The sequence below is a fragment of the Pseudocitrobacter sp. CD920760 genome (assembly GCF_057782505.1).
The window spans coordinates 807402-922744 of sequence record NZ_CM173490.1; the positions used below are offsets into that span (position 1 = coordinate 807402).

At 54.8% G+C, this 115343-nt stretch carries 101 protein-coding genes, 1 pseudogene and 1 riboswitch (2 of these 103 cut by a window edge); of the genes and pseudogenes, 53 read left to right on the forward strand and 49 right to left on the reverse strand.

The genetic code is table 11. The features are described from left to right. A protein-coding gene (gene thiB / locus AC1MKH_RS03685) for a thiamine ABC transporter substrate binding subunit (protein ID WP_276221779.1) crosses the window boundary here: on the reverse strand, positions 1–193 show its beginning. Its footprint begins 791 nt before the window's first position; only the first 193 of its 984 coding nucleotides appear in the window; the start codon lies at positions 191–193; the stop codon falls past the left edge of the window. 30 nt (positions 194–223) lie between these two features. Continuing rightward, positions 224–315: riboswitch (TPP riboswitch) on the reverse strand. Between the two features lie 36 nt (positions 316–351). Continuing rightward, entirely contained in the window at positions 352–2007 is a 1656-nt protein-coding gene (sgrR, locus tag AC1MKH_RS03690; protein ID WP_276221777.1) for an HTH-type transcriptional regulator SgrR, read from the reverse strand. Between the two features lie 87 nt (positions 2008–2094). On the opposite strand from sgrR, the gene sgrT reads away from it, so the two are divergent. Next, positions 2095–2247, forward strand: coding sequence for a glucose uptake inhibitor SgrT (gene sgrT / locus AC1MKH_RS03695; RefSeq protein ID WP_276221775.1), 153 nt, complete (start codon positions 2095–2097; stop codon positions 2245–2247). Positions 2248–2332: 85 nt separating this feature from the next. Further along, a complete protein-coding gene (locus tag AC1MKH_RS03700; protein WP_276221773.1) occupies positions 2333–3511 on the forward strand; it encodes a sugar efflux transporter in 1179 nt (392 codons plus the stop codon). A gap of 153 nt (positions 3512–3664) precedes the next feature. Here the strand turns inward: AC1MKH_RS03700 and leuD are convergent, their stop codons facing one another. From leuD to leuL, 5 genes are all read right to left on the reverse strand, one after another. Beyond that, positions 3665–4270 carry a 3-isopropylmalate dehydratase small subunit gene (leuD, locus tag AC1MKH_RS03705; RefSeq protein WP_276221771.1) on the reverse strand — a complete coding sequence of 202 codons (606 nt, stop codon included), beginning with the start codon at positions 4268–4270 and terminating at the stop codon, positions 3665–3667. Between the two features lie 10 nt (positions 4271–4280). Next, the gene (gene leuC / locus AC1MKH_RS03710; protein ID WP_276221769.1) at positions 4281–5681 is read right to left on the reverse strand and encodes a 3-isopropylmalate dehydratase large subunit; all 1401 of its coding nucleotides are present in this window, start codon (positions 5679–5681) and stop codon (positions 4281–4283) included. A 2-nt stretch (positions 5682–5683) separates the two neighbouring features. Beyond that, entirely contained in the window at positions 5684–6775 is a 1092-nt protein-coding gene (gene leuB / locus AC1MKH_RS03715) for a 3-isopropylmalate dehydrogenase (RefSeq protein ID WP_015965936.1), read from the reverse strand. Further along, positions 6775–8346, reverse strand: coding sequence for a 2-isopropylmalate synthase (gene leuA, locus AC1MKH_RS03720; RefSeq protein WP_327621843.1), 1572 nt, complete (start codon positions 8344–8346; stop codon positions 6775–6777). The genes leuB and leuA overlap by 1 nt, the downstream gene beginning before the upstream one ends. Positions 8347–8438: 92 nt before the next feature. Beyond that, complete coding sequence (gene leuL, locus AC1MKH_RS03725; RefSeq protein WP_199538657.1) at positions 8439–8534, reverse strand: leu operon leader peptide; 96 nt, start codon at positions 8532–8534, stop codon at positions 8439–8441. Between the two features lie 589 nt (positions 8535–9123). Between leuL and leuO the strand changes: the two genes are divergently transcribed. From leuO to mutT, 23 genes are all read left to right on the forward strand, one after another. Continuing rightward, positions 9124–10095, forward strand: coding sequence for a transcriptional regulator LeuO (leuO, locus tag AC1MKH_RS03730; RefSeq protein ID WP_276221764.1), 972 nt, complete (start codon positions 9124–9126; stop codon positions 10093–10095). Between the two features lie 388 nt (positions 10096–10483). Further along, positions 10484–12208 (forward strand): acetolactate synthase 3 large subunit, encoded by a 1725-nt coding sequence (ilvI, locus tag AC1MKH_RS03735; protein ID WP_015965933.1) that lies wholly within the window; start codon positions 10484–10486, stop codon positions 12206–12208. Between the two features lie 2 nt (positions 12209–12210). Continuing rightward, entirely contained in the window at positions 12211–12702 is a 492-nt protein-coding gene (gene ilvN, locus AC1MKH_RS03740) for an acetolactate synthase small subunit (RefSeq protein ID WP_015965932.1), read from the forward strand. Positions 12703–12880: 178 nt separating this feature from the next. Continuing rightward, positions 12881–13885: a catabolite repressor/activator gene (gene cra / locus AC1MKH_RS03745; protein WP_015965931.1), complete on the forward strand. Its 1005-nt coding sequence runs from the start codon at positions 12881–12883 to the stop codon at positions 13883–13885. Between the two features lie 591 nt (positions 13886–14476). Continuing rightward, positions 14477–14935: a division/cell wall cluster transcriptional repressor MraZ gene (mraZ, locus tag AC1MKH_RS03750; protein ID WP_041686318.1), complete on the forward strand. Its 459-nt coding sequence runs from the start codon at positions 14477–14479 to the stop codon at positions 14933–14935. A gap of 1 nt (position 14936) precedes the next feature. Continuing rightward, positions 14937–15878, forward strand: a complete 942-nt coding sequence (rsmH, locus tag AC1MKH_RS03755) for a 16S rRNA (cytosine(1402)-N(4))-methyltransferase RsmH (protein ID WP_276221756.1) — start codon at positions 14937–14939, stop codon at positions 15876–15878. Further along, on the forward strand, positions 15875–16240 hold the full coding sequence (gene ftsL, locus AC1MKH_RS03760) for a cell division protein FtsL (protein ID WP_015965928.1): 366 nt from the start codon (positions 15875–15877) through the stop codon (positions 16238–16240). Before rsmH ends, ftsL begins: the two co-directional genes overlap by 4 nt. A 15-nt stretch (positions 16241–16255) precedes the next feature. After that, positions 16256–18022, forward strand: coding sequence for a peptidoglycan glycosyltransferase FtsI (ftsI, locus tag AC1MKH_RS03765; RefSeq protein WP_149463100.1), 1767 nt, complete (start codon positions 16256–16258; stop codon positions 18020–18022). Next, on the forward strand, positions 18009–19496 hold the full coding sequence (gene murE, locus AC1MKH_RS03770) for a UDP-N-acetylmuramoyl-L-alanyl-D-glutamate--2,6-diaminopimelate ligase (RefSeq protein WP_276221753.1): 1488 nt from the start codon (positions 18009–18011) through the stop codon (positions 19494–19496). Before ftsI ends, murE begins: the two co-directional genes overlap by 14 nt. Further along, positions 19493–20851, forward strand: coding sequence for a UDP-N-acetylmuramoyl-tripeptide--D-alanyl-D-alanine ligase (murF, locus tag AC1MKH_RS03775; protein WP_276221750.1), 1359 nt, complete (start codon positions 19493–19495; stop codon positions 20849–20851). Before murE ends, murF begins: the two co-directional genes overlap by 4 nt. Beyond that, a complete protein-coding gene (gene mraY / locus AC1MKH_RS03780) occupies positions 20845–21927 on the forward strand; it encodes a phospho-N-acetylmuramoyl-pentapeptide-transferase (RefSeq protein WP_015965924.1) in 1083 nt (360 codons plus the stop codon). The genes murF and mraY overlap by 7 nt, the downstream gene beginning before the upstream one ends. Before the next feature lie 2 nt (positions 21928–21929). Then, complete coding sequence (murD, locus tag AC1MKH_RS03785; RefSeq protein WP_276221748.1) at positions 21930–23246, forward strand: UDP-N-acetylmuramoyl-L-alanine--D-glutamate ligase; 1317 nt, start codon at positions 21930–21932, stop codon at positions 23244–23246. Further along, positions 23246–24490, forward strand: coding sequence for a cell division protein FtsW (ftsW, locus tag AC1MKH_RS03790; RefSeq protein ID WP_276221746.1), 1245 nt, complete (start codon positions 23246–23248; stop codon positions 24488–24490). The genes murD and ftsW overlap by 1 nt, the downstream gene beginning before the upstream one ends. After that, the gene (gene murG / locus AC1MKH_RS03795) at positions 24487–25554 is read left to right on the forward strand and encodes an undecaprenyldiphospho-muramoylpentapeptide beta-N-acetylglucosaminyltransferase (protein WP_276221744.1); all 1068 of its coding nucleotides are present in this window, start codon (positions 24487–24489) and stop codon (positions 25552–25554) included. Before ftsW ends, murG begins: the two co-directional genes overlap by 4 nt. Before the next feature lie 55 nt (positions 25555–25609). Next, on the forward strand, positions 25610–27085 hold the full coding sequence (murC, locus tag AC1MKH_RS03800; protein WP_276221742.1) for a UDP-N-acetylmuramate--L-alanine ligase: 1476 nt from the start codon (positions 25610–25612) through the stop codon (positions 27083–27085). Beyond that, a complete protein-coding gene (locus AC1MKH_RS03805; RefSeq protein WP_231825380.1) occupies positions 27078–27998 on the forward strand; it encodes a D-alanine--D-alanine ligase in 921 nt (306 codons plus the stop codon). Before murC ends, AC1MKH_RS03805 begins: the two co-directional genes overlap by 8 nt. Position 27999: 1 nt before the next feature. Beyond that, positions 28000–28833, forward strand: coding sequence for a cell division protein FtsQ (ftsQ, locus tag AC1MKH_RS03810; protein WP_149463109.1), 834 nt, complete (start codon positions 28000–28002; stop codon positions 28831–28833). Then, a complete protein-coding gene (gene ftsA, locus AC1MKH_RS03815) occupies positions 28830–30092 on the forward strand; it encodes a cell division protein FtsA (protein WP_015965917.1) in 1263 nt (420 codons plus the stop codon). Before ftsQ ends, ftsA begins: the two co-directional genes overlap by 4 nt. Before the next feature lie 114 nt (positions 30093–30206). Then, positions 30207–31358: a cell division protein FtsZ gene (gene ftsZ / locus AC1MKH_RS03820; RefSeq protein WP_015965916.1), complete on the forward strand. Its 1152-nt coding sequence runs from the start codon at positions 30207–30209 to the stop codon at positions 31356–31358. Between the two features lie 100 nt (positions 31359–31458). Continuing rightward, positions 31459–32376, forward strand: a complete 918-nt coding sequence (lpxC, locus tag AC1MKH_RS03825) for a UDP-3-O-acyl-N-acetylglucosamine deacetylase (RefSeq protein WP_015965915.1) — start codon at positions 31459–31461, stop codon at positions 32374–32376. Between the two features lie 214 nt (positions 32377–32590). Beyond that, positions 32591–33103, forward strand: a complete 513-nt coding sequence (secM, locus tag AC1MKH_RS03830) for a secA translation cis-regulator SecM (RefSeq protein WP_015965914.1) — start codon at positions 32591–32593, stop codon at positions 33101–33103. Positions 33104–33163: 60 nt separating this feature from the next. Then, the gene (gene secA / locus AC1MKH_RS03835; RefSeq protein ID WP_276221736.1) at positions 33164–35869 is read left to right on the forward strand and encodes a preprotein translocase subunit SecA; all 2706 of its coding nucleotides are present in this window, start codon (positions 33164–33166) and stop codon (positions 35867–35869) included. A 58-nt stretch (positions 35870–35927) separates the two neighbouring features. Then, a complete protein-coding gene (gene mutT / locus AC1MKH_RS03840; protein ID WP_276221734.1) occupies positions 35928–36320 on the forward strand; it encodes an 8-oxo-dGTP diphosphatase MutT in 393 nt (130 codons plus the stop codon). Between the two features lie 91 nt (positions 36321–36411). On the opposite strand, the gene yacG is transcribed toward mutT, so the two are convergent. The 3 genes from yacG to coaE are packed head-to-tail and all read right to left on the reverse strand — an operon-like array spanning position 36412 to position 37979. Continuing rightward, positions 36412–36606, reverse strand: coding sequence for a DNA gyrase inhibitor YacG (yacG, locus tag AC1MKH_RS03845; protein ID WP_276221732.1), 195 nt, complete (start codon positions 36604–36606; stop codon positions 36412–36414). Between the two features lie 9 nt (positions 36607–36615). Further along, positions 36616–37359 carry a cell division protein ZapD gene (gene zapD / locus AC1MKH_RS03850; protein ID WP_276221730.1) on the reverse strand — a complete coding sequence of 248 codons (744 nt, stop codon included), beginning with the start codon at positions 37357–37359 and terminating at the stop codon, positions 36616–36618. Beyond that, entirely contained in the window at positions 37359–37979 is a 621-nt protein-coding gene (coaE, locus tag AC1MKH_RS03855; protein WP_276221728.1) for a dephospho-CoA kinase, read from the reverse strand. Before coaE ends, zapD begins: the two co-directional genes overlap by 1 nt. Positions 37980–38207: 228 nt before the next feature. Between coaE and AC1MKH_RS03860 the strand changes: the two genes are divergently transcribed. Further along, entirely contained in the window at positions 38208–39251 is a 1044-nt protein-coding gene (locus AC1MKH_RS03860; protein ID WP_253897345.1) for a GMP reductase, read from the forward strand. 31 nt (positions 39252–39282) lie between these two features. On the opposite strand, the gene hofC is transcribed toward AC1MKH_RS03860, so the two are convergent. From hofC to nadC, 4 genes are all read right to left on the reverse strand, one after another. Then, positions 39283–40485: a protein transport protein HofC gene (hofC, locus tag AC1MKH_RS03865; RefSeq protein ID WP_276221725.1), complete on the reverse strand. Its 1203-nt coding sequence runs from the start codon at positions 40483–40485 to the stop codon at positions 39283–39285. Further along, a complete protein-coding gene (gspE, locus tag AC1MKH_RS03870) occupies positions 40475–41860 on the reverse strand; it encodes a type II secretion system protein GspE (protein ID WP_276221723.1) in 1386 nt (461 codons plus the stop codon). The genes hofC and gspE overlap by 11 nt, the downstream gene beginning before the upstream one ends. A gap of 13 nt (positions 41861–41873) precedes the next feature. After that, the gene (gene ppdD, locus AC1MKH_RS03875) at positions 41874–42311 is read right to left on the reverse strand and encodes a prepilin peptidase-dependent pilin (protein ID WP_276221721.1); all 438 of its coding nucleotides are present in this window, start codon (positions 42309–42311) and stop codon (positions 41874–41876) included. Positions 42312–42512: 201 nt separating this feature from the next. Then, positions 42513–43406, reverse strand: a complete 894-nt coding sequence (nadC, locus tag AC1MKH_RS03880) for a carboxylating nicotinate-nucleotide diphosphorylase (RefSeq protein ID WP_276221719.1) — start codon at positions 43404–43406, stop codon at positions 42513–42515. An 87-nt stretch (positions 43407–43493) separates the two neighbouring features. On the opposite strand from nadC, the gene ampD reads away from it, so the two are divergent. Both ampD and ampE read left to right on the forward strand, forming a co-directional pair. After that, positions 43494–44057 (forward strand): 1,6-anhydro-N-acetylmuramyl-L-alanine amidase AmpD, encoded by a 564-nt coding sequence (gene ampD, locus AC1MKH_RS03885; RefSeq protein WP_276221717.1) that lies wholly within the window; start codon positions 43494–43496, stop codon positions 44055–44057. Beyond that, entirely contained in the window at positions 44054–44908 is an 855-nt protein-coding gene (gene ampE, locus AC1MKH_RS03890) for a beta-lactamase regulator AmpE (protein WP_276221714.1), read from the forward strand. Before ampD ends, ampE begins: the two co-directional genes overlap by 4 nt. A gap of 126 nt (positions 44909–45034) precedes the next feature. Here the strand turns inward: ampE and AC1MKH_RS03895 are convergent, their stop codons facing one another. The 3 genes from AC1MKH_RS03895 to aroP form a co-directional block, all read right to left on the reverse strand. Next, positions 45035–45985: a glycoside hydrolase family 43 protein gene (locus tag AC1MKH_RS03895; protein WP_276221712.1), complete on the reverse strand. Its 951-nt coding sequence runs from the start codon at positions 45983–45985 to the stop codon at positions 45035–45037. Continuing rightward, positions 45985–47391, reverse strand: coding sequence for a glycoside-pentoside-hexuronide (GPH):cation symporter (locus AC1MKH_RS03900; protein ID WP_276221710.1), 1407 nt, complete (start codon positions 47389–47391; stop codon positions 45985–45987). The genes AC1MKH_RS03895 and AC1MKH_RS03900 overlap by 1 nt, the downstream gene beginning before the upstream one ends. 163 nt (positions 47392–47554) lie before the next feature. Next, positions 47555–48931: an aromatic amino acid transporter AroP gene (gene aroP, locus AC1MKH_RS03905; protein WP_276221707.1), complete on the reverse strand. Its 1377-nt coding sequence runs from the start codon at positions 48929–48931 to the stop codon at positions 47555–47557. A 526-nt stretch (positions 48932–49457) separates the two neighbouring features. Between aroP and pdhR the strand changes: the two genes are divergently transcribed. The 4 genes from pdhR to lpdA all read left to right on the forward strand — a co-directional run bounded on the left by pdhR (position 49458) and on the right by lpdA (position 56568). Next, positions 49458–50222 carry a pyruvate dehydrogenase complex transcriptional repressor PdhR gene (gene pdhR, locus AC1MKH_RS03910; protein WP_015965898.1) on the forward strand — a complete coding sequence of 255 codons (765 nt, stop codon included), beginning with the start codon at positions 49458–49460 and terminating at the stop codon, positions 50220–50222. Between the two features lie 154 nt (positions 50223–50376). Continuing rightward, complete coding sequence (aceE, locus tag AC1MKH_RS03915; protein WP_276221705.1) at positions 50377–53040, forward strand: pyruvate dehydrogenase (acetyl-transferring), homodimeric type; 2664 nt, start codon at positions 50377–50379, stop codon at positions 53038–53040. A 14-nt stretch (positions 53041–53054) separates the two neighbouring features. Further along, on the forward strand, positions 53055–54941 hold the full coding sequence (gene aceF / locus AC1MKH_RS03920) for a pyruvate dehydrogenase complex dihydrolipoyllysine-residue acetyltransferase (protein ID WP_276221703.1): 1887 nt from the start codon (positions 53055–53057) through the stop codon (positions 54939–54941). A gap of 202 nt (positions 54942–55143) precedes the next feature. Next, complete coding sequence (lpdA, locus tag AC1MKH_RS03925; protein WP_149463131.1) at positions 55144–56568, forward strand: dihydrolipoyl dehydrogenase; 1425 nt, start codon at positions 55144–55146, stop codon at positions 56566–56568. A gap of 124 nt (positions 56569–56692) precedes the next feature. Here lpdA and AC1MKH_RS03930 read toward each other — a convergent pair whose 3' ends face one another. Together AC1MKH_RS03930 and AC1MKH_RS03935 are read right to left on the reverse strand one after the other, a co-directional pair. After that, positions 56693–57484 (reverse strand): DUF2950 family protein, encoded by a 792-nt coding sequence (locus AC1MKH_RS03930; protein ID WP_276221701.1) that lies wholly within the window; start codon positions 57482–57484, stop codon positions 56693–56695. Between the two features lie 11 nt (positions 57485–57495). Beyond that, positions 57496–59181, reverse strand: coding sequence for a DUF3300 domain-containing protein (locus tag AC1MKH_RS03935; RefSeq protein WP_276221699.1), 1686 nt, complete (start codon positions 59179–59181; stop codon positions 57496–57498). 386 nt (positions 59182–59567) lie between these two features. Here AC1MKH_RS03935 and acnB point away from each other — a divergent pair, with 386 nt between their 5' ends. Then, positions 59568–62165 carry a bifunctional aconitate hydratase 2/2-methylisocitrate dehydratase gene (acnB, locus tag AC1MKH_RS03940; protein WP_276221697.1) on the forward strand — a complete coding sequence of 866 codons (2598 nt, stop codon included), beginning with the start codon at positions 59568–59570 and terminating at the stop codon, positions 62163–62165. Positions 62166–62453: 288 nt separating this feature from the next. After that, positions 62454–62816, forward strand: coding sequence for a protein YacL (yacL, locus tag AC1MKH_RS03945; RefSeq protein ID WP_015965890.1), 363 nt, complete (start codon positions 62454–62456; stop codon positions 62814–62816). Between the two features lie 67 nt (positions 62817–62883). Here the strand turns inward: yacL and speD are convergent, their stop codons facing one another. From speD to AC1MKH_RS03960, 3 genes are all read right to left on the reverse strand, one after another. Beyond that, the gene (gene speD / locus AC1MKH_RS03950) at positions 62884–63672 is read right to left on the reverse strand and encodes an adenosylmethionine decarboxylase (RefSeq protein WP_276221695.1); all 789 of its coding nucleotides are present in this window, start codon (positions 63670–63672) and stop codon (positions 62884–62886) included. Between the two features lie 20 nt (positions 63673–63692). After that, complete coding sequence (speE, locus tag AC1MKH_RS03955; RefSeq protein ID WP_276221693.1) at positions 63693–64553, reverse strand: polyamine aminopropyltransferase; 861 nt, start codon at positions 64551–64553, stop codon at positions 63693–63695. Between the two features lie 103 nt (positions 64554–64656). After that, complete coding sequence (locus tag AC1MKH_RS03960; RefSeq protein ID WP_015965884.1) at positions 64657–65004, reverse strand: YacC family pilotin-like protein; 348 nt, start codon at positions 65002–65004, stop codon at positions 64657–64659. A gap of 146 nt (positions 65005–65150) precedes the next feature. On the opposite strand from AC1MKH_RS03960, the gene cueO reads away from it, so the two are divergent. Both cueO and AC1MKH_RS03970 read left to right on the forward strand, forming a co-directional pair. Next, positions 65151–66713, forward strand: coding sequence for a multicopper oxidase CueO (gene cueO / locus AC1MKH_RS03965; RefSeq protein ID WP_276221787.1), 1563 nt, complete (start codon positions 65151–65153; stop codon positions 66711–66713). A gap of 138 nt (positions 66714–66851) precedes the next feature. Next, positions 66852–67370, forward strand: a complete 519-nt coding sequence (locus AC1MKH_RS03970) for a hypothetical protein (protein ID WP_276221690.1) — start codon at positions 66852–66854, stop codon at positions 67368–67370. Between the two features lie 153 nt (positions 67371–67523). On the opposite strand, the gene AC1MKH_RS03975 is transcribed toward AC1MKH_RS03970, so the two are convergent. Then, complete coding sequence (locus AC1MKH_RS03975) at positions 67524–69914, reverse strand: glucose/quinate/shikimate family membrane-bound PQQ-dependent dehydrogenase (protein WP_276221689.1); 2391 nt, start codon at positions 69912–69914, stop codon at positions 67524–67526. 205 nt (positions 69915–70119) lie between these two features. Here AC1MKH_RS03975 and hpt point away from each other — a divergent pair, with 205 nt between their 5' ends. Next, positions 70120–70656 carry a hypoxanthine phosphoribosyltransferase gene (gene hpt, locus AC1MKH_RS03980; protein WP_015965881.1) on the forward strand — a complete coding sequence of 179 codons (537 nt, stop codon included), beginning with the start codon at positions 70120–70122 and terminating at the stop codon, positions 70654–70656. Positions 70657–70748: 92 nt separating this feature from the next. On the opposite strand, the gene can is transcribed toward hpt, so the two are convergent. Further along, positions 70749–71411 (reverse strand): carbonate dehydratase, encoded by a 663-nt coding sequence (gene can / locus AC1MKH_RS03985; RefSeq protein WP_149463140.1) that lies wholly within the window; start codon positions 71409–71411, stop codon positions 70749–70751. Between the two features lie 105 nt (positions 71412–71516). On the opposite strand from can, the gene AC1MKH_RS03990 reads away from it, so the two are divergent. The 4 genes from AC1MKH_RS03990 (at position 71517) to AC1MKH_RS04005 (ending at position 75061) form a co-directional block, all read left to right on the forward strand. Then, positions 71517–72443 carry an ABC transporter ATP-binding protein gene (locus AC1MKH_RS03990; RefSeq protein WP_276221685.1) on the forward strand — a complete coding sequence of 309 codons (927 nt, stop codon included), beginning with the start codon at positions 71517–71519 and terminating at the stop codon, positions 72441–72443. Then, the gene (locus AC1MKH_RS03995; protein WP_276221683.1) at positions 72440–73210 is read left to right on the forward strand and encodes an ABC transporter permease; all 771 of its coding nucleotides are present in this window, start codon (positions 72440–72442) and stop codon (positions 73208–73210) included. The genes AC1MKH_RS03990 and AC1MKH_RS03995 overlap by 4 nt, the downstream gene beginning before the upstream one ends. A 101-nt stretch (positions 73211–73311) precedes the next feature. Then, positions 73312–73752 carry a PTS sugar transporter subunit IIA gene (locus tag AC1MKH_RS04000; RefSeq protein WP_276221681.1) on the forward strand — a complete coding sequence of 147 codons (441 nt, stop codon included), beginning with the start codon at positions 73312–73314 and terminating at the stop codon, positions 73750–73752. A gap of 61 nt (positions 73753–73813) precedes the next feature. After that, positions 73814–75061, forward strand: coding sequence for a polysaccharide deacetylase family protein (locus tag AC1MKH_RS04005; protein ID WP_276221679.1), 1248 nt, complete (start codon positions 73814–73816; stop codon positions 75059–75061). A 5-nt stretch (positions 75062–75066) separates the two neighbouring features. Here AC1MKH_RS04005 and panD read toward each other — a convergent pair whose 3' ends face one another. Beyond that, a complete protein-coding gene (panD, locus tag AC1MKH_RS04010) occupies positions 75067–75447 on the reverse strand; it encodes an aspartate 1-decarboxylase (RefSeq protein ID WP_015965876.1) in 381 nt (126 codons plus the stop codon). A gap of 274 nt (positions 75448–75721) precedes the next feature. Here panD and AC1MKH_RS04015 point away from each other — a divergent pair, with 274 nt between their 5' ends. Beyond that, on the forward strand, positions 75722–76636 hold the full coding sequence (locus AC1MKH_RS04015) for an Rpn family recombination-promoting nuclease/putative transposase (RefSeq protein WP_276221675.1): 915 nt from the start codon (positions 75722–75724) through the stop codon (positions 76634–76636). A gap of 26 nt (positions 76637–76662) precedes the next feature. Here AC1MKH_RS04015 and panC read toward each other — a convergent pair whose 3' ends face one another. From panC to thpR, 16 genes are all read right to left on the reverse strand, one after another. Then, positions 76663–77514, reverse strand: coding sequence for a pantoate--beta-alanine ligase (panC, locus tag AC1MKH_RS04020; RefSeq protein WP_276221673.1), 852 nt, complete (start codon positions 77512–77514; stop codon positions 76663–76665). 11 nt (positions 77515–77525) lie between these two features. Then, positions 77526–78317, reverse strand: a complete 792-nt coding sequence (gene panB / locus AC1MKH_RS04025) for a 3-methyl-2-oxobutanoate hydroxymethyltransferase (RefSeq protein WP_276221786.1) — start codon at positions 78315–78317, stop codon at positions 77526–77528. Between the two features lie 117 nt (positions 78318–78434). Further along, the gene (locus AC1MKH_RS04030; RefSeq protein WP_276221672.1) at positions 78435–79655 is read right to left on the reverse strand and encodes a fimbrial protein; all 1221 of its coding nucleotides are present in this window, start codon (positions 79653–79655) and stop codon (positions 78435–78437) included. A gap of 26 nt (positions 79656–79681) precedes the next feature. Continuing rightward, complete coding sequence (locus AC1MKH_RS04035) at positions 79682–80254, reverse strand: fimbrial-like protein (RefSeq protein ID WP_276221669.1); 573 nt, start codon at positions 80252–80254, stop codon at positions 79682–79684. Between the two features lie 6 nt (positions 80255–80260). Continuing rightward, positions 80261–80857 (reverse strand): fimbrial protein, encoded by a 597-nt coding sequence (locus AC1MKH_RS04040; RefSeq protein ID WP_276221667.1) that lies wholly within the window; start codon positions 80855–80857, stop codon positions 80261–80263. A 12-nt stretch (positions 80858–80869) separates the two neighbouring features. Next, complete coding sequence (locus AC1MKH_RS04045) at positions 80870–81442, reverse strand: fimbrial protein (RefSeq protein ID WP_276221665.1); 573 nt, start codon at positions 81440–81442, stop codon at positions 80870–80872. Next, positions 81439–84060, reverse strand: coding sequence for an outer membrane usher protein (locus tag AC1MKH_RS04050; protein ID WP_276221663.1), 2622 nt, complete (start codon positions 84058–84060; stop codon positions 81439–81441). The genes AC1MKH_RS04045 and AC1MKH_RS04050 overlap by 4 nt, the downstream gene beginning before the upstream one ends. A gap of 30 nt (positions 84061–84090) precedes the next feature. Continuing rightward, on the reverse strand, positions 84091–84834 hold the full coding sequence (locus AC1MKH_RS04055) for a fimbrial chaperone (RefSeq protein ID WP_276221661.1): 744 nt from the start codon (positions 84832–84834) through the stop codon (positions 84091–84093). A 63-nt stretch (positions 84835–84897) separates the two neighbouring features. After that, positions 84898–85470, reverse strand: coding sequence for a fimbrial protein (locus tag AC1MKH_RS04060; RefSeq protein WP_276221659.1), 573 nt, complete (start codon positions 85468–85470; stop codon positions 84898–84900). A 200-nt stretch (positions 85471–85670) separates the two neighbouring features. Further along, complete coding sequence (locus AC1MKH_RS04065; protein ID WP_276221657.1) at positions 85671–86246, reverse strand: fimbrial protein; 576 nt, start codon at positions 86244–86246, stop codon at positions 85671–85673. Positions 86247–86755: 509 nt separating this feature from the next. Then, the gene (gene folK, locus AC1MKH_RS04070) at positions 86756–87235 is read right to left on the reverse strand and encodes a 2-amino-4-hydroxy-6-hydroxymethyldihydropteridine diphosphokinase (RefSeq protein ID WP_276221655.1); all 480 of its coding nucleotides are present in this window, start codon (positions 87233–87235) and stop codon (positions 86756–86758) included. Next, entirely contained in the window at positions 87232–88632 is a 1401-nt protein-coding gene (gene pcnB / locus AC1MKH_RS04075) for a polynucleotide adenylyltransferase PcnB (RefSeq protein WP_276221785.1), read from the reverse strand. The genes folK and pcnB overlap by 4 nt, the downstream gene beginning before the upstream one ends. 62 nt (positions 88633–88694) lie before the next feature. Beyond that, positions 88695–89585 (reverse strand): tRNA glutamyl-Q(34) synthetase GluQRS, encoded by an 891-nt coding sequence (gene gluQRS, locus AC1MKH_RS04080; RefSeq protein WP_276221652.1) that lies wholly within the window; start codon positions 89583–89585, stop codon positions 88695–88697. Between the two features lie 74 nt (positions 89586–89659). After that, on the reverse strand, positions 89660–90115 hold the full coding sequence (dksA, locus tag AC1MKH_RS04085) for an RNA polymerase-binding protein DksA (RefSeq protein ID WP_002463986.1): 456 nt from the start codon (positions 90113–90115) through the stop codon (positions 89660–89662). Positions 90116–90280: 165 nt separating this feature from the next. Next, positions 90281–90994, reverse strand: coding sequence for a DNA/RNA nuclease SfsA (gene sfsA / locus AC1MKH_RS04090; protein ID WP_327621844.1), 714 nt, complete (start codon positions 90992–90994; stop codon positions 90281–90283). Between the two features lie 13 nt (positions 90995–91007). After that, positions 91008–91538, reverse strand: a complete 531-nt coding sequence (gene thpR, locus AC1MKH_RS04095) for an RNA 2',3'-cyclic phosphodiesterase (protein ID WP_276221650.1) — start codon at positions 91536–91538, stop codon at positions 91008–91010. A gap of 73 nt (positions 91539–91611) precedes the next feature. Here thpR and hrpB point away from each other — a divergent pair, with 73 nt between their 5' ends. The 6 genes from hrpB (at position 91612) to fhuB (ending at position 102884) form a co-directional block, all read left to right on the forward strand. Beyond that, positions 91612–94041, forward strand: coding sequence for an ATP-dependent helicase HrpB (gene hrpB / locus AC1MKH_RS04100; RefSeq protein ID WP_276221648.1), 2430 nt, complete (start codon positions 91612–91614; stop codon positions 94039–94041). 130 nt (positions 94042–94171) lie between these two features. Next, complete coding sequence (gene mrcB / locus AC1MKH_RS04105; protein ID WP_327621845.1) at positions 94172–96715, forward strand: bifunctional glycosyl transferase/transpeptidase; 2544 nt, start codon at positions 94172–94174, stop codon at positions 96713–96715. A gap of 241 nt (positions 96716–96956) precedes the next feature. Next, on the forward strand, positions 96957–99167 hold the full coding sequence (fhuA, locus tag AC1MKH_RS04110; protein ID WP_327621846.1) for a ferrichrome porin FhuA: 2211 nt from the start codon (positions 96957–96959) through the stop codon (positions 99165–99167). 50 nt (positions 99168–99217) lie between these two features. Then, entirely contained in the window at positions 99218–100015 is a 798-nt protein-coding gene (gene fhuC, locus AC1MKH_RS04115; RefSeq protein ID WP_231825344.1) for a Fe3+-hydroxamate ABC transporter ATP-binding protein FhuC, read from the forward strand. Next, positions 100015–100905 carry a Fe(3+)-hydroxamate ABC transporter substrate-binding protein FhuD gene (gene fhuD, locus AC1MKH_RS04120; RefSeq protein WP_276221643.1) on the forward strand — a complete coding sequence of 297 codons (891 nt, stop codon included), beginning with the start codon at positions 100015–100017 and terminating at the stop codon, positions 100903–100905. The genes fhuC and fhuD overlap by 1 nt, the downstream gene beginning before the upstream one ends. Then, positions 100902–102884 carry a Fe(3+)-hydroxamate ABC transporter permease FhuB gene (gene fhuB / locus AC1MKH_RS04125; protein ID WP_276221641.1) on the forward strand — a complete coding sequence of 661 codons (1983 nt, stop codon included), beginning with the start codon at positions 100902–100904 and terminating at the stop codon, positions 102882–102884. The genes fhuD and fhuB overlap by 4 nt, the downstream gene beginning before the upstream one ends. Positions 102885–102980: 96 nt before the next feature. On the opposite strand, the gene hemL is transcribed toward fhuB, so the two are convergent. Next, complete coding sequence (hemL, locus tag AC1MKH_RS04130) at positions 102981–104261, reverse strand: glutamate-1-semialdehyde 2,1-aminomutase (RefSeq protein WP_276221639.1); 1281 nt, start codon at positions 104259–104261, stop codon at positions 102981–102983. A 183-nt stretch (positions 104262–104444) separates the two neighbouring features. Between hemL and clcA the strand changes: the two genes are divergently transcribed. Continuing rightward, entirely contained in the window at positions 104445–105863 is a 1419-nt protein-coding gene (gene clcA, locus AC1MKH_RS04135; protein WP_276221637.1) for a H(+)/Cl(-) exchange transporter ClcA, read from the forward strand. An 81-nt stretch (positions 105864–105944) separates the two neighbouring features. Continuing rightward, a complete protein-coding gene (gene erpA / locus AC1MKH_RS04140; protein WP_015965859.1) occupies positions 105945–106289 on the forward strand; it encodes an iron-sulfur cluster insertion protein ErpA in 345 nt (114 codons plus the stop codon). Between the two features lie 40 nt (positions 106290–106329). Here erpA and AC1MKH_RS04145 read toward each other — a convergent pair whose 3' ends face one another. From AC1MKH_RS04145 to mtnN, 3 genes are read right to left on the reverse strand one after another with little or no spacing between them, the layout of a single operon-like run. Beyond that, entirely contained in the window at positions 106330–106953 is a 624-nt protein-coding gene (locus AC1MKH_RS04145) for a TRIC cation channel family protein (RefSeq protein ID WP_015965857.1), read from the reverse strand. A gap of 16 nt (positions 106954–106969) precedes the next feature. Next, positions 106970–107770, reverse strand: a complete 801-nt coding sequence (gene btuF, locus AC1MKH_RS04150; RefSeq protein WP_327621847.1) for a vitamin B12 ABC transporter substrate-binding protein BtuF — start codon at positions 107768–107770, stop codon at positions 106970–106972. Further along, on the reverse strand, positions 107763–108461 hold the full coding sequence (gene mtnN / locus AC1MKH_RS04155; RefSeq protein ID WP_253898998.1) for a 5'-methylthioadenosine/S-adenosylhomocysteine nucleosidase: 699 nt from the start codon (positions 108459–108461) through the stop codon (positions 107763–107765). The genes btuF and mtnN overlap by 8 nt, the downstream gene beginning before the upstream one ends. A gap of 83 nt (positions 108462–108544) precedes the next feature. On the opposite strand from mtnN, the gene dgt reads away from it, so the two are divergent. The 3 genes from dgt to cdaR all read left to right on the forward strand — a co-directional run bounded on the left by dgt (position 108545) and on the right by cdaR (position 112945). After that, entirely contained in the window at positions 108545–110059 is a 1515-nt protein-coding gene (dgt, locus tag AC1MKH_RS04160) for a dGTPase (protein WP_276221631.1), read from the forward strand. A gap of 135 nt (positions 110060–110194) precedes the next feature. Then, on the forward strand, positions 110195–111628 hold the full coding sequence (degP, locus tag AC1MKH_RS04165) for a serine endoprotease DegP (protein WP_276221629.1): 1434 nt from the start codon (positions 110195–110197) through the stop codon (positions 111626–111628). A 159-nt stretch (positions 111629–111787) separates the two neighbouring features. Then, positions 111788–112945: a DNA-binding transcriptional regulator CdaR gene (cdaR, locus tag AC1MKH_RS04170; RefSeq protein ID WP_015965852.1), complete on the forward strand. Its 1158-nt coding sequence runs from the start codon at positions 111788–111790 to the stop codon at positions 112943–112945. A 146-nt stretch (positions 112946–113091) separates the two neighbouring features. Here cdaR and AC1MKH_RS04175 read toward each other — a convergent pair whose 3' ends face one another. From AC1MKH_RS04175 to dapD, 4 genes and pseudogenes are all read right to left on the reverse strand, one after another. Then, positions 113092–113481 (reverse strand): DUF3461 family protein, encoded by a 390-nt coding sequence (locus AC1MKH_RS04175; protein WP_015965851.1) that lies wholly within the window; start codon positions 113479–113481, stop codon positions 113092–113094. Between the two features lie 119 nt (positions 113482–113600). Then, entirely contained in the window at positions 113601–114311 is a 711-nt protein-coding gene (locus AC1MKH_RS04180; protein ID WP_276221626.1) for a hypothetical protein, read from the reverse strand. A gap of 11 nt (positions 114312–114322) precedes the next feature. Then, positions 114323–114532: pseudogene (locus AC1MKH_RS04185) on the reverse strand (phosphodiesterase YaeI); the annotation flags it as partial. 221 nt (positions 114533–114753) lie between these two features. Further along, a protein-coding gene (gene dapD / locus AC1MKH_RS04190; RefSeq protein WP_231825335.1) for a 2,3,4,5-tetrahydropyridine-2,6-dicarboxylate N-succinyltransferase crosses the window boundary here: on the reverse strand, positions 114754–115343 show its 3' portion. Its footprint extends 235 nt past the window's final position; the window shows 590 of its 825 coding nt (coding positions 236–825); the start codon falls outside the window, past its right edge; its stop codon occupies positions 114754–114756.

The following is a 115343-nucleotide window of genomic DNA, read 5'->3' on the forward strand; positions in this document are numbered from 1 at the left end:
TAAGCAGTGAAACGCCATCTTCCAGCGCCACAAATTTCAGCTCGCAGCCACAGTCGGCTTCAAAGGCTTTTTTCACCACCGGGCCAGGGCCCCAGTCGGCGGCGAAGGAATCATAGGTGTAAACCGTGAGTACCGGTTTGGCGAAAGCTGGCAGGGCGAGAAGCGCCAGCAGCGGCAGACATTTTTTTAACACTTTGCACCTCAGTGAGCAGGTGGCAAAGGATTTTGAGTTGGCCTCAAATCCCTCCGCCGGCGTTATCCGGATCAGGTTCGACGGGTATCTCTCAGCAAATTTATGCACCCCGTTGAGTAGCTCGCTATTGTAATGATTACGTGAATAAATCAAAAGCGCTATGGATCCGGCGGGGCGAACCACGCGGATTTAAAGTCGAACCAGCCGAGGGTGTTCATGCGCACGCCGCGCATACTGCGTTGCCCCTGAATGCGCAGCCAGTGGTGGATGAGCGGCACAATTGCCTGTTGTTCCAGCAACTGTTTGCACCAGGTCGGGAGATCCAGTTCGCCCGCATGCCACTGTCGGATATCTGCCTGCCAGTCACGGGCGATGCAGTGCTGAAGCAGCGGCACTTCGCAAAGATGCGCGAACAGGGAGAAGTTTAACGGTAGCGTGAAGTTGGCGCTGTTGAGCCAGACATCGCTGACCACCTCGCCGCTGTGCCATTCGTCATAGTCCACTTCGTTAATCTCAAGTGTGACCTGATGCTCGGCCAGCAGTTGCGCCATGATGCGGGCAATCACTTTATGTTCGACATGATCGCGATAGAAACCAATCGTGATGCGCTCCAGCCCGGCGGGTTTTTCGTGGGTTTTGCTGTGCGCGTGGTGCCAGCGGGGCAGCAGGCCGTAGGCCGGGAACCAGTACTGTTGGTACTGTTCGCTGGCGTGATAGAGCAAATTCGCCGGGGCCAGCACGTGGCTTAACCACTGGCGTACGTGCTGATTGGCGCCGCGCGACGAGCGGGCGTCAAACAGCAGATAGTAGCATCCCTCTTCAAGCCGGCTTTCGACGGCCTGTTCGCTCTGGGTAGTGCCCTGTAACGTCAGACCACAGCTGAGATCTTCCGCCACGTCGGGTAATACCCAAACATTCACTTCATCTATTAATGCGCGAAAACCGAAATACTCTTCAAAGGCGTGGATTTTGAGCTGATTCTGGTTATTGCGCACCACCGCGTAAGGGCCGGTTCCGACCGGCTGGCGGGAGAAATGCGGCATGGATGACCACTCGTACGGCAGGATCATTGCCGGAGTATGACCGAGCAGCCACGGTAACCAGCGGTCCGCGTGGGAGAGATGGATATCCAGCGTCCATGCGGTTGGTGACACTATTTGAGTGATATGAGAATAGAGCGGCAGCCTGTTAATGCGTTCCAGCGAATGGATGATGTCTTCTATCTCCAGCTCGCGGCCATTATGAAAATGAATGCCTGGACGCAAATAAAAGCGCCAGTGCAGAGGGGATATCTCCTTCCAGTGGTGCGCAATATCGGCTTCCAGTTCCCCGTTTTCCTCATTTATGCGCGTCAGGGCACTGAAAATTTGTCGCGCAATATGGGTTTCAGATCGACGTAACGCCGTACCGGGCAACAGATTTTGCATCGGGCGGTAGTAGAGCACACGCAGAATGTGCCGCCCCTGGCGGAAGCTACGGCCCAGGTGAGAAACCAGCATCTGTCGCACCGTCGATTTGTCGCCAACCAGCTGTACCAGTTGGTCAATACGATCCTGCTCCAGCAGGTCTTCCGCCCGCTGCTGCTGCAATGCCAGCCCGGTATAGAGGAAGGTTAATCGCGAGCGTTTACCGCGCCCGGCCTCGGCTTCCCAGGTTAGCCAGCCCCGCGCTTCCATGGTGTTTAACAGGGTTCGCATATGGCGACGCGAGCAGCTCAGCAGCTCCGCCAGTTCGTTCAGCGTCGTTTCCTGCGCTTTGCCGTCGCAGCATTGCCACAGACGGATGAATTGTTGTTGCAGTCGACCAGAAGGCATAAAAGGGGAACTCCTGATAAAAACTCAGCAATTTATTAATCCCTATATTAAGCCAATAATCAATCTCGATGAAGCGGGGAGGTGAATATGAAGAGGTCAACCACAGGTCAGTTTTATCAGCACTATTTTTACGCAACACGTCATGTTTCCTGGCTGGCCCGCCAGATGGCAGGGATGCGGTTCAAAATGCTTGATGATCTGATGCAGTGGGAGGTTACGCGCTCGACCTCTGAACACTAAATCGCCAAATCATGTGTGACTGAGTATTTGCCAGCAGGTATTATCTGCTGGCTTTTTTTATTTCTCGCGCGCTAAAGGATTTCTCATGCTCTGGATTATGACGATGGGACGACGTCTCAACGGTGTCTACGCGGCCTTTATGCTGGTGGCGTTTATGATGGGCGTGGCGGGGGCGCTGCAGGCGCCGACGCTGAGCCTGTTTCTCAGCCGGGAAGTCGGCGCTCAGCCGTTTTGGGTGGGACTATTTTACACGGTGAACGCTATCGCCGGGATTCTGGTCAGCCTGTGGCTGGCGAAACGCTCCGACAGCCAGGGCGATCGTCGCAAGCTCATTATGTTCTGCTGCCTGATGGCGGTGGGTAACGCGTTATTGTTTGCGTTTAATCGCCACTATTTAACGCTGATCACCTGCGGCGTTTTGCTCGCGTCGATTGCCAACGCCGCGATGCCGCAGCTGTTTGCGCTGGCCCGCGAATATGCCGACAGCTCGGCGCGGGAAGTGGTGATGTTCAGCTCGGTGATGCGTGCGCAGCTCTCGCTGGCGTGGGTCATTGGCCCGCCGCTGGCGTTTATGCTGGCGCTGAATTACGGCTTTACGATGATGTTCGCCATTGCCGCCGGGATTTTTGCCATTAGCCTGGCGATGATTGCGCTGATGCTGCCCTCGGTGGCGCGCATTGAACAGGCGGCGGACGTTGAAATCACTCAGGTCAGCGGTTGGAACGATCCTAACGTGCGGATGCTGTTCATCGCCTCGACGCTGATGTGGACCTGCAACACCATGTATATCATCGACATGCCGCTGTGGATCAGCAGCGATCTTGGCCTGCCGGATAAACTGGCCGGGATCCTGATGGGTACCGCCGCCGGGCTGGAAATTCCGGCGATGATCCTCGCGGGGTATTACGTCAAACGCTTTGGTAAGCGTCGTATGATGGTGACATCGGTTGCGTTTGGCGTGCTGTTTTACGTTGGGTTGATTCTGTTCCACAGCGAAACGGCGCTGTTGATTTTGCAACTGTTTAACGCGGTGTTTATCGGCATTGTCGCCGGGATTGGCATGCTGTGGTTCCAGGATTTAATGCCGGGCCGTGCAGGGGCGGCGACGACGTTGTTTACCAACAGTATTTCCACGGGCGTGATTCTGGCCGGGGTGATTCAGGGGGCCATTGCGCAAAGCTATGGTCACGCGATGGTGTATTGGGTGATTGCCGGGATCTCGCTGGTGACGCTGTTTATGACCAGCAGGGTGAAAGACGTTTAAGGGTGTTGCGCATCAAACCGCCGGATGGCGGCTACGCCTTATCCGGCCTACAAAGGATTCACGTCCGTAGGCCGAACAAGCGAAGCATCATCCGGCAATCCACGGCTCCGTCCCGTAGGCCGAACAAGCGCAGCGCCATCCGGCAAAGCTGCACTAGCGCATAAACGCCGGCTGCTTATTCTCATACGCCGAAATAGCGTCTTCGTGTTGCAGCGTCAGACCGATGCTGTCCAGACCATTCAGCATGCAGTGGCGGCGGAAATCGTCAATCTTAAAGCTGTAAGACTTCTCGCCAGCTTTCACCACCTGCGCTTCCAGATCCACCTCAAAGCTGATGCCCGGATTCGCCTGCACCAGCGCGAACAGTTCATCAACCTGCGCATCGCTGAGCGTCACCGGCAGCAGCTGGTTGTTGAAGCTGTTGCCGTAGAAGATATCGGCGAAGCTCGGGGCAATGACCACTTTAAAACCGTAATCGGTCAGCGCCCACGGTGCGTGTTCACGCGAGGAGCCGCAGCCAAAGTTTTCCCGCGCCAGCAGAATCGACGCGCCTTTGTACACCGGGAAGTTCAGCACGAATTCCGGGTTCGGCTGCTCGCCTTTATCGTCCAGGAAGCGCCAGTCGTTGAACAGGTGCGCGCCAAAACCGGTGCGCGTCACTTTCTGTAAAAACTGTTTTGGAATGATGGCGTCGGTATCGACGTTCGCCGCGTCCAGCGGAACCACCAGCCCGGTATGTTGGGTAAATTTCTCTGCCATGATGGTTTCCTTATTTCAGACTGCGAATATCGGCGAAATGACCGCTAACGGCGGCGGCGGCGGCCATTGCCGGGCTGACCAGATGCGTGCGGCCACCACGGCCCTGACGGCCTTCAAAATTACGGTTGCTGGTGGATGCGCAGCGTTCGCCCGGATTCAGACGATCGTTGTTCATCGCCAGACACATGGAGCAGCCCGGTAAGCGCCATTCGAAGCCCGCTTCGATAAAGATCTTATCCAGACCTTCCGCTTCCGCCTGCGCTTTTACCGGGCCGGAGCCTGGCACAACCAGCGCTTGTACGCCCGGTGCGACTTTACGCCCTTTGGCGATTTCAGCCGCCGCGCGCAAATCTTCGATGCGCGAGTTGGTGCAGGAACCAATAAACACTTTATCGATCGCCACTTCCGTCAGCGGTACGCCCGATTTCAGGCCCATGTAGGCCAGCGCTTTTTCCGCTGATGCGCGTTCCACCGGATCGGTAAACGAAGCAGGATCAGGGATATTGTCATTGACGGAGATTACCTGGCCTGGGTTGGTGCCCCAGGTGACCTGCGGGGCGATCTCTTCGGCCTGTAAGGTAACGGTAGCGTCAAATTTCGCGCCTTCGTCCGTATGCAGGGTTTTCCAGTACGCGACCGCATCGTCGAAATCTTTCGCTTTCGGCGCGTGCAGACGGCCTTTGACGTAGTTAAAGGTGGTGTCATCCGGGGCGACCAGGCCCGCTTTCGCGCCCATTTCAATCGCCATGTTGCACAGGGTCATGCGGCCTTCCATGCTCAGGGCACGGATAGCGTCGCCGCAGAATTCCACCACGTGTCCGGTGCCGCCTGCGCTGCCGGTTTTGCCGATAATCGCCAGCACGATGTCTTTCGCGGTGATGCCCGGTGCGGCGGTGCCTTTGACTTCAATCTTCATGGTTTTGGCGCGACCCTGTTTCAGGGTTTGCGTCGCCAGCACGTGTTCCACTTCGGAGGTGCCGATACCAAATGCCAGCGCACCGAATGCGCCGTGGGTGGCGGTGTGGGAGTCGCCGCAGACGATGGTCATGCCCGGCAGGGTAATACCCTGTTCCGGCCCCATCACGTGCACGATGCCCTGATACGGGTGGTTCAGGTCGTACAGTTCGACGCCGAACGCATTGCAGTTTTTAATCAGTTCCTGCATCTGAATACGGGCCATCTCGCCGGACGCGTTGATATCTTTGGTTTGCGTTGAAACGTTATGGTCCATGGTGGCGAAGGTTTTACCCGGCTGACGTACCGGGCGATTGTGCGCACGCAGGCCATCAAACGCCTGCGGAGACGTGACTTCGTGCACCAGATGACGGTCGATGTACAGCAGCGGCGTTTCGCTGGGCGCTTCATAAACCACGTGGGCATCGAACAATTTTTCATACAGCGTCTTTGCCATGATTACACCCCTTCAGCGATATAGCGGGCCACGATATCGCCCATTTCATCAGTACTCACCGCCGCGCCGCCGCGTGCTAAATCGCCGGTGCGGATACCTTCTTCCAGCGCGCGGTTGATCGCGTTTTCAATGGCATCTGCTGCGTCGTTCGCGTCCAGGCTGTAGCGCAGCAGCAGCGCCAGCGACAGGATCTGGGCTATCGGGTTGGCGATGTTTTTCCCGGCGATATCCGGCGCAGAGCCGCCCGCAGGTTCATACAGGCCGAAACCTTGCTCATTCAGGCTGGCGGAAGGCAGCATGCCCATTGAGCCGGTGATCATCGCGCATTCGTCAGAGAGAATGTCGCCGAACAGGTTGGAGCACAGCACCACGTCAAACTGCGACGGATCTTTGATCATCTGCATGGTGGCGTTGTCGATATACATATGGTTCAGTTCAACGTCCGCATATTCCCGGCCAATTTCGGTAACGATTTCACGCCACAGAATGGAGGACTGCAACACGTTGGACTTATCAATGGAGGTCACTTTGTGACGACGTTTGCGCGCTGATTCAAACGCGATACGCGCAATACGCTCGATTTCGAAACGGTGATACACCTCGGTATCAAACGCTTTTTCGTACTGACCGCTGCCTTCGCGGCCTTTCGGCTGGCCGAAGTAGATACCGCCCGTCAATTCTCGCACGCACAGAATGTCGAAACCGTTGGCGGCGATATCGGCGCGCAGCGGACAGAACTCCTCCAGCCCCTGGTACAGTTTGGCCGGGCGCAGGTTGCTGAACAGTTTGAAGTGCTTACGCAGCGGCAGCAGCGCTCCGCGTTCAGGTTGATCGTTCGGCGGCAAATGTTCCCATTTCGGGCCGCCTACGGAGCCAAACAGCACGGCGTCAGCCTGCTCGCACCCTTCAACGGTGGCTTTCGGCAGCGGCGTACCGTGATTATCAATCGCGATACCGCCCACATCGTAGTGGCTGGTGGTGATACGCATATCGAAACGTTGACGAATCGCTTCCAGTACTTTCAAAGCCTGTGTCATGACTTCCGGGCCAATACCGTCACCTGGTAACACAGCAATATGGTAATTCTTCGACATTACACGGTTTCCTTTTTGTTCTCGTTATTCTGAGCTTTGCGTTGCAACTCTTTTTCTACTTCGGCGGCACGCCAGATGTTATTCAGGACGTGAACCATCGCTTTCGCTGAGGATTCAACGATGTCAGTCGCCAGGCCAACGCCGTGGAAGCGACGACCGTTATGGGTAACGACGATATCCACCTGACCCAGCGCATCTTTGCCGTGGCCTTTGGCGCTCAGGCCGTATTTCACCAGTTCGATGTCGTATTGCGTGATACGGTTAATCGCGTGGTAAATGGCATCGACCGGGCCGTTACCGTTGGCGGCTTCGGCTTTCACTTCATCGCCGCAGGCCAGCTTGACGGAGGCGGTGGCGATATCGCTGGAGCCTGATTGCACGCTGAAGTAGTCCAGACGGAAATGCTCTGGCTCTTCCTGCTGTTTGTTGATGAACGCCAGCGCTTCCAGGTCGTAATCGAAGACCTGGCCTTTTTTGTCTGCCAGCTTCAGGAAGGCGTCGTACAGCTGATCCATGCTGTAATCGGACTCTTTGTAGCCCATCTCGTCCATGCGGTGTTTCACTGCCGCACGGCCAGAGCGAGAGGTCAGGTTCAGCTGTACCTGATTCAGGCCGATGGATTCCGGGGGCATGATTTCGTAGTTTTCGCGGTTTTTCAGCACGCCGTCCTGGTGAATACCGGAGGAGTGCGCGAAAGCGCCGCTGCCAATGATCGCTTTGTTGGCCGGGATCGGCATGTTGCAGATCTGGCTGACGGTCTGGCTGGTACGCCAGATTTCATTGTGGTTGATGTTGGTGTGCAGATCCATGATGTCTTTGCGCACCTTAATCGCCATGATGACTTCTTCCAGCGAGCAGTTACCGGCGCGCTCACCGATACCGTTCATCGCGCCTTCAACCTGACGCGCACCCGCATGGACTGCGGCGATAGAGTTGCCAACGGCCAGGCCTAAATCGTCATGGGTGTGAACGGAGATAATCGCTTTATCGATATTCGGCACGCGTTCATACAGACCAGTGATGATATTGCCGAATTCGAACGGCATAGTGTAACCGACGGTATCCGGGATGTTGATGGTGGTGGCGCCCGCGTTAATCGCTGCTTCAACCACGCGCGCCAACTGGTCAATCGGGGTACGGCCCGCATCTTCACAAGAGAACTCAACGTCATCGGTGTAGTTACGGGCGCGTTTCACCATATACACCGCGCGCTCAATCACTTCGTCCAGCGTGCTGCGCAGCTTGGTGGCAATGTGCATCGGTGAAGTGGCGATAAAGGTATGAATACGGAATGCTTCCGCCACTTTCAGTGACTCGGCTGCCACATCAATGTCGTGCTCGACGCAACGTGCCAGTGCGCAGACGCGGCTGTTTTTGATGTTGCGGGCAATGGTCTGTACCGATTCGAAGTCGCCCGGTGAAGAGACCGGAAAACCGACTTCCATCACATCGACGCCCATACGCTCAAGGGCGAAGGCAATCTGCAGCTTTTCTTTCACACTCAGGCTTGCCTGTAACGCCTGTTCGCCGTCACGTAAGGTGGTATCGAAGATAATGACTTGTTGGCTCATGTTTGAGGTCCTTAGTTCACTTGGGGCGCCTTGCTACGAGCGAAAAAAAACCCGCGCAACGGCGCGGGTTCTGATTCTTACTGGATGATGACTTAACGCTTAACGTCGTCCAGCAGTCTACCGCGCACAAAAGAGGCGTTTAGTAGTAGTAGACCGTTGAAACGAGTAGTGCGGATCATTGTCGTCATGCTCCAGATGAATTCGATATGCTTTTAGTGGTACTGGATATGATGATTGATGTCAACACTTGTTGGTTAAAAGCCTGTGCCAATGACCTTCCTGGATAGGGTTTAAATTAGCTAATTGTGCTGACGGATGTCACAAAATACAGAGGATCGTTTTTTGGTCCGGCAATCATTTTTATATTTTGTCGCAAATAAAAATATTTTTTGGCAATTGCTTACGATGTTGTGGCGCCTGGGCCGCTGGCTTATCGCGCTGATTCAATGGCGTTTCTTCAATTTAAACATTTTTATTGTGAATATGTCGGAAGGGGAATTGCTAAAAAAACGTTAATAAATTTCAACGGGAAATATAACAGTTTAATAAAACTTAAAGTATCGTTAATTATAAGTGCTGTTGTTTATTTACCAAATCTATGGGTACACTACATCTAATTAGTTTTCTTGATGTGAATTTCATTTATGGCCTGGATGACTCGCCGGCTTTCGCCTTTATGAATTCCTAATTTTATCAATTTCTCTTTTTTGGATCTTATATGCATGGTAAATCATATTGTCATAATATATTTCTGCGATTTTGCAAAGGGAGTTTAGCATGACAGTGGAGTCAGAAAGTGTAGTAATGAAACCGGAACAGCATAGCGGTAATCTTCATGAAAGTAGCAAACCTCAACTCAGAATGGTTGACCTCAACTTGCTGACTGTGTTTGACGCCGTGATGCAGGAACAAAACATTACTCGTGCCGCACATATGCTGGGTATGTCGCAGCCTGCGGTCAGTAACGCGGTGGCGCGTTTGAAGGTGATGTTTAATGATGAGCTATTTGTGCGCTATGGTCGTGGTATTCAACCCACCGCGCGTGCATTCCAGCTTTTCGGTTCTGTTCGCCAGGCTTTACAACTGGTGCAAAATGAACTGCCAGGGTCGGGTTTTGAACCTGTCAGCAGCGAACGCGTATTTAATCTTTGCGTATGTAGCCCACTGGATAACTATTTAACATCGATTATTTTTAACCGCGTTGCAGAAATAGCACCAAATATCCATTTAGTATTTAAGTCATCCTTAAATCAGAATACCGAACATCAGCTGCGCTACCAGGAAATTGAATTCGTTCTGGGATATGAAGAGTTCCGTCGCCCGGAATTTGCCTGCGTACCGTTATTTAATGATGAGATGGTATTGGTCGCCAGCAAAAAACATCCGCGCATCAACGGGCCGTTAACCGAATACTCAGTGTATCAGGAAGAGCATGCTGTCGTTGCGCTGGATCGCTACGCATCATTTAGTCAGCCGTGGTATGACACGCCGGACAGACAAAGCCGCATTGCTTATCAGGGCATGGCGCTGATCAGCGTATTAAATGTGGTTTCTCAAACTAATCTTGTCGCCATTGCGCCACGCTGGCTGGCTGAAGAGTTTTCCGAGAAACTTGCGCTGCAAGTGCTGCCGCTGCCGATGAAGCTAAATAGCCGTACCTGCTATCTTTCCTGGCATGAAGCTGCCGGCAGAGACCGTGGTCATCAGTGGATGGAAGAGCTGCTGGTGAACGTTTGCCGTCATCAGTAATACTAAAGAATAGCCGGATGCGAAAACATCCGGTTTATTTTATAACGAAGGAAAAATAAAGAATTTTATTCTGTTGTTACCCGTGACGATTTGTCGTCGGGTGATAAAAAATGGAGGTTTTGCTACGAAACGCGTATTCCTCCGAGTATCTGCCAAACGCTTTTCTTATCGTTGAATTATTCCACCACCTTTATTGTTGTTTGCTTTCTTTTCTTCTTTTTCCCCTTTAAGACTCCGTAGTTACGCCGATTGCCTGCCTGATGCTGAGCGGTTATGTTGTTTCATTATGGTAATTACATAAGCATGCGCGGTCAGTTGGCTGACCGTGCGGCATGATTGCGCGGAAATGAATTCTGCCATCATCAAAATATCAGCCTGGAGGCAAACCATGGAGATGTTGTCTGGCGCCGAGATGGTCGTCCGGTCGTTAATCGATCAGGGCGTGAAGCAGGTCTTTGGCTATCCCGGGGGCGCGGTCCTCGATATCTACGATGCGCTGCATACCGTTGGCGGAATCGATCATGTGCTGGTGCGCCACGAGCAGGCGGCGGTACATATGGCGGATGGCCTTGCGCGCGCGACCGGCGAAGTCGGCGTGGTGCTGGTGACATCCGGGCCGGGCGCGACCAACGCGATTACGGGGATTGCAACAGCTTATATGGACTCCATCCCGTTGGTGGTGCTTTCCGGTCAGGTGGCAACCTCGCTGATTGGCTATGACGCCTTCCAGGAGTGTGACATGGTGGGGATCTCCCGCCCGGTCGTGAAGCACAGCTTCCTGGTGAAGCAAACGGAAGATATTCCGGGTGTACTGAAAAAAGCCTTCTGGCTGGCGGCCAGCGGTCGCCCTGGTCCGGTCGTCGTGGATCTGCCGAAAGATATTCTCAACCCGGCGAATAAGCTGCCGTATCACTACCCCGATTCGGTCAGTATGCGCTCCTATAACCCGACCACCACCGGGCACAAAGGGCAAATTAAGCGCGCGCTGCAAACGCTGGTGGCAGCCAAAAAACCAGTCGTTTACGTCGGTGGCGGGGCGGTCAACGCCGAATGCCATGAACAATTACGCACGCTGATTGAAAAACTGAATCTGCCGGTGGCGTCATCGCTGATGGGGCTCGGCGCATTCCCGGCAACGCATCAGCAGGCGCTGGGTATGCTGGGCATGCATGGCACCTATGAAGCCAACATGACGATGCACAATTCCGATGTGATCTTCGCCGTTGGTGTGCGCTTTGATGATCGCACCACCAATAATCTGGCGAAATACTGCCCGGACGCCACCGTGCTGCACATTGACATCGATCCGACGTCGATCTCGAAAACCGTCGCGGCGGATATTCCGATCGTTGGCGATGCGCGGCTGGTGCTGGAGCAGATGCTGGAACTGCTGGATCAAGAAGAGACAACGCAGCCGCTGGATGAGATCCGCGACTGGTGGCAACAAATCGAGCAGTGGCGCGCGCGTCACTGCCTGAGCTACGACAAAAACAGCGATCAAATCAAGCCGCAGGCGGTCATCGAAACGATCTGGCGTCTGACGGAAGGCGAGGCTTACGTGACCTCTGACGTGGGGCAGCATCAGATGTTCGCTGCGCTCTATTATCCGTTTGCCAAACCGCGCCGTTGGATCAACTCCGGCGGTCTTGGCACGATGGGCTTTGGCCTGCCTGCTGCGCTGGGCGTGAAAATGGCGCTGCCGGACGAAACGGTCGTCTGCGTGACCGGCGATGGCAGTATCCAGATGAACATTCAGGAGCTCTCCACCGCCTTGCAGTACAACCTGCCGGTGCTGGTGCTGAACCTGAATAACGGTTATCTCGGCATGGTGAAGCAGTGGCAGGACATGATTTACTCCGGTCGCCACTCGCAATCCTATATGCAATCGTTGCCGGATTTCGTGCGCCTGGCTGAAGCCTATGGTCACGTGGGAATACGCATCACCACACCTGACGAGCTGGAAAGCAAACTGGCGCAGGCGCTGGAGCAGGTGCGCAACAACCGCCTGGTGTTTGTCGATGTGGCGGTTGATGGCAGTGAGCATGTCTATCCGATGCATATTCGCGGTGGCGGAATGGACGAGATGTGGCTGAGTAAAACGGAGAGAACCTGATTATGCGCCGGATATTATCGGTATTACTGGAAAACGAATCGGGCGCGTTGTCACGCGTGATTGGTCTTTTCTCGCAGCGTGGCTACAACATTGAGAGCCTGACCGTTGCGCCAACCGACGACCCAACCCTCTCGCGTATGACCATTCAAACGGTCGGCGATGACAAAGCCATTGAGCAGATTGAAAAGCAGCTGCACAAGCTGGTGGATGTGCTGCGCGTGAATGAGATAGGACAGGGCGCGTACGTTGAGCGTGAAATCATGCTGGTTAAAGTGCAGGCCAGCGGCTACGGGCGCGACGAAGTGAAACGCAACACGGAAATCTTCCGTGGGCAAATTATCGACGTCACACCCTCTATTTATACCGTTCAACTGGCGGGCACCAGCGACAAGCTGGATGCGTTCCTCGCGTCGCTGCGTGATGTTGCCCGAATCGTTGAAGTGGCGCGCTCGGGCGTAGTGGGGTTATCGCGCGGCGATAAGATCATGCGTTAGTGCAGAACTCATCCGTTTTACGTAGCCCAGCGTCGCGTTGGGCTTTTTTTTGCGAAACGGGCAATAACTGCGAACAAAAGCTATTGCCGCTGCCAGGAATCTGCGGTTAGATGTTATAAATTTTATTCCATAATTTAACAATGGTTATGGATTGTACTTTTTGAAGCAAGGGGCAATTGTGAAACTGGATGAAATCGCCCGGCTTGCCGGTGTGTCGCGAACCACCGCCAGCTATGTGATTAACGGTAAGGCCAAGCAGTATCGCGTCAGCGATAAAACAGTCGAAAAAGTGATGGCCGTGGTGCGCGAGCACAACTACCATCCTAACGCCGTCGCTGCCGGCTTACGTGCGGGACGCACGCGTTCTATCGGGTTGGTGATCCCTGACCTGGAAAACACCAGCTATACCCGTATTGCGAACTATCTTGAACGCCAGGCGCGTCAGCGTGGGTATCAGCTGTTGATCGCCTGTTCGGAAGATCAGCCCGACAACGAGATGCGCTGTATTGAGCATCTGCTGCAACGCCAGGTCGATGCCATCATCGTTTCCACTTCTCTGCCGCCGGAACATCCTTTCTATCAGCGTTGGGCGAATGATTCATTCCCCATCGTCGCACTGGACCGCGCGCTGGATCGCGAACATTTCACCAGCGTCGTCGGGGCCGATCAGGACGATGCCGAAATGCTGGCGGAAGAGCTGCGTAAGTTCCCGGCAGAAACGGTCCTCTATTTAGGTGCGTTACCGGAACTCTCCGTGAGCTTCCTGCGTGAGCAGGGCTTCCGTACTGCGTGGAAAGATGACCCTCGCGAAGTTCACTACCTCTACGCCAACAGCTATGAGCGCGAAGCCGCGGCGGTGCTGTTTGAGAAATGGCTGGAAACCCATCCTATGCCGGATGCGCTGTTCACGACGTCATTTGCCCTGTTGCAGGGCGTGATGGACGTGACGCTACGCCGCGAAGGGAAGCTGCCTTCTGAACTGGCGATTGCCACCTTCGGCGATAATGAACTGCTCGATTTCCTGCAGTGCCCGGTGCTTGCAGTGGCGCAGCGTCACCGCGATGTCGCTGAACGCGTGCTGGAAATTGTGCTGGCGAGTCTCGATGAACCGCGCAAACCGAAGCCAGGCCTGAGCCGCATTCGTCGTAATCTTTACCGTCGGGGCAGTCTGAGCCGTCGTTAAGCCTGCTGGCGATAGAGCATCTATATTGTCTTTATCGCCAGATCATTAGCTGCCTTATATTATTCAGAATAATCCTCATTTTTTTAAGGTTCTTATTTCATTTACCGCATTATCCGTTTGATACGTCGTCAATTAAGTAAATGGAAAGTAAAATTAACTCGATTATGAATTATTTTGTTATATTCATATCTACGAATGCTGAAATAACAGCCACTTCTCCAGACCGGCCTCCGCGCCGCGCCAGACAAGCCTTTTAAATACTGATAACGGACATAACAAGGGCTGTTAACGGACATCAGAATGTCCTAAAATGCCGCTCGCGTCGCAAACTGACACTTTATATATTCTATCGATGATATTTAGTGACCTTAAAATGTTACGAATCTGTTGAGTTTTTTTCTTACACATATTCATGACGTTAATTTGCCTCGACAGTAGTACGGAATTTAATCGGGGCTATTAATGGCCGCAAAGAGTGGGTTTTTAAGCTCCGTTGGCAATGATGCTGGCTTGACAAGCTTTTCCTCTGCTCCGTAAACTCCTTTAGGTGGGAATTTGTGGGTTAAAGTGGCGAGAAGGGGTGAAGCTGGCATGTTCCGCGGGGCAACGTTAGTCAATCTCGACAGCAAGGGGCGTTTAGCCGTCCCTACCCGGTATCGGGATACGCTGATTGAGAACGCTACCGGTCAAATGGTGTGCACCATTGACATCCATCACCCATGCCTGCTGCTTTACCCCCTGCCCGAATGGGAAATCATCGAGCAAAAACTCTCGCGTTTGTCGAGCATGAATCCCGCAGAGCGCCGCGTACAGCGGTTGTTGTTAGGGCATGCCAGCGAATGCCAAATGGATAACGCGGGGCGACTCTTGATCGCACCGGTTTTACGGCAACATGCCGGATTGACAAAAGAAGTGATGCTGGTTGGGCAGTTCAATAAGTTTGAACTGTGGGATGAAACGACCTGGTATCAACGGGTCAGGGAAGATATCGACGCTGAGCAAACCGCTTCAGACGCGCTTTCGGAACGGTTGCAGGATTTGTCCTTATAAAATGATGGAAACTTTTAAACATAAAACGGTACTGCTGGACGACGCCGTCAACGGCCTGAATATTCGCCCGGATGGTATCTACATCGATGGTACTTTTGGTCGCGGTGGCCACTCGCGTCTTATCCTCTCGCAGCTTGGCGAGCAGGGGCGACTGCTGGCTATCGATCGCGACCCGCAGGCTATTGCCGTAGCAAACACCATTGATGATCCTCGCTTCTCCATCATTCATGGTCCTTTCTCCGCGTTGGCTGACTATGTTAGTGAGCGCGAACTTACAGGCAAGATCGACGGCATTCTGCTCGATCTTGGCGTCTCTTCACCGCAGCTTGACGATGCTGAACGCGGCTTCTCCTTTATGCGCGACGGGCCGCTGGATATGCGTATGGACCCGACGCGCGGCCAGTCTGCCGCCGAATGGCTGCAAACGGCGGACGAAGCGGATATCGCCTGGGTGATTAAAACCTACGGCGAAGAACGCTTCGGCAAACGTATTGCTCGCGCCATCGTTGAGCGTAATCGCATTGAGCCCATGACCCGCACCAAAGAACTGGCGGAAGTGGTGGCAGCGGCGATGCCGGTGAAAGACAAATTCAAACATCCCGCGACCCGTACCTTCCAGGCGGTGCGCATCTGGGTAAACAGTGAACTGGAGGAGATAGAGCAGGCGCTAAAAGGCTCGATCGACGTGCTGGCCCCGGGTGGGCGGCTGTCAGTTATCAGTTTCCACTCGCTGGAAGACCGTATTGTAAAACGCTTTATGCGTGAGCAAAGCCGCGGTCCGCAGGTTCCGGCAGGGTTACCTATGACTGAAGAGCAACTCAGGAAGCTGGGTGGCCGTCATTTACGAGCGCTAGGCAAGTTGATGCCGGGCGAAGAAGAAGTGGCTGAAAATCCACGTGCCCGTAGTTCAGTGCTGCGTATCGCAGAGAGGACGAACGCATGATCAGCAGAGTGACAGAAGCCCTAAGCAAAGTTAAGGGATCGATTGGAAGTAACGAGCGCCATGCCTTGCCTGGCGTTATCGGAGACGATCTTTTGCGGTTTGGGAAGCTGCCACTCTGCCTGTTCATTTGCATCATTGTTACGGCTGTCACCGTGGTGACGACGGCGCATCATACCCGTCTGTTAACCGCCCAACGCGAGCAGCTGGTGCTGGAACGTGATGCGCTGGATATCGAATGGCGCAACCTGATTTTAGAAGAGAACGCCCTCGGCGATCATAGCCGGGTTGAGCGTATCGCCACGGAAAAGTTGCAAATGCAACATGTTGATCCGTCAAAAGAAAACATAGTTGTACAGAAATAAGGATTATCGCAACGCATGAAAGCAGCGGGAAAGACGCTCAAACCAAAACGTCAGGAAGAACAGGCCAACTTTATCAGTTGGCGTTTTGCGTTGCTGTGCGGCTGTATTCTGGTGGCTCTCGGCTTCCTGCTGGGCCGCGTTGCGTGGTTGCAGATAATCAACCCGGATATGCTGGTGCGTCAGGGCGATATGCGCTCCCTGCGCGTTCAGGAAGTGTCTACTTCTCGCGGGATGATCACCGACCGCTCTGGCCGGCCATTAGCGGTGAGCGTACCGGTGAAAGCGATTTGGGCCGACCCGAAAGAAGTGCATGATGCGGGCGGCGTGAGCGTCGGCGATCGCTGGAACGCGCTCTCTACCGCGCTGAATCTGCCGCTGGATCAGCTGGCAAACCGTATCAATGCGAACCCGAAAGGGCGCTTTATCTACCTTGCTCGCCAGGTTAATCCTGACATGGCGGACTACATCAAAAAACTCAAACTGCCGGGTATTCATCTGCGTGAAGAGTCGCGCCGTTACTATCCGTCAGGCGAAGTCACTTCTCACCTTATTGGCTTCACTAACGTCGATAGCCAGGGGATCGAGGGCGTCGAGAAGAGCTTTGATAAGTGGCTGACCGGGCAACCGGGCGAACGTATCGTGCGTAAAGACCGCTACGGGCGCGTTATCGAGGATATCTCCTCAACGGACAGCCAGGCGGCGCACAACCTTGCGCTGAGTATCGATGAGCGTTTACAAGCGCTGGTGTACCGCGAACTGAACAACGCCGTGGCGTTTAACAAAGCGGAATCGGGCAGCGCAGTGCTGGTCGATGTGAACACGGGTGAAGTGCTGGCGATGGCCAACAGCCCCTCCTATAACCCAAACAACTTCTCCGGCACGGCCAAAGACACCATGCGTAACCGCGCCATCACCGACGTGTTTGAACCGGGTTCAACGGTTAAACCGATGGTGGTAATGACCGCGTTGCAGCGCGGCGTGGTGCGTGAAAATACCGTGCTGAATACTATTCCTTACCGTATTAACGGCCACGAAATTAAAGACGTGGCGCGCTACAGCGAATTGACCCTGACCGGGGTACTACAGAAGTCGAGTAACGTCGGTGTTTCCAAGCTGGCGTTAGCGATGCCGTCCTCAGCGTTAGTAGAGACTTACTCACGTTTTGGATTGGGAAAAGCGACCAATTTGGGGTTGGTCGGAGAACGCAGTGGCTTATATCCTCAAAAACAACGGTGGTCTGACATAGAGAGGGCCACCTTCTCTTTCGGCTACGGGCTAATGGTAACGCCGTTACAGTTAGCGCGAGTCTACGCAACGATAGGCAGCTACGGGGTTTACCGTCCGCTGTCGATAACCAAAGTTGACCCTCCGGTTCCTGGCGAACGTATTTTCCCGGAATCCATCGTACGTACCGTGGTTCACATGATGGAAAGCGTGGCGCTGCCTGGCGGCGGCGGCGTGAAAGCGGCGATCAAAGGCTATCGCATCGCCATCAAAACCGGTACGGCGAAAAAAGTGGGGCCAGACGGGCGTTACATCAATAAATATATTGCTTACACCGCGGGCGTTGCGCCAGCCAGCCAGCCACGTTTTGCGCTGGTGGTGGTCATCAACGACCCGCAGGCAGGTAAATACTACGGCGGCGCCGTTTCCGCGCCGGTCTTCGGTGCCATCATGGGCGGCGTTCTGCGTACCATGAACATCGAGCCGGATGCGCTGGCAACGGGCGAAAAAAGTGAATTTGTGATTAATCAAGGCGAGGGAACAGGTGGCAGATCGTAATTTGCGCGACCTTCTCGCTCCGTGGGTGCCAAATGCGCCGGAGCGAGCACTGCGAGAGATGACACTCGACAGCCGTGTGGCTGCATCGGGCGATCTCTTCGTAGCGGTGGTTGGTCATCAGGCGGACGGGCGTCGTTATATCCCGCAGGCAATTGCGCAAGGTGTAGCTGCCATTATAGCCGAGGCAAAAGATGAAGCGACCGATGGCGAAATCCGTGAAATGCACGGCGTCCCGGTTATTTACCTCAGCCAGTTGACGGAGCGCTTATCGGCACTGGCCGGCCGTTTTTACCATGAACCGTCTGACCGTTTGCGCCTCGTGGGCGTGACCGGCACCAACGGTAAAACCACCACCACCCAACTGCTCGCACAGTGGGGGCAACTGCTGGGCGAAACCAGCGCGGTGATGGGCACGGTCGGTAACGGCCTGCTGGGTAAAGTGATCCCAACAGAAAATACCACCGGTTCAGCGGTTGATGTTCAGCACGTGCTGTCCGGCCTGGCAGACCAGGGCGCGACGCTGGCGGCAATGGAAGTCTCTTCCCACGGGCTGGTACAGCACCGCGTGGCGGCACTGAAATTTGTGGCTTCTGTGTTTACTAACCTGAGCCGCGATCACCTTGATTATCATGGTGATATGGAACATTACGAAGCAGCGAAATGGCTGCTGTACTCCACGCACCACTGCGGCCAGGCGATTGTTAACGCCGACGATGAAGTGGGCCGCCGCTGGCTGGCAAGATTGCCGGACGCGGTTGCGGTGTCAATGGAAGAGCACATCAATCCGAACTGCCACGGGCGCTGGTTAAAAGCGACCGAGGTGAATTATCACGACAGCGGCGCAACCATCCGTTTCAGCTCGACCTGGGGCGACGGCGAAATCGAGAGCCGCCTGATGGGCGCGTTCAACGTCAGCAACCTGTTGCTGGCGCTGGCCACGCTGCTGGCGCTCGGTTATCCGCTGGCGGATCTGCTGAAAACCGCTTCCCGCCTGCAACCGGTTTGTGGCCGTATGGAAGTGTTTAGCGCACCGGGTAAACCGACGGTGGTTGTCGATTACGCTCACACGCCGGATGCGCTGGAAAAAGCGCTCGAAGCGGCGCGTCTGCACTGCGCAGGCAAACTATGGTGCGTCTTTGGCTGCGGCGGTGACCGTGATAAAGGTAAACGCCCGCTGATGGGCGCGATTGCCGAGCAGTTTGCCGATATCGCCGTTGTCACCGATGACAACCCGCGTACCGAAGAGCCACGCGCCATCATCAACGACATTCTTGCGGGCATGCTTGATGCCGGCCACGCGAAAGTGATGGAAGGGCGTGCGCAAGCGGTCACTAACGCCATCATGCAGGCGAAGCCTGATGACCTGGTGCTGCTGGCCGGTAAAGGTCATGAAGATTATCAAATTGTCGGCACTCAACGTCTCGACTATTCCGACCGTGTAACCGCAGCGCGTCTGCTGGGAGTGATCGCATGATTAGCGTAACGCTTAGCGAACTGGCTGGCATTCTGCACGGTGAACTGAATGGTGCTGACCTGCGTATCGAAGATGTCACCACCGATACGCGCAAATTAACGCCGGGCTGCCTGTTTGTGGCCCTGAAAGGCGAGCGTTTTGACGCCCACGATTTCGTTGAAAAAGCGAAAGAGGGTGGGGCGGGCGCGCTGTTAGTCAGCCGTAAACTGGATATCGATCTGCCGCAACTGGTGGTGAAGGATACCCGTCTGGCGTTCGGTGAACTGGCGGCATGGGTTCGCCAGCAAGTGCCAACGCGCGTCGTCGCGCTGACGGGCTCTTCCGGTAAAACCTCGGTGAAAGAGATGACCGCCGCCATTCTGGGTCAGTGCGGCAACACGCTTTATACCGCAGGTAACCTCAATAATGACATCGGTGTGCCGATGACATTACTGCGCCTGACGAAAGAACACGAATTCGCGGTGATTGAACTGGGTGCCAACCATCAGGGCGAAATCGCCTGGACGGTGAGCCTGACTCGCCCGGAAGCGGCGCTGGTGAACAATCTCGCGGCGGCGCATCTGGAAGGGTTCGGATCGCTGGCGGGCGTGGCAAAAGCCAAAGGTGAGATTTTCACCGGCCTGCCGGTTAACGGTATCGCTATCCTGAATGCCGACAACAACGACTGGCTGAACTGGCAAGCGATTATTGGCTCGCGCAAAGTGTGGCGCTTCTCGCCGAATGCGGCGAACAGCGATTTCACCGCGACCAATATTCACGTTACCAGCCATGGCACCGAATTTACGCTGCAAACGCCAACCGGCGACCTAGACGTACTGCTGCCGCTGCCGGGTCGCCACAACATTGCTAACGCGCTGGCCGCGACGGCACTGGCGATGGCGGTGGGGGCGGACTTAAACGCGGTGAAAGCCGGGTTGGCGAAGCTGACTTCCGTTCCGGGGCGTTTGTTCCCGATTCACCTGAGCGACACCCAACTACTGCTCGACGACTCCTATAACGCCAACGTCGGTTCGATGACCGCTGCGGTGCAGGTGCTCGAAGAGATGCCGGGTTATCGCGTGCTGGTGGTCGGCGATATGGCCGAACTGGGCGCAGAAAGTGAAGCCTGCCACATTCAGGTTGGCGACGCTGCGAAAACGGCGGGCATCGATAAAGTCTTAAGCGTTGGTAAATTAAGTCAGGCAATCAGTTCTGCCAGCGGCGTCGGCGAGCATTTCACCGACAAAGCAGCAGCCATTGCGCGTCTTAAAACGCTCATTAATGAACAGCAAACCCTCACCATTCTGGTGAAAGGATCACGTAGTGCCGCCATGGAAGAGGTAGTACGCGCATTACAGGAGAACGGGACATGTTAGTTTGGCTGGCCGAACATTTGGTCAAATATTATTCCGGCTTTAACGTCTTTTCCTATCTGACGTTTCGCGCCATCGTCAGCCTGCTGACCGCGCTGTTCATCTCATTGTGGATGGGCCCGCGCATGATCGCCCATTTACAGAAACTCTCCTTCGGACAGGTTGTGCGTAACGATGGTCCGGAATCGCACTTCAGCAAACGCGGTACGCCGACAATGGGCGGGATCATGATCCTCACCGCGATTGTGGTTTCCGTGTTGCTGTGGGCTTATCCGTCCAACCCGTACGTCTGGTGCGTGCTGGTGGTGCTGGTCGGCTACGGCATTATTGGTTTTGTCGATGACTATCGCAAAGTTGTCCGTAAAGACACCAAGGGCCTGATCGCGCGCTGGAAATATTTCTGGATGTCGGTGATTGCGCTGGGCGTGGCGTTCGCGCTGTATCTGGCGGGTAAAGATACGCCAGCCACGCAGCTGGTGGTGCCGTTCTTTAAAGACGTGATGCCGCAACTGGGGCTGTTCTACATCCTTCTGGCGTACTTTGTTGTTGTCGGTACCGGTAACGCAGTGAACCTGACCGATGGCCTGGACGGCCTGGCTATCATGCCAACCGTCTTCGTTGCCGGTGGTTTTGCTCTGGTAGCGTGGGCGACCGGTAACATGAACTTCGCTAACTATCTGCATATTCCGTATCTGCGGCATGCGGGGGAGCTGGTTATCGTCTGCACCGCGATTGTCGGGGCAGGGCTGGGCTTCCTGTGGTTTAACACCTATCCGGCACAAGTCTTTATGGGCGATGTCGGTTCGCTGGCGCTGGGCGGCGCATTGGGCATTATCGCCGTGCTGCTGCGTCAGGAGTTCCTGTTGGTGATTATGGGCGGCGTGTTTGTGGTTGAAACGCTGTCGGTGATTTTGCAGGTCGGTTCCTTCAAGCTGCGCGGTCAGCGCATCTTCCGTATGGCACCGATTCACCACCACTATGAACTGAAAGGCTGGCCGGAACCGCGCGTCATTGTGCGCTTCTGGATTATTTCGCTGATGCTGGTGCTGATTGGCCTGGCTACGCTGAAGGTACGTTAATCATGGCAGATTACCAGGGTAAAAATGTTGTCATTATCGGTCTTGGTTTGACCGGGCTCTCCTGCGTCGATTTCTTCATGGCGCGTGGCGTAACGCCGCGCGTGATGGATACGCGAGCCACTCCCCCTGGGCTGGATAAACTGCCGGAAGAGGTTGAGCGTTACGTTGGTAGTCTGAATGATGACTGGTTGCTGGCTGCGGATTTGATTGTCGCCAGCCCCGGCATCGCGCTGGCGCACCCGTCTCTGAGCGCGGCGGCTGATGCAGGTATCGAAATCGTCGGTGATATCGAACTCTTCTGCCGTGAAGCGCAAGCGCCGATCGTGGCGATCACCGGTTCCAACGGCAAAAGTACCGTTACCACGCTGGTCGGTGAAATGGCCAAAGCGGCGGGCGTGAATGTTGGCGTTGGCGGCAATATTGGCCTGCCCGCGCTGATGCTGCTCGACCCGACGCGCGAACTCTATGTTCTGGAACTCTCCAGCTTCCAGCTGGAAACCACGTCCAGCTTGCAGGCTGCGGCGGCAACCATTCTGAACGTCACTGAAGATCATATGGACCGCTATCCGTTTGGCCTGCAGCAGTATCGTGCCGCCAAACTGCGCGTCTATGAAAATGCCAAAACCTGTGTGGTGAACGCTGATGATGCGTTGACCATGCCGATTCGCGGCGCCGATGAGCGCTGCGTCAGCTTTGGCGTCGATGTCGGTGATTACCACCTTAATCGCCAGCAGGGGGAAACCTGGCTGCGCGTGAAAGGTGAAAAGGTCCTCAACGTTAAAGAGATGACCCTTACCGGACAGCACAACTACAGTAATGCGCTGGCGGCGCTGGCGCTGGCGGATGCCGTCGGCCTGCCGCGAGCCAGCAGCCTGAAGGCGCTGACCACCTTCGCCGGGCTAGCGCATCGCTTCCAGGTGGTGCTGAATCACAATGGCGTTCGCTGGATCAACGACTCAAAAGCGACCAACGTCGGCAGTACGGAAGCGGCGCTCAACGGCTTACACGTTGATGGCACACTCTGGCTGCTGCTGGGTGGCGACGGGAAATCCGCCGATTTCAGCCCGCTGGCGCGCTATCTGACCGGCGATAATATTCGTCTTTACTGCTTTGGCCGCGACGGCAGCGAACTTGCCGCTATACGTCCGGAAATCGCCACCGAAACGGAGACGATGGAACAGGCTATGCGCGCCATTGCGCCGCAGCTGAAAGCCGGAGACATGGTGCTGCTGTCACCGGCCTGCGCCAGTCTCGATCAGTTTAAAAGCTTTGAGCAACGCGGCGACGTGTTTGCACGACTGGCGAAGGAGTTAGGTTGATGCGTTTATCCCTCCCGCGCCTGAAAATGCCTCGCCTGCCAGGGTTTGCCATCCTGGCGTGGGTATTTGCCGCGCTGAAAGGCTGGGTGATGGGCTCCCGGGCACAGGATAACGACAGCCTGGTGATGTACGATCGCACCCTGCTGTGGCTGACCTTCGGCCTGGCGGCGATCGGTTTCGTGATGGTGACCTCGGCATCCATGCCGGTTGGTCAGCGTCTGGCGAACGATCCTTTCCTGTTCGCCAAACGTGATGGCCTCTATATCGTGCTGGCGTTTGCGCTGGCGATGATCACGCTGCGTCTGCCGATGGAGTTCTGGCAGCGCTACAGCACCTCGATGCTGATTGCGTCTATCGCCATGCTGTTGATTGTACTGGTCGTCGGGAGCTCGGTTAACGGGGCATCACGCTGGATTGCCTTCGGCCCGCTGCGTATTCAGCCAGCGGAGTTCACCAAGCTGTCGCTGTTCTGCTATATCGCCAACTATCTGGTGCGTAAAGCCGACGAAGTGCGTAACAACCTGCGCGGCTTCTTAAAGCCGATGGGTGTCATTTTCGTGCTGGCGATTTTACTGCTGGCACAGCCGGACCTCGGTACGGTCGTCGTGCTGTTCGTCACTACGCTAGCGATGCTGTTCCTGGCTGGTGCGAAGCTGTGGCAGTTCATCGCCATCATCGGTATGGGGATTTCAGCGGTGGTGCTGTTGATCCTCGCCGAGCCGTATCGTATTCGTCGTGTGACCTCGTTCTGGAACCCGTGGGAAGATCCGTTTGGTAGCGGTTACCAGCTTACCCAATCACTGATGGCTTTTGGTCGCGGTGAAATGTGGGGGCAAGGGCTGGGTAATTCGGTGCAAAAACTGGAGTATCTGCCGGAAGCGCATACCGACTTCATCTTCGCCATTATCGGCGAGGAACTCGGTTATATCGGTGTGGTACTGGCGCTTTTAATGGTATTCTTCGTCGCTTTCCGAGCGATGTCCATTGGGCGTAAAGCGCTGGAACTCAACCAGCGATTCGCCGGTTTTCTGGCCTGCGCGATTGGCGTGTGGTTCAGTTTCCAGGCGCTGGTTAACGTCGGCGCGGCAGCCGGTATGCTGCCGACCAAAGGTCTGACCCTGCCGCTTATCAGTTACGGTGGTTCCAGTCTGCTGATTATGTCGACAGCGATTATGTTCCTGTTACGTATAGATTATGAAACACGTCTGGAAAAAGCCCAGGCGTTTACCCGAGGTTCCAGATGAGCGGTGAAACGAAGCGGTTAATGGTGATGGCAGGCGGTACCGGCGGGCATGTGTTCCCCGGGCTGGCGGTTGCGCACCATTTAATGGACCAGGGCTGGCAAGTACGCTGGCTGGGTACCGCTGATCGTATGGAAGCGGATCTCGTGCCGAAACACGGTATCGAAATCGACTTTATTCGTATTTCTGGCTTGCGTGGCAAAGGTGTAAAAGCATTACTGCTTGCGCCGCTGCGCATCTTTAATGCTTGGCGTCAGGCGCGCGCGATCATGAAACGCTTTAAACCGGACGTGGTGCTGGGAATGGGCGGTTATGTCTCTGGCCCTGGTGGTCTGGCGGCGTGGTCACTCGGTATTCCCGTTGTGCTGCACGAACAGAATGGCATTGCTGGCCTGACCAACAAATGGCTGGCGAAGATCGCGAAAACCGTGATGCAGGCGTTTCCCGGCGCATTTCCTGATGCGGAAGTGGTGGGTAACCCGGTTCGCGTCGATGTGCTGGCGCTGCCGCTGCCGGAACAGCGTCTGGCGGGGCGTGAAGGCCCGGTACGCGTGTTGGTCGTGGGCGGTTCGCAGGGTGCGCGCATCCTGAACCAGACCATGCCGCAGGTGGCGTCGAAGCTGGGCGAAACCATTACCATCTGGCATCAGAGCGGGAAAGGCGCGCAGCAAACCGTCGAGCAGGCGTATGAAGACGCGGGCGAGCCGCAGCATAAAGTCACCGAATTTATCGATGATATGGCTGCTGCGTATGCCTGGGCTGATGTGGTGGTGTGCCGTTCCGGCGCGCTGACCGTCAGCGAAATCGCTGCGGCCGGTCTGCCGGCTATCTTTGTGCCGTTCCAGCATAAAGACAGACAGCAGTACTGGAATGCGCTGCCGCTGGAACAAGCCGGCGCGGCGAAAATTTATGAGCAACCGCAGTTTACCGCTGAAGCGGTTGCCACGACGCTGGAGCTCTGGGATCGCAAAACCCTGCTGGAAATGGCAGATCGCGCACGCGCGACGGCAATCCCGGATGCAACAGAGCGAGTAGCAAAAGCAGTAAGCCTGGCAGCTCAGGCTTAACCCTCGCGGCGCGCGTTGCGCTGCACGAATTTTAGAAGTCGATGGCGTTGAGAGAATGAATACACAACAACTGGCGAAACTGCGTTCCATTGTGCCCGAGATGCGTCGCGTCCGGCACATTCACTTTGTGGGTATCGGCGGTGCCGGTATGGGCGGTATCGCCGAAGTTCTGGCCAACGAAGGTTATCAGATCAGCGGTTCCGATTTGGCGCCGAACCCGGTTACGCAGCAACTGTCGCAGCTGGGTGCCACGATTTATTTCAACCATCGCCCGGAAAACGTCCGCGATGCGAGCGTGGTTGTGGTATCGACGGCGATTGCCGCCGATAACCCGGAAATTGTTGCTGCGCACGAAGCGCGTATCCCGGTGATCCGCCGCGCCGAAATGCTGGCTGAGCTGATGCGTTTTCGTCACGGCATCGCCATCGCCGGGACACACGGTAAAACGACCACCACCGCGATGGTCTCCAGTATTTACGCGGAAGCCGGGCTGGACCCGACTTTCGTCAACGGCGGTCTGGTAAAAGCCGCGGGCGTGCATGCGCGTCTGGGCCACAGCCGTTACCTGATTGCGGAAGCGGATGAGAGCGATGCGTCGTTCCTGCATCTGCAACCGATGGTGGCTATTGTCACTAACATCGAAGCCGACCACATGGATACCTACCAGGGCGACTTCGAGAATTTGAAGCAGACGTTTATCAACTTCCTGCACAACTTGCCGTTTTACGGTCGTGCGGTGATGTGTGTGGACGATCCGGTGATCCGCGAGCTGCTGCCGCGCGTAGGCCGTCAAACCACCACTTACGGTTTTAGCGATGACGCGGATGTGCGCGTTGAAGACTATCAGCAGGTGGGTCCGCAGGGGCACTTCACGCTGGTGCGTCAGGATAAAGAAGATTTGCGCGTCACGCTGAATGCGCCGGGGCGTCACAATGCGCTGAACGCTGCCGCCGCCGTCGCGGTCGCCACGGAAGAGGGCATTGAAGACGATGCGATTCTGCGCGCGCTGGAAAGCTTCCAGGGCACAGGCCGTCGTTTCGATTTCCTTGGCGAATATCCGCTGGACGAGGTGAATGGCAAAGCGGGTACTGCGATGCTGGTTGATGACTATGGCCATCACCCAACGGAAGTGGACGCCACCATTAAAGCCGCACGCGCGGGCTGGCCGGATAAAAATCTGGTGATGGTGTTCCAGCCGCACCGTTATACCCGTACGCGCGATCTGTACGATGATTTTGCCAACGTGCTGACGCAGGTTGATGCGCTGCTGATGCTGGATGTGTATCCGGCTGGCGAAGCACCGATTCCGGGCGCAGATAGCCGCTCGCTGTGCCGTACGATCCGCGGTCGCGGTAAAGTTGACCCGATTCTGGTCTCCGACCCGGCTCAGGTCGCTGAAATGCTGGCGCCGGTACTGACGGGTAACGACTTAGTACTGATTCAGGGTGCTGGAAATATCGGCAAAATCGCGCGTAACTTAGCTGAAATCAAACTCAAGCCGCAAACTCAGGAGGAAGAGCGTCATGGCTGATAAAATCGCTGTCCTTCTGGGGGGCACCTCCGCAGAGCGTGAGGTTTCGCTGAACTCCGGGGCCGCCGTGCTGGCTGGCCTGCGTGAGGCGGGTGTCGATGCGCATCCGGTCGACCCGAAAGAGGTTGATGTTACCCAGCTGAAAAATATGGGTTTTCAGAAAGCGTTTATTGCACTTCACGGTCGAGGCGGGGAAGATGGCACGTTACAGGGATTACTGGAACTGCTAAAACTGCCTTACACCGGTAGCGGCGTGATGGCATCGGCCATTTCGATGGATAAACTGCGCAGCAAATTGCTGTGGCAGGGCGCGGGTTTACCGGTCGCACCCTGGGTGGCGATCACGCGTAAAGAGTTTGAATCAGGGCTGAATGACGAAGTAAAACAGCAGCTTACCGAACTTGGTTTGCCGCTCATCGTCAAGCCGAGCCGTGAAGGCTCAAGCGTTGGGATGTCAAAAGTTAACGAGAGTGGTGAATTGACCCAGGCGTTAACGCTGGCGTTTCAACATGATGAAGAAGTTCTGGTGGAGAAATGGCTCAGTGGCCCCGAATTCACCGTTGCGGTGCTTGGCGAAGAAATTTTACCGTCAATTCGCATCCAACCTGCCGGAACCTTCTATGATTATGATGCGAAGTATCTCTCTGATGAGACGAAGTATTTCTGTCCTGGTTGCGAAGATAACGCCCAGGAAGCAGCAATGCAGTCTCTGGTGCTAAAAGCATGGACTGTTCTTGGCTGTCGTGGCTGGGGTCGAATTGACGTGATGCAAGACCGTGATGGTCAGCTTTATCTGCTGGAGGCGAATACCTCTCCGGGGATGACCAGCCACAGTCTGGTGCCGATGGCGGCGCGTCAGGCGGGAATGAGCTTCTCGCAACTGGTAGTACGAATTCTGGACCTGGCGGGGTGATATGTCGCAGGCTGCGCTGAATACGCGGAACCGTGAAGAAGAAGAGTACAATTCTTCGCGGCGCAATAATGGAACGCGTCTTGCAGGAATTGTCTTCCTGCTGGCGGTGTTGTTGACCGTGTTGATTAGCGGCTGGGTCGTGCTGGGCTGGATGGAAGATGCGCAGCGTTTGCCTATCTCGAAACTGGTGGTCACCGGCGAGCGGCACTACACGCGCAACGACGACATCCGCCAGTCTATTCTGGCGCTGGGATCGCCAGGAACCTTTATGACTCAGGACGTGAATATCGTTCAGGGGCAAATTGAACGCCTGCCGTGGATTAAACAGGCAAGCGTAAGAAAGCAGTGGCCAGACGAATTGAAGATTCATCTGGTTGAATATGTGCCGATTGCACGTTGGAATGATCAGCATATGGTGGATGCCGAAGGCAACTCCTTCAGCGTACCCGCCGATCGCGCCAACAAGCAGAGTTTGCCCATGTTGTATGGCCCTGAAGGCAGCGAAAGCGAAGTCTTGCAGGGATACCGCGACATGGGGGCCGTGCTGGCGAAAGGGAAGTTCACATTAAAAGTGGCGGCAATGACGGCACGCCGTTCCTGGCAGTTGACGTTGGGCGATGGTATCAAGCTCAACCTGGGACGGGGTGACACCATGAAGCGGCTTGAGCGCTTTTTAGAACTGTATCCGGTTCTTCAGCAGCAGGCGCAAACAGAAGGTAATCGGATTAGCTACGTTGATTTGCGCTATGACTCAGGGGCGTCAGTAGGTTGGGAGCCTGCCCCTGTCGAAGAAACCAGTCAACAACAGAATCAGGCACAGGCAGAACAACAATGATCAAGGCGACGGACAGAAAACTGGTAGTTGGACTGGAGATTGGCACCGCGAAGGTCGCCGCTTTAGTAGGGGAAGTTCTGCCCGACGGCATGGTCAATATCATCGGCGTGGGCAGTTGCCCATCGCGGGGTATGGACAAAGGCGGGGTAAATGACCTCGAGTCGGTAGTGAAATGCGTACAACGCGCTATCGACCAGGCTGAATTGATGGCGGATTGCCAGATCTCCTCTGTATATCTGGCGCTTTCCGGCAAACACATAAGCTGTCAAAATGAGATTGGCATGGTGCCTATCTCAGAAGAAGAAGTGACGCAGGAAGATGTCGAAAACGTGGTGCATACGGCGAAATCCGTTCGCGTCCGCGATGAGCACCGTGTTTTGCACGTGATTCCGCAGGAATACGCGATTGATTACCAGGAAGGCATCAAAAACCCGGTCGGCTTGTCTGGCGTGCGTATGCAGGCCAAGGTCCATCTGATTACCTGCCACAACGATATGGCGAAAAACATCGTCAAAGCCGTGGAACGTTGTGGTCTGAAAGTTGACCAACTGATATTTGCCGGGCTGGCAGCCAGTTATTCGGTCCTGACGGAAGATGAACGTGAGCTGGGTGTCTGCGTAGTGGATATCGGTGGTGGTACAATGGACATCGCCGTTTATACTGGCGGGGCGCTGCGCCACACCAAAGTCATCCCTTATGCAGGGAACGTGGTCACCAGCGATATCGCTTACGCCTTCGGGACGCCACCGAGTGATGCCGAAGCGATTAAAGTGCGCCATGGTTGTGCACTGGGCTCCATCGTGGGCAAAGACGAGAGCGTTGAAGTGCCGAGCGTGGGTGGTCGTCCGCCGCGCAGCCTGCAGCGCCAGACGTTGGCAGAAGTCATTGAGCCGCGCTACACCGAGCTGCTCAATCTGGTCAACGAAGAAATTTTGCAGTTACAGGAACAGCTTCGCCAGCAAGGGGTCAAACATCACCTCGCGGCGGGGATTGTACTCACCGGTGGCGCGGCGCAAATTGAAGGCCTGGCGGCCTGCGCCCAGCGCGTGTTCCATACGCAGGTACGTATTGGCGCGCCGCTGAATATCACCGGTTTGACGGATTACGCCCAGGAGCCGTATTACTCAACGGCTGTGGGCCTGCTGCACTATGGGAAAGAGTCCCACTTGAGCGGTGAAGCAGAAGTAGACAAGCGTGTGACCGCATCGGTTGGTTCATGGATTAAGCGATTGAACAGCTGGCTGCGAAAAGAGTTTTAATTTTTTAAGAGAGCGCAGAAAATTAGCGCTTTCAGGCGACAGGCACATACACGATGTCTTTCAGGCTGTGGTAGAGCGGTCTGATTGAAAAAGTGTATAAAACGGAGAGAGACTATGTTTGAACCTATGGAACTGACCAACGACGCGGTGATTAAAGTCATCGGCGTCGGTGGCGGCGGCGGTAATGCCGTTGAGCACATGGTGCGCGAGCGCATCGAAGGTGTTGAATTTTTCGCAGTGAATACCGACGCTCAGGCGTTACGTAAAACGGCTGTTGGCCAGACAATCCAGATCGGTAGCGGTATTACCAAAGGTCTGGGTGCGGGTGCAAACCCGGAAGTGGGCCGTAACGCTGCTGATGAAGACCGCGAAGCACTGCGCGCTGCATTAGATGGCGCAGACATGGTCTTTATCGCCGCAGGCATGGGTGGTGGCACCGGTACGGGTGCAGCGCCGGTTGTGGCTGAAGTGGCTAAAGATTTAGGTATTCTGACCGTTGCTGTCGTGACTAAGCCTTTCAACTTTGAAGGCAAAAAGCGTATGGCATTCGCGGAACAGGGTATCACTGAACTGTCCAAACACGTGGACTCCCTGATCACCATCCCGAACGACAAGCTGCTGAAAGTGCTGGGTCGCGGTATCTCTCTGCTCGACGCTTTCGGCGCGGCAAACGACGTACTGAAGGGCGCGGTTCAGGGTATCGCCGAGCTGATTACTCGCCCGGGCCTGATGAACGTCGACTTTGCTGACGTGCGTACCGTGATGTCAGAAATGGGCTATGCCATGATGGGCTCTGGCCTGGCAAGCGGTGAAGACCGTGCTGAAGAAGCGGCTGAAATGGCGATCTCTTCTCCACTTCTGGAAGATATCGACCTGTCTGGCGCTCGCGGCGTGCTGGTCAACATCACCGCTGGCTTTGACCTGCGTCTGGATGAGTTCGAAACTGTGGGTAACACCATCCGTGCATTTGCATCGGATAACGCGACCGTGGTTATCGGTACTTCCCTTGACCCGGATATGAACGACGAACTGCGCGTGACTGTTGTTGCAACCGGTATTGGTATGGACAAACGTCCGGAAATTACCCTGGTGACCAACAAGCAGACTCAGCAGCCGGTTATGGATCGCTACCAGCAGCACGGCATGACGCCGCTGACGCAGGAGCAGAAACCAGCCGCTAAAGTGGTTAACGACAATACGCCGCAGACCACCAAAGAACCGGACTACCTGGATATCCCGGCGTTTTTACGTAAGCAGGCTGATTAAGAATTAGCTCAAAGTTGGGAATGCCCGCTCTTTGTGCTAAACTGGCCGTCCGAATGTATAGTACACTTCGGTTGGATAGTTAATTTGGCGAGATTATACGATGATCAAACAAAGGACACTTAAACGTATCGTTCAGGCGACTGGCGTCGGTTTACACACCGGCAAGAAAGTCACACTGACCTTACGCCCTGCGCCGGCCAATACCGGGGTCATCTATCGTCGCACCGACTTGAATCCACCGGTAGATTTTCCGGCCGATGCCAAATCTGTGCGTGATACAATGCTCTGTACTTGTCTGGTGAACGAGCATGACGTGCGGATTTCGACCGTAGAGCACCTCAACGCCGCATTGGCGGGGCTGGGTATCGACAACATCGTTGTTGAAGTCGATGCGCCAGAAATCCCGATTATGGACGGCAGTGCTGCACCGTTCGTTTATCTGTTGCTGGATGCCGGCATCGATGAACTGAACTGCGCGAAGAAATTTGTTCGCATCAAAGAGACCGTGCGTGTCGAAGATGGCGACAAGTGGGCTGAATTCAAACCGTACAATGGTTTTTCGTTGGACTTTACCATCGACTTTAACCATCCGGCGATTGATGCCAGTACCCAGCGCTATGCAATGAACTTCTCTGCCGACGCATTTATGCGCCAGATTAGTCGTGCACGTACCTTCGGTTTCATGCGTGATATCGAATATCTGCAGTCCCGTGGCCTGTGCCTGGGCGGCAGCTTCGATTGTGCCATCGTTGTTGACGATTATCGCGTACTGAACGAAGACGGTCTGCGTTTTGAAGATGAATTCGTTCGTCACAAAATGCTGGATGCGATCGGTGACTTGTTCATGTGTGGTCACAACATTATTGGTGCATTTACCGCGTTCAAATCCGGTCATGCGCTGAATAACAAACTTCTGCAGGCGGTCCTGGCAAAACAGGAAGCCTGGGAATATGTGACCTTCGAAGACGACGCCGAACTGCCACTGGCGTTCAAAGCACCGACAATGGTTCTGGCATAAGCCTGACCATTTCATAAATTCGACTGGCAACCTGGCACTCTCTCCGGTCAGGGAACCAGTCGTTTTTTATTTCCCCTCGAAAATTCCTGTTTTTGTGCGATTGCTGTTTTCTTGCGCACTTTTCAGCGACGTTCTCTTCATTGATGCTGTCGATATCCAGCATTAATGGTAATATCTGTGCGCGAAAAATAATAATCTCTGGGGTAGACATTACGTGAGTGGGTTACTGACGCGTTGGCGACAGTTAGGTAGACGCTATTTCTGGCCGCATCTCCTGTTGGGGATGGTTGCTGCCAGTTTCGGCCTGCCTGCGCTCGCAAATAACGCCGAACCTGCTTCGCCTGCCCGCGAGACGTCCAGCAATCATAACCCTGCCGCGAAAGTCAATTTCACGCAGCTGGCCCTGCTGGAAGCGAATCGTCGCCCATCGTTTAACGTGGATTACTGGCATCAGCATGCCATCCGCACGGTGATTCGCCACCTCTCATTTGCCATGGCGCCACAAGCGCTGCCCGTCGCTGAAGCGACGGCCACCACGCCATTGCAGGCCGCCCAGCACCTTGCCTTGCTGGACACCCTTAATGCGTTACTCACGGTTGAAAGCAAGCCGCCGGCCATTGTGCGCCAGGCAGCTGTTGCCCCGTCGGTCGCACCTTCCGTATTTAGCATCCCTGCGTGGGTGAGCCAGGTTCAGGGCATTCGCGCCGGGCCGCAGCGCCTCGTCTGAAAATAGTCGTCTTTCTTTTATTTTCCTGACTCCGCAAAGCGGGGCGTTTGAGATTTTATTATGCTAATCAATTTATTAACGAAAGTATTTGGTAGTCGTAACGACCGTACCCTGCGCCGTATGCGCAAAGCGGTAGCTGTCATCAACGCGATGGAACCGGAGATGGAAAAACTCTCCGATGACGAGCTGAAAGGCAAAACCGCAGAGTTCCGCGCTCGCCTGGAAAAAGGCGCCAGCCTGGAAAGCCTGCTCCCGGAAGCATTCGCGGTCGTCCGTGAAGCCAGTAAACGCGTCTTTGGCATGCGTCACTTCGACGTGCAGCTGCTGGGTGGTATGGTCCTTAACGATCGTTGCATCGCGGAAATGCGTACCGGTGAAGGTAAAACCCTGACCGCGACCCTGCCGGCGTATCTGAATGCGCTGACCGGTAAAGGCGTTCACGTCGTGACCGTCAACGACTACCTGGCGCAACGTGACGCCGAAAACAACCGTCCGCTGTTCGAATTCCTCGGTATGAGCGTTGGCATCAACATGTCTGGCCTGCCAGCTCCGGCAAAACGCGAAGCGTACGCGGCTGACATCACCTACGGCACCAACAACGAATACGGTTTTGACTATCTGCGCGACAACATGGCGTTTAGCCCTGAAGAGCGCGTACAGCGTAAACTGCACTATGCGCTGGTGGATGAGGTCGACTCCATCCTTATCGATGAAGCGCGTACCCCGCTTATCATTTCCGGCCCGGCTGAAGACAGCTCGGAAATGTATAAGAAAATGAACAAAATTATTCCGCATCTGGTTCGTCAGGATAAAGAAGACTCCGAGACTTTCCAGGGCGAAGGCCACTTCTCTGTTGATGAGAAAGCGCGTCAGGTTAACCTGACTGAACGTGGTCTGGTACTGATTGAAGAGCTGCTGGTTAAAGAAGGCATCATGGAAGAGGGCGAGTCGCTGTACTCCCCGGGCAACATCATGATGATGCACCACGTTACCGCTGCGCTGCGCGCGCACGTGCTGTTCACCCGTGACGTTGACTACATCGTGAAAGATGGCGAAGTCATCATCGTCGATGAACATACGGGCCGTACCATGCAGGGCCGCCGCTGGTCCGATGGTCTGCACCAGGCCGTGGAAGCGAAAGAAGGCGTGGAAATCCAGAACGAGAACCAGACGCTGGCATCCATCACCTTCCAGAACTACTTCCGTCTGTACGAAAAACTGGCCGGTATGACCGGTACTGCGGATACAGAAGCCTTCGAATTCAGCTCTATCTACAAGCTGGATACCGTGGTGGTGCCGACCAACCGTCCGATGATCCGTAAAGATATGCCGGACCTGGTCTACATGACCGAAGCGGAAAAAATTCAAGCGATCATTGCGGACATTAAAGAACGTACTGCTAATGGTCAGCCGGTGCTGGTCGGTACTATCTCCATCGAGAAATCCGAAGTGGTTTCTAACGAGCTGGTGAAAGCGGGCATCAAGCATAACGTTCTGAACGCCAAATTCCACGCCAACGAAGCGGCGATTGTTGCGCAGGCAGGTTATCCGGCAGCGGTAACCATCGCTACCAACATGGCGGGTCGTGGTACCGATATCGTGCTCGGTGGTAGCTGGCAGGCGGAAGTTGCCGAGCTGGAAAATCCAACGCCGGAACAGATCGCACAGATCAAAGCCGACTGGCAGGTTCGCCACGATGCCGTGCTGGCATCCGGTGGTTTACACATTATTGGTACCGAACGTCACGAATCTCGCCGTATCGATAACCAGCTGCGTGGCCGTTCAGGCCGTCAGGGTGATGCCGGTTCTTCCCGCTTCTACCTGTCGATGGAAGATGCGCTGATGCGTATTTTTGCCTCTGACCGTGTTTCCGGCATGATGCGTAAACTGGGCATGAAAGAAGGCGAAGCCATTGAACACCCGTGGGTGACCAAAGCGATTGCCAACGCGCAGCGTAAAGTTGAAAGCCGCAACTTCGATATTCGTAAACAGCTGCTGGAATACGATGACGTCGCCAACGACCAGCGTCGCGCCATCTACACCCAGCGTAATGAACTGCTGGATGTGAGCGATGTTAGCGAAACCATCAACAGCATCCGTGAAGATGTCTTTAAAGCGACCATCGATGCGCACATTCCGCCGCAGTCGCTGGAAGAGATGTGGGATATCCCAGGCTTGCAGGAACGTCTGAAAAACGACTTCGACCTCGAACTGCCGATCTCCGAATGGCTGGACAAAGAGCCGGAACTGCATGAAGAAACTCTGCGTGAGCGTATTCTGCAGAGCGCAGTTGAAGTCTACCAGCGTAAAGAAGAAGTCGTTGGCGCTGAGATGATGCGTCACTTCGAAAAAGGCGTGATGCTGCAAACCCTCGACTCCCTGTGGAAAGAGCACCTGGCGGCGATGGACTACCTGCGTCAGGGTATCCACCTGCGTGGCTATGCGCAGAAGGATCCGAAGCAGGAGTACAAACGCGAATCCTTCTCCATGTTCGCGGCGATGCTGGAATCACTGAAATATGAAGTGATCAGCACCCTGAGCAAAGTACAGGTTCGCATGCCGGAAGAAGTGGAAGAGATGGAACAGCAGCGTCGTGAAGAGGCCGAGCGCCTGGCACAGATGCAGCAGCTTAGCCACCAGGACGAAAATACCGCCGCCGCGCAGGAACTGGCAGCGCAAACGGGCGAGCGTAAAATTGGCCGTAACGACCCGTGCCCGTGTGGTTCCGGTAAAAAATACAAACAGTGCCATGGCCGTCTGAGCTAAGGTCTGATAAAAGAGCAAAAGGCGCAGAGATCTGCGCCTTTTTTTTGGATGAGACACTATGAAAATACTGCAAATCGCCGTCGGCATTATTCGCAACGACGCGGGGGAGATTTACATTACCCAACGCGCCGCTGATGCTCACATGGCAAATAAATGGGAATTTCCGGGCGGTAAAATTGAAGCGGGTGAAACAGCTGAAGAGGCGATGATCCGCGAGCTTGAGGAAGAAGTTGGCATTACCGCCAGCGAACCGCAGCTGTTTGATAAGCTGGAGTATGAATTTCCCGATCGACACATCACTCTGTGGTTCTGGCTGGTGGAAAACTGGCAGGGTGAGCCATGGGGAAAAGAGGGGCAACCGGGACGATGGGTTGCACAGAGCGCGTTGGTTGCCGAAGAATTTCCGCCAGCGAATGCACCGATTATCGAAAAATTAGGGCAAACCCCGTAGGCCTGATAAGCGAAGCGCATCAGGCATTGTGCGCGTTAAGTGTCGGATGCGGCGCAAGCGCCTTATCCGACCTACAGTTAAGCGCGCAGGATTACTGCGGGGTTTCACTCCAGTCATCCGTGTCGGACATATCGCCTGCGCTCGGAATGCGCTTCTCTTCTGCCGCCCATTCTCCTAAATCAATCAGTTGGCAGCGTTTAGAGCAAAACGGACGGTACGGGCTTTGCTCGCCCCAGACAACCGGCTTCTGGCAGGTGGGGCAGTTAACGATAGTTTCTTCAGACATAGTGTCTCCTTAGCAACAAGCCAGTTCGAAATCCAGACGTTCAGGAATGACGCCATTCTCGCTGTCCAGCGGCACAAAGCGGATGGCAAAGCGGCTTTTATGCCCGGAAATTTGCGGGTAAAGCTGTGAGGACAAGTCTAACTGTAAGCGCAGCAGATCGGCATCTTCGCCGTTATCCTGGTAGAAACCGTTAAGGCTGGTCTGCTTGCGGAAAGGCGCGGAGTTACGCACCAGATCGAGGATCAGATCCAGCGCCTGATTCAGCGGCTCGAGGCTGGCAAGCCAGATTTCTACCTGCGCATCGCGCTGCTGCTGTGGCGCATGCAGCCACATGTGCAGCGTGGGCAGATCGAAACTGCAACAGCCGCCGGGAATACTTAAACGCTGACGCACAAGTGCAATCAGGCGATCTTCGCGCAGGAACTGACCGATGCGCGGCGCGGCCATCAGAATGCTGCCGCTGTTTTTCAGCTGCTGACGGACCGCATCAATACGGCTCTGGTCAACGCCTGGCACTTCATTCCAGGCCTGCAATTTACGTTGCTGGCGCTCCAGCTCTTTGAGCATCTCTGTGCGAACATCGCCACGTTCAAACACATCCAGTAAATCCCCTAAATTACGAAAAAAGTGTAATGCGCTGGCGTGATCCGTGATGGGTAACTGGGTGCGTAGCTGCTGGTTGAGAAATTCAATACGCAGCCAGGTACGCATTTTTTCGTTCAGGGGGTGCTCAAAAAGGATGTGGGTGTGCATTAAGGTTTTTCCTGTGATACAGCCTGCGTCGCGAGCTCAAGATAGCGTGCGTGAAGGCGAGCAACATCCGAAGCAATCGCTTCTGGTGTGCCGTTGTTATCAATGATGTCATCAGCTACCGCAAGCCGCTGTTCGCGCGTCGCCTGGGCGGCAAGTATGTGCTCAGCATGCTCTCGCGACACCTGGTCGCGCTGCATGGTACGAAGAATTTGCGTATCGCGTGTAACATCCACCACCAGCACGCGATCGGCACGGGCAGCAAGATTGTTTTCTACCAGCAATGGCACCACCCACAGAACGTACGGCGAGGTGGCCTGCTGCATTTGCTGCTGGGTTTCCCGCTGAATAAGCGGATGAAGCAGGGCGTTAAGCCAGGCTTTTTCATCAGGGTTAGCGAAAATGCGCTCGCGTAAAACGCGGCGATTAAGGGCGCCATCCGGCGTCAGGGTCTGAGGGCCAAAGTGTTCCACAATGGCATGTAAAGCCGGGGTCCCCGGTTCGACAACCTGACGGGCGAGGATATCGGCATCAATAACGTTAATTCCCAGGTGAGAAAATGCATCAGCGACGGTACTTTTGCCACTGCCAATGCCACCCGTTAACGCTACGGTATACGCCATTCCTGTGAATCCTGATGAGAATTGATTAGATAAATCAATTGGTTAAAAACAAAACACTTTAGCGCCTGTTTGCCTGCGCTCATGTTCACCGAACTAATGGTAAATTTATAGGATTGTAGCGTAAAAAAAGTGAAAATCGCAGTCTTGCGAAGCCCTGATTAGTGCGTATGATAACGTTACTGGAGTTGTGCTCTTATAATTAATGCCATTAACCCCAGGAATCCGCACATGCGTATCGAAGAAGATCTGAAGTTAGGTTTCAAAGACGTTCTTATCCGCCCTAAACGCTCTACTCTTAAAAGCCGTTCCGATGTTGAACTGGAACGCGAATTCACCTTTAAACATTCTGGCCAACGCTGGTCCGGTGTGCCGGTTATCGCCGCGAATATGGATTCCGTGGGTACCTTCGCAATGGCAAAAGCGCTGGCGTCTTTCGATATTCTGACGGCAGTGCATAAACACTATACCGTTGAAGACTGGAAAGTTTTCGCTCAGAACGAATCTGAAGAGGTTCTGAAACACGTGATGGTGTCTACTGGCACCTCTGACGCCGATTTCGAGAAAACCAAACAGATTCTGGCGCTGCACCCGATGCTGAACTTCGTGTGCATTGACGTCGCAAACGGCTACTCCGAGCACTTCGTTCAGTTCGTAGCGAAAGCGCGTCAGGCCTGGCCGACCAAAACCATCTGCGCGGGTAACGTGGTAACCGGCGAGATGTGCGAAGAGCTGATTCTTTCCGGTGCAGATATCGTAAAAGTGGGCATTGGCCCGGGTTCCGTTTGCACCACGCGTGTAAAAACCGGCGTCGGTTATCCGCAGCTTTCCGCTGTGATTGAGTGCGCGGATGCAGCGCACGGCCTGGGCGGCCAAATCGTCAGCGATGGCGGTTGTACGGTTCCTGGCGACGTGGCGAAAGCCTTCGGCGGCGGCGCTGACTTCGTGATGCTCGGCGGTATGCTGGCAGGCCATGAAGAGAGCGGTGGCACCGTGGTTGAAGAGAACGGTGAAAAATTCATGCTCTTCTACGGCATGAGCTCAGAATCTGCGATGAATCGTCACGTTGGCGGCGTTGCTCAGTATCGCGCAGCAGAAGGCAAAACCGTTAAGCTGCCGCTGCGCGGCCCGGTAGATAACACCGCGCGCGATATCCTTGGCGGCCTGCGTTCAGCGTGCACCTACGTCGGTGCTTCCCGCCTGAAAGAACTGACCAAACGCACCACCTTTATCCGCGTGCAGGAACAAGAGAACCGCGTGTTCAACAGCCTGTAATGCTTCGCGCTGGCGCTTCCTGCGCCAGCGCTTATCCCGCTCCGCTAATCGCATCCCCCAAATGAAATATCGGCAGATACATGGCGACGACCAGCGTGCCGATGATGGTGCCTGTCACCACCAGTAACATGGGTTCCAGAAGTGACGTCAGATTTTCCGCCAACTGGTGCGTCTTCTCACTGTGGTAGTCCGCCAGATTTTGCAGCATCTGGTCCAGCGCGCCGGACGCTTCCCCGGTTCGTACCAGTTGAATACACAGCGGCGTGAAAACCTGGCCATTTTCCATCGCCTGCCAGATGGGGCTTCCCTGCGAAATGTCATGATGGAGTCTGCTAATGACTTCCCGCCAGAGCGGTTGAGCGACGGTTTCCTCGACGGTTTCCAGCCCCTGTAAGAAGGCAATGCCCGCGCTTTGCGTCAGTGATAGCACGGTAAAAATGTGGCTCAGCATCTGCCCGCGTACCAGATTGCCCATCACCGGCAGTGAAAGTGCGACCCGCGCCTGAAGTCGCTGCCAGCGCAGATTGTTTTTCAGTATTCTGCCGGGAAGAAAAGGCAGCGTCAGGAGCAGCGCGATCAGCCCGTAATGCAGTTTAACAGCATCCGCCATGTTCATGACGACTTGCGTGAGCATGGGCAGCGGCGTATTAAAGGTGCGATAAATTGCCGTGAATTCGGGCAGCACAAAACCCAGCATCGCCACCACCACAGCGATAGCCAGCAGCAAAATGATGCACGGATAGCGCAGCGCTTTTTTCACCTTCTGCGTCATGGCTCGCTGCGATTTTTGTTGTTGTGCCAGCGCGCGACAGCAGATATCCAGCTTGCCCGTTACCTCCCCGGTGCGAATCATCGCCAGATAGAGCGGCGGAAAAGCTTCCGGCCACTGTCGCAACCCGTCGGAAAGCGAAACACCTTCCGCCAGCCGTTGAGAGAGCGTGCCGAGCAGGGCCTGCCACTGCGCAATAGGATGCTGGCGAGCCAGCATCTCCAGCCCATCCGAGAGCGTGAGGCCGGCATGCAGCAGCGTCGCCAGCTGTTCAATAATCTCGCAGCGCCAGTTTGTCTGCCAGTATGTGGCCCTGACGGTACAGCGGCGAAGCGTCAGCGCCGTGATGCCCTGCTGCTGCAATGACACCAGTGCTTCCGGGCGATTAGGCGCCCACAGCGTTCCGTGCCGTTCTTCAGCCTGAAGCGTCAGGCCGCGCCAGCGCCAGAGTTGATTAGCTGCCATGCGGAAGCCCCATCACGCGCAGTAACTCTTCCTGCGTGGTAAGCCCGCGCTCGACGGCCATACAGCCGTTCTCGAACAGGGTTGTCATTCCCGCCAGACGCGCTTTCTGTAGCAGTTCTTCGGTCCCGCGACCTGCGGCAATGGCGTGGCGTAGATCGTTGTTAAGCGGCAGGATCTCGAAGATCGCCGCGCGACCAAGATAGCCGTGATAGCAATGCTGACAGCCGGCTGCCTGCCAGTGTGGCAATGCACGGGGCCAGAGCGCGTGCGGCAGTGGCGCTTCCATGCCGTTTTTCTCCCGGCAGTGTGGGCACAGCTTACGCACCAGCCGCTGGGCGACGACAAGCTGGAGCGCCGATGAGATCATCCAGCGCGCTACGCCCATTTGTTCCAGGCGCACCAGCGTTTCAACGGTTGAGTTGGTGTGCAGCGTAGAGAGCACCAGGTGCCCGGTTTGCGCGGCTTTGATGGCAATTTCTGCTGTTTCGCCATCGCGAATTTCGCCAACCATCACAATATCCGGGTCCTGCCGCAGCAGGGCGCGCAGTACGCTCTGAAACGTCAGCCCGGCGCGAGGGTTGATTTGCGTTTGATTCAGCCCTTCGATGGGGATTTCAACCGGGTCTTCCACGCTGCAAATATTGACGTCGCTGCGATTACGCCGTTGCAGGGCGCTATACAGCGTCACGGTTTTACCGCTGCCCGTCGGCCCGGTCACCAGGATCAGCCCCTGCGGTTGATTGAGCGTATCGCCAAACAGCGCCAGTTGATCGCCGCTCATGCCGAGTTGATTGATATCCAGCGCCTGTTCAACGTTATGCAGCAGACGCAGAACCACCTTTTCACCGTATCGACACGGCAGCGTCGCGATACGAAAAGAGACGGACTGGCGGGCGATCTCCACGGTAAATTGACCATCCTGCGGAATGCGACGTTCGGCAATATCGAGATTGCCCAGCACCTTTAAACGTGCGGTGAGCGTTGCCGCCAGCGAAAGCGGTAGCGTAGAAAATACATGCAGCACGCCGTCTACGCGAAGTCTGAGGCGCAGGTGATGCTCGCCGGGTTCAAAATGAATATCTGATGCGCGCTGTAGCAACGCCTGCTCCAGCGAGCGGTTCAGCAGATCGACCGCGCTGCGGGAGTCGTCATTGGCGGCGGGTTGGCTGGCGGTTGCCGTGAGCTGCAAATGTTTATCCATCCGCTCCTGGCTCCAGCATTCGATATCGACACGTTTTTGTGTGGCAAAACGCAGCGCATCCATCAGTTCATCCGATGGCGCACCGACAACGGCGATGCTTAACACGCTCTGATCGTTGCCGATCAACAGGGCGTGATGCTTTTTACACAGAGCAAGCAACTGATCCTGATTCATCGCGGCCTCCGGCTTACTGCGCATCGAAGCGGAAGACATCTTCGCAGGCTTGTTGCAGGGCGCTGTCGCTCTGGATATCGCAAACGCGCGTCCAGCCGGTCACGCCATTGGCGTTATCCCAGCCCGGCGTCATGGTGACCGATAGGCCGTTCAGGCTCTCCTGGCCGGTGAGAATGACCACGCCTTTGGCGATACTCATGCCAGAGACATAACGCGTGGTGGTGGGCGAGGGAATGCCGTTACTGCCGCCATCGCAGCTGTTCAGCCCGCCGTGGTCGAGGGCGCACAATTCAATTGCCGTGCGATAGGGGACGAAGGTTTGCAACATGTCGGTGAGCGCGGCTTTGCGCAGGTAGTTTTGATACGCCGGGATCCCAATGGCGCTTAAGATGGCGATGATGCCGATCACTACCATCAGCTCGATAAGGGTAAATCCTTTTTGCTTTTCCATAATGCACTCCTGGTTGAGATGGCGGGAGTGTGTCAGGGGCGTGAAGCGGGCGCGAGGGGCAAAAAGGAATTCAGGAAAGCGCGTTCCAGAGAGTTTTTCTGCGTTGCAGAAGACAACATGAAAAATGGAAGGGAGTGCGGAAAATTGCCGGAGGGGCTGTGCTTGTCCGGCCTGCGAAGGAGGCAGGCCGGATTGCGGGAATTAACGAAAACGCATGGAGAGGTCTAATGCGCGCACGTGTTTGGTCAATGCGCCAACGGAGATGTAATCCACGCCGGTTTCAGCGAATTCGCGAATGGTGTCAAAGGTGACGTTGCCGGAGACTTCCAGCCGTGCCTGGCCTTTGGTGATGGCGACGGCTTTGCGCATCAGTTCAGTGTCAAAGTTATCAAGCATGATGATGTCGGCCCCGGCTTTCAGCGCGTCTTCCAGCTCTTCCAGATTTTCCACTTCCACTTCCACCGGCACATCCGGGTGTAGCCAGAAGGCTTTTTCCACCGCCTGACGCACGGAGCCGGAGGCGATAATGTGGTTTTCCTTAATCAGGAACGCATCGGAAAGACCCAGGCGGTGATTCGCGCCGCCGCCGCATAGCACGGCATATTTCAGTGCGGTACGCAGGCCAGGCAGGGTTTTGCGGGTATCCAGCAGCTGCGTTTTGGTACCTTCCAGCAGGTCAACATAGCGACGGACCTCACTTGCCACGCCCGAGAGGGTTTGCACGAAATTCAGCGCGGTACGCTCGCCGGTCAGCAGGACGCGGGAAGGACCATCGATTTCAAACAGCGGCTGATCGGCTTTCAGCAGGTCGCCATCTTCCACGTGCCAGGTCAGCGCAACATCGTCGCCCGCCAGTTGAATAAACACCTCTTCAACCCAGCGTTTACCGCAGAACACGCCGTCTTCGCGGGTGATCACCACCGCGTGAGAGCGCGTTTCCGCAGGCAGAAGTTGGGCGGTAATGTCGTTATTGGCATCCACTTCTCCGCCCAGATCTTCACGGAGCGCCTGTGCCACAGCGTTGGGAATGTCGAGATTGATACGTTCCAGAAGCGCGTCACGTCGGTGGTCTGGGTTGTAGCGGCGAGGCGGCATGATAAAACTCCAAATTGGTAACGATTCGAAAGGTTTAAACATGCTACTCTGAACCGAGAATCAGCACCACACATAAGGAGATCCAGCATGTTGTTAGATGAGGGATGGCTGGTGGGCGCACGTCATGTACCGTCGCCACACTTTGACTGCCGCCCGGACGATGAAACCCCGTCATTGCTGGTTGTTCACAATATCAGTTTACCCCCTGGCGAATTTGGCGGCCCATGGATAGATGCGCTGTTTACCGGCACGCTCGACCCGAACGCCCATCCCTTTTTCGCCGAGATTTCTCACCTGCGCGTTTCTGCCCATTGTCTGATTTGCCGCGATGGGGAAATTGTGCAGTATGTTCCTTTCGATAAGCGCGCCTGGCACGCGGGTATGTCGGAATATCAAGGCCGCGAGCGCTGCAATGATTTTTCGATTGGCATTGAGCTGGAAGGCACCGATACGCTGGCCTACACCGATACGCAGTATCAGCAACTGGCGGCGTTAACCCGATTGTTGATAACGATTTATCCGGCTATCGCCGATAATATGACAGGACACTGTGATATCGCGCCCGTGCGCAAAACCGATCCGGGCCCGGCGTTTGACTGGGCTCGCTTTCGCGCACTGGTCACCCCTTCGTCAGATAAGGAGATGACATGACGCTGTTTACCACGCTACTGGTGCTGATTGCCGAGCGTTTATTTAAGTTGGGCGAGCACTGGCAGCTCGACCACCGTCTGGAAGTACTGTTCCGTCGTATCAAACGCTTCTCTTTTGTCGCTACGCTTGCGATGACCGTGGTGGCGATGGTAGTGGTGTTTTTGATTCAGCGTGCGCTCGACGGGCTGCTGTTTAACGTGCCGCTGCTGGTGTTCTGGATTTTACTCGGCCTGCTGTGTATCGGGGCAGGGCGCGTGCGGCTGCACTATCACGCTTACCTGAAGGCGGCATCGCTCAATGATAGCCACGCGCGGGATGCGATGGCCTGCGAGCTGACGATGATCCACGGTGTGCCATCGGGTTGCGATGAGCGCGAGTTTCTGCGCGAGCTGCAAAATGCGCTGCTGTGGATTAACTACCGTTTCTATCTTGCGCCACTGTTCTGGTTTGTGGTCGGCGGCCCGTGGGGCCCGGTGATGCTGATGGGCTATTCTTTCCTGCGTGCATGGCAGTCGTGGCTGGCGCGTTACCAGACGCCGCATCACCGCTTGCAGTCTGGCATTGATGCTATTTTGCATATTGTGGACTGGCTTCCGGTGCGGCTGGTGGGTGTGGTTTACGCCCTGCTTGGCCATGGTGAGAAGGCGCTACCCGCGTGGTTTGCTTCGCTGGGCGATCGCCATACTTCCCAGTACCAGGTCCTGACGCAGCTGGCGCAGTATTCGCTGGCGCGCGAGCCACACGTTGACCGCGTTGAGACGCCAAAAGCGGCGGTATCGATGGCGAAGAAAACCTCATTTGTGGTGGTGGTGATTATGGCGCTGCTGACCATTTATGGGACGCTGGTGTAAGAGTTTGCAGGGTGCACGAGTATTGCCGGATGGCGCTGACGCTTATCCGGCCTACGAGTGAGTGCGGATTTGCCGGATAGACGTGTTTTGTAGGCCCGGTAAGCGCTAGCGCCACCGGGCACCGGCTCAAATCGTATCCGCTGGCGGCTCACCGAAATCCGGCATGCCATCTTCCTGCCAGCGCACCAGTTTCAACCGCGTATGGCGATTCGGGTCGTACAACGGGTCGCCTTCAATCTCCGTGTAATTCCTCGCGTGATACACCAACACATCTTCCCCGTCCGGCGTTTGGGTAAAGCTGTTGTGCCCCGGACCGTACTGGCGGTTTTCATAGCTGGTAGTGAACACCGGTTGCGATGATTTATGCCAGTTTCCCGGCTTCGTCATGTCAGCGTTCAGGTCAATCCACAGCAGGCCCATGCAGTAGTTCTCATCGGTGGCGCTGGCAGAGTAGCTGACAAAGAGCTTATTGCCATGCACCAGCACCGCAGGCCCTTCGTTGACCAGAAACCCCCGACATTCCCAGTCAAACTCTGGTTTGCTGAGCATTACCGGCTCGCCTTTAATCGTCCACGGGTTTTCCAGTTCAGCCAGATAGATGTTGGAGTTTCCAGCAATGTCTGGCGATTTTTGCGCCCACAGATACCACTGTTTTCCCTGATGATGGAATGTGGTGGCGTCCAGGCAGAAGGTATCAAACGGCGTTTTTACCTGGCCTCGCTCAACCCAGTTTCCACTGAGTGGATCGGCATCATCGCAGGTCAGCGCATACATCCGATGCTGGAACATGCCGAGAGAGTCCAGCGCCTGCGTATGCGCAGCGGCGAAGTAAATCACCCATTGACCGTCAATCTTATGCAGTTCCGGTGCCCAGATAAGCTCGCACATCGGGCCGCTTTCGGGTTTACGCCAGACCACAACCGCGTCGGCGCAGCGCAGCCCTTCAAGCGTGCTGGCGCGGCGGATCTCCAGCCGATCATATTCAGGTACCGATGCGATAAAGTAGTACGCTCCCTGATGCTGCAAAATGAAAGGGTCGGCGCGTTGTTCTATAAAAGGATTGGGCCAGCGGTTCATTATGCTTTCCTTACGTGTTCGGTGATTTTACCGGTCTGGTAGTCATTCAGTTCGCGATAGTTCTCGCGACGTTTTTCCAGATCGGACTGAATCTGTTTCATTAGGTCGCGATCCACCTTAAGCATCCGCACAATCCCGGCGGTAAGCAGATACCCGACGCCCGGAATGACGGTAAACAGCAGCATGATACCGTTGAGCGTGGTTTCGCTTTGCTGCTTCGCGCCCGCATCGTAGCCATACCAGGAGAGCAGGAAGCCCACCATTGCGCCGGCAATCGCCAGCCCGACCTTCAGGAAGAAGAGGTTGCCGGAGAAGCTGATCCCGGTGATGCGTTTACCGGTTTTCCATTCGCCGTAGTCATCGACGTCCGCCATCAGCGACCAGTGCAGTGGGGAAGGGATCTGATGCAGGATGTTGAGCAGGAAGTAGAGCACCACGATCATGACCGTCGCATGCGGGTCGAAGAAGTAGAATGCGATAGAGAAAATCGCCAGCGCGATGTTAGTCCAGAAGAAGACCTTGAGCTTACACCAGCGGTCGGTGAGCACCTTCGCCAGCATGCTACCGAACATCATGCCGACGACGCCGAGGCTGATAAACAGCGTGGCGAAATGCGTGCTCTGGCCCATCACCCAGGTGACGTAATACATGGTCGCCGCCATACGGATAAAACCGGGGCAGACGTTACACAGCGTCAGCAGCAGGATGCGCACCCACTGGTCGTTTTTCCACACATCTTTCAGGTCTTGCTTCAGTTCATCATTGGTCTGTACGGCGGGCTTCACGCGCTCACGCACGGTGGCAAAGCAGAACAGGAACATGCACATGCCGATAAAGGCCAGCACGGTCATCGCTATCTGGTAGCCTTTGGCTTTATCGCCACCGCCAAACCAGTCAACCATCGGTAGCAGGCTCAATGAGAGCAGCAACGTGGCAATACCCACCAGCACGAAGCGATAAGACTGGCAGGCGACGCGCTCTTTGGGGTCATTGGTGATGACGCTACCCAGCGAGCAATAGGGAATATTGATGGCGGTGTAGGTAATCGACAGCAGGAAATAGGTGACAAACGCATAGATAACTTTGCTGCTGTAGGTCCAGTCCGGGGTGGTAAACATCAGTACGCTGAATAGCGCGTAAGGGAACGCTATCCACAGCAACCATGGACGAAATCGCCCATACTTACTGCGGGTACGGTCGGCCAGCGCGCCCATGATGGGGTCGGTGACGGCATCAATTACGCGAACGGAAAGCAGCAGAACACCGACCAGCGCCGGGGCGAGACCAAAAATATCGGTATAAAAGTAGTTAACGAACAGCATGATAGCGCCGAAGATGATGTTGCATCCGGCGTCGCCCATGCCATAACCAATTTTCTCTCTGACTGATAACTTATTGTTATTCATTGCCGAAACTCCCTCTGACGGTATGGAGAGAATTATTGGCTGGTGGCCCGCGAAATGCGTTGCAGTATAACGGTGAGGATATGGACGAAATAGCTGAGCAGAGGAAAGTGTGAAGCGGGTAACAGAGTCGGCCCCTTCCACAGGGAAGGGGCCAGAGAAGAGATTAATGCGCCTTCACGGCCGTTTTCGCACCCTTCTGTTTAACCATGTAGCCAACACCCAGAATACAGATCCATACCGGGATTAAGTACACGGAAATCGCCATCCCCGGCGTCATCAGCATGATAACCAGCACCGCCGCCATAAACAGCAGGCAGACCCAGTTACCGACCGGATAGAGCAACGCAGGGAAGCGTGGTTTGACGCCCTGAAGCTGCTTCGCTTTGCGGAATTTCATGTGCGCAAGGCTAATCATCGCCCAGTTGATCACCAGCGCAGAGACCACCAGCGCCATCAGCAGGCCGAACGCGGATTCCGGTGCCAGGTAGTTGATCAGCACACACAGCGCGGTCACTACAGCGGAAACCAGAATGGTGTTGACCGGTACGCCGCGTTTATCGACGGAGAGCAGCGCTTTCGGCGCGTTCCCCTGCTGGGCGAGGCCGAACAGCATGCGGCTGTTACAGTAGACGCAGCTGTTATAAACGGAGAGCGCCGCGGTCAGAACCACAACGTTCAGCGCGTTAGCCACCAGCGTATCGCCCAGTTCGTGGAAGATCAGAACAAACGGGCTGACATCTGCGGTGACGCGCGTCCACGGCAACAGAGAGAGCAGGACCGCCAGCGAACCTACATAGAAAATCAGGATGCGATAGATAACCTGATTGGTGGCTTTTGGAATGCTTTGCTCCGGATTATCGGCTTCTGCGGCGGTGATACCGACCAGCTCAAGCCCGCCGAAAGAGAACATGATGATGGCCATCATCATCACCAGGCCTTGCATGCCATGCGGCAGGAAGCCGCCCTGTTCCCACAGGTTGCGAACTGTCGCCTGCGGGCCAGCGCTACCGCTGAACAGCAGCCAGCCACCGAACAGGATCATGCCAACAACGGCGACCACTTTAATGATGGCGAACCAGAACTCCATTTCCCCAAACACTTTTACGTTGGTGAGGTTAATGGCGTTAATCAGAATAAAGAAGGCCGCTGCGGAAGCCCAGGTCGGGATTTCCGGATACCAGAACTGGATGTATTTGCCAACTGCGGTGAGCTCCGCCATGGCAACCAGCACGTACAGTACCCAATAGTTCCAGCCTGACGCGAAGCCGGCGAAACTGCCCCAGTATTTATAGGCAAAGTGGCTGAATGACCCGGCTACCGGCTCTTCCACGACCATTTCACCGAGCTGGCGCATGATCAGGAAGGCAATAAAGCCTGCAATGGCATAACCCAGAATAATGCCCGGACCGGCTGACTGGATAACGGAGGCACTGCCGAGAAACAGGCCGGTACCGATAGCTCCACCCAGCGCAATCAGCTGGATATGGCGGTTTTTGAGGCCGCGCTTCAGCTGGTCGCTGTGCTGTTGACCTTCCATCATGAAACCTCGTGTGTGGTTGTTATTTGTACGTGTGTAATCAAGGAATTCCGTTTCCTGTATTTTTATGTTTACGAAAGAGAGTGAATAAAAATGAGAGGAACTCTTTCGTCCTGGGAAGAATAGTGGTAAGTGCGCGGAAATGCACCTGCTTTATGAATGGTTGATGACGGATTGAATAAAAAGAAACCAGTTGTAAGTGTAGCAGCCAGCCCCAGAAGTGGGTAAGCATGTACATTTTGTCAGCAATAAGTGCATAACTATTCATTAATTGGCAAAGTGAAACGCTTCAGTGTGCGTAATTTTCGTATATTTTTCGTTAATTGTACTTCCAACGTGGTAAAGACATTTTTTGTGCAAGGTTACAATTCTGAAACATCATTTCTGTAATGTTGTTAAAAAGTGCGTGGTTTACTGATTTCAATCAAAACCTGTATGGACAGAAGGTGAATACTTTGTTACTTTAGCGCTACGAACTTGAAATTGGTAAGACCAATTGACTCCGGGCTAATGGCAGGTACAGGGAACTATGGCCTACAGCAAAATCCGCCAACCAAAACTTTCTGATGTGATTGAGCAGCAGTTGGAGTTTTTGATTCTTGAGGGGACATTACGCCCCGGCGAAAAACTTCCACCTGAACGCGAACTGGCGAAACAGTTCGACGTATCCCGTCCCTCGCTGCGTGAGGCGATTCAACGTCTCGAAGCGAAAGGGTTACTGCTTCGTCGCCAGGGCGGCGGGACTTTTGTCCAAAGCAGCTTGTGGCAGAGCTTCAGCGATCCGCTGGTAGAGCTTCTGTCCGACCACCCTGAATCCCAGTTTGATCTGCTTGAAACCCGTCACGCGCTTGAAGGTATCGCGGCTTATTACGCGGCACTGCGCAGCACTGATGAAGATCGCGAACGTATTCGCGAACTGCATCAGGCCATCGAACGGGCTCAACAATCGGGCGACCTCGACGCAGAGTCGAGCGCCGTCGTCCAGTATCAAATCGCCGTGACCGAAGCCGCCCACAATGTGGTGTTGCTCCATTTGCTAAGGTGTATGGAGCCAATGTTGGCACAAAACGTTCGGCAGAACTTCGAGTTGCTGTATGCCCGTCGGGAGATGCTCCCGCAGGTCAGCAATCATCGCACCCGGATTTTCGAGGCGATTGTCGCCGGTGAACCGGAGCAGGCGCGTGAAGCGTCGCACCGTCACCTGGCCTTTATTGAAGAGATTTTGCTGGACAGGAGCCGTGAACAGAGCCGTCGTGAACGCTCGTTACGTCGCCTGCAACAGCGCAAGGATTGAGTTTTTTCTGGCAGCGGTTTTACCAGAAGATGAGAAAAGCGCCATCAGGCGCACGGCAACTAAACACAGAACCTGTCTTATTGTGTTTTCCACTGAAAGCACAATGGGACAGGTTCCAGATAAATCAACGTACTAGATAGATAAGGAAAACCCCATGTCAGAACGTTTCCCAAATGACGTGGATCCGATCGAAACTCGCGACTGGTTACAGGCGATCGAATCGGTTATCCGTGAAGAAGGTGTTGAGCGCGCTCAGTATCTGATCGACCAGGTGCTGTCTGAGGCCCGTAAAGGCGGCGTTCAGGTAGCTGCTGGTGCAGGTGCTAGCGGTTATGTAAACACTATTGCCGTTGAAGACGAACCGGAATACCCGGGCGATCTGGATCTGGAACGTCGTATTCGCTCTGCTATCCGCTGGAACGCGATCATGACCGTTCTGCGCGCATCCAAAAAAGATCTGGAACTGGGCGGCCACATGGCATCCTTCCAGTCTTCTGCAACCTTCTACGAAGTGTGTTTCAACCACTTCTTCCGTGCGCGCAACGAGCAGGATGGCGGCGATCTGGTTTACTTCCAGGGCCACATTTCTCCGGGCGTTTACGCACGTGCGTTCCTTGAAGGCCGTCTGACCGAAGAGCAGATGAACAACTTCCGTCAGGAAGTTCACGGTAAAGGTCTTTCTTCTTACCCGCACCCGAAACTGATGCCGGAATTCTGGCAGTTCCCGACTGTATCAATGGGTCTGGGCCCAATCGGTGCGATCTACCAGGCTAAGTTCCTGAAATATCTGGAACACCGTGGCCTGAAAGATACCTCTAAACAAACCGTTTACGCGTTCCTCGGTGACGGCGAGATGGACGAACCGGAATCCAAAGGTGCGATCACTATCGCCACCCGTGAAAAACTGGATAACCTGGTCTTCGTTATCAACTGTAACCTGCAGCGTCTGGATGGCCCGGTCACCGGTAACGGTAAGATCATCAACGAACTGGAAGGCATCTTCGGTGGTGCTGGCTGGAACGTTATCAAGGTTATCTGGGGCGGTCGTTGGGATGAGCTGCTGCGTAAAGACACCAGCGGTAAACTGATCCAGCTGATGGAAGAAACCGTCGACGGCGATTACCAGACCTTCAAATCCAAAGATGGCGCTTACGTGCGTGAGCACTTCTTCGGTAAATATCCGGAAACCGCAGCTCTGGTTGCAGACTGGACTGATGAGCAGATCTGGGCGCTGAACCGTGGTGGTCACGATCCGAAGAAAGTTTACGCTGCACTGAAAAAAGCGCAGGAAACCAAAGGCAAAGCGACTGTTATCCTGGCCCATACCATTAAAGGTTACGGCATGGGTGATACCGCTGAAGGTAAAAACATCGCTCACCAGGTTAAGAAGATGAACATGGACGGCGTGCGCTATATTCGCGACCGCTTCAATGTTCCGGTAACCGACGAGCAGGTGGAAAACCTCTCTTACCTGACCTTCCCGGAAGGTTCTCCAGAGCATACTTATCTGCACGCTCAGCGTCAGAAACTGCACGGTTACCTGCCGAGCCGCCAGACCCACTTCACTGAGAAGCTGGAAATGCCGACTCTGGAAGATTTCGCACCGCTGCTGGAAGAGCAGAATAAAGAGATCTCTACCACTATCGCTTTCGTTCGTGCCCTGAACGTGATGCTGAAGAACAAGTCGATCAAAGATCGTCTGGTTCCAATCATCGCCGATGAAGCGCGTACTTTCGGTATGGAAGGTCTGTTCCGTCAGATTGGTATCTACAGCCCGAACGGTCAGCAGTACACCCCGCAGGACCGTGAGCAGGTTGCTTACTACAAAGAAGACGAGAAAGGTCAGATCCTGCAGGAAGGTATCAACGAACTGGGTGCTGGCGCATCCTGGCTGGCTGCTGCGACCTCTTACAGCACCAACAACCTGCCGATGATCCCGTTCTACATCTACTACTCCATGTTCGGGTTCCAGCGTATCGGTGACCTGTGCTGGCAGGCAGGCGACCAGCAGGCTCGCGGCTTCCTGGTAGGTGGTACTTCCGGTCGTACGACTCTGAACGGCGAAGGTCTGCAGCACGAAGATGGTCACAGCCATATTCAGTCTCTGACTATCCCGAACTGTATCTCTTACGATCCGTCTTACGCGTACGAAGTTGCGGTCATCATGCATGATGGTCTGGAGCGTATGTACGGTGAGAAACAAGAGAACGTTTACTACTACATCACCACGCTGAACGAAAACTACCACATGCCGGCCATGCCGGAAGGTGCTGAGGAAGGTATCCGTAAAGGTATCTACAAACTCGAAACCGTTGAAGGTAGCAAAGGTAAAGTTCAGCTGCTGGGCTCCGGTTCTATCCTGCGTCACGTCCGTGAAGCAGCACAGATCCTGGCGAAAGATTACGGCGTAGGTTCTGACGTTTATAGCGTAACGTCCTTCACTGAACTGGCGCGTGATGGTCAGGATTGTGAGCGCTGGAACATGCTGCACCCGATGGAAACCCCGCGCGTTCCGTACATCGCTCAGGTGATGAACGACGCTCCGGCAGTGGCATCCACCGACTATATGAAACTGTTCGCCGAGCAGGTCCGTACTTATGTACCGGCTGATGACTACCGCGTACTGGGTACTGATGGCTTCGGTCGTTCCGACAGCCGTGAGAACCTGCGTCACCACTTCGAAGTTGATGCTTCCTATGTGGTTGTAGCGGCGCTGGGCGAACTGGCTAAACGTGGCGAAATCGATAAGAAAGTGGTTGCTGACGCAATTACCAAATTCAACATCGATGCAGAAAAAGTTAACCCGCGTCTGGCGTAAGAGGTAAAAGAATAATGGCTATCGAAATCAATGTACCGGATATCGGGTCTGATGAAGTTGAAATCACCGAGATCCTGGTCAAAGTTGGCGACAAAGTGGAAGCTGAACAGTCGCTGATCACCGTAGAAGGCGACAAAGCCTCTATGGAAGTTCCGTCTCCGCAGGCTGGCGTCGTAAAAGAGATCAAAGTCTCTGTCGGCGACAAAACCGAGACCGGCAAACTGATCATGATTTTCGATTCCGCCGACGGTGCAGCTGATGCTGCACCTGCCAAGGCAGAAGAGAAGAAAGAAGCGGCTCCGGCAGCAGCACCTGCTGCGGCAGCGGCGAAAGACGTTCACGTACCGGACATCGGCGGCGACGAAGTTGAAGTCACTGAGATCATGGTTAAAGTGGGCGACACCATCGTGGCTGAACAGTCTCTGATCACCGTAGAAGGCGACAAAGCCTCTATGGAAGTTCCGGCTCCGTTCGCGGGCGTGGTTAAAGAGATCAAAATCAACACCGGCGACAAAGTGTCTACCGGCTCGCTGATCATGGTCTTCGAAGTGGCAGGTGCTGCACCTGCTGCGGCTCCGGCGAAAGCGGAAGCTGCTCCGGCGGCGGCTGCTCCGGCAGCATCCGGCGCGAAAGACGTTAACGTTCCAGATATCGGCGGCGACGAAGTTGAAGTTACCGAAGTGATGGTGAAAGTTGGCGATAAAATCGAAGCCGAACAGTCTCTGATCACCGTAGAAGGCGACAAAGCTTCTATGGAAGTACCGGCTCCGTTCGCGGGCACCGTAAAAGAGATCAAAATCAGCACCGGCGATAAAGTAAAAACCGGCTCCCTGATTATGGTCTTCGAAGTGGAAGGCGCTGCGCCTGCTGCGGCTCCGGCTGCTGCACCGGCTCAGGCTGCTGCCGCTCCGGCTCCTGCGGCAGCTCCGGCTCCGGCGGCGAAAGCCGAAGGCAAGTCTGACTTCGCAGAAAATGACGCTTATGTCCACGCAACGCCGGTGATTCGTCGCCTGGCGCGCGAATTCGGCGTGAACCTGGCGAAAGTGAAAGGTACGGGTCGTAAAGGCCGTATCCTGCGCGAAGACGTTCAGGCTTACGTGAAAGACGCGGTGAAACGCGCGGAGTCTGCACCGGCTGCTGCCACTGGCGGCGGTATCCCTGGCATGCTGCCATGGCCGAAAGTGGACTTCAGCAAGTTCGGCGAAATCGAAGAAGTGGAACTGGGCCGTATCCAGAAAATCTCTGGCGCTAACCTGAGCCGTAACTGGGTGATGATCCCGCACGTTACGCACTTCGATAAAACCGATATCACCGATCTGGAAGCGTTCCGTAAACAGCAGAACGCCGAAGCTGAGAAGCGCAAACTGGATGTAAAATTCACCCCAGTTGTGTTCATCATGAAAGCGGTTGCCGCGGCTCTGGAACAGATGCCTCGCTTCAACAGCTCTCTGTCCGAAGATGGCCAGAAACTGACGCTGAAGAAATACATCAACATTGGTGTGGCGGTTGATACCCCGAACGGCCTGGTCGTTCCGGTCTTTAAAGACGTGAACAAGAAGAGCATCACCGAGCTGTCTCGCGAACTGACCACCATCTCCAAAAAAGCGCGTGATGGTAAGCTGACGGCTGGCGAAATGCAGGGCGGTTGCTTCACTATCTCCAGCATCGGCGGCCTGGGTACGACCCACTTCGCACCGATTGTTAACGCGCCGGAAGTGGCTATCCTCGGTGTCTCCAAATCGGCGATGGAGCCGGTATGGAACGGGAAAGAGTTTGTACCGCGTCTGATGATGCCTATCTCTCTCTCCTTCGACCACCGCGTGATCGACGGTGCTGATGGTGCGCGCTTTATCACCATCATCAACAACACACTGTCTGACATTCGTCGCCTGGTGATGTAATCGAAAAAGCCGGCCTGACGGCCGGCTTTTTTCTGATAATCTCTTCGTAGTTTTGGGGTTATTAGCAACAAAGGACAAAATCGTTTGCCGTTTGTTGTTTCAAAATTGTTAACAATTTTGTAATATAAACGCGGATAGAACGTCCCGGTGGATATGGGCGACAAGAGTACCCAGGACCGCCGGAAATAATTAAGAGGTCATGATGAGTACTGAAATTAAAACTCAGGTCGTGGTACTTGGGGCGGGCCCGGCAGGCTACTCTGCTGCTTTCCGTTGCGCGGATTTAGGTCTGGAGACCGTCATCGTAGAACGTTACAGCACCCTCGGTGGTGTTTGTCTGAACGTCGGCTGTATCCCTTCTAAAGCACTGCTGCACGTAGCAAAAGTTATCGAAGAAGCCAAAGCACTGGCTGACCACGGTATCGTCTTCGGCGAGCCGAAAACCGATATCGACAAGATTCGTACCTGGAAAGAAAAAGTTATCACCCAACTGACCGGTGGTCTGGCCGGTATGGCCAAAGGCCGTAAAGTGAAAGTGGTTAACGGTCTGGGTAAATTTACCGGGGCCAACACCCTGGAAGTGGAAGGCGAAAACGGCAAAACCGTGATCAACTTCGACAACGCGATCATCGCGGCGGGTTCCCGTCCGATCGAACTGCCGTTTATTCCTCATGAAGATCCGCGCGTGTGGGATTCCACCGATGCGCTGGAACTGAAAGAAGTACCGAAACGTCTGCTGGTTATGGGCGGCGGTATCATCGGTCTGGAAATGGGTACCGTGTACCATGCGCTGGGTTCACAGATTGACGTGGTTGAAATGTTCGACCAGGTTATCCCGGCTGCCGACAAAGACGTGGTGAAAGTCTTCACCAAACGCATCAGCAAGAAATTCAACCTGATGCTGGAAACCAAAGTGACTGCCGTTGAAGCGAAAGAAGACGGTATTTACGTTTCCATGGAAGGCAAAAAAGCACCTTCTGAAGCACAGCGTTACGATGCCGTGCTGGTAGCTATCGGCCGTGTACCGAACGGTAAAAACCTCGACGCAGGCAAAGCAGGCGTGGAAGTGGACGATCGTGGCTTCATCCGCGTTGACAAACAGCTGCGCACTAACGTGCCGCACATCTTTGCTATCGGCGATATCGTCGGTCAGCCGATGCTGGCGCACAAAGGTGTTCACGAAGGTCACGTTGCCGCTGAAGTTATCGCCGGTAAGAAACACTACTTCGACCCGAAAGTTATCCCATCCATTGCCTACACTGAACCAGAAGTGGCATGGGTTGGCCTGACTGAGAAAGAAGCGAAAGAGAAAGGCATCAGTTACGAAACCGCCACCTTCCCGTGGGCTGCTTCTGGCCGTGCTATCGCTTCCGACTGCGCAGACGGTATGACCAAACTGATTTTCGACAAAGAATCTCACCGTGTTATCGGTGGTGCGATTGTCGGCACCAACGGCGGCGAGCTGCTGGGCGAAATCGGTCTGGCTATCGAGATGGGTTGTGACGCGGAAGACATCGCGCTGACCATCCATGCTCACCCGACGCTGCACGAATCTGTTGGCCTGGCCGCAGAAGTGTACGAAGGTAGCATCACCGACCTGCCAAACCCGAAAGCGAAGAAGAAGTAAGTTTCTGCGCGACGGTGCCTGATGGCGCTTCGCTTATCAGGCCTACGATTGGGTAGGCCGGATAAGGCGTCAGCCGCCATCCGGCAAATAAAAAGCGGCTAACCAGCCGCTTTTTTTACGCCTGTTACTCTTCCGGCTGCCACGGCGCTTGCGCATCAAAGCGGGTTATTGCCGCCACTTTCTCCGCCGTTTCCTCACCGAAGTCTGCCTGATAGACCCGATCGTCCTGGCTGACCATAAAGCTCATCACCCCGGTTTCACCATACTCTACCGGCCAGGCTATCAGGGCAAAGCCGTCGGATTGATTACTGTCGATAATGCGAAAACGGTAGCCGTGATAACCTTCACCCGGCGTTACCGGGCTGAACGCTGGCCCCAGCGGGCTCGGTGCTTCGCCGGGCTGCATCGGCCAGTAAAGACCGTCCTGCTGACCTTCGCTGCTGATAAGCTTGCTGGCGTAACGCTGTTTTCTCAGGTGGTAATCTTCCTGCGCATCAACGTAGGCGTGCATTGCGCCAATAGCCGAAAGCTCGTTGCGCCCGATGGTGCGGGTAATGATTTCATCCTGCGCCGCCTGCATATCAAAGTGCCAGCCCGCCTCGGTTTTGACGATAGGCAAAGGCAGTTGCCAGCTATCGGCACCGACATTGATATGGGCGGTATCGCCTTTTTGGTCAATACGATGGCTGATTTTCCAGTCTCGTTCAAAGCGGGCGACCGCTTCCGGGTCAGCCCCATCCGGCGGTAAAAATTGCCGCCAGTCATCGCCCAGCAACGCGTTAAGCTGCGGTTCATTGCGGGTGGTCACCGCGTCGGCAAAAGCCGTTGCGGCGTCGAGCGGGTTAGCAAACTGCTGCTGGGCAAAACTCACCAGGGGAAGCGAGAACAGCAGCGTGCTGAGAAGGATCTTTTTCATGGTGCGCTCTCTTATCGACGGTGGAATTCACGCTGCCCGGAAGACCGTTCGCGAACGGCTTCCCGGTTGCTACTACGCACAACGTTGCGACTTTGCTGCCCGCGCTGCGCCTGCTGCTGCCAGGATGGCCCACGGCTTTCGTTGCCGCTAAAGACGTTCGCATTTCGCGTATTCACATGCTGGCGAACGTTTTCCTGCCGCTGCTGGCGTTGCTCTGGCGTGGTGGTGCTGCGACGTTGCTGCACCGCTTCCTGCCGCTGCTGGCGCTGTTCCGGCGTGGTGGTGCTGCGACGCTGCTGCACGGCTTCCTGGCGTTGCTGGCGTTGTTCCGGCGTGCTGTTATTCATCCGCTGCTGCATCTGCGCTTTTGATGCTTCACGCTGAGTGGACGTGCGCGGCGTGTCGTAACCACGGTAGTTATCGCGCTGGGCAATTTGCTGTAGCTGTTTTGAGGCGGCCTGACGCTGCGCATCTTTTGGCGCGGCGGCGATGGGCTGTGATGGCGTTTTAATGCCGCCCTGCGACAGTTTATCCATGGCCGCCTGGCGCTGGCTGTCGCGGGTCACCGGCGTCTGGGTTGCGCTCAGGCCGCCCGGTACGTTGGTCTGGCGGAATTGATTCGCCACGGTATTGCTGGGGTACGGCACCTGATTGCGGTACGCCGGATTATGCTGCCAGCGTGCGTTCTCGCCGCGCAGGTTCTGCCCGGTGATATGGTTAAAGTTTTCGACATTAATATTGATGTTGTTATCACCGTTGCGGTTGTAGCCCCCGCCGCCGTGGTAATCATCGTTATCATGGTGATGATGATCGTCATCGTCGTCCCAGTCGATATTGCTGAACAGCGCGTAGGTGGTAGCGACGCCCAAGCTGTAGCCAAAGCCTTTCACCAGGCTATTGGTAAACTCTTCACCGGGAGAAGGCGGAATATAAACGGGCGGATAGGCGGGCGTCGGCCAGGTGCCGTACACCGTTGACGGGTTGTAGCTTGGCACGTACACCACCTGCGGGTCGGCAGGCTCGATTTTAATCACCGTTGACGACGATGCCGGGGCCGATTTTTGCCCGGTTGATTGTGCAACAGACGCAGACGTCGAGACCGGGGCTACCGCCGTTTTGGGCACGCTGGTGACCGTTTGCTGCGGCGTCGATTTCAGTGAGCCGGTTTGCTGCGCCAGCGCACGCAACTGTTGCACCGCGTTCATTACATCCTGCGGCTGCGCCAGGAAAGCATTCCCCAGATTTTCTACCCACACCGGGTCCTGACCCATCATGGTCATCAAGGGCGGGAAGGCCACCAGCGATTTTACACTGGCATCCCACGGTTGGTCAGACACGCCCTGGATAGCGGCATCTCCCTGCAAGGAGGGATGATCCTTCGACCACTGCACCGCCTGAACAACGTTTGCCGGATAGGTGGCGGCCATCAACACTTGCGACAGCAGGGCATCAGGGTAAAGCGCAATCGGGGCGACCCACTGGTTAATTTGCGCCGGAGTGTAGGTGGTTTTCACCTCAGGCGCGGAAGCGGGTACGGGAGCAGGAACCGGGGTTGTCACCGGCGGCGCAACGGTTGTTGCAGGCGCGGGCGCGGGTTCTTCTGGCGCGCGGCTTTTAACGTACAGCGTACCGGCAGCGGCAAGCAATCCCGCGCTGCATATCAGCGCGAGCACATGAGGCTTAAAGGGCAGATTCATATTCATACTCCCGATTTCTGATGAAATCGCCAGGTCGAAGCGCCTGCATTCGGCAGGTACGATGAAGCGTGAGTATAAAGAGACGATAGTTTAATTTTTGACTAATCTTGGGATAAATTGCACAGATGAATAATCAAGGCAGGGAATTATGTGAGCAAACATTGCAGCTAAAAATTCCCCGTTTAAGGGAAGGGTACTGTTTATAGACCATCCTTAACGATTCAGCCAATATTTTATGTTGCTTTTTTGTAAACAGATTAACACCTCTCTAAAATCCTGCTATTCTGCCCATTGCGGTATCCGGCATACCCCCTACAAACTGCTGTCTCACAGGAGCGTGAAGAAGAGCCGACCGCATATGACAATGAGAGCGAGGAGATACCGTCGTGCTAAAAGAATACCGTGAGCACGTAGCTGAGCGTGCCGCCGAAGGGATTGTTGCTAAACCCCTAGACGCAACCCAAATGGCCGCGCTGGTTGAGCTGCTGAAGAATCCGCCTGCTGGCGAAGAAGAATTCCTGTTAGACCTGTTGATTAACCGTGTACCGCCGGGCGTTGATGAAGCTGCTTACGTCAAAGCCGGATTCCTTGCTGCTGTCGCCAAAGGCGAAGCGACTTCCCCGCTGATCACTCCTGAAAAAGCCATTGAACTGCTGGGCACCATGCAGGGCGGCTACAATATTCATCCGCTGATCGACGCGCTGGACGATGCGAAACTGGCACCGATTGCTGCCAAAGCGCTCTCCCACACCCTGCTGATGTTCGATAACTTCTACGACGTAGAAGAGAAAGCGAAAGCGGGCAACGCTTACGCGAAGCAGGTGATTCAATCCTGGGCTGACGCCGAATGGTTCCTGAACCGTCCGCAACTGGCTGAAAAAATTACCGTTACCGTCTTCAAAGTGACCGGCGAAACCAACACCGATGACCTCTCTCCGGCACCGGATGCGTGGTCGCGCCCGGATATTCCGCTGCACGCGCTGGCGATGCTGAAAAACGCCCGTGAAGGGATCGAACCGGATCAACCGGGCGTGGTTGGCCCGATCAAACAGATCGAAGCTCTGCAACAGAAAGGTTTCCCGCTGGCTTACGTGGGTGATGTTGTGGGTACCGGTTCTTCGCGTAAATCTGCGACCAACTCCGTGCTGTGGTTCATGGGGGACGATATCCCGCATGTGCCGAACAAGCGCGGCGGCGGCCTGTGCCTGGGCGGCAAAATTGCACCTATCTTCTTCAACACCATGGAAGATGCGGGCGCTCTGCCAATTGAAGTGGACGTTAATGACCTGAACATGGGCGACGTGATTGACGTTTACCCGTTCAAAGGCGAAGTGCGTAACCACGAAACTGGCGAATTGCTGGCTAGCTTTGAACTGAAAACCGACGTGCTGATTGACGAAGTGCGTGCCGGTGGCCGTATCCCGCTGATCATCGGTCGCGGTTTGACCACTAAAGCGCGTGAATCACTCGGCCTGCCGCACAGCGACGTGTTCCGTCAGGCGAAAGACGTGGCGGAAAGCGACCGTGGCTACTCGCTGGCGCAGAAAATGGTTGGCCGTGCCTGTGGCGTGAAAGGCATTCGTCCGGGCGCGTACTGCGAACCGAAGATGACTTCTGTTGGTTCTCAGGACACCACCGGTCCAATGACACGTGATGAGCTGAAAGACCTGGCGTGCCTGGGCTTCTCGGCTGACCTGGTGATGCAGTCCTTCTGTCACACCGCGGCGTATCCGAAGCCGGTTGACGTCACCACGCACCACACTCTGCCGGACTTCATCATGAACCGTGGCGGCGTGTCGCTGCGTCCGGGCGATGGCGTCATCCACTCCTGGCTGAACCGTATGCTGCTGCCGGATACTGTGGGTACTGGTGGTGACTCCCACACCCGTTTCCCGATTGGGATCTCCTTCCCGGCGGGCTCCGGTCTGGTGGCGTTTGCTGCTGCAACTGGCGTCATGCCGCTGGATATGCCGGAATCCGTTCTGGTGCGCTTCAAAGGCAAAATGCAGCCGGGCATTACTCTGCGCGATCTGGTTCACGCCATTCCGCTGTATGCCATCAAACAAGGTCTGCTGACCGTTGAGAAGAAAGGTAAGAAAAACATCTTCTCTGGCCGCATCCTCGAAATCGAAGGTCTCCCGGATCTGAAAGTTGAGCAAGCGTTTGAGCTGACCGATGCGTCCGCTGAACGTTCCGCTGCCGGTTGTACCATCAAACTGAACAAAGAGCCGATTGTAGAGTATCTGAGCTCCAACATCGTTCTGCTGAAGTGGATGATTGCCGAAGGTTACGGCGACCGTCGTACGCTGGAACGTCGTGTTCAGGGCATGGAGAAATGGCTGGCGAATCCTGAGCTGCTGGAAGGTGATGCAGATGCAGAATACGCGGCGGTGATCGACATCGATCTGGCCGATATCAAAGAGCCGATTCTGTGCGCGCCGAACGATCCGGATGACGCGCGTCTGCTCTCTGACGTGCAGGGCGAGAAGATCGACGAAGTGTTTATCGGTTCCTGCATGACCAACATCGGTCACTTCCGTGCCGCGGGTAAACTGCTGGATGCGCATAAAGGCCAACTGCCGACGCGCCTGTGGGTGGCACCGCCAACCCGTATGGACGCTGCGCAGCTGACGGAAGAGGGCTACTACAGCGTCTTCGGTAAGAGCGGTGCGCGTATCGAGATCCCGGGCTGTTCACTGTGCATGGGTAACCAGGCGCGTGTGGCAGACGGCGCGACGGTGGTTTCCACCTCAACCCGTAACTTCCCGAACCGTCTGGGTACCGGCGCGAACGTCTTCCTGGCTTCTGCGGAACTGGCCGCCGTTGCGGCGCTGATTGGCAAACTGCCAACGCCGGACGAGTATCAGACCTACGTTGCACAGGTGGATAAAACCGCTGTCGATACTTACCGCTATCTGAACTTCGATCAGCTTTCTCAGTACACCGAGAAAGCGGACGGGGTGATTTTCCAGACCGCGGTTTAAGGTTTTAGCTTGCTGTGAAAAGCCACTTCCCAAGAAGTGGCTTTTTTTTTGCCGGATGGCGCTACGCTTATCCGGTCTACGGGGACTTTATTGTAGGCCGGATAAGCGTAGCGCCATCCGGCACCGATATGCTCAGAAGTTGACCCATCGTCCCTCTTTTCGCCACAGAGAGGCACTTTATTTCCATTCCTTCAACCCGCTCCGCTTTTATTCTTCCTGTCGACTGCGATAATTACAGCATGGGTACAATGCAGCGCTGACGCATTGCCTTTGCAGAGGAAGACGATTATGGATTACGAATTTCTGCGCGATGTTACCGGAGGGGTAAAGGTGCGTATGTCGATGGGCCACGAAGTGGTCGGTCACTGGTTTAATGAAGAAGTAAAAGAGAATCTGGCGCTGTTGGATGAAGTCGAAGAGGCGGCGCGTGCGGTAAAAGGTAGCGAGCGCTCCTGGCAGCGGGCGGGCCACGAATACACGCTGTGGCTGGATGGCGAAGAGGTGATGATCCGCGCAAACCAGCTCGAATTCACCGGCGACGAAATGGAAGAAGGGATGAATTATTACGACGAAGAGAGTTTATCCCTGTGCGGCGTCGAAGATTTTTTACAGGTGGTCGCGGCGTATCGCGATTTTCTGAAGCAGCGCTAACGGTTGGCGCTTCGCTTATCCGGCCTACAAACCTAAAGTGGCTGTAGGCCGGATGGCTGCTCTGTGTTCAGGCAATATTGCGCGCGTAATAAATCTCGCGCATCTCCTTCCATAGCGCAGCGGTAATTTCTTTGCGCTCGGTGTCGGTTAAATCTTCCGGTTTGGTGTGGAACATGTAGTGTTTCAGGTCGAACTCTTTGAGCATCATCTTGGTGTGGAAGATGTTCTCCTGGTACACATTTACGTCAACCATGTCATACAGCGACTTCATGTCATCCGACATAAAGTTCTGAATCGAATTAATCTCATGATCGATAAAATGTTTCATGCCGTTGATATCGCGGGTGAAACCGCGTACGCGATAATCAATGGTGACAATATCGGATTCCAGCTGGTGGATGAGGTAGTTCAGCGCGTTCAGCGGTGAAATGACGCCACAGGTCGAGACTTCTATATCTGCGCGGAAGGTACACAGGCCGCCTTCCGGGTGGCTTTCCGGATAGGTGTGTACGCAAATGTGGCTCTTATCGAGATGTGCCACCACCGCTTCCGGCAGCGGGCCGGGATGTTCGGTTTTATCAATTAATTGTGGATCAACGGGTTCTTCGCTCACCAGAATGGTGACGCTCGCGCCCTGCGGTTCGTAATCCTGGCGGGCGATGTTGAGAATGTTCGCGCCGATGATGGAACAGGTTTCTGACAGGATCTCGGTCAGACGATTGGCGTTATAGAGTTCATCGATGTAGGCGATGTAGCCATCGCGCTCTTCTGCGGTTTTTGCATAACAGATATCGTAAATACAAAAACTCAGGCTCTTGGTCAGGTTGTTAAAGCCGTGCAGCTTCAGTTTTTTCAATTTTCCTCACCCCCTTAGCGTCACTGTGCGGACAGTGCGTCATGTAGATATTGCGGCAGCGCGAACGCCGCGGTGTGAATGGCCGGATTGTAGTAGCGACACGCAAGCTTCGCGGTGTGGAAGCGCGCCTGGATAATCTCTGTTGAGAGATGGCGCATTGCCGGGTTATCGGTCGCCCAGGCGAAGGTCATAATGCCGCCGTAATAGGTGGGAATTGCCGCCTGATAGAAACTGACATCATCAAAGTAGTGGCTCAGTTTGCGATGGCTGTCGAGGGCTTCGTCCTGCTGGAGGAAGCAAACGCCGTTTTGCGCGACGAAGACACCGCCGGGGTTCAGGCAGCGTTTGCAGCCTTCGTAGAACGCGGAGGTGAACAGGCTTTCGCCGGGGCCAATCGGATCGGTGCAGTCGGAGATAATCACGTCGAAGGTTTTCGCCGTTTGAGTGACGAAATTCACGCCATCGTCAATCACCAGCGTAAAGCGCGGGTCGTCGTAGGCACCAGCATTGTGATTGGGGAGATACTGGCGACAGAAGGAGACTACGCCTGCGTCGATTTCCACCATGGTGATGGTTTCGACATTCTTATGACGGCTGACTTCACGCAGCATCGCGCCATCGCCGCCGCCGATAATTAGTACATGCTTCGCCTGGCCGTGGGCCAGCAGCGGAACGTGGGTCATCATTTCGTGATAGATAAACTCATCGCGCTCGGTGGTTTGCACCACGCCGTCCAGCGCCATTACGCGACCAAAGGCGGCGTTCTCGAAAATGATTAAATCCTGGTGATCGGTTTTCTCATGATAAAGCACGTTATCCACGGCAAAGTACTGACCAAACTGGTCATGCAGCGTTTCATGCCACACGGTGTTATCGGACATCGCTTGAACCCTCCATTGTTAACACCTTTGAAACAGGCGCAACATCATAGCTAACAATGACCGTGGGCGCACGGTCGTTTTTTCAGCAGGAAGGTAGAGAGAGTTACTTCACGTAGGCGAGCAGGCTCAGGGAGTCGCGAGCCAGCGATTTGCATTTTTTCGCAGTCGGGATGCCAATACCGCTGAGATCGCGATAGCTGTCTTCGCCAAGCGATTTCATGTCAAAGGTATCGTAGTTGCTGAGATCCCACTGATTTTGCTGGGCAAAGAAAACGAGGGCACGACGAATCTGGCCATTCGGTAGATTTTGGTAACCACAGTCGTTTTTCAGGAACACAAACACCGCAGTGAGATCGGCCATGTCTTCTGCTTCAGACTCGCTTAATGCATAGCTGTGGCTGGACGTGGCTAACAGACATCCAAGCAGCATTGTACGGAAAAACGTCTTCATTTCTTCTACCTTACCTCGTCGAGATTCAACGTTAGCACACTTCCAGACGGGACGCAGAGCCTTTTTCAACGCTTCTTACTTGACCTTACCGCAAGGGTAGGGTTTAAGCTCAAATATTCACCCGCAGCCAGCAAAAGGATGTAATGATGCACCGTCGTGAATTTCTGAAATTGAGCGCCGCCGTCAGCGTGGCAAGCGCATTACCGCTCTGGAGCCGCGCGGTTTTCGCCGCCGATCGTCCCGCACTTCCTGTTCCCGCTTTGCTTGCCGCCGATGCGCGAAGCCAGGTGACCCTCACCGTTCAGGCGGGGAAAACGCAGTTTGGTGCGAAAAGCGCCACGACATGGGGCTATAACGGTAACTTACTGGGCCCGGCCATTCAGTTGACGAAGGGGAAACCCATCACCGTCAATATTCATAACCAACTGGCGGAAGAGACCACTGTTCACTGGCATGGCCTTGAAGTACCCGGTGAGGTAGACGGCGGCCCGCAGGGCATCATTAAACCTGGCGGCCAACGTACGGTCACCTTCACGCCCGCTCAACGTGCGGCAACCTGCTGGTTCCACCCGCATCAGCATGGCAAAACGGGGCATCAGGTGGCGATGGGGCTGGCGGGGCTGGTCTTGATTGAGGATGACGATATTCGTCGTCTGATGCTGCCAAAGCAGTGGGGCATCGATGATGTGCCGGTCATTATTCAGGATAAAAAATTCAGTGCCGACGGTGAAATTGATTATCAGCTTGATGTGATGACTGCCGCCGTCGGTTGGTTTGGCGACACGCTGCTGACCAATGGCGCCATCTACCCGCAGCACGCCGCGCCGCGCGGCTGGCTGCGTCTGCGCCTGCTTAACGGTTGTAATGCGCGTTCCCTGACTATTGCTGCCAGCGACAACCGCCCGCTGTATGTGGTGGCAAGCGACGGAGGCTTGTTGGCCGAACCTGTCAAAGTGACGGAACTGCCGATGCTGATGGGCGAACGTTTTGAAGTGCTGGTCGAGACCCGCGACGGGAAGCCGTTTGATATCGTCACGCTCCCGGTCAATCAGATGGGAATGGCCGTTGCGCCATTCGATAAAGCGCATTCGGTTCTGCGCGTACAGCCGGTCACGATCAACGCATCGGGCGAATTGCCGGATGTGCTGTCATCACTGCCTGCTCTGCCATCATTAGACGGCCTGACCGAACGCAGACTCCAGCTTTCTATGGACCCGATGCTCGATATGATGGGCATGCAGGCGCTGATGAAAAAGTATGGCGCGGGCGCGATGGGCAATATGCAGCACGGCCAGATGATGGGCCACGGCAATATGGATCATGGCAACATGGGCCATATGAATCATGGCGGTGGGGGTTTTGACTTCCACAACGCTAACCGTATTAACGGCAAAGCGTTTGACATGAACACGCCGATGTTTGCCGCCAGCAAAGGGCAGTATGAGCGCTGGTTTATCTCTGGCAAGGGCGACATGATGCTGCACCCGTTCCACATTCACGGAACCCAGTTCCGGATTGTGTCGGAAAACGGCAAGCCGCCAGCGGCCCATCGTGCAGGATGGAAAGATACGGTACGCGTGGAAGGCGATGTCAGCGAGGTGTTAGTGAAGTTCGATCACGATGCGCCGAAGGAGCACGCCTATATGGCGCACTGTCATCTGCTGGAGCATGAAGATACGGGGATGATGCTGGGTTTTACCACGGTATAACGCGCGACGCCTGTATTTTGTTATACAGGCTAAATTCTTAAAAATAGTCTCAGGTGAGCAGTTATCATTCTGAAAGGCATAAACTGGGCAAACACAATGGAATGCAGGCACAACCCCAATAATCAAAAAAGGAAATTTATGAATACACTTCGAAATCTGATTCTGACGTTTCTGCTTTTGTTTATGATTGCGAATGCTAACGCCGACATAAAGCTGAAAAACCAGTCTCTCCCAAACCTTAAATTGAGTATCGCAATCCCCGAAAATCTTCATGTTATGTCAGAGGAAATGGCAGCGACACTGCAACTGTCCCAAGCACCACAGGTAAATTATTATGATGAAGTAAAACGGGTATATCTTAATATTACGCAATGGCATCAGTCTTTGCCTGCTGAACACCTGGATAGATTCAAGGAAATGACGCTTAACTCCCTGAAAAATTTTGCTCCCCAGGCCGAAGAAGTGGTGGTGGATGGGCATAAAGCATGGCTGCTTTCATTTAGTCTGCTCCCGGGGAAAGTCAATGATTTAAGATTGATTATGTCACGGGACGGTAAGCTGCTCACGGGGGAGGTTTCTATGCCTGAAGATGCCGTTACGCAGTATCAGACAGTAATGAAAAATGCACTTCTGTCGCTGAAATTTTCGAATGAGTAAATGAAAAGCGCAAAACTGCCTGATGCGCTACGCTTATCAGGCCTACGTTACCTATGCAATCTATTGAATTTACACGGTTTAGTAGGCCGGATAAGGCGTTTTCGCCGCATCCGGCATGAACAAAGCGCACTTTGTCAGTAGTCTGAGCGAATCTTACTTCATATTATCCGGCAACGCATACGCGACAATGTAGTCGCCCATCTTCGTACCAAACGAACCATGACCGCCTGCGGAGATGACAACATACTGCTTGCCATTCGCTTCATAGGTCATTGGCGTTGCCTGACCGCCTGCCGGTAAACGGCCCTGCCACAGTTTTTCACCATTGCTCATGTTGTACGCGCGCAGATAGTTATCGGCGGTTGCCGCGATGAACAGAACGTTACCTGCGGTGGAGATAGGCCCGCCCAGCATTGGCATACCCATGTTAAACGGCACCGGAACCGGCATCGGGAACGGCATGCTGTCTTGTGGGGTACCTATACGTTTTTTCCACACTACTTCGTTGGTTTTCAGATCCAGCGCCGAGATGTAACCCCAGGCTGGCTGCTTGCACGGCAGGCCGAACGGCGACAGGAACGGGTTCAGCGTAACGCCGAACGGTACGCCGTACTGCGGCTGAATACCGGCTTCGGTACCGCTGCCTTTCGCGTCTTTTGGCGGCTCCATCGGGTTGCCTGGGCCGCGCGGGATCAGTTTAGAGACAAACGGCAGCGCCATCGGGTTAGCAATCGCCACCTGACGGTTCGGGTCAACGGAAATACCGCCCCACTCGAACATCCCCAGGTTACCCGGGAACACCAGCGTGCCCTGCTCAGACGGCGGGGTGAAGATGCCTTCATAGCGCATCTGATGGAACATCACGCGGCACACCAGTTGGTCGAACATGGTGGCGCCCCACATATCCGCGCCGGTCAAATCTTTCTTCGGACGGAAGCTCAGTTCGGAGAACGGCTGCGTCTTAGTGACGTAGTCGCCTTTTGCCGCGCCCTGCGGAACCGGTTTTTCCGGGGCCGGAACAACCAGTTCGCCGTTACGGCGATCGAGGACAAAGATGTTGCCGGTTTTCGCCGGTGCGTAAATCACCGGTACTTTCTCGCCTTTCACCGTGATATCCGCCAGCGTCGGCTGGGACGGCATATCCATATCCCACAGATCGTGGTGAACGGTCTGGTAGCTCCACACCAGTTTGCCGGTAGTGGCGTTCAGCGCCACGATGGAGCTGGCGTAGCGTTCCTGTTCCGGCGTACGGTTGCCGCCCCAGATATCCGGGGTGGTCACGCCCATCGGCAGGTAGACCAGATCCAGCTTCGCGTCATAGGCCGCCGGGGCCCAGGAGTTGGGTGAGTTGAACGTGAAGGTGTGTTCATCCGACGGAATAGCGTTCGGATCTTTCGCGCCTGGATCAAACGCCCACAGCAGCTTACCGGTGTTCACGTCGAAGCCACGAATAACGCCAGAGGTTTCACGGGTTGAGAAGTTATCGGTCACCGAACCGGCAATCACGATAGTTTTATCGGTGATAATCGGTGGAGAGGTGGGTTCATACAGGCCTGGCGTGGTATCCGGCATGTTGGTTTGCAGATTGAGGATACCTTTGTTGGCAAAGGTTTCGCACAGCTTGCCGGTTTCAGCGTTGACCGCAAACAGACGACCGTCATTCACAGGCAGAATGATACGACGCGGACAGTCGGCCACCACTTCCGGGCTCGCTGTTTCAGCGCGCGCTTCGTGGTATGAAACACCACGGCAGGTGACGTGCTGGAAGCTGGAATTGGAATTCAGCTGCGGGTCGAAATGCCACTTCTCTTTCCCGGTGGCCGCATCAAGCGCGAACAGACGCTGGTGGGCGGTACAGAGATAAAGCATGTTGCCGACTTTAATCGGCGTCACTTCGTTGGTCAGCTCGCCCGGATCGTCTTCGCGCTTCAGGTCACCCGTGCGGAAAACCCAGGCTTCTTTTAACTTGTGGACGTTCTCGGCGTTGATCTGCTTGAGGGGGGAGAAACGCTGCCCCTCCTGATTACGACCGTAGGCTGGCCAGTCTTGATCCGCCACGGTGGAAATCGGTTCGGCTGGAGTCGCATCTGCACTCAGCGTGCCATTGACCTCCTGCGGGTCATTGAAGCCAGCCCAGGTCAGGATGCCACCGCTAATCAGCAACGCCACAACCAGCGCGGCAACGGCCCCGCCGGAAGGGATAATCAGGCGACGCCAGACAAACGGCAGAATCAGCCAGACACCGAAGAAGACCAGAATATCGCTGCGTGGAGTCAGCGCCCAGAAGTCAAAGCCGACTTCCCAAACGCCCCAAATCATGGTCGCCAGCAGGAACGCGGCATACAGCCAAAGCGCCGCGCGTTTGCTGCGCCACAGCATCACCGCCACGGCCAGCATCACCAGGCCAGCGATAGGGTAGTACCATGAGCCGCCAATGGCGACTAACCAGCCTCCTCCGATGAGAAGATAGAGCCCACAGATAGCCGCAAAAACGGCCGTGAGCACCACGAGTAGCCGTGGTTGTTGTGAATTTGTTTCTGCCATAGAGAATACTCGCGTCAGTTTGTTAATTATTGCTTTCAATTGATTATAGGATTTAACAAGTGTGACGGGTATCACAAAATTTGCTTTATTATCCAGTTCAGCGGAGAAATCGATTTGCTGGTATACTGACGCGCTTGCCGAACGACGTCTGGGCGTAGCGCCGGGATGTCGATAGATTTACCTCTAAAATCATATGGTTAGTTTTATGAAACATACTGTGGAAGTGATGATCCCGGAAGCGGAGATCAAAGCGCGTATCGCTGAATTGGGCCGTCAGATTACTGAGCACTATAAAGACAGTGGCAGTGAAATGGTGTTAGTGGGTTTGCTGCGCGGCTCATTTATGTTCATGGCTGACCTGTGCCGTGAAGTGCATGTCTCCCACGAAGTCGATTTTATGACGGCTTCCAGCTACGGCAGCGGTATGTCCACCACCCGTGACGTGAAGATCCTCAAAGACCTGGATGAAGACATTCGCGGTAAAGATGTTTTAATCGTGGAAGACATCATCGACTCCGGGAACACGCTGTCGAAAGTACGCGAAATTCTCAGCCTGCGTGGGCCGAAATCACTGGCAATCTGTACGCTGCTGGATAAACCGTCCCGCCGCGAAGTGAACGTGCCGGTTGAGTACGTGGGCTTTGCCATTGAAGATGAGTTTGTGGTGGGTTATGGCATCGATTACGCACAGCGTTATCGCCATCTGCCGTATGTCGGAAAAGTGGTCCTGCTGGACGAGTAATTGACGTTTGGTGTCGGATGGCGCTTCGCTTATCCGACCTACCTGTCCTGAGCCGGGTGAGGCGATGCCGCCGCCCGGCTTTTTAACAGGTGTTACTTGTGGTTAGCGTGTTTCAGCTTGAGGTTGGAAATCCCGTGGCGATAGCGCTGCTCCAGGGTTTCGCGGTTGGTTGCCGTCACATCGAGATCGCGCAGCAGGCCGTCGTGAATACCGTAGGCCCAGCCGTGAACCGTCACTTTCTGCCCACGTTTCCACGCTGACTGCATAATGGTAGAGTGACCCAGGTTATACACCTGTTCCATGACGTTCAGTTCGCAAAGCGTGTCCAGACGGCGCTCCTGCGGCATTTCGCCTAACAGTGAGCTGTGTTTGAACCAGATATCGCGAATGTGCAGTAACCAGTTGTTGATAAGACCCAGCTCCGGGTTTTCAACGGCTGCCTGAACACCGCCGCAGCCGTAGTGGCCGCAAATGATGATGTGCTCAACTTCCAGCACATCCACCGCGTACTGAACCACGGAGAGACAGTTCAAATCGGTGTGAATGACCAGGTTGGCAACATTGCGGTGAACAAATAATTCGCCCGGCTCAAGGCCGGTTAAACGTTCGGCGGGAACGCGGCTGTCGGAACATCCAATCCATAGAAAGCGCGGTTTCTGCGCTTGCGCCAGTTTCTCGAAAAATCCGGGGTCCTCTTCCACCAGCATTTTTGACCATAGTTCATTGTTGCTGATGAGTGTATCTATGTCTTTCATGGAGGTTAACGACCTGTAACCAAGTAAGTGCGTTGCGCTAATATAGGTCAACTCGACTTTTTTTAAAACCATACATTGAACGCAAGAATTCAAAAGAGATATTCAATGACCATTGCACTGGAACTAAAACAGCTTAAAAAAACCTATCCTGGGGGCGTCCAGGCACTGCGCGGAATCGACCTGCAAGTGGAAGCCGGAGACTTCTACGCGCTGCTCGGGCCGAACGGTGCGGGAAAATCCACCACCATCGGCATTATCAGTTCGCTGGTGAATAAATCGTCCGGTTCGGTCAGCGTATTTGGCTACGATCTGCAAAAAGATGTGGTCAATGCCAAACGTCAGCTCGGCCTGGTGCCGCAGGAATTTAACTTCAATCCGTTTGAAACGGTACAACAGATTGTTGTTCATCAGGCGGGCTACTACGGCGTTGAGTACAAAGATGCGCTTGAGCGCAGTGAAAAGTATTTAAAACAGCTCGATTTGTGGGAAAAACGTAACGAACGTGCGCGCATGTTGTCCGGTGGGATGAAGCGTCGTTTGATGATTGCCCGCGCGCTGATGCACGAGCCAAAACTGCTGATTCTTGATGAACCGACAGCGGGCGTGGATATCGAACTTCGCCGCTCAATGTGGGGCTTTTTGAAGGATTTAAACGACAAAGGCACCACGATCATTCTTACCACTCACTACCTGGAAGAAGCTGAAATGCTGTGCCGCAACATCGGCATCATTCAGCACGGTACGCTGGTGGAAAACACCTCGATGAAAAACCTGCTTTCTAAACTGAAGTCGGAAACCTTCATTCTGGACTTAGCGCCGAAGAGCCCGCTGCCGACGCTGGAAGGTTATCAGTATCGACTGGTTGACACCTCAACGTTAGAAGTGGAAGTGCTGCGTGAGCAAGGGATTAACAGCGTGTTTGCCCAGCTTAGCGCGCAGGGCATTCAGGTATTAAGTATGCGTAACAAAGCGAACCGACTGGAAGAGCTGTTTGTCTCGCTGGTCCATGAAAAACAAGGAGAGCAGGCATGATGCAGCTTTATTGGGTGGCGCTGAAAAGCATCTGGGCGAAAGAGATCCACCGTTTTATGCGTATCTGGGTGCAAACCCTGGTGCCGCCGGTCATCACCATGACCCTCTACTTTATTATTTTCGGTAACCTGATTGGTTCGCGTATCGGCGAAATGCATGGCTTTAGCTATATGCAGTTTATTGTGCCGGGGCTGATCATGATGTCTGTTATCACTAACGCTTATGCTAACGTCGCGTCCTCATTCTTCAGCGCGAAATTCCAGCGTAATATTGAAGAGCTGCTGGTCGCACCCGTACCGACGCATGTGATCATTGCCGGTTATGTCGGCGGCGGCGTGGCGCGCGGGCTGTGCGTCGGCATTCTGGTGACGGCAATTTCCCTGTTCTTTGTGCCATTCCAGGTGCATTCATGGGTGTTTGTGGCGTTAACGTTGATTCTGACGGCGGTGCTTTTCTCGCTGGCGGGCCTGCTGAATGCGGTCTTCGCTAAAACCTTTGATGATATTAGCCTGATCCCAACCTTCGTGCTGACGCCGCTGACCTATCTTGGCGGGGTGTTCTACTCTCTGACGCTGCTGCCGCCGTTCTGGCAGGGGCTGTCGCATCTGAACCCGATCGTCTACATGATCAGCGGTTTCCGCTACGGCTTCCTCGGCATTCATGATGTGCCACTGGTGACCACTTTCGGCGTGCTGGTGATCTTTATCATCGCTTTCTACATGCTCTGCTGGTATTTGATTCAGCGTGGGCGTGGCCTGCGCAGCTAATTTACTGCCTCCCCCGGCTCTTCCGGGGGAAAAAGTAGACCGCTATCACCGACTTATCTCGTTATTCCCGATACAGTACGCTTTTACCAGGGAGGTAAGCGATGTTAGGTTGGGTGATAGCCTGCCATGATGATAAAGCAGAGGAACTGCTGGAGCGTCTGGAGAAAAAATTTGGCCCGCTGGCTCAGTGCCGGGCGGTGAATTACTGGCGCGGAATGAGCGCTAATATGCTCAGCCGTATGATGTGTGATGCGTTGCATCAGGCCGATTCCGGCGATGGCGTCATTTTCCTGACCGATAAAACCGGGGCTGCGCCTTACCGCGTTGCGGCTTTAATGAGCCATAAGCACGATCGCTGTGAAGTGATTTCCGGCATCGATTTCCCCTTACTCGCTCAGTACTATCCTTTGCGGGAAACGCTCAGCAGCGAGGCTTTCCGTAATGCGATTGTCGATCGCGGCCCGGCAGGCGTCAGCAGTCTTTGGCACCAGCAGCAAAAGAATCCTCCCTTTGTCCTGCTGCATGATGCGTATAAATATTAACCGTAGTTATTGATGTCGCTTTTGTTACAATAGCGACAGTTATTTGCTGCGGTTCTTATCCATGTTGATGCGCTTTGTATTCGTGCTGACGTTGCTGCTTTCCGGCAACGCGGCTGCTGCTCTGACAGCCCCACAAGGGCTTCCTCCTCGCTATATGCAAACCACTGAAGATGCGGCTGTTTGGGCGCAGGTTGGGGATCGTGTCATTACGGTGGGCAATATTCGCGCCGGGCAAATCCTTGATGTGGTGCCCACGGCGGCGGATTACTATGAGTTTCGCTTCGGGTTCGGCACCGGATTTATCGATAAAGATCATCTTGAACTGGTACAAGGGCGGCAGCGCGTCGAGGATGGGCTCGGCGATTTACATCGGCCTTCAAGCAATCAGAACCTGATCACCTGGAAAGATACGCCGGTGTATAACGCGCCGGATGCCGGCAGCGCGCCTTTCGGTACACTGGCGGAGAACTTGCGTTATCCCATACTGAGCGCGTTGAAAGGGCGCTTAAACCAGACCTGGTATCAAATCCGCATTGGCAATCGGCTGGCCTATGTGAGCTCGCTTGATGCACAAATCGACAATGGTATTCCCGTGCTCACCTATCATCACATCCTGCGTGATGAAGAAAATACGCGCTTCCGCCACACCTCCACCACCACCTCGGTACGTGCTTTCAACAACCAGATGACCTGGCTGCGCGACAGGGGCTATACCACCCTGAGTATGTATCAGCTGGAAGGTTACGTACGAAACAAAATGAATCTTCCGGCGCGGGCGGTGGTTATCACTTTTGATGATGGCCTGAAATCGGTCAGCCGCTATGCGTATCCGGTGCTGAAGCAGTACGGCTTTAAAGCGACGGCGTTTATTATCTCGTCGCGCATCAAAGCGCATCCGCAAAAGTGGGACCCGAAATCGCTGCAGTTTATGAGTATTTCTGAACTGCGTGGGATTCAGGATGTGTTTGATTTCCAGTCACATACCCACTTCCTGCATCGTGTTGACTACTCTCGTCATCCGATATTATTGAGCCGCAGTTATCACAATATTCTGTTCGACTTTAAACGCTCGCGCCGGGCGCTGGCGCAGTTCAACCCGCACGTGCTGTATCTCTCTTACCCCTTTGGCGGCTATAACGCCACGGCGGTGCAAGCGGCAAATGACGCGGGGTTCCATCTGGCGGTGACGACGATGAAAGGGAAGGTGAAGCCGGGGGATAATCCGTTCCTGTTGAAACGACTCTACATCTTAAGAACGGATTCGCTGGAGACGATGTCGCGGCTGGTCAGCAACCAGCCGCAGGGGTAGGGCAATCAGGCAACCTGAACCGGAATTGCTTTCGCGGTGCGTTTCATCTCGTTGTCGCCTTCGAAGTAAGCGACTTTCGGACGCCAGGTGCGGGCTTCTTCATCCGGCATGGTGACGAAGCTTGCGATGATCACGATATCGCCCACTTCCGCACAATGCGCTGCTGCGCCGTTTACGGAGATGATGCGGGAACCGCGCTCTGCCGCGATCGCGTAAGTGGAAAAGCGCTTACCATTGGTCACGTTCCAGATATCAATGGCTTCGTTTTCAAGAATACCGGCAGCGTCAAGGAAATCCTGGTCAATGGCGCAAGAGCCTTCGTAGTGCAGGTCAGCCTGGGTCACTTTGACGCGATGGAGCTTACCTTGCAGCATAGTGCGAATCATAACTTCTACCTTTCTACCATAACGATAACAAAGCTGATGTGAATATCAGCTTCAGGAAATTCCTGGCAGTATTGCCCGATTTTGGTTGGGTGTCTACTCATCTGGTGTCGTTTCTTCGCACAGTTTGCGTACAGCTGCGAGAAACTGACGGTAATGAATGTATGCCGTTGATTTTTATCCCGAGCCTGCTTGAGGCGCTAACAATACCTGGCTGACGCCGCGCAGTTGTTCCAGCGATACTGCGCGTACAGGATGCAGGACAAAGGCCGGGATAATGGAAACAGTCGCCACTACGCCGCATGATGCGGTATTCAAAAACTTTTTGACGCACACCGATACGGCACGGGATTTTCTGGATATTCACTTGCCGGAGGAAATCAAAGCGATTTGCGATCTGAGTACGCTCACGCTGGAATCCGGGAATTTTGTCGAAGAGAGTTTACAGGAGCAGTACTCTGACGTGCTTTACTCCGTATCGATGCAGGGACATCCAGGTTATCTGCATATTTTGATCGAGCACCAGAGCACGCCGAGCAAGAAAATTGTCTTTCGGATGATGCGCTATGCTATTGCCGCGATGCACCGCCATCTCGAAGCGGGGTTTCAGCAGTTACCGCTGGTGGTACCTATCCTTTTCTACCAGGGAAAAACATCGCCTTACCCCTACTCGATGTGCTGGATGGATATGTTTGCCTCCCCGGAACTGGCGCGACGCCTGTACAGCGAACCTTTCCCGCTGGTGGACATTACCACCATACCGGACGATGAAATTATGCAGCATCGGCGCGTGGCCATACTCGAACTGCTGCAAAAGCATATTCGCCAGCGCGACTTAATGAAAATGCTGGAGGATCTGGTCACCCTTTTAAGTGCGGAGTACACTACCGAAAGTCAATTAATCACGCTGGTAAACTATATGCTGCTGCGTGGTCATACTGACCAGCCGAAAATATTCTACCGTGAACTGGGAAGGCGCTTGCCGAAGGAGAAAACAATGGGGACTGTTGCTGAGTGGCTTGAAGAGCAGGGAATAATGAAGGGATTAGAACAAGGCATGCAGCAAGGCGAAAGCAATGCCACGCATCGGGTTGCGGCCCGTATGCTGAAAAGCGGCATGTCGCCAGAACTCGTTGCGGAGATGACCGACTTAACCCGCGAAGAAATCGACAAAATCCCCGACTGGCGCTAACCGTCGTCAGCGCCAGTTTCGGTCAATCAGCCTAATTCGACCATTTTGTTGTCGATCAGGCGCGCCTGTCCGAGCCATGCGGCCATCAGGATCACCGCACGTTTGCTGCTGTCGGTCAGGTCGAGCAGGGTATCGGCATCGCGGATCTGAATGTCGTCGGCGCGGAAGCCTTTTTCATTCAGTTCCTGCTCGGCGATGGCGATGATTTCCGGCTGGTCGCGTTCACCGTTTTGCAGTTTTTCTGCCACGTTACTGAGCACTTTATACAACCCAGGGGCGATCTTACGCTGATCTGACGTCAGGTAGCCGTTACGTGAACTGAGCGCCAGGCCATCTTTGGCGCGAATAATCGGCACGCCCACGATTTCAATATCGAAGCCCATGTCGGCAACCATCTTGCGAATGAGCGCCAGCTGTTGGAAATCTTTCTCGCCGAAGCAGGCGATATCCGGCTGGATCAGGTTAAAGAGCTTGCTGACGATGGTGGAGACACCGCGGAAGTGCCCCGGGCGGCTGGCGCCTTCGAGCATGGTCGAGAGACCCGGAACATCAACAAAGGTATGGTTTTCGGTGCCCTGAGGATAGATTTCCTGGGCTGACGGCGCGAAAACCAGATCCACTTTGCGCTTGTTCAGCTTTTCGCTGTCTTCCTGCAAAGTGCGCGGGTAGCGCGCCAGATCTTCCGGGCGATCAAACTGCATCGGGTTAACGAAAATACTGACCACTACCACATCGGCCCGCGCTTTCGCTTCATCAACCAGCTTCATATGACCATCATGCAGATTGCCCATGGTGGGCACCAGCGCCACGCGCTTGCCTTCCATACGCAGACGGCGGATATGTTGACGCAGCAGCGGCAGGGTTTCGATAATTAACACAACGTGACTCCTTAATGGAAACTGTGTTCTTCGCCCGGATAAACGCCGGACTCGACTTCAGCCATATACTGCCGCACCGCCGCGCGGATGTCGCCCGTTTCGGCAAGGAAATTTTTGGCAAATTTAGGGATATGACCGCCGGTAATACCGAACGCATCGTGCATCACCAGAATCTGCCCGTCGGTGACGTTGCCTGCACCAATACCGATAACCGGGATCGTAAGCGCTTCGGTAATACGTTTCGCCAGCTCAACCGGCACACATTCCAGCACCAGCAGTTGTGCACCTGCGGCTTCCAGCGCCAGCGCGTCGCTCAGCAACTGCTCGCCCGCATCGCCGCGCCCCTGCACTTTATAACCGCCGAAGACGTTGACCGACTGCGGCGTTAGTCCCAGATGGCCGCACACTGGCACAGCACGTTCGGCCAGCATTTTAACCGTGTCGGCGAGCCATGCACCGCCTTCAATTTTGACCATGTTCGCGCCCGCGCGCATCACGATAGCCGAGTTTGCAAACGCCTGTTCCGGTGTGGCATAGGCCATAAACGGCAGGTCAGCCAGCAGCAGGCAGTTTGGCGCGCCGCGACGTACGGCGGCGGTGTGATAGGCGATGTCTTCAACGGTCACGGGAAGGGTGGATTCATGCCCCTGAACGGTCATGCCCAGCGAATCGCCGACCAGCATCACGTTCAGACCTTCGTCAGCAAACAGTTTGGCGAAGCTGTAGTCGTAAGCGGTGATGGTGGCGAAGCGTTTTTTTTCTTGTTTGTATTTGTTCAGTAAGGAGATGGTGGTCGGTTTCATCATAACCCCTGTTAGCCATAAGTGTTATCGATAGGATTGGCGCATTGTAGGGGATGTGAGTGATGAGTGTTAGCCCTTTATGGTCAAAACCGGCAGCGTTAGCTGCCGGGATTTTACTCAGGGGTAGGTGATGGAGAAGACGCCCGTCGCTTTGAAATCTCCGCCCTGGATTTGCTGATTACCATCCTGCTTGAGCGTCGCGGTGAAATTCAGTGTTTGATCGGACGGAGACCCCGAAGCATTACTGCCAATAATACCGTTTGAGGTATCCGGGTTATCGCCATACGCTTTATAGATTGAGGAGGCGTCGTTTGGCTTGAGCACCACTTCCGGATAATGCGAGTTGGACTCGCCTTTAATTTCTACGCCTACGCCGCTGGCGGCATCTGTTGTCAGCGAGTTTCCCAATAGTGAGGTTGATACTGCAGGCGCCCCGGTGGTCAGTTTGACCTCAATGTTAGTCACCCGATAACACCCTTTCAGCACAATTGAAAAAGGCACGCCATTTACACCGTCGATAACCTCTTTCGAACTGTATTCACCCAACCCTACCGTATCGCCCTTACTGACGCTGCTGCCGGAGAGTATCGCCGACGTACAGGTTGGAGACGTTAATGTGACATTCCCCATATTGAAGGTCTGAAAAATAGTGTGGGTATTGAGGTTTCCGCCCGGAGACTGGTTTTTCAACGCGTAGTGATAGGTGGTATCACTCAGCAGGGCAATACTGCCGCTGGTGTCAGGATCGAAGGTAGCGTCGTTATAAAAGTCGATGTCGATATTAGAGACTAAGCCACCAAGGGTCTGATACCAGCCAAGATCGCTCGGGCAGCTTGTTGAGTGAAGGTTGAGTGATTGCGGATTAGTATCACCGATATAAAAGTCGTCTGGTGACGTCGTGGCATACGACCAAAGATTATACATGCGCATGGTGAAATACAGCCCTTGCATGTTGGTTTTCAAAAGTTGGTGACCATTGTAGATATACGGGCTTTTAATAAAATGACTCTCCAGTGAAATCTGTCCGCCCATACCGCCAGGGGAGCAGTAAATGACCCCCGTATTACCATTGCCAGCGGTATCGGCCTGTAGCTGGATTTTTACATTACTGTATTGCAGTGCTGTGGCGCGTCCGATCACCACCTGGCTGTTGCCCGTAGTAAAAGTGGTTGTGGAATAACCATCACCAGCCGGACCTTTGTTTTTCTCACTACCACCACCATCAACGGTTGTTTTACTGCCAACAATCAATGTATTTGCGGCCTGCAGGTAGCCTGAATATAAGGGCAGTAAAAGCAGAAGTATTTTGCCCCATTTGGGTAACAGAAAACGGTTCATTTCATCATCCTTGAGAACGAATAACATTATTCATAATAAACACCCACAAACACGCTGGCTCTTACTAAGCCGCCGGTCACGGCTTGTGCCAGATCGATCTTCTGCATCCGAGCATAAAAATGGTAGGTGGCATTGGCTAACTGATCCGCGCTCACGGGGTAAATACTTTGCGGTTGGCCGTGGGTGTTCAGCACATTGAAAATACTTTGCGCATCCTGGGTGGATAAAATCACGATGCCGACGTTTTTAGCGCCATTGGCAGCCTGATTGGCGAAAACTTGCTGATTGGTTGCGCCGAGGGTGCCGGCGACGGGCGTAAAACTCACCGTAAGACGTGAAGGATTCTTCCCTGCAACCTGCGCGCAGTCGCTGACCGTAATGTAGAACGACTGACCTCCGGTATAAACGCGATCAACGGAAGTATTCGTGTTCAGATAGTTGTAATCCACCGTGCCTAAATCAATGCTCCCACTATTATCGAGCGTGACCTTGCAACTGGTGCTGACAACGTTGGCGGTCATATTAATGTTGGTATTGGCGACGCAGACCCCTGATATAAGCCATAAGCTGGTGACGAACAGGCGAAAAAGTGATTTCATCGTCATTTACTCATAGGTTACTGAAAAGACAGCGTTAGTGGAGAACTGTCCCGCGCGTACATCGGCGATGGTATTGTCTGTGGCGACGACAATTCTGGCGCTTAACCACCAGTGAACGATGTTCATGCCCGCAGCGCCCGTTAGATCCACAATGCTGGTCGGTTTTGTTTTGCAGTTTAGCTGCACACTTCCCTGACCTTCCGGCTGATTGGTTGTCCATACTTCAATCGATACGCCGGTTGCAGCATCATCGTTGCTGGAAGCCAGGGCGTTGCGAAATCCGCCGCCCGTGCTGGAAGCGCCATCGCATCCGGTTTGTGGCGAGAGGGTAACTTTGGCCTGATCTTTGGCTAAACCTTCACAATTTGAAAACACCAGGCTGAAATTCTGATATTTAGTCTTATTCGCGAGTTCGTTCAGATAGACATCGCCAATATCGATAGTTGTCGCTTGCAGGTCCTGCGCGTTGTGAAGTTCTGCTGTGCAGGTACTGGCGGTAACGGTTGTCCTCACCGTCACGTTCAACGTACTGGAACCGGCCAGGCATTGCGTGTTTATTCCGATGATCAACAGTAGCGCCACAATTATGCGTTGATAATTCATACACTATCCCTGTTAGTTATAAGTAAAAACGAATATCGCTTTTGTCTGAATCACGCCGGGTATCATGTTGTAAGAATTGGTTGTCCGGCGAACTATCCCTGTAATATCAAAGCCGTTGGCGATATCGTTGCGTGTCCAGTTAATAGGCGTCGTTCCATCCACTTTAAACCGCAGGCTGTCATCATCATTAAGCCGTTTAAAGCCCACGCCAATGTAACTGGCTCCGCCTGTTAGCGAGGAATCATTCACCAGTAACGAGTCGGTATAACCGCTGTGTTTACCGCCAATGGTCATCGACATGCTGGAGATGTAGTTATTACAGTTAATCGGCAATAGCTTAAAGCTGGCTTCGGTTTTGGAAGTTTTATTGGTGACATCGGAAACCCCCATCGTCGGTAAATCCAGAAAGTAGTTCTCTGACGATGAGTCACCGCTGAGATTCGCGCCATTGAGCGCACTCACCGTCATCGCGCAGGTGGTCTCTTTGATAGTCGCGGTAAAGTTAACCGACATATCGACGGCCAATACCCACGGTGCATTGAGCAGCGTCGTCAGTAACAGGGTTAACCGTAAAAAGGATCTCATTTCCTCTCCTGTGATTGCAGGGTGCAGGGAACTGCATTTAATACAATGGTTTTGCCCGTCATGGTGGGAGAGGGCGGTATCTGGTAGTGAATGCGGCACTGTTGCTGGCTATTTTTCTCATACCAGGAAACCACCAGTTCCCCTTCGTCGGCAATACCGCGAACGAAAGCCTGGCTCCCCTGCCCAACCGTGCCGATGGACTTCCCGCTGCTGTCCGTCACATCGGAAGCAAACGGTACGGGCTGCTTATCACTGCGCAGCAGATTGAGAATGGCGCTGCGCCCGGTATCGGTGTCGAATTGGCTGAAGATAACCGCCCCCTGGCGCGGGATCGCGACGGTGCTGGTACTTTTCAGTTCCACATCTTCATCCAGGTTGTCCACATTGAGGGCGACGGTATTTTCGTGATACGGCGAGAGCGCGCTGGTCACGCCGTAGCCAAATCGGTCAACGGTACTGCTGCCAAAGTTGATTTGCGCCCCTTTCGCGCCGGGCGCGTTAACCAGCGCCAGCGTGTCTGAATCGGTAAAGCTGTCGTTACTGAACGTTAGCCCGTGGCGGTGTAACACAAAGCCGCCATCGGTGCTCACGCCGTACTGACGACTGTGGTCACTACTGGCGGAGACGGAACCAGAAAGGGTTCCCCAGGGCGACTCATAGCTGGTGAAGCCACTGACGGTTTTCAGGCTCTCCGTCTCTTTCATTGCGTTATAAGAGGTGTTGACGCTGTAGTTCCAGCGGTTGTCCCTGCTGTAGCCGGTGGCGTTAGCGTTGTATTGCGAACTGCCCTTCATATCGCTGTTGACGCTGGTATTGAGCGTTCTGAACCCTCCTTCTCGGCTATCGCGGCCAAACAGTTTGTCCAGCGGAATGGTCAAGCTGAGATAGATAGAGTCATCTTTGTTATTGTCTTCGTCATAGGTACGTTGCAGGCTGACGCTGTAGCTGGCCCAGTCAAAGCCGTTGCTGTAACCAAACGCAAAACTACTCTGCGATTCATTAGTGACCCAGTAGTCCGTCCAGGTCCCGTTCAAATAGAAGGAACCATAATCCTGATCGCCATTTTTTAACGTCTGGTTGAGGCTGACGCTGAACTGGTTTTTCATACGCCCATAGGAGACGATTCCGTTGTAGCCATCATCATAAGGATGGTTAGCGGCGTTAATCAGCGTTAAGGCGTCGTTCAGGCCGAGATAGTTTTTTGTCGAGTAGCGATACGCTGCAATGTTGAGTGACGTTTCGGTCGGCGCAAAATATTTGTTCCACGAAATACGATAGCTCTGGCCTTCATAGGTTTTGTCGTTGGGGATTTCGGTGTGCGACTGCGTCACATCCAGAGAAAATGCCCCCAATGAGGTGTTCATCCCAAGCCCTAACAGCCCGGCCCAGTAGCCGTTATCGGTCATTTGCAGGCCGGTATAGCCGGTAAAGGTATTGCTTAACCCGTAGTAGTACGTTCCCTGTATCAGGTTGGGCTTGTCCTTCAGCTCATCTTTTTTGACTTCACCCGCGCTGATGTCCCATTTGCCCACGCCGGGGCGCATCATCTGGATCACCGACGAATAGGCCTGGGTGAACGTCCGCTGTGAGCCGTCAGACTCGGTGACAGTAACTTCGAGGTCTGCGCCAAACCCGGCTGGCGACAAATCATCGATAGCAAAGGGGCCTGGTGGCACCGTCGTTTCGTAAATCTTGTAGCCGTTCTGGGTAATCGTCACTTTGGCGTTGGAGTTCGCGACCCCGCGGATCACCGGCGCATAAGAGGCGAGCGTCGGCGGCAGCATGCGGCTTTCGCTGTAGAGGCGAACCCCACGAATACGAACGGAATCAAAGGTTTCGCCCGTGGTGTTGGTTTCACCGACAACCAGTTGCGACTGCAGCCTGGTGATATCACGTTGCAGGTACTTATCCTGAAACTCGAAGCTGCCGCCGTTGTCCTGGTCCCACGAATAGTTGCCGTGCGACCGGAAATGCCATCCCCATAAATTAAAGCCGCCCATCAACCCGGCATAGGTACTCTCTGAGGTTTGATTTGGCGACTCACTGCGCCAGCCATTCAGCGTGTAAGAGAGCATTGCCGCGTTGATCCCCTCGTCCCACAGGGAAGGATCCACATAGTTGGCGTAGGTTTTTTGCAGCCAGAGCTGGGGAACATTAATGTCCAGCCGCTGATCGTTACTGCTATAGCTGAGGCTGGATTGGGGAATGGCGACCTCAAGATTAAGACAGTCCTGTGCTGCACTGTCCCGTTTTTGCAAAATCGCGGTATCGTCGAGATTATCCGGCTGGCGAATATGCAGTTGTAGCAGCGTGTTGGCAGAGATACAGGGTTTGGCGCTACGGCTTTTTGCTATTTCAATAAACTCGACAGACAGGTTGCTGGTCGGTTTATTGTTGATAAACACGCTAACGTCGTGACGACCAGGCAAAGCGGGATTGCCATCACTGTAGCGATCAACGTCGATGTTTTTGGCACCGGCGCCCATCAGGAAGGTGTTATCAAATTCAACGGCTTCCTCTGCCGCCACGGCGCTTTGCGCGCAGGGCAGCAGACTGCACGCCACCAGACAGGCGAGTGGAGAGAGGGGAAGTTTTGTGCCGTTGAAAGGCGTCGTCATTGTGCAATCCCTGCGTATTCAGTCAGCACGTCAAAGCTTCACTTTGCCGTCAATGGCGCCGCCAAAGTCGTTGATGGCGGTATATTCAATCGTCGCGCCAGCAGGTGCCGTGCTCAGACCTTTCACCGTCATATCAGCGCTGCTTTTCGGGGAGACCATCGTGGCGTCTACGGTGTATTTTTTTCCACCCGAAATCAGGCTAATGCCGCTAAAAGAGACGTGATACGGCGTTGGGTTAGTGGCCTGAAGCACGACTTTTCCGCCAGAGGATTGCAGATGCCAGGTCAGTTGTTTCGGTGAGTCCGGTGCGCTACCGGTCAGGTTAGCCGGACGGTAAAACAGTTTGATGCGGGTGCGGAAAGCCAACTGCAGGATATTTTTCCCCTGAGCATCGGCTTCGCTCATTTTGGGTGGCACTTCCAGCGCATTGAACCAGAAAACGCTTTCGCGATCGGCAGGCAAGGTTTGGCTGGTATTCCAGGCGATTTTCACCGTCTGCCCACGTTTACCGTCCACACGAGAGACCGGCGGCGTGACGGTAAAAGGCACGGTGATGGTGCTGGGGTCCGCGTTTTCGCTGCCGGTATCAATCCAGGTTTGCACCAGTAGCGGGCGGGTGCCTTTGTTTTCCATACGTAGGGAAACCTCTTTCTGGCCCGCGTTGTAAATAATACGCGTGCCGGAAAGCACAATATCGGCACAGGCGGAAAAGCTGGCTAATGCGCCTGCGCAGGTGAAAAGTGAAGCAAGGAGTAACTGACGCGTCCTGGTCATAACGATATCCTTAATGAGGTTATACAGGCAGCCCGACATCGACTGCCTGGTCGGTATCATGAATTACGGGTAAGTCACCGTATAAGCCGCGTTGGTTTTCACAAACCCGGCAACGACAGGAATCGTCGATGCCTGCTTAACGTAAGACGCCTGGAAGTTCCAGGTCCCTTTACCGTTGGTTAACGTGAGGGATTTAACATCGGTGCTGTCGTTAATTTTGACCTGTTCGTAGGTGCCAGCGCTTGGAACGTAGTGAACGGCAATGGCAACGCCGCTTGCCGCCTGGCTTACGGACATATCGTTATTCAGGGTGCCCTGGCTGTTACTGAAGAAGACCGAACTCATATTCAGTTTGGCTTCAGCGGCCGGGGGCAAGTTTGCTGAGCAGTCCACCGTAATGGAGAATGGCTCAGCTTTCGCACCAACAGCGGCAGCATTGACTACGCCAGCACCGTTAACTTCAGCTGTTGTTGCGGTTTCCAGGCCAATTTGCCCATCCTGTGCACCACCGTTGACGTGCAGGTTACAGGTGTTATCACTCACCAGACCTGCGAAATCCAGTTGGCCGCCATCCAGCGCGAAGGCCGAACTGGTAAACATAACTAATGCCGCAGCAATAGCGCTTTTCTTCAACATAAAAATATCCTTATAAAAGTTTATGGAGGTGATGGTATTCACCTGCGCGGATTATAAATAACGCCGAAACTGAAGAAAAATAATCACGTTGAATGAAAGCTCTGCGAATTATTTAGTTATTCATTATTTGTATGTTTTTGGTTTTTTCTCGCTATTTCGCACGGTATATCGTGTTACCGTGCGAAGAATAGCGCGACTCTTTAAGGATACGTTATCGTGTAAGCAGCATTGGTCTTAACAAAACCCGCAACGACAGGAGTAGATGCTGCCTGTTTGACAGAGGAAGCCTGGAAGTTATAGGTACCTTTGCCGTTCGTTAATGTCAGTTTCTTTGTATCGGTACTGTCATTAATTTTGACTTGCTCAAATGTGCTGGCGGCAGATTGATAGTGAACAGCAATTGCCACCCCGTTTGCCGCCTGACTCACAGACATATCGTTATTGAGTGTGCCCTGACTGTTACTGAAAAAGACTGAACTCATGTTCAGATTAGCTTCAGCAGAAGCGGGCGTATTTGCGGAGCAATCTACCGTGATGGAGAAGGGTTCTGGCTTAGCGCCTGTGGTTACAGCATTCACCACCCCGGCAGCGTTTACCTCCGTGGTGGTTGCGGTTGCAAGGCTGATTTGCCCATCCTGTGCCCCCCCATTGACGTGCAGGTTACAGGTGTTATCACTCACCAAACCGGAGAAATCGAGTTGCCCTCCATCCAGCGCTAACGCCGGTAATGAAACGAGAGAAAAGAGAATGCCAAGAGCGAGTTTTTGTTTTGCCATTAAAATATCCTTATTAAACAATAGATAGAAAAATAACCAGTAATGATACTTCTCGGCGCAGTTATACCGATGACTTTGTTTTTTGTAAAATTCACAAATTCAATGTTAAATTATGTTTCATTCGTTGTTTGCATTAAATTTCATATGGTTATATTTTCTTTTTTTATCATATTTTTGCTTTGATGATTTCAAAATGGGGATGGATGGCTCAGGTTTTATCCTAACGTCATGAAAGTACAGGTGGTATTTTCGTGTTTGTTAGGGTTTGCTAAGAAGTTATAATATATTTGCGGTGTGTATTTTGTTGTTGTTATATATTTTGATTATGAATATTATTTGCTATGGTGTATTGATTGCAGCAAACCATTAATTATATTTAAATGAGAATTAAGAAAATATAATTTCCTGGAGTCAAGGGATATTCAGTAAAATGTAAACATTAACAATAAAGATTAAAATAATCTTACTAAAACCGCCGCCCGTGCTGTACAGGCGATGTAACGGAAAGATTACCAGCGAGAAGGGCAGGGGGCTTTTATTACTGCAAGGCGTTGGCGTAATGTCTCACCATTCGGAAACACCAGCTCCGGCGCAATCTCAAACAGCGGCCACAGCATAAACCCACGATTCTTCATATCGTAGTGCGGCACCGTCAAACGCTCGGTGTTAATCACTGCATCGCCAAACAGCATGATATCAAGGTCCAGCGTGCGGGGCCCCCAGCGTTCCGCTTTACGTACGCGGCCCTGCTGCAATTCGATGCGTTGGGTATGGTCGAGCAGTGCCTCAGGGGCAAGAGAGGTTTCCAGCGCCACGGCGGCGTTCAGGTAGTCTGGCTGATCCTGCGGCCCGAGCGGAGGGGTGCGGTAGAAAGAAGAGAGCGCGACAATTCGGCTTTGTGGGATCTCGCCCAGCGCCTGAATTGCCGCATTGACCTGCTCCAGCGGAGAGGCCAGATTACTGCCGATTGCGATATACGCAAGGGTCATGCGTTGTTGCTCTCGCGACGCGGCGCGCGTTTGCGCGGGCGACGATGGCGACGGCGGGTATCCGGCTCGTCATCCAGGTTGGTAAGCATGTCTTTCTGCGCAGGCGGCGCGGCCACCTGGAATTCGCCCCACCATTGGGTCAGACGTTGCAGCTCCGTGTTGCGTTCCGCTTCGGCGCGCAGCGCCAGCAAATCGTAGGCGGCACGGAATTTCGGATGCTCCATTAACTTCCACGCACGTTTACCCTGGCGGCGAGACATACGCAGCTGTAATTGCCAGATATCGCGAACCAGTGAGGTAATGCGTTTTGGAATGGCAAGCGATCGGCAGGCTTCATCCAGCACGTCGTTCATTGCCAATGCGAACGCATCGTGATAGGTCAGGCCGCTTTCCTGGGTGATTTTTTGCGCCATCTCCAGCAGCGGATACCAGAACATCGCCGCAAACAGGAACGCCGGGTTCACACGCATATCGTTACGGATGCGGTTATCGGTATTTTTGAAGACCTGGCTGATGATCCGTTCCATCGCACTGTCGCCTTCTTCAGTGAAGTAGCGAGTAATGGTCGGGAACAGCGGCTGGAACAGATTGTATTCACGCAGCAGCTTATAGGTATCGTAGCCGTAGCCTGCCTGCAACAGTTTCAGCGACTCTTCAAAGAGGCGCGCTGGCGGGACGTCGTTAATCAGCGTCGCCAGACGTGGGATCGGCTCGGCGGTCTCTTCACTGATGCGCATGCTCAGCTTGGCAGCGAAACGCACGGCGCGCAGCATTCGCACCGGATCTTCGCGATAACGCGTTTCCGGATCGCCGATCAGGCGAATCACGCCTTCTTCCAGGTCCTGCATACCGCCGACGTAATCACGAACGGTAAAATCGGCCACGCTGTAATAAAGGCTGTTGATGGTGAAATCGCGGCGCTGGGCATCTTCTTCGATGGAACCGAAAATGTTATCGCGCAACAGCATGCCGTTTTGCCCACGCTGAGAGGTGGTACGGTCAGATTGCGTCTCTTCGTGGTGCCCACGGAAGGTGGCGACTTCAATGATTTCCGGGCCAAACATGACGTGGGCCAGACGGAAGCGACGGCCGACCAGGCGGCAGTTGCGGAACAGTTTACGCACTTGTTCCGGCGTCGCGCTGGTGGTGACATCGAAATCTTTCGGTTTTTTGCCCAGCAGCAGGTCACGAACACCGCCACCGACCAGATAGGCTTCGTAACCCGCCTTGTTCAGACGATAGAGAACCTTCAGGGCGTTTTCGCTGATATCTTTGCGGGAAATAGCGTGCTGCTCGCGCGGAATGACCGTCATTTGAGGACGGGCGACGGCATTGGCAGCCTCGCTTTCCTCACGGCTTAGCACCTTGCGGCAAAAATTAGCGACTCGGGTAAAAATGGTACACCTCGGTAGTGTCAGTCTTATGGACTAAAAAAATAGCGGCTAATCATAGCTCAGCATCATGCATTTGAGAATGGCGGATTTACAATCGCCCTTTCCGGCACAGTGTCAAGCGTCCAGTTATCTACAGCATTTTTCAGCAATTCAGCAAGCGTAAGATCCTGCCACTGCGCCACAACGTCCTGCCCTAAAAAGCGTAACGCCTGGGTTAAAATTGGACGAGGATCTCCTTGTGGTAAGGCAGGCGCATGATTTTGCTTGGAAAGTTTAGCGCCTTCTGCGTTGAGCGCCAGCGGCAGATGAATATATTCGGGCTCGGGCCAGGCAAAATGGCGATAGAGAGAAATCTGGCGCACCGTCGGCTCGATTAAATCTGCGCCGCGGACAATTTCCGTCACGCCCTGAAAGCGATCGTCAACCACAACAGCAAGATTATAGGCAAACAGACCATCACGGCGATGAATAATAAAATCTTCCGTGGCCAGTCGCGGGTCGGCGATAATTTCACCGCGCAGGTTATCGTGGAACGCCAGCACAGGCTCATTCTGACGAATACGCAGCGCGGCGTTTTCCGCCCCGAGGGCTAAATCCCGGCAGTGCCCGTCATACATACCGCCAATACTCTGAATGCGTGCGCGGGTGCAGGTGCAGTAATAGCTGAGCCCTTGCTGATGCAGCCAGGCCAGCGCCTCGCGATAGGCATCATGGCGCTGCGATTGCCACAGCACATCACCGTCCCACTCCAGCCCATAATGTTCCAGCTGGCGCAAAATTGTGGTTGCGGCACCGGGAACTTCACGAGGGGGGTCGATATCTTCAATGCGGACCAGCCAGCGGCCCTGCCGGGCGCGTGCCTGGAGATAGCTGCCAAGCGCGGCTATCAGCGAACCAAAATGCAGCTCACCGGATGGGGAGGGGGCAAATCGCCCGATGTAAGGTTGTGATGACATGCTTATAGAGTCTATAAAAACGGCAAGGCGGGAATCGCTCCCGCCTTGAGAATAGTTATGGTCGTTAGCGCTGGTTAGCCGGCCATCTGTTTTTCGCGGATTTCCGCCAGCGTCTTGCAGTCAATGCACAGATCGGCAGTCGGACGCGCTTCCAGACGACGGATGCCAATTTCGACACCGCACGATTCGCAGAAGCCGAAATCTTCGTCTTCTACTTTCTTCAGCGTTTTCTCGATCTTTTTAATCAGCTTACGCTCGCGATCGCGGTTACGCAGTTCGAGGCTGAACTCTTCTTCCTGGGCTGCACGGTCAACCGGGTCCGGGAAGTTGGCTGCTTCATCCTGCATGTGTGTAACGGTGCGATCGACTTCATCCCGAAGTTGATTACGCCATGCTTCCAGAATACGACGGAAGTGCGCCAGCTGGGCTTCGTTCATATACTCTTCGCCCGGCTTCTCCTGGTACGGCTCCACCCCAGCGATGGCGAGAATACTCAGGGACGATGTTTTACGGTTTTGCCCTTCTTGCATGTTGCTTCTCCTTAACACGCACTATCGATCCCCGTGTTCGGGGGAAAAATCAGGCCGCTATAAATAGCAGATGCGATTCCGTATGGCAATTATCTAAACGTAACACTTGACAATGCTGTGAGGAAAAGCGTATTTGCGACGCAGCCCGAACACTTAATATCCAGATCACACCCGTGGTAACGTGACGGGCAACGGTGATCTCAGAGTGATGTTATCGGCAGAAAGTTCCGCTTTATAAGCCAGAATCTCTACCCCCCGTTTATGTGCTTCCGCTAACAGTTGTGCGTATTGAGCATCAATATGGTGTGCAGGTGCGAAATATTCAATGGCTGAGTGTAAAACAGTGAACAATAACACCGCCCGATCGCCCGTTGCGACAACGCCCATCAGCTCGCGTAAATGCTTCTGCCCGCGCAAAGTGACTGCATCCGGGAAGTAGCCATACTCCTTTTCCGCCAGCGTGACCGATTTCACTTCAATATAGCACCGGGGGCGATTATCCGCCTGTAACATAAGGTCAATTCTGCTGCCTTCTGCACCATATTTCACTTCAGTTTTCAGTGAACTATAGCCAACCAGCGCCGGAATCGTTTCAGACAGAATCGCCTCTTTGGCAAGCTGATTGGCGCGTTGCGTATTGACACAAATGAATGCCCCGGACTGGGTCTGAGTCATTTCCCACGTATGCGGATATTTGCGTTTAGTATTTTCTGACGTGGAATACCACACGGTGTCGCCAGGCGTGGCGCAGCCGGTCATTGCGCCGGTATTTGGGCAATGAATGGTGAGAGTTTCGCCTTCCGGCGTAACCACGTCGGCAAGGAAGCGTTTATAGCGTTGAATCAGCGTGGCGTGCTGGAGAGCGGGCGTAAAATCCATAAGGCGTCCTTGATTATTCTGAAAGTGTCCAGCGTTGAAGTGGGGTATAGCGCGTTCGACCGTTAATGAAGTTCGACTCATAAAGCACAAACTCGCTCACCGGGATTTCCCAGTGAAAGCCGGGAGCCGGAATCGGCACCGCATGCGCCGTATTACGCAGCAAAGTAAGATGCGGATGAAACGGCTGCGGGCTCTGATAACAGCCGCTACGCGCCGCCTGGGCTCTTAGCAGATTAGCCAGCTGTAACAAGCCACGCGGCGGCTGACGCGTGCCCAGCCACACCACGCGGGAACGCAGCCATTGCCCGGCGTCGTCGAGATGCAGCGTAAAGCCTGGCTGGCGGATGCGGCCCGCCATTGTCGCCAGCGCGGCCTGCTTCTCGGCGCTAATCTCACCCAGAAACGCCAGAGTGATGTGCATATTCGCCGCCGCAACCGGCCTTCCCGCGTCATCCGGGAAGTTATCTGCTCGCCAGCGCACAATCTGGCGCTGGATTTTGGTCGGGATCTCAATGGCGAAAAAGACTCTTTTCGACTCAGACATAGTGGGTACTCGGTAATGAATTGTGGCGATGCTACAATGTCCGCCTTTCAATGTTAACCCTTTGGAGCCAAACGTGTCGCTGTTGCCGGTCGCCGCTGTTCTACCCGATCTTCTTTCCGCACTGGCAAACGCGCCTGCGGTACTGCTTAACGCGCCAACGGGGGCAGGGAAATCGACATGGCTGCCGCTGCAAATTTTGCGCGAGGGTAACATTAACGGGCGGATTATTCTGCTTGAGCCGCGCAGGCTGGCGGCGCGGAATGTCGCGCAACGACTGGCTGAGCTGCTGGATGAAAAGCCCGGTGAAACGGTCGGTTACCGGATGCGTGCGGAAACCTGTGTGGGGCCGAATACGCGTCTTGAAGTGGTGACAGAAGGTATTCTGACGCGCATGATCCAGCACGATCCCGAACTGACGGACGTAGGGCTGGTGATCCTCGATGAATTCCATGAACGCAGTTTACAGGCTGACCTCGCGCTCGCCCTGCTGCTGGACGTTCAGCAGGGGCTTCGCGACGACCTGAAACTACTGATTATGTCCGCCACGCTGGACAACGATAAGCTGCAAAGCTTGTTGCCGGATGCGCCGGTGGTCGCCTCGGAAGGGCGCGCATTCCCGGTGGATCGCCGCTATCAGGCGCTACCCGCCCATCAACGATTTGATGAAGCTGTGGCCATCGCCACGGCGGAACTGCTCCGTGCAGAGCCGGGCTCGCTGCTGCTGTTTTTGCCGGGCGTAGGGGAAATCCAGCGCGTGCAGGCGCATCTGGCATCGCGCGTGGCTTCTGATGTGCTGCTGTGTCCACTCTACGGTGCATTGCCGCTCAGCGAACAGCGTCAGGCTATTCTTCCTGCGCCTGTCGGCAAGCGTAAAGTCGTGCTGGCCACCAATATTGCCGAAACCAGTCTGACTATCGAAGGTATCCGCCTGGTGGTCGATTGCGCGCAGGAGCGCGTGGCACGCTTTGACGTGCGCACGGGCTTAACCCGATTGTTAACCCAACGCATCAGTCAGGCATCGATGACCCAGCGTGCAGGCCGCGCAGGGCGACTGGAACTGGGTATCTGTTTACATCTGCTGGGAAAAGAGCAGGCGGAACGCGCCGCTGCGCAAAGCGATGCGGAAATTCTGCAAAGCGACCTCTCTTCGCTTCAGTTAGAGCTGCTGCAATGGGGTTGCTATGACCCTCAGCAGTTAAGCTGGCTGGATGCGCCGCCCGCGGCCAATCTGGCTGCCGCACGTCGCTTACTTACGCAGTTACAGGCGCTGGACGGCGAACGTCTGACCGCGGAGGGGCAGAAAATGGCGGTGCTGGGTAACGACCCGCGTCTGGCGGCGATGCTGATTGCGGCGAAAAGTGACGATGAGGCTGCCACGGCGGCCCGGCTGGCGGCGGTTCTCGAAGAGCCGCCGCGCGGTGCGGGTAGCGATTTGGGTCAGGCGTTTTCGCGCAATCAGTCGAACTGGCAACAGCGTAGTCAGCAGTTGCTCAGGCGTTTGAATCGGCGCGGCGGCAAAGCGGATAGCGACGCCATTCCCGCGCTGCTGGCGCAGGGTTTTCCTGACCGTATCGCCCGCCGACGCGGGCTGGATGGGCGCTATCAGCTGGCGAACGGTATGGGCGCAATGCTCGATAGCGATGATGCGTTAAGCCGCCATGAATGGCTGATTGCGCCGCTGCTGTTACAGGGCAACGCGTCGCCCGATGCGCGTATTTTACAGGCGTACGCGCTGGATGTTGACGCACTGGCGGCACGATGCCCTCAGCTGCTTGAACAGTCCGATACCATCGAATGGGACGAGGCGCAGGGAACCCTGAAAGCCTTGCGCCGTAGCCGCATTGGGCAACTGACGGTAAAAGTCCAGCCGCTGGCAAAACCCTCGGAAGACGAATTGCATCAGGCGATGCTCAACGGCATTCGCGACAAAGGTTTAAATGTTCTGAACTGGACAGAAGACGCGCAGCAGCTACGCTTGCGTCTGCAATGTGCTGCGCGCTGGTTGCCAGATGAAGCCTGGCCGGCGGTTGATGAGGCGTCGCTGCTGGCGGAACTCGAAGCCTGGCTGCTGCCGCATATGGGAGGCGTACAATCGCTGCGCGCGTTGAAAAACGTCAATGTCAGGGCGGCGTTACACGACTGGCTTCCCTGGTCATTACGACAACGTCTGGATAGTGAGCTACCAACTCATTACACTGTGCCCACCGGAAGCCGGATAGCTATTCGCTACGATGATGAAAATCCGCCCGCGCTGGCGGTGCGAATGCAGGAGATGTTTGGTGAGGCGAGCACGCCGACTATCGCCCAGGGGCGCGTGCCGCTGGTGCTTGAATTGCTCTCCCCGGCGCAGCGGCCATTGCAGATTACGCGCGATTTAAGCGCATTCTGGCAGGGGGCGTACCGGGAGGTGCAAAAAGAGATGAAAGGGCGTTATCCCAAGCATGTCTGGCCGGACGATCCGGCGAACACCGCGCCGACGCGGCGGACGAAAAAGTATTCGTGAGGGAATTTTCCCCCCTCTCCCTCAAGGGAGAGGGGATAGATCGAGCAAAAATTGAGAGATATCTTCTTCTGTTCCAAAACGGAAGAACTGAGAATCAGGCCTTTGCGCCTGAATGTTGCGGAGAGAAAGCATGGCGGGGAATGACCGCGAGCCGATTGGACGTAAAGGCAAGCCTGCGCGTCCGGCGAAACAAAAGGTGAGCCGTCGTCGCCTCAGAGATGAGGATTACGACGACGATTATGATGATGACTATGAGGATGATGAGCCAATGCCACCACGTAAAGGTAAGGGCAAGGGCGGCAAGCCTCGTAGAAAACACGGCTGGTTCTGGCTGCTGGTGAAGCTGGCTATAGTTTTTGCCGTTCTGCTGGCGATTTACGGTGTCTATCTGGACCAGAAAATTCGCAGCCGTATCGACGGTAAAGTCTGGCAGCTGCCGGCGGCGGTGTATGGCCGCATGGTTAACCTTGAGCCGGATATGCCCATCAGCAAGAAAGAGATGGTGCAGCTGTTAACGGCGACACAGTACCGCCAGGTGACCGCGATGACGCGTCCGGGCGAGTTCACGGTGCAGGCCAACAGCATTGAGATGATCCGTCGTCCATTCGATTTCCCGGACAGTAAAGAAGGGCAGGTACGCGCACGTCTGACCTTTGACGGCGATCATCTGGAAACCATTGAGAATATAGAAAATAACCGCCAGTTCGGTTTCTTCCGTCTCGATCCGCGTCTGATCACCATGCTCTCGTCGCCAAACGGCGAGCAGCGCCTGTTTGTGCCGCGTAGCGGTTTCCCGGACCTGCTGGTGGATACTCTGCTGGCAACCGAAGACCGCCACTTCTACGAGCATGATGGTGTGAGCCTCTACTCTATCGGTCGTGCGGTGCTGGCGAACCTGACGGCGGGCCGGACGGTGCAGGGCGCGAGTACGCTGACTCAGCAGTTGGTGAAGAACCTGTTCCTCTCCAGCGAACGTTCCTACTGGCGTAAAGCCAACGAAGCGTACATGGCTGTGCTGATGGATGCGCGCTACAGCAAGGATCGCATCCTTGAGCTGTACATGAACGAGGTCTATCTCGGTCAGAGCGGCGATAACGAAATTCGCGGTTTCCCGCTGGCTAGCCTGTACTACTTTGGCCGTCCGGTGGAAGAGCTGAGTCTCGATCAGCAAGCGCTGCTGGTAGGGATGGTGAAAGGGGCGTCCATCTACAACCCGTGGCGTAACCCGAAACTGGCGCTGGAGCGTCGTAACCTGGTGCTGCGTCTGCTACAGCAGCAGAACGTTATCGACCAGGAGCTGTATGACATGCTCAGCGCGCGTCCTCTGGGCGTGCAGCCGCGCGGTGGGGTGATTTCACCGCAGCCAGCGTTTATGCAGATGGTACGCCAGGAGCTGCAGGCGAAACTGGGCGATAAAGTGAAAGATCTCTCCGGCGTGAAGATCTTCACCACCTTCGACTCAGTGGCGCAGGATGCGGCAGAAAAAGCCGCAACGGAAGGCATTCCGGTACTGAAGAAGCAACGTAAGCTGAGCGATCTCGAAACGGCGATGGTGGTGGTTGACCGCTTTAGCGGTGAAGTCCGCGCGATGGTCGGCGGCGCAGAGCCGCAGTTTGCCGGTTATAACCGCGCGATGCAGGCCCGTCGTTCCATCGGCTCGCTGGCGAAACCGGCCACCTATCTGACGGCATTAAGTCAGCCGAATCAGTATCGCCTGAACACCTGGATTGCCGATGCGCCGATTTCTCTGCGTCAGCCAAATGGCCAGGTGTGGTCTCCGCAAAACGATGACCGTCGCTTTAGCGGTCAGGTGATGCTGGTGGATGCACTGACGCGTTCTATGAACGTGCCGACGGTTAACCTCGGTATGGCGCTGGGCTTGCCGGCAATTACCGATACCTGGCAGAAACTGGGCGTGCCAAAAGATCAGCTGCACCCGGTTCCGGCGATGATCCTGGGCGCACTAAACCTGACGCCGATCGAAGTGGCGCAGGCGTTCCAGACCATCTCCAGCGGCGGTAACCGCGCGACGCTTTCTGCATTGCGTTCGGTAATTGCGGAAGACGGCACGGTGCTGTATCAGAGCTACCCGCAGGCTGAGCGTGCCGTTCCGGCACAGGCCGCGTATATGACGCTGTGGACCATGCAGCAGGTTGTCCAACGGGGTACGGGTCGTCAGCTGGGCGCAAAATATCCGGGCCTGCATCTGGCGGGTAAAACGGGTACCACCAACAACAACGTCGATACCTGGTTTGCCGGGATCGACGGCCGTGAAGTGGTGATCACCTGGGTCGGTCGCGATAACAACCAGCCGACTAAGCTGTACGGGGCGAGCGGTGCAATGTCGATTTATCAACGCTATCTGGCAAACCAGTCACCGATCCCGCTGGTGCTGACACCGCCGGAAGATATTGTCGATATGGGCGTCGATTACAACGGTAACTTTGTGTGCTCTGGCGGCTCACGTATGTTGCCGGTGTGGACGACCGACCCGGATGCGCTCTGCCAGCAGGGTGAGATGATGCAGCAGCAACAGGAGCAGCAGTCGGGCAATCCGTTCGACCAGTCCTCTCAGCCGCAGCAACAGCAGCAGCCACAGGAGCAGCCGAAGAAAGAAGAGAAAGACAGCGACGGCGTCGCTGGCTGGATCAAGGATATGTTTGGCGGTAATTAATATCGTCAACGCGCAAAGCCCGCTGAGTTAAGCGGGCTTTTTTATGCGCGATTGTCAGAATGTCGTAATGACTAAAACCAATCTATTAACCCTCTGTTTTCATCTGGTTATTTCTTGAACCTTTAACCCACCACACCCCCTATATTGCTTGCTATATCGCCGCCGTTTGGCCTATTATTCGGCGGTTATAATAATAATTCTCGTTTACGTTATCATTCATCATTTCATCAGAGATATACCAATGGCGCATCTGAAAACTGCTCAGCCAAACCACTCGCTGCGTAAAATCGCAGTCGTAGTAGCCACAGCGGTTAGCGGCATGTCTGTCTACGCACAGGCGGCGGTTGAACCGAAAGAAGAAACTATCACCGTCACTGCGGCTCCTGTTTCCCAGGAAAGCGCGTGGGGCCCGGCACCGACTATCGCGGCGAAACGTTCAGCGACCGCAACCAAGACCGACACGCCGATTGAAAAGACGCCGCAGTCTGTTTCGGTTATCACTCGTCAGGAAATGGATACTCGTCAGCCGACTACGGTAAAAGATGCGATGGCCTATACGCCGAGCGTTTTCTCCACCCGTGGTAGCTCTTCCACTTATGATGTTGTTTCTATTCGCGGATTTACTGCACCTACTACCGTAAACACCAACCAGTATCTGGATGGTATGAAACTTCAGGGTAACAACTATTCTGAAGTCTCCATGGACCCCTATTTCCTGGAACGCGTTGAAGTTATGCGCGGGCCAACGTCTGTGCTGTACGGCAACAGCAACCCAGGCGGTATCGTGAGCATGGTCAGCAAACGCCCGACCACCGAACCCCTGCGCGAAATTCAGTTTAAAATGGGAACGGACAACCTGTGGCAGACCGGCTTTGACTTCAGCGACGCGATCGATGATGCGGGCGTGTGGTCCTATCGTCTGACGGGTTTAGGACGCAGCCAGGACACCCAGCAAGAGATGGCGAAATCAACTCGCTACGCGATTGCGCCTTCCTTCAGCTGGCGTCCGGATGATAAAACTGACTTCACCTTCCTGAGCAACTTCCAGAGCGATCCGGATGCGGGTTACTATGGCTGGCTGCCGCGTGAAGGCACAGTTGTGCCTTATGTTGATGCGAACGGTAACTCACATAAGTTGCCGACCGATTTCAACGAAGGCGAAAAAGACAACAAGATGCAGCGTCGCCAGCAGATGGTGGGCTACAACTTCTCTCATGCGTTTAACGATACCTTCACCGTGCGCCAGAACCTGCGCTACGACCAGGTGAAAACGCTTTATAAAGCGGTATACGGTTTTGGCTATGACGGCGCGGGTAAAATTAACCGCAACTATGTTCGTTCTGACGAAGCCCTGAATGCCTTTACCGTTGATACGCAACTCCAGTCCAACTTTGCTACCGGCGACGTTGACCATACGTTGCTGACCGGCGTCGATTACTCGCGTATGCGTAATGACGTTGATGCGCTTTACGGCTCTGCCAGCCCGCTGGATATGAGCAACCCGCAGTATGGTAATGCGAATGTGTCCGTCAACTTCCCGTACGCGGTACTCAACCGTATGGAACAGACGGGGCTCTACGCGCAGGATCAAATCGAGTGGGACAAGTGGGTGCTGACGCTGGGTGGTCGCTATGACTACGCGAAAACCTCAACTCTTACCCGTTCAAGTAACTCTTTAGCTGAGAAGAACGACCAGCAGTTCACCTGGCGCGGTGGCCTGAACTATCTGTTCGATAACGGTATTTCTCCGTACTTCAGCTACAGTGAATCTTTCGAGCCGACTTCTGGCTCAACGAAAGAGGGCACGCCGTTTGATCCGTCTCGCGGTAAGCAGTACGAAGCGGGCGTGAAGTACGTGCCTAACGACCGACCGATTGTGCTGACTGCGGCGCTGTATGAGCTGACCAAAAATAAAAACCTGACGGCGGATCCGAACGATCCTACCGGTATGTATAGCGTACAGGCGGGTGAAATTCGCTCTCGCGGCGTTGAGCTGGAAGCAAAAGCGGCGCTGAATGCGAACATCAACCTGACGGCTGCCTACAGCTACACCGATGCAGAATATACTGAAGATACTATCTTCAAAGGTAAGCGTCCGGCGGAAGTTCCGCGTAATCAGGCTTCCCTGTGGACGGACTATACCTTCTACGATACCGTTCTGAGCGGTCTCACCTTCGGTGCGGGTGTACGTTATACGGGTTCAACCGTCAGCTACTACAAAAACGATACCTCGACCGGGAAGAAAAACGATTCGTTCAATGTCGGCAGCTACACCGTGGCTGATGCGATGGTAAAATACGATCTGGCGCGTTTCGGCCTGCCGGGTTCGTCTGTTGCTGTGAACGTCAACAACCTGTTTGACCGTGAATATGTCTCCAGCTGCTATAGCGAATATGCATGCTACTGGGGTGCGGAACGTCAGGTTGTCGCGACAGCGACCTTCCGCTTCTAATCTCTCCTATCGGGCGCGGTTTATCCGCGCCCTTTGACAAGTTGACGGCTATGCAGGACATCACAACCCCTCCAGATACCACCTTTGCACTCGATAGCGTCTCGTTTCGGGTTCCAGGTCGCACGCTGCTTCATCCTCTCTCGCTCACCTTTCCGGTTGGGAAAGTGACCGGCCTCATCGGTCACAATGGCTCCGGTAAATCCACACTGCTGAAAATGCTTGGGCGTCATCAGCCGCCATCGGAAGGTGAGATTCTGCTGGACGGACAACCGCTCGACAGCTGGAACAGCAAAGCGTTTGCCCGCAAAGTCGCCTATCTGCCGCAGCAGTTGCCGCAGGCGGAAGGGATGACGGTGCGGGAGCTGGTGGCGATTGGCCGCTACCCGTGGCACGGAGCGTTGGGGCGTTTTGGCGCAGCCGATCGTGAAAAAGTGGAAGAAGCGATTACCCTGGTAGGGTTAAAACCGCTGGCCAATCGCCTGGTGGATAGCCTCTCCGGCGGCGAACGTCAGCGCGCGTGGATTGCCATGCTGGTGGCGCAGGACAGCCGCTGCTTACTGCTTGATGAGCCGACCTCGGCGCTGGATATCGCGCATCAGGTTGATGTACTGGCGCTGGTGCACCGCTTAAGCCAGCAGCGCGGGCTGACGGTGGTGGCAGTGCTGCACGACATCAACATGGCCGCGCGTTACTGTGACTATTTAGTGGCGCTGCGTGGCGGCGAAATGATCGCTCAGGGCACGCCTGCTGAGCTGATGCGCAGCGAAACGCTGGAACATATTTATGGTATCCCGATGGGGATACTGCCACACCCGGCAGGCGCGGCGCCGGTAAGCTTTGTCTATTGATGGATGCCTCCTCTTTGATTAGCCGTCGGCGTTTACTGACGGCGATGGCGCTCTCGCCGCTGCTCTGGCAAATGCGCAACGCGCAGGCGGCGACGGTCGATCCTCATCGTATTGTGGCGCTGGAGTGGCTCCCGGTTGAGCTGCTGCTGGCGTTGGGCGTTACGCCTTACGGCATTGCCGATATCCCAAACTATAAGCTGTGGGTGAATGAACCCGCCTTGCCGGACTCGGTGATTGACGTTGGCCTGCGCACCGAACCCAACCTCGAACTGCTTACCCAGATGAAACCGTCGTTTCTGGTCTGGTCGGCGGGCTATGGCCCTTCGGCCGAGACGCTGGCAAAAATTGCGCCGGGGCGCGGTTTTGCTTTTAGCGATGGTAAGCAACCGCTGGCGCAGGCGCGTCACTCGCTTGTCGAAATGGCGCAACTGATTGGCCGCGAGCCGCAGGCGCAACAGCACCTGCGTGATTATGATGCCTTTGTTGAAAGCCTGAAGCCGCGCTTTGCGATGCGCGGCGAACGCCCGTTATTGATGGTCACTTTGTTGGATGCGCGGCATATGCTGGTTTTCGGACCGAACTGCCTGTTCCAGGAGATGCTCGACACGCTTGGTGTTAAAAACGCCTGGCAGGGTGAAACCAACTTCTGGGGCAGTGTGGCAGTGGGTATTGATCGCCTGGCCGCCTACAAAGATGCGGATGTGCTCTGTTTCGACCACGGCAACGACCCGGAGATGCGTAAGCTGATGGCGACGCCACTGTGGCAGGCGATGCCGTTTGTGCGGGCGAATCGTTTTCAGCGCGTGCCGGCGGTCTGGTTCTACGGCGCGACGCTCTCGGCGATGCATTTTGGCCGCGTGCTGGATAACGCGCTGGGAGGCAAAGCATGAGAACCAAAATCTCTCCATTTGCCGCCCTGTTGTTGCTGGCGTTGTTTATTGTCGCGCTGGCGCTGACCTGGTTTAACTTTAACATTGCACTGCCGCGTGGCCAGTGGTTACAGGCGCTTCGTCAGCCGAATATCGATTCTATCGATCAGATGCTGTTCCACTATAGCCTGACGCCACGGCTGGCGATTTCGCTGCTGGTGGGCGCGGGGCTGGGGCTGGTCGGCGTGTTGTTCCAGCAGGTGCTGCGTAACCCGTTGGCGGAACCAACCACGCTTGGCGTGGCGACCGGCGCGCAGCTTGGCATGACCGTCACCACGCTGTGGGCGATCCCAGGCGCGTTGACCTCGCAGTTTGCCGCGCTGGCCGGAGCCTGCATTGTCGGTGCGCTGGTGTTTGGCGTGGCATGGGGCAAGCGACTTTCGCCGGTGACGCTGATTCTGGCGGGGCTGGTGGTCAGCCTTTACTGCGGCGCGATTAACCAGCTGATGGTGATATTCCATCATGACCAGCTACAAAGCATGTTCCTGTGGAGCACCGGCACGCTGACGCAAACCGACTGGAGCATCGTCGAGCGTCTGTGGCCGCAGCTGCTGGGCGGAGTGATGCTCACGTTGCTGCTGTTGCGCCCGCTGACGCTGATGGGGCTGGATGACGGCGTGGCCCGCAACCTGGGGCTGGCGCTATCGCTGGCACGTCTGGCGGCGTTGACGCTGGCGATTGTGATCAGCGCCTTCCTCGTTAACGCGGTAGGCATTATCGGCTTTATCGGCCTGTTTGCGCCGCTGCTGGCGAAGATGCTCGGCGCGCGTCGTCTGCTGGCGCGTCTGATGCTGGCGCCGCTGATTGGCGCGCTGATCCTCTGGCTCTCGGATCAAATTATTATCTGGCTCACCCGCGTGTGGATGGAAGTCTCGACCGGCTCAGTTACCGCGCTGATTGGCGCGCCATTGCTGCTGTGGCTGCTCCCGCGCCTGCGCAGCATGACCGCGCCGTCGATGAATGCCAGCGACAGCGTCGCGCAGGAGCGTTATCACGTGCCTGTATGGGCCATCGCCGGGCTGGTGATTCTGCTGGTGGCGGTTTTTGTCGCGCTGGCGTATGGCCGTGATGCCGATGGCTGGCACTGCGCGAGCGGTACGCTGCTGGATGAACTGTTGCAATGGCGCTGGCCGCGCGTACTCTCTGCGCTGATCGCCGGGATGATGCTGGCGGTGGCGGGCTGTATCATTCAGCGCCTGACGGGTAACCCGATGGCCAGCCCCGAAGTGCTGGGGATCAGTTCCGGCGCGGCGTTCGGCGTGGTGTTGATGCTGTTTATCGTGCCGGGCAACGCCTTTGGCTGGCTGCTGCCTGCGGGCAGCGTTGGCGCGGCGGTGACGCTGCTGATTATTTTGATTGCCGCCGGGCGCGGTGGCTTCTCGCCACACCGCATGCTGCTGGCGGGGATGGCGCTCAGCACTGCGTTTACCATGCTGCTGATGATGTTGCAGGCGAGCGGCGATCCGCGCATGGCGCAGATCCTGACGTGGATTTCGGGCTCAACCTACAATGCGACCAGCACGCAGGTGCTGCAATCGGCGGTGGTGATGGCGGTGCTGTTCCTGCTGGTACCGTTGAGTCGCCGCTGGTTAACGATTCTGCCGCTGGGGGGCGATACTGCGCGGTCTGTCGGTATTGCGCTAACACCTGCGCGCATTGCCTTACTCTTGTTGGCAGCCAGTCTGACGGCGGCGGCCACGCTGACCATCGGCCCGCTGAGCTTTGTTGGCCTGATGGCACCGCATATCGCGCGCATGATGGGCTTCCGCCGTACAATGCCGCATATCGTGATGTCTACGCTGGTAGGGGGCTTGCTGCTGGTGTTTGCCGACTGGTGTGGGCGCATGATCATGTTCCCGTATCAGATCCCGGCAGGGTTGCTGTCGACCTTTATCGGCGCGCCGTACTTTATTTATTTGCTGAGAAAGCAGAGTCGTTAGAAAAGACCCTCACCCCGGCCCTCTCCCTGAGGGAGAGGGGGACAACAATTTCACGGTCGGTTCCCTCTCCCTGTGGGAGAGGGTTAGGGTGAGGGGCTACAGCTGCGCAAACACCTTACGCGCGGCATCAATAGTTTTATTGATATCTTCCGGCGTGTGCGCCACAGACATAAAGCCCGCTTCAAACGCCGACGGCGCCAGGTAAATCCCTTCGTCCAGCATCAGGTGGAAGAAACGCTTGAAGCGCTCCACGTCGCACTTCAGGACGTCCTGATAACAGGTCACCGTTTGGGCGTCGGTGAAGAAAATCCCGAACATGCCGCCAACGTGGTTAACCACCAGAGGAATGCCCGTCTCTTCAGCCACTTCCAGCAAACCTTCTGCCAGTTGGGTAGTGAGCTCGTCTAAGGTTTCGTGCACGCCCGGCTGCGCCACCTGCGACAGGCATGCGTAGCCTGCGGCCATTGCAATCGGGTTACCGGAAAGCGTACCTGCCTGATAAACCGGGCCGGTTGGCGCCAGTGCGTCCATCACATCGCGGCGTCCGCCGAATGCGCCGACAGGCATGCCGCCACCGATGATTTTGCCAAGGCAGGTCAGATCCGGCACGACGTCATAGTAAGACTGCGCGCCCGCCAGAGCGACGCGGAAACCGGTCATGACTTCATCGATGATCAGCAGCGCGCCAAATTCATCGCACAGGGCGCGCAGGCCCGGCAGGAATTCTGGCAGCGGCGGTACACAGTTCATGTTGCCCGCGACCGGTTCCACGATGATACAGGCGATCTCCTGCGGGAACTGCTCGAACGCTTCGCGCACAGAGGCGAGGTCGTTATAGGTGCAGGTCAGCGTGTGTTTGGCGAAATCTGCCGGAACGCCTGGGGAATTTGGCTGGCCGAGGGTCAGTGCGCCGGAACCGGCTTTCACCAGCAGGTGGTCGGCATGGCCGTGATAGCAACCTTCGAATTTGATGATTTTATCGCGGCCCGTGAAGCCACGCGCCAGACGAATGGCGCTCATGGTCGCTTCCGTACCTGAGTTCACCATACGTACCATGTCCATGGTCGGCACCAGTTCGGTCACCAGTTCCGCCATTTTTACTTCCATTTCGGTTGGCGCGCCGAAGCTCAGACCACGCTCAGCAGCTTCAATCACCGCGTTACGGATGGTGGGGTTATTATGGCCCAGCACCATCGGGCCCCAGGAGCCGACGTAATCCACGTACGCTTTGCCATCCGCATCATACAGGTAAGCCCCGTCCGCACGTTCGATAAACAGCGGCGTGCCACCCACGCCGGTGAAGGCGCGTACCGGTGAGTTGACGCCGCCGGGAATAAGTTTTCGCGCTGCGTTGTAGAGGTTTTCCGATTTGCTCATGAAACGGCTCCTGATTCGGGGGAGGAAAATGATTAACGGACTATTCTAATTATTCCAGGAAGGTTATGAAAGTTTTGCCGAAATGAAACACTCGGCCATTCAGGGGATTTTTTACGCGACGAGGGACGAGAGGCCCGCTAGAATGCCTCCTTCGGATTTGTATTACCAATTAATGATAAGCAGATGAAAGCAGATTCTTCCTCTTTTGAGTCACAGCAAATTGCACGCTTACGTCGTGGCGATACGATACGTCGGTTGTTGAACCGCGATAAAACGCCGTTAAAAATTCTGTTGATGGCCGCGCTGGTCGGTACCGTCGCTGGTTTCGTCGGCGTGGCGTTCGAAAAAGCGGTGAACTGGGTGTCTAACCTCCGGATGGCGTCGATCGCGCATGTCGCGGATCACTGGTTTATCGTCTGGCCGCTGGCCTTTATTCTTTCCGGGCTGCTGGCGATGGTGGGCTACCTGTTGGTACGCCGCTTTGCGCCGGAAGCGGGGGGCTCCGGCATCCCTGAAATCGAGGGCGCGCTGGAAGAGTTACGTCCGGTGCGCTGGTGGCGCGTGTTGCCAGTGAAATTCATCGGCGGGATGGGGACGCTCGGGGCCGGGATGGTACTCGGGCGCGAAGGGCCGACGGTGCAAATCGGCGGTAACATCGGGCGCATGATTGGCGATATCTTCCGTATGCGCAGCGCCGAAGCGCGTCACACCCTGCTGGCAACCGGCGCGGCGGCGGGGCTGTCAGCGGCGTTTAATGCGCCGCTGGCGGGGATCCTGTTCATCATTGAAGAGATGCGCTCGCAGTTTCGCTATAACCTGATCTCGATAAAAGCCGTCTTTACCGGCGTGATTATGTCCAGCGTGGTGTTCCGCATCTTTAACGGTGAAACGCCGGTGATTGAAGTGGGCAAACTGACCAATGCGCCGGTGAATACATTGTGGCTTTATCTGATACTGGGGATGATTTTTGGTATCGTCGGCCCCATTTTTAATACGCTGGTGTTGAGAACGCAGGATATGTTCCAGCGCATTCACGGTGGCGAAATCAAAAAGTGGGTCCTGATCGGCGGCCTGATTGGCGGGCTATGCGGCGTGCTAGGGTTGATTGAACCGGCGGCGGCGGGCGGGGGTTTTAACCTGATTCCGATTGCGGCTGCGGGTAACTACAGCGTAGGTTTGCTACTGTTTATCTTTATCGCGCGCGTGCTGACCACGCTGCTGTGCTTCTCCTCCGGCGCGCCGGGCGGTATTTTCGCCCCAATGCTGGCGTTGGGCACGCTGCTGGGCACCGCGTTCGGCATGGCGGCAATGAATGTGTTTCCGGGCTATCATCTGGAAGCGGGCACGTTTGCTATCGCAGGCATGGGCGCGTTGATGGCGGCATCGGTGCGCGCGCCGCTCACCGGAATTGTACTGGTGCTGGAGATGACCGACAATTATCAGCTCATTTTGCCAATGATTATTACCTGCTTAGGTGCCACGCTATTAGCGCAGTTCCTGGGCGGCAAGCCGCTCTACGCCACGATCCTGGCGCGAACGCTGGCGAAACAGGAAGCAGAGCAGGCGGCAAAAGCCCAGCAAGCGGCCGGGCAGAATACTTGAATGAATTACCAGGGTATTAGATAATGACCAAAAGAATCGGGTTATTATTTGCCCAGATTACAGTATTAATGGGAGCAAAAAATGAGTGATGAAGTCGTGCTGCCGCTGGAGTTTACCGACGCCGCAGCCTCTAAAGTAAAAGACCTGATTGCGGATGAAGACAATCCGAATATGAAACTGCGTGTGTATATCACCGGTGGTGGTTGCAGCGGTTTCCAGTATGGCTTCACCTTTGACGATCAAATCAACGAAGGCGACATGACCATTGAGAAACAGGGCGTGGGTCTGGTCGTTGACCCGATGAGCCTGCAGTACCTGGTCGGCGGTTCTGTTGATTACACCGAAGGTCTGGAAGGTTCTCGTTTCATCGTGACCAACCCGAACGCGACCAGCACCTGCGGCTGCGGTTCTTCGTTCAGTATCTAATGACGACCGGATGGCGCTAGCGCTATCCGGTAAAATCCAGCTATTTCCCCGGCTCGTCCAGCGCAAACGTCGGCAGCTTCAGATGCCAGTGAATCGCCGCCAGGCGAATGACCAGCGTCACCACCATGCCAATCATACTGGCGCTCTCCAGCGGAACGTTGAAGGTATAAAATGCCGTGGCGTGTACGATGCCGCCGATGATACAGGCGGTGGCGTAAATTTCCGTTCGCAGGATCATCGGCACTTCGCGCGCCAGCACATCACGGATAATCCCGCCACCGACGCCCGTGATCACCCCCATGCATATGGCGACCAGCGGCCCGGTTTCGGCAAGAAACGCTTTATTCACACCGATACCGACAAACACCGCGAGGCCGACGGCATCCAGCACCGGTAATACCCACTTTGGCAGGCGGCGCGGTTGACGCACCAGCACGATAGTGAGCATACAGGTGACCATCGCCACCACCAGGTCGGTAGGATCTTTTACCCAAAAGACCGGGCCGTGGTCGAGCGCCATATCGCGGATTGTACCGCCGCCGACGGCGGTGACCACGCCCAGCACCAGCACGCCAAAAGGGTCCATACGCAGCTTGCCGGCGAGCAGAACGCCGGAAACGGCAAATACCATTGTGCCAAGAATATCCAGCCAGTAGACGAGCATATCCTGAGTTAACCTATCAATTAACCTGCGCCAGGGCAGTACAGAGTTGTTTCGCGGCGAGGATAATACGTGGGCTTGCACGTTCAAACCAGTCGCTATTGAGAGGAATCACCGGGATTGTGAGCTGACTGCCCCAATACTGCTCGATTTTCGGAATTTGACTCGCGCCACCGGCGACCACAATCGCCTGTGGCTGGCGGGTGAGCACCTGTTCGCGGCTCACCTGTGGCCAGGGAACGCGGCTGTCGGCGAAGATGTTTTCACCCCCGCAAATTTCCAGCACCTGGTTCTGAATGGCGGCTTTGTTGCTGGTAAAGATAGGATTGAAACCGAACTGCAGGAATACCCGTTTTTTGGGCTGATTTGCATAGCGGGCTTTGAGTTCGGTGTAGTCGCGCAGCAGCTGGCTGGCGGCCTGTTCCGCTTTATCCGGGTGTGGGCTCCACCGGGCGATTTCGCGCAGCGTAGCGGCAATGCTTTCCACCGTATGGTTGTCTATCCATACGACTTTAATGCCCAATGAACTCAACTGGTTAACCTGCCGTTCGGCGTTGCCTTCGCGCCAGGCAAGCACCACGTCGGGCTTGAGCGCCACGATACGTTCAAGGTTAATTCCCTGCCACGAGGCGACCTGTTCAATACTTTTCGCCGCGTCTGGGTAGTCGGAATAGTTGCTGACGCCAATCGGTGTGATCCCGGCAGCAAAGGCCAGTTCCGTATTGGCAGGAGAGAGAGTAATCACCCGCGGCGCGGCGCAAAGCCACGCCGGGGCAACCAGTGCGAGGGCGAGAAGCCCTTTAAGCAGCGACTTAACCACGCGCCAGCTTCTGCACCAGGGTTTCCACCATCAGGGTGGATTGTTTTGCTGCAACCGCCAGGAACTCGTCAAAGCTCAGGTGAGACTGCTGGTCAGCGACGTCAGAGATCGCGCGGACCACCACGAACGGGACGTTAAAGTTGTGGCAGACGTGCGCGATGGCGGTCGCTTCCATTTCAACGGCCACTGCCTGCGGGAAGTTGTGACGGATTTTCGCCAGACCTACGGAGCCGTTGATGAAGGCGTCGCCGCTGACGATCAGCCCACGTACCGCATTCAGATTTAATGCTTTAATGCACTCTTCTGCCGCAGAGATCAGCTTTTCGTCGGCTTTAAAACCTGCCGGGCAGCCCGGAAGCTGACCAAATTCGTAACCAAACGCCGTGACGTCTGCATCGTGATAACGCGCTTCATCAGAAACCACGATATCGCCCACTTTCAGCGTCGGCGCCAGGCCACCCGCAGAACCGGTGTTGATAATCACGTCCGGCTGGCAACGTTCCAGCAGCAGGGTTGCGCCCATCGCGGCAGCGACTTTACCAATACCAGATTTCAGTAACGCGACATCCACCCCGTTAAGCTGCCCGGTATAAATTTCACTTCCGCCGATGGAGAGAGTTTCACGGTTTTCGATTTTGTCACGCAGCAGCGTAACTTCTTCTTCCATTGCGCCAATGATGCCGATTTTCATAGATTTACTCGCGATATGCCCTATTTGGATGCATAGTCTACCATGGGGTTCAGGGGAAGCGCATTTCTCGCGATGGAGAGGCTATGGCTAAGATTGATTTTCGCAACAAGATTAACTGGGGCCGGCGCTATCGCTCGCCAGAAGGCGTCAGTTCTGAGCATGAAATTCTGCAAATATTCGAAAGCGATCGCGGGCGCATTATTAACTCCCCGGCGATTCGTCGTTTACAGCAGAAAACCCAGGTTTTCCCGCTGGAGCGCAACGCGGCCGTGCGCACGCGTCTAACCCATTCGCTGGAAGTGCAGCAGGTGGGGCGTTACATCGCGAAAGAAGTACTCAGCCGTCTGAAAGAGAAAAAGCTGTTAGCCGCTTATGGGCTGGATGAACTGACCGGGCCGTTCGAAAGCATCGTTGAGATGGCCTGCCTGATGCACGACATTGGTAACCCGCCGTTTGGTCATTTTGGCGAAGCGGCGATTAACGACTGGTTCCGCCAACGCTTGGTTCCGGGGGATGCCACCCAACAGCCGTTCAGCCACGATCGCTGTGTGGTCGCTACGCTGCGTTTGCAGGAAGGCGATGAGACGCTGAACGAATTACGTCGAAAAGTGCGTCAGGATCTCTGCCATTTCGAAGGCAACGCGCAGGGGATTCGCATGGTGCATACCTTAATGCGTATGAATCTTACGTGGGCGCAGGTGGGGTGTATCCTGAAATATACGCGACCGGCCTGGTGGGCCAGCGATGTGCCGGCAAGCCACAGCTATTTAATGAAAAAACCTGGCTATTATTTAGCCGAAGAGCACTATATTGCGCGCTTACGTAAAGAACTGGATTTAGCCCCTTACAATCGTTTCCCCTTAACCTGGATTATGGAGGCGGCGGATGATATCTCCTATTGCGTGGCGGATCTTGAGGATGCCGTAGAAAAACGTATCTTTAGCGTCGAGCAGCTTTATCAACATTTACATGATGCCTGGCCCGAACATGGGAAAGGTTCTCTGTTTGCGCAGGTGGTCGAAAATGCCTGGGATAAATCGCGTTCCAATTCATTAAGTCGCAGCACGGTCGATCAGTTCTTTATGTATTTGCGCGTCAATACGTTAAATAAACTGGTGCCGTTCGCCGCCCAGCGCTTTATTGATAATCTGCCGGATATCTATCGTGGCGACTTTAATCATGCGCTACTGGAAGACGAAAGCGATTATAGCCAGCTATTAGATCTCTATAAAAAAGTCGCTATAAAACATGTATTTAGTCATTCTGACGTCGAGATGCTTGAGCTTCAGGGTTACCGGGTGATTAGCGGGTTGTTGGAAATCTATTCTCCCCTGTTGAAATTATCGCAAAGTGACTTCACGTTGTTGGTTGAGAAAGAGCGTATCGTTTCGCTGCCGATAGAATCGCGCCTGTTCCAGAAACTCTCGCGTAACCATCGACTGGCGTATATCGAGGCCGTAAATAAAGTATCGCGTGACGCAGCAGAATTCCCGGTGATGGAATACTATTATCGCTGTCGCCTGATTCAGGACTATATCAGCGGGATGACCGATCTCTACGCGTGGGATGAATATCGTCGTCTGATGGCGGTGGAATAATCACGAGATTTGTAAAGACGGACAATAAATTTTTACTTTTTCCAGCACCTTAAGCGCGGAACTTCGCGTGAGAATATGACTCTGATAGTCACGTACACAGCAACTTTGCATAATCTGAAATTGAGATTGAAACACATGAAAAAAACCACGTTAGCAATGAGTGCACTGGCTCTTAGTTTAAGTTTGGCATTGTCTCCGTTGTCCGCTAGCGCGGCTGAGACGGCTTCATCCGCCACGACCGCACAGCAAATGCCAAGCCTGGCGCCAATGCTGGAAAAAGTGATGCCGTCCGTAGTCAGTATCAACGTTGAAGGCAGCACGACCGTGAATACCCCGCGCATGGGGCGTAACTTCCAGCAGTTCTTTGGCGACAACTCGCCGTTCTGTCAGGAGGGCTCCCCATTCCAGAACTCTCCGTTCTGTCAGGGCGGTGGGGCTGATGGCGGCCAGGGCGGCGGTCAGCAACAAAAATTCCAGGCGCTGGGTTCCGGCGTCGTGATTGACGCGGCGAAAGGCTACGTCGTCACCAACAACCACGTGGTGGATAACGCCACAACGATTAAAGTACAGCTCAGCGATGGGCGTAAATTTGACGCCAAAGTGGTCGGCAAAGATCCGCGTTCCGATATTGCGCTGATCCAGATTCAGGATCCGAAAAACCTGACGGCAATTAAGATGGCAGACTCCGACGCGCTGCGCGTGGGTGACTATACCGTCGCTATCGGTAACCCGTTCGGCCTGGGTGAAACCGTGACCTCCGGTATCGTTTCTGCGCTGGGTCGTAGCGGCCTGAACGTTGAAAACTATGAAAACTTTATCCAGACCGATGCGGCGATTAACCGGGGTAACTCCGGCGGCGCGCTGGTGAACCTGAACGGTGAACTGATCGGTATCAACACCGCGATTCTGGCACCGGACGGCGGCAACATTGGTATCGGCTTCGCTATCCCGAGCAATATGGTGAAAAACCTGACCTCGCAGATGGTGGAATTCGGTCAGGTGAAACGCGGTGAGCTGGGTATTATGGGGACCGAGCTGAACTCCGAACTGGCGAAAGCGATGAAAGTTGACGCTCAGCGTGGGGCCTTTGTCAGCCAGGTGATGCCGAACTCTTCCGCAGCAAAAGCGGGGATTAAAGCCGGTGATGTGATTACCTCCCTGAACGGTAAACAAATCAGCAGCTTCGCGGCGCTGCGTGCGCAGGTTGGCACCATGCCAATCGGCAGCAAAATCAGCCTCGGCCTGCTGCGTGACGGCAAACCGGTGACCGTGAGCCTGGAACTGCAACAAAGCAGCCAGAATCAGGTTGATTCCAGCTCCATCTTCAGTGGCATCGAAGGGGCGGAAATGAGCAATAAAGGCCAGGATAAAGGCGTGGTGGTGAATACGGTGAAAGCCGGTTCCCCTGCTGCACAGATTGGCCTGAAAAAAGGTGACGTGATTGTGGGCGCGAACCAGCAGGCGGTGAAAAACATCGCTGAGCTGCGCAAAATTCTCGACAGCAAACCGTCGGTACTGGCGCTGAACATTCAGCGTGGCGATAGCTCTATCTACCTGTTGATGCAGTAATCCCCTCAGCCAACCCTTTCCCTGTCCTGGGGAAAGGGTTTTCTCATTGTTCTGTGAAGCCTTCCACAACTCCATATTTCTCACCCTGGCTTTGTGCATTTGCACAGTGCGACGGTTAGCCATCTTCCTTATGCTGTAACCTGCTCACAGGAGGATTACATGGCTGGCTGGCATCTTGATACCAAAATGGCGCAGGATATCGTGGCGCGAACCATGCGCATTATCGACACCAACATTAACGTCATGGACGCCCGTGGTCGCATCATCGGCAGCGGCGATCGCGAGCGTATTGGTGAATTGCACGAAGGCGCGCTGTTGGTGCTTTCTCAGGGCAGGGTGGTGGACATTGATGATGCGGTTGCCAGGCATCTGCACGGCGTGCGTCAGGGGATCAACCTGCCGCTGCGGCTGGAGGGCGAGATTGTTGGCGTCATCGGCCTTACCGGTGAACCGGAAACGCTGCGTAAATACGGCGAACTGGTCTGCATGACCGCCGAAATGATGCTCGAGCAGTCGCGTCTGATGCATCTTTTGGCGCAGGATAGCCGCCTGCGTGAAGAACTGGTCATGAACCTGATTCAGGCGGAAGAGAATACGCCCGCATTAACCGAGTGGGCGCAACGTCTGGGTATCGATTTAAACCAGCCGCGCGTGGTGGCGGTGGTGGAAGTGGACAGCGGGCAGCTTGGCGTGGATAGCGCGATGGCCGAACTTCAACAGCTGCAAAATGCGCTGACCACGCCCGAACGTAATAACCTGATTGCGATTGTTTCGTTGACTGAAATGGTGGTGCTGAAACCGGCGCTGAATCAGTTTGGCCGCTGGGATGCAGAAGATCACCGAAAACGCGTTGAGCAACTCATCGCGCGGATGAAAGAGAACGGACAGCTGCGCTTTCGCGTCTCGCTGGGTAACTATTTCACCGGACCGGGCAGTATAGCGCGTTCTTACCGCACGGCGCGGACCACCATGATGGTCGGTAAGCAGCGTATGCCGGAAAGCCGCAGCTACTTTTATCAGGACCTTATGCTGCCGGTACTGCTCGACAGCCTGCGCGGCGGCTGGCAGGCCAATGAGCTGGCCCGCCCGTTAACGCGGCTCAAAGCGATGGATAACAACGGATTACTCCGGCGTACGCTGGCGGCGTGGTTCCGCCATAACGTGCAGCCGCTGGCGACATCAAAGGCGTTGTTTATTCACCGTAATACGCTCGAGTACCGCCTGAACCGCATCTCAGAATTAACGGGGCTGGATTTGAGTAATTTTGACGATAGGTTGCTGCTGTATGTGGCGTTGCAGCTGGATGAGCAGCCGTAGCTGTAGCCATTGCCTGATGGCGCTTCGCTTATCAGGCCTACGATCCGACCCGTATGCCGGGTAAGGCGAAGCCGCCACCCGGCATAAATCCGCACTCTCACCGTAGGCCGGGTAAGGTGAAGCCGCCACCCGGCACGTTCAGCGGATTATTTATTCCGCGTCAGTTTTTCCAAATCCGCTTCAATCTCGCTGATCTTATTGGTCACCACCGACTCCAGGTGACGCAGATCGTCCAGGATCTTACGCTTCAGATCCACCTCGGTGCGATCGCGCTGGCAAATCTGATCAAGTTCATCAATCACATAGCGCAGGTTAGGGCTTATCTCCTGCACCTCTTTGTAACCCTGCCCAACGCCGTCGGCGGCAACGGTTTTGCGCTGACGCGGATACTTAAATTTCACGCTTTTGGCGAAAAACTCACCCTTATCCTTCTGGAAGTAGATTTTCAGGATATCGTTGTTGGCTTCCTGCCGGAGGCTGTAACGATCGATTTCATCAGGATTGGTAATGCCCAAACTTTTCAGATTATCGTACATAGCGGTACCTCAAAAGGAGTCAGTTAATTTTGATTATCTTATCATCCAGCCCGGTGGCCCCGGCTCGACTGAGATCGCACGAAAGCCTTTTTTGCCCGACTATTATCATGGCGTAAAAATTAGAAAATTACCTGTTTTATCTTAGCGATACCCCACGGCACCGGTTCGCATCCAGTTGTTTCATCATTCATATAGTCAACGACGGGTTGCCAGTCGGGAATGTTGTTGTAGAGACCGTGTTCATTGAGTGTGAGACCGAAGCGCTGGTGGAGATTATCGTGCAGATAGTGGCAGTGCGAGGTATGGAATTCACCACCATAATCCAGGCCAACAATATCATAGCCAATAAGCTGTTCATTCACGTTTTGCTTTTCCATCTCGTGAGCGGTCAGCCTCATCGGGATGCCTTCATCTTTGTAACACGCAAGGAAGCTATTGATGTCACGTTCAGTGAAATAGAGGGCAAAGAGATAAGTGTTATCAATCTCCGGCAGAAACATTTTCTTATAGTCTATGGCGGTTTCCGCATCCATAAATACATTAGGCCAGCCTATCTTTTCCTCATTAAATTTTTCATCTGCCCAAACATGGATGCGTTCCCTTGCTGAATCATCGATGGCGAAAACAGAATTGATGTGTTCATGAATGGTCATGTTAGCGTCGTAAAGGCTCTCTGCAGAGCTGGCCCAGGATAATGACCATGCGGAAAAGAGGCTTTCATTAAAACAGGTGCTGCACGTCAGTAGCGGTTTGCCATCCAGTTGCGGGTGTAAATGGTTAACCGGTAAACAACGCAATAAAAGATAGCCGCCCAGATAATAATCCATCATTTTCTCTCCCTTTAAACCAATTCCAGAATCGTCACTTCAGGCCGGCAGTTCAGCCGCAATCCATATAAGCTTCCCACGCCGCGCGTCGTGTAGATTTGTTGTTCGCCATACGCATTCAGCCCTGCGACATACCTTTTGTCCTCGACGGGGGCAAAAGGTTCGCCAATCAGCGGGATGTGCATTTGCCCACCGTGGGTATGCCCACACAGCATCAAATCCCATACAGGATTTTAAAAGGGGGTGAAGAGGGCGAAGGGGAATGAAAAAACGGAATGCGCTGGTGGATAACCGCAAGCCAGCCGGGCTCCCAGTAATGGGCGTAACTTATACCGCTTGCGGCGCCAGGCGTAGCAGCTGCCCCTAACAGAAAACGTCTGCGAGAAATCATTGGTCGTCCATGATGTTAAAACGGGTGACTTCATGTCACCCGTTGTCGCGATGATTAATCGATCGTGCGCAGCAGTTCGTTGATCCCCACTTTACCGCGAGTTTTGGCGTCCACTTTCTTCACGATGACCGCGCAGTACAGGCTGTATTTGCCATCTTTCGACGGCAGGTTGCCGGAAACGACAACGGAGCCCGCCGGAACGCGACCATAGAAGACTTCGCCGGTTTCGCGGTCGTAGATTTTGGTGCTCTGGCCCAGGTATACGCCCATGGAGATAACAGAGCCTTCTTCGACAATCACGCCTTCAACCACTTCAGAGCGCGCGCCGATGAAGCAGTTGTCTTCGATGATGGTCGGGTTAGCCTGCAGCGGTTCCAGGACGCCGCCGATGCCGACGCCGCCGGACAGGTGGACGTTTTTACCGATTTGCGCGCAGGAGCCAACGGTCGCCCAGGTGTCAACCATAGAGCCTTCGTCAACGTAAGCGCCGATGTTAACGTAAGACGGCATCAGTACGGTGTTGCGAGCAATATACGCGCCCTGACGAACAGCCGCTGGCGGAACCACGCGGAAGCCTTCTTTCTGGAAGCGCGCTTCGTCGTAGTCGGCGAATTTCATCGGCACTTTATCGAAGTAGCGGCTTT

What these genes read in the sequence shown, in the direction of transcription:
- AC1MKH_RS04045 (WP_276221665.1), bottom strand. Translation starts at nt 81,442, where the DNA reads ATGAGATCCTTTTTACGGTTAACCCTGTTACTGACGACGCTGCTCAAT.
- aceE (WP_276221705.1), top strand. Translation starts at nt 50,377, where the DNA reads ATGTCAGAACGTTTCCCAAATGACGTGGATCCGATCGAAACTCGCGAC.
- gluQRS (WP_276221652.1), bottom strand. Translation starts at nt 89,585, where the DNA reads ATGTCATCACAACCTTACATCGGGCGATTTGCCCCCTCCCCATCCGGT.
- ampE (WP_276221714.1), top strand. Translation starts at nt 44,054, where the DNA reads ATGACGCTGTTTACCACGCTACTGGTGCTGATTGCCGAGCGTTTATTT.
- aceF (WP_276221703.1), top strand. Translation starts at nt 53,055, where the DNA reads ATGGCTATCGAAATCAATGTACCGGATATCGGGTCTGATGAAGTTGAA.
- sfsA (WP_327621844.1), bottom strand. Translation starts at nt 90,994, where the DNA reads ATGGATTTTACGCCCGCTCTCCAGCACGCCACGCTGATTCAACGCTAT.
- leuD (WP_276221771.1), bottom strand. Translation starts at nt 4,270, where the DNA reads ATGGCAGAGAAATTTACCCAACATACCGGGCTGGTGGTTCCGCTGGAC.
- coaE (WP_276221728.1), bottom strand. Translation starts at nt 37,979, where the DNA reads ATGGCGTATACCGTAGCGTTAACGGGTGGCATTGGCAGTGGCAAAAGT.
- mraZ (WP_041686318.1), top strand. Translation starts at nt 14,477, where the DNA reads ATGTTCCGCGGGGCAACGTTAGTCAATCTCGACAGCAAGGGGCGTTTA.
- fhuC (WP_231825344.1), top strand. Translation starts at nt 99,218, where the DNA reads ATGCAGGACATCACAACCCCTCCAGATACCACCTTTGCACTCGATAGC.
- AC1MKH_RS04055 (WP_276221661.1), bottom strand. Translation starts at nt 84,834, where the DNA reads ATGACCAGGACGCGTCAGTTACTCCTTGCTTCACTTTTCACCTGCGCA.
- AC1MKH_RS03805 (WP_231825380.1), top strand. Translation starts at nt 27,078, where the DNA reads ATGGCTGATAAAATCGCTGTCCTTCTGGGGGGCACCTCCGCAGAGCGT.
- hpt (WP_015965881.1), top strand. Translation starts at nt 70,120, where the DNA reads ATGAAACATACTGTGGAAGTGATGATCCCGGAAGCGGAGATCAAAGCG.
- AC1MKH_RS04050 (WP_276221663.1), bottom strand. Translation starts at nt 84,060, where the DNA reads ATGACGACGCCTTTCAACGGCACAAAACTTCCCCTCTCTCCACTCGCC.
- AC1MKH_RS04040 (WP_276221667.1), bottom strand. Translation starts at nt 80,857, where the DNA reads ATGAATTATCAACGCATAATTGTGGCGCTACTGTTGATCATCGGAATA.
- ftsA (WP_015965917.1), top strand. Translation starts at nt 28,830, where the DNA reads ATGATCAAGGCGACGGACAGAAAACTGGTAGTTGGACTGGAGATTGGC.
- ftsL (WP_015965928.1), top strand. Translation starts at nt 15,875, where the DNA reads ATGATCAGCAGAGTGACAGAAGCCCTAAGCAAAGTTAAGGGATCGATT.
- ppdD (WP_276221721.1), bottom strand. Translation starts at nt 42,311, where the DNA reads ATGGAAAAGCAAAAAGGATTTACCCTTATCGAGCTGATGGTAGTGATC.
- yacG (WP_276221732.1), bottom strand. Translation starts at nt 36,606, where the DNA reads ATGTCTGAAGAAACTATCGTTAACTGCCCCACCTGCCAGAAGCCGGTT.
- fhuB (WP_276221641.1), top strand. Translation starts at nt 100,902, where the DNA reads ATGAGAACCAAAATCTCTCCATTTGCCGCCCTGTTGTTGCTGGCGTTG.
- leuB (WP_015965936.1), bottom strand. Translation starts at nt 6,775, where the DNA reads ATGTCGAAGAATTACCATATTGCTGTGTTACCAGGTGACGGTATTGGC.
- AC1MKH_RS03990 (WP_276221685.1), top strand. Translation starts at nt 71,517, where the DNA reads ATGACCATTGCACTGGAACTAAAACAGCTTAAAAAAACCTATCCTGGG.
- panD (WP_015965876.1), bottom strand. Translation starts at nt 75,447, where the DNA reads ATGATTCGCACTATGCTGCAAGGTAAGCTCCATCGCGTCAAAGTGACC.
- AC1MKH_RS04000 (WP_276221681.1), top strand. Translation starts at nt 73,312, where the DNA reads ATGTTAGGTTGGGTGATAGCCTGCCATGATGATAAAGCAGAGGAACTG.
- AC1MKH_RS03995 (WP_276221683.1), top strand. Translation starts at nt 72,440, where the DNA reads ATGATGCAGCTTTATTGGGTGGCGCTGAAAAGCATCTGGGCGAAAGAG.
- AC1MKH_RS03930 (WP_276221701.1), bottom strand. Translation starts at nt 57,484, where the DNA reads ATGAAAAAGATCCTTCTCAGCACGCTGCTGTTCTCGCTTCCCCTGGTG.
- AC1MKH_RS04030 (WP_276221672.1), bottom strand. Translation starts at nt 79,655, where the DNA reads ATGAACCGTTTTCTGTTACCCAAATGGGGCAAAATACTTCTGCTTTTA.
- sgrT (WP_276221775.1), top strand. Translation starts at nt 2,095, where the DNA reads ATGAAGAGGTCAACCACAGGTCAGTTTTATCAGCACTATTTTTACGCA.
- cueO (WP_276221787.1), top strand. Translation starts at nt 65,151, where the DNA reads ATGCACCGTCGTGAATTTCTGAAATTGAGCGCCGCCGTCAGCGTGGCA.
- speE (WP_276221693.1), bottom strand. Translation starts at nt 64,553, where the DNA reads ATGTCCGATAACACCGTGTGGCATGAAACGCTGCATGACCAGTTTGGT.
- AC1MKH_RS03860 (WP_253897345.1), top strand. Translation starts at nt 38,208, where the DNA reads ATGCGTATCGAAGAAGATCTGAAGTTAGGTTTCAAAGACGTTCTTATC.
- dgt (WP_276221631.1), top strand. Translation starts at nt 108,545, where the DNA reads ATGGCTAAGATTGATTTTCGCAACAAGATTAACTGGGGCCGGCGCTAT.
- murC (WP_276221742.1), top strand. Translation starts at nt 25,610, where the DNA reads ATGAATACACAACAACTGGCGAAACTGCGTTCCATTGTGCCCGAGATG.
- AC1MKH_RS03970 (WP_276221690.1), top strand. Translation starts at nt 66,852, where the DNA reads ATGAATACACTTCGAAATCTGATTCTGACGTTTCTGCTTTTGTTTATG.
- erpA (WP_015965859.1), top strand. Translation starts at nt 105,945, where the DNA reads ATGAGTGATGAAGTCGTGCTGCCGCTGGAGTTTACCGACGCCGCAGCC.
- AC1MKH_RS04015 (WP_276221675.1), top strand. Translation starts at nt 75,722, where the DNA reads ATGGAAACAGTCGCCACTACGCCGCATGATGCGGTATTCAAAAACTTT.
- AC1MKH_RS03900 (WP_276221710.1), bottom strand. Translation starts at nt 47,391, where the DNA reads ATGAATAACAATAAGTTATCAGTCAGAGAGAAAATTGGTTATGGCATG.
- AC1MKH_RS03960 (WP_015965884.1), bottom strand. Translation starts at nt 65,004, where the DNA reads ATGAAGACGTTTTTCCGTACAATGCTGCTTGGATGTCTGTTAGCCACG.
- sgrR (WP_276221777.1), bottom strand. Translation starts at nt 2,007, where the DNA reads ATGCCTTCTGGTCGACTGCAACAACAATTCATCCGTCTGTGGCAATGC.
- can (WP_149463140.1), bottom strand. Translation starts at nt 71,411, where the DNA reads ATGAAAGACATAGATACACTCATCAGCAACAATGAACTATGGTCAAAA.
- leuC (WP_276221769.1), bottom strand. Translation starts at nt 5,681, where the DNA reads ATGGCAAAGACGCTGTATGAAAAATTGTTCGATGCCCACGTGGTTTAT.
- AC1MKH_RS04060 (WP_276221659.1), bottom strand. Translation starts at nt 85,470, where the DNA reads ATGTTGAAGAAAAGCGCTATTGCTGCGGCATTAGTTATGTTTACCAGT.
- ilvI (WP_015965933.1), top strand. Translation starts at nt 10,484, where the DNA reads ATGGAGATGTTGTCTGGCGCCGAGATGGTCGTCCGGTCGTTAATCGAT.
- degP (WP_276221629.1), top strand. Translation starts at nt 110,195, where the DNA reads ATGAAAAAAACCACGTTAGCAATGAGTGCACTGGCTCTTAGTTTAAGT.
- secA (WP_276221736.1), top strand. Translation starts at nt 33,164, where the DNA reads ATGCTAATCAATTTATTAACGAAAGTATTTGGTAGTCGTAACGACCGT.
- murF (WP_276221750.1), top strand. Translation starts at nt 19,493, where the DNA reads ATGATTAGCGTAACGCTTAGCGAACTGGCTGGCATTCTGCACGGTGAA.
- AC1MKH_RS04180 (WP_276221626.1), bottom strand. Translation starts at nt 114,311, where the DNA reads ATGATGGATTATTATCTGGGCGGCTATCTTTTATTGCGTTGTTTACCG.
- mutT (WP_276221734.1), top strand. Translation starts at nt 35,928, where the DNA reads ATGAAAATACTGCAAATCGCCGTCGGCATTATTCGCAACGACGCGGGG.
- mtnN (WP_253898998.1), bottom strand. Translation starts at nt 108,461, where the DNA reads ATGAAAATCGGCATCATTGGCGCAATGGAAGAAGAAGTTACGCTGCTG.
- ilvN (WP_015965932.1), top strand. Translation starts at nt 12,211, where the DNA reads ATGCGCCGGATATTATCGGTATTACTGGAAAACGAATCGGGCGCGTTG.
- AC1MKH_RS03700 (WP_276221773.1), top strand. Translation starts at nt 2,333, where the DNA reads ATGCTCTGGATTATGACGATGGGACGACGTCTCAACGGTGTCTACGCG.
- dksA (WP_002463986.1), bottom strand. Translation starts at nt 90,115, where the DNA reads ATGCAAGAAGGGCAAAACCGTAAAACATCGTCCCTGAGTATTCTCGCC.
- ftsZ (WP_015965916.1), top strand. Translation starts at nt 30,207, where the DNA reads ATGTTTGAACCTATGGAACTGACCAACGACGCGGTGATTAAAGTCATC.
- lpdA (WP_149463131.1), top strand. Translation starts at nt 55,144, where the DNA reads ATGAGTACTGAAATTAAAACTCAGGTCGTGGTACTTGGGGCGGGCCCG.
- panB (WP_276221786.1), bottom strand. Translation starts at nt 78,317, where the DNA reads ATGAAACCGACCACCATCTCCTTACTGAACAAATACAAACAAGAAAAA.
- AC1MKH_RS04035 (WP_276221669.1), bottom strand. Translation starts at nt 80,254, where the DNA reads ATGAAATCACTTTTTCGCCTGTTCGTCACCAGCTTATGGCTTATATCA.
- ftsI (WP_149463100.1), top strand. Translation starts at nt 16,256, where the DNA reads ATGAAAGCAGCGGGAAAGACGCTCAAACCAAAACGTCAGGAAGAACAG.
- nadC (WP_276221719.1), bottom strand. Translation starts at nt 43,406, where the DNA reads ATGCCGCCTCGCCGCTACAACCCAGACCACCGACGTGACGCGCTTCTG.
- hemL (WP_276221639.1), bottom strand. Translation starts at nt 104,261, where the DNA reads ATGAGCAAATCGGAAAACCTCTACAACGCAGCGCGAAAACTTATTCCC.
- leuL (WP_199538657.1), bottom strand. Translation starts at nt 8,534, where the DNA reads ATGACGACAATGATCCGCACTACTCGTTTCAACGGTCTACTACTACTA.
- hofC (WP_276221725.1), bottom strand. Translation starts at nt 40,485, where the DNA reads ATGGCAGCTAATCAACTCTGGCGCTGGCGCGGCCTGACGCTTCAGGCT.
- fhuD (WP_276221643.1), top strand. Translation starts at nt 100,015, where the DNA reads ATGGATGCCTCCTCTTTGATTAGCCGTCGGCGTTTACTGACGGCGATG.
- aroP (WP_276221707.1), bottom strand. Translation starts at nt 48,931, where the DNA reads ATGATGGAAGGTCAACAGCACAGCGACCAGCTGAAGCGCGGCCTCAAA.
- ampD (WP_276221717.1), top strand. Translation starts at nt 43,494, where the DNA reads ATGTTGTTAGATGAGGGATGGCTGGTGGGCGCACGTCATGTACCGTCG.
- mraY (WP_015965924.1), top strand. Translation starts at nt 20,845, where the DNA reads ATGTTAGTTTGGCTGGCCGAACATTTGGTCAAATATTATTCCGGCTTT.
- mrcB (WP_327621845.1), top strand. Translation starts at nt 94,172, where the DNA reads ATGGCGGGGAATGACCGCGAGCCGATTGGACGTAAAGGCAAGCCTGCG.
- thpR (WP_276221650.1), bottom strand. Translation starts at nt 91,538, where the DNA reads ATGTCTGAGTCGAAAAGAGTCTTTTTCGCCATTGAGATCCCGACCAAA.
- ftsQ (WP_149463109.1), top strand. Translation starts at nt 28,000, where the DNA reads ATGTCGCAGGCTGCGCTGAATACGCGGAACCGTGAAGAAGAAGAGTAC.
- fhuA (WP_327621846.1), top strand. Translation starts at nt 96,957, where the DNA reads ATGGCGCATCTGAAAACTGCTCAGCCAAACCACTCGCTGCGTAAAATC.
- cdaR (WP_015965852.1), top strand. Translation starts at nt 111,788, where the DNA reads ATGGCTGGCTGGCATCTTGATACCAAAATGGCGCAGGATATCGTGGCG.
- gspE (WP_276221723.1), bottom strand. Translation starts at nt 41,860, where the DNA reads ATGAATCAGGATCAGTTGCTTGCTCTGTGTAAAAAGCATCACGCCCTG.
- leuO (WP_276221764.1), top strand. Translation starts at nt 9,124, where the DNA reads ATGACAGTGGAGTCAGAAAGTGTAGTAATGAAACCGGAACAGCATAGC.
- murD (WP_276221748.1), top strand. Translation starts at nt 21,930, where the DNA reads ATGGCAGATTACCAGGGTAAAAATGTTGTCATTATCGGTCTTGGTTTG.
- AC1MKH_RS04145 (WP_015965857.1), bottom strand. Translation starts at nt 106,953, where the DNA reads ATGCTCGTCTACTGGCTGGATATTCTTGGCACAATGGTATTTGCCGTT.
- rsmH (WP_276221756.1), top strand. Translation starts at nt 14,937, where the DNA reads ATGATGGAAACTTTTAAACATAAAACGGTACTGCTGGACGACGCCGTC.
- ftsW (WP_276221746.1), top strand. Translation starts at nt 23,246, where the DNA reads ATGCGTTTATCCCTCCCGCGCCTGAAAATGCCTCGCCTGCCAGGGTTT.
- AC1MKH_RS03895 (WP_276221712.1), bottom strand. Translation starts at nt 45,985, where the DNA reads ATGAACCGCTGGCCCAATCCTTTTATAGAACAACGCGCCGACCCTTTC.
- AC1MKH_RS04065 (WP_276221657.1), bottom strand. Translation starts at nt 86,246, where the DNA reads ATGGCAAAACAAAAACTCGCTCTTGGCATTCTCTTTTCTCTCGTTTCA.
- zapD (WP_276221730.1), bottom strand. Translation starts at nt 37,359, where the DNA reads ATGCACACCCACATCCTTTTTGAGCACCCCCTGAACGAAAAAATGCGT.
- AC1MKH_RS03975 (WP_276221689.1), bottom strand. Translation starts at nt 69,914, where the DNA reads ATGGCAGAAACAAATTCACAACAACCACGGCTACTCGTGGTGCTCACG.
- AC1MKH_RS04005 (WP_276221679.1), top strand. Translation starts at nt 73,814, where the DNA reads ATGTTGATGCGCTTTGTATTCGTGCTGACGTTGCTGCTTTCCGGCAAC.
- clcA (WP_276221637.1), top strand. Translation starts at nt 104,445, where the DNA reads ATGAAAGCAGATTCTTCCTCTTTTGAGTCACAGCAAATTGCACGCTTA.
- murG (WP_276221744.1), top strand. Translation starts at nt 24,487, where the DNA reads ATGAGCGGTGAAACGAAGCGGTTAATGGTGATGGCAGGCGGTACCGGC.
- AC1MKH_RS03935 (WP_276221699.1), bottom strand. Translation starts at nt 59,181, where the DNA reads ATGAATCTGCCCTTTAAGCCTCATGTGCTCGCGCTGATATGCAGCGCG.
- AC1MKH_RS04175 (WP_015965851.1), bottom strand. Translation starts at nt 113,481, where the DNA reads ATGTACGATAATCTGAAAAGTTTGGGCATTACCAATCCTGATGAAATC.
- yacL (WP_015965890.1), top strand. Translation starts at nt 62,454, where the DNA reads ATGGATTACGAATTTCTGCGCGATGTTACCGGAGGGGTAAAGGTGCGT.
- lpxC (WP_015965915.1), top strand. Translation starts at nt 31,459, where the DNA reads ATGATCAAACAAAGGACACTTAAACGTATCGTTCAGGCGACTGGCGTC.
- pdhR (WP_015965898.1), top strand. Translation starts at nt 49,458, where the DNA reads ATGGCCTACAGCAAAATCCGCCAACCAAAACTTTCTGATGTGATTGAG.
- folK (WP_276221655.1), bottom strand. Translation starts at nt 87,235, where the DNA reads ATGACCCTTGCGTATATCGCAATCGGCAGTAATCTGGCCTCTCCGCTG.
- leuA (WP_327621843.1), bottom strand. Translation starts at nt 8,346, where the DNA reads ATGAGCCAACAAGTCATTATCTTCGATACCACCTTACGTGACGGCGAA.